Source organism: Streptomyces sp. NPDC053474 (assembly GCF_044544845.1).
Lineage (GTDB): Bacteria > Actinomycetota > Actinomycetes > Streptomycetales > Streptomycetaceae > Streptomyces.
Window position 1 is genome coordinate 225,145 of sequence record NZ_JBITXV010000004.1, and the last position, 112,518, is coordinate 337,662.

Annotated in this window: 106 protein-coding genes, 2 pseudogenes and 1 riboswitch (2 of these 109 cut by a window edge); of the genes and pseudogenes, 52 read left to right on the forward strand and 56 right to left on the reverse strand. The window is 70.9% G+C overall.

What is annotated here, in order from left to right; all coding sequences use genetic code 11:
• Positions 1-621: the 5' end (the start) of an AfsR/SARP family transcriptional regulator gene (locus tag ACIG3E_RS10905; protein ID WP_399613983.1), read on the reverse strand. It extends 2,724 nt beyond the left edge of the window; the window shows 621 of its 3,345 coding nt (coding positions 1-621); its start codon is at positions 619-621; the stop codon falls past the left edge of the window.
• Between the two features lie 212 nt (positions 622-833).
• Between ACIG3E_RS10905 and ACIG3E_RS10910 the strand changes: the two genes are divergently transcribed.
• Entirely contained in the window at positions 834-1,628 is a 795-nt protein-coding gene (locus ACIG3E_RS10910) for a site-2 protease family protein (RefSeq protein ID WP_399613986.1), read from the forward strand.
• Here the strand turns inward: ACIG3E_RS10910 and ACIG3E_RS10915 are convergent.
• From ACIG3E_RS10915 to ACIG3E_RS10925, 3 genes are read right to left on the reverse strand one after another with little or no spacing between them, the layout of a single operon-like run.
• Positions 1,618-1,878 (reverse strand): hypothetical protein, encoded by a 261-nt coding sequence (locus ACIG3E_RS10915; protein ID WP_399613989.1) that lies wholly within the window; start codon positions 1,876-1,878, stop codon positions 1,618-1,620. The genes ACIG3E_RS10910 and ACIG3E_RS10915 overlap by 11 nt on opposite strands.
• 35 nt (positions 1,879-1,913) lie before the next feature.
• Complete coding sequence (gene npdG, locus ACIG3E_RS10920) at positions 1,914-2,618, reverse strand: NADPH-dependent F420 reductase (protein ID WP_399613991.1); 705 nt, start codon at positions 2,616-2,618, stop codon at positions 1,914-1,916.
• A gap of 36 nt (positions 2,619-2,654) precedes the next feature.
• Positions 2,655-3,740, reverse strand: a complete 1,086-nt coding sequence (locus tag ACIG3E_RS10925; RefSeq protein ID WP_399613994.1) for an exo-alpha-sialidase — start codon at positions 3,738-3,740, stop codon at positions 2,655-2,657.
• 80 nt (positions 3,741-3,820) lie between these two features.
• Here ACIG3E_RS10925 and ACIG3E_RS10930 point away from each other — a divergent pair, with 80 nt between their 5' ends.
• The 3 genes from ACIG3E_RS10930 to ACIG3E_RS10940 all read left to right on the forward strand — a co-directional run bounded on the left by ACIG3E_RS10930 (position 3,821) and on the right by ACIG3E_RS10940 (position 6,648).
• Positions 3,821-4,432: a hypothetical protein gene (locus ACIG3E_RS10930; protein ID WP_399613996.1), complete on the forward strand. Its 612-nt coding sequence runs from the start codon at positions 3,821-3,823 to the stop codon at positions 4,430-4,432.
• A gap of 132 nt (positions 4,433-4,564) precedes the next feature.
• Entirely contained in the window at positions 4,565-5,824 is a 1,260-nt protein-coding gene (locus ACIG3E_RS10935) for an MFS transporter (RefSeq protein WP_399613999.1), read from the forward strand.
• Positions 5,825-6,219: 395 nt separating this feature from the next.
• Positions 6,220-6,648, forward strand: coding sequence for a DUF5990 family protein (locus tag ACIG3E_RS10940; protein ID WP_399614001.1), 429 nt, complete (start codon positions 6,220-6,222; stop codon positions 6,646-6,648).
• A 192-nt stretch (positions 6,649-6,840) separates the two neighbouring features.
• On the opposite strand, the gene ACIG3E_RS10945 is transcribed toward ACIG3E_RS10940, so the two are convergent.
• Both ACIG3E_RS10945 and ACIG3E_RS10950 read right to left on the reverse strand, forming a co-directional pair.
• On the reverse strand, positions 6,841-7,476 hold the full coding sequence (locus tag ACIG3E_RS10945) for a DUF305 domain-containing protein (protein ID WP_399614004.1): 636 nt from the start codon (positions 7,474-7,476) through the stop codon (positions 6,841-6,843).
• 30 nt (positions 7,477-7,506) lie between these two features.
• On the reverse strand, positions 7,507-8,178 hold the full coding sequence (locus tag ACIG3E_RS10950) for a DUF3105 domain-containing protein (protein ID WP_399614007.1): 672 nt from the start codon (positions 8,176-8,178) through the stop codon (positions 7,507-7,509).
• Positions 8,179-8,496: 318 nt separating this feature from the next.
• Between ACIG3E_RS10950 and ACIG3E_RS10955 the strand changes: the two genes are divergently transcribed.
• Positions 8,497-8,985, forward strand: coding sequence for an RrF2 family transcriptional regulator (locus ACIG3E_RS10955; RefSeq protein WP_399614010.1), 489 nt, complete (start codon positions 8,497-8,499; stop codon positions 8,983-8,985).
• On the opposite strand, the gene ACIG3E_RS10960 is transcribed toward ACIG3E_RS10955, so the two are convergent.
• Complete coding sequence (locus ACIG3E_RS10960) at positions 8,880-10,169, reverse strand: globin domain-containing protein (RefSeq protein WP_399614013.1); 1,290 nt, start codon at positions 10,167-10,169, stop codon at positions 8,880-8,882. The two genes, ACIG3E_RS10955 and ACIG3E_RS10960, sit on opposite strands and share 106 nt — an antisense overlap.
• 301 nt (positions 10,170-10,470) lie before the next feature.
• On the opposite strand from ACIG3E_RS10960, the gene glnA (ACIG3E_RS10965) reads away from it, so the two are divergent.
• The 4 genes from glnA (ACIG3E_RS10965) (at position 10,471) to ACIG3E_RS10980 (ending at position 14,658) form a co-directional block, all read left to right on the forward strand.
• Positions 10,471-11,832, forward strand: coding sequence for a type I glutamate--ammonia ligase (gene glnA, locus ACIG3E_RS10965; RefSeq protein WP_138966394.1), 1,362 nt, complete (start codon positions 10,471-10,473; stop codon positions 11,830-11,832).
• 316 nt (positions 11,833-12,148) lie between these two features.
• Positions 12,149-13,264, forward strand: coding sequence for a hypothetical protein (locus ACIG3E_RS10970; protein ID WP_399614015.1), 1,116 nt, complete (start codon positions 12,149-12,151; stop codon positions 13,262-13,264).
• Positions 13,265-13,532: 268 nt separating this feature from the next.
• Complete coding sequence (locus ACIG3E_RS10975; RefSeq protein WP_399614018.1) at positions 13,533-14,231, forward strand: hypothetical protein; 699 nt, start codon at positions 13,533-13,535, stop codon at positions 14,229-14,231.
• Positions 14,232-14,409: 178 nt separating this feature from the next.
• Positions 14,410-14,658, forward strand: coding sequence for a hypothetical protein (locus ACIG3E_RS10980; protein ID WP_399614021.1), 249 nt, complete (start codon positions 14,410-14,412; stop codon positions 14,656-14,658).
• A gap of 293 nt (positions 14,659-14,951) precedes the next feature.
• Here the strand turns inward: ACIG3E_RS10980 and ACIG3E_RS10985 are convergent, their stop codons facing one another.
• Together ACIG3E_RS10985 and ACIG3E_RS10990 are read right to left on the reverse strand one after the other, a co-directional pair.
• Complete coding sequence (locus ACIG3E_RS10985; protein ID WP_399614023.1) at positions 14,952-17,072, reverse strand: tetratricopeptide repeat protein; 2,121 nt, start codon at positions 17,070-17,072, stop codon at positions 14,952-14,954.
• Positions 17,069-17,479, reverse strand: a complete 411-nt coding sequence (locus tag ACIG3E_RS10990; protein WP_399614025.1) for a hypothetical protein — start codon at positions 17,477-17,479, stop codon at positions 17,069-17,071. Before ACIG3E_RS10990 ends, ACIG3E_RS10985 begins: the two co-directional genes overlap by 4 nt.
• 587 nt (positions 17,480-18,066) lie before the next feature.
• Here ACIG3E_RS10990 and aac(3) point away from each other — a divergent pair.
• Positions 18,067-18,915 (forward strand): aminoglycoside 3-N-acetyltransferase, encoded by an 849-nt coding sequence (aac(3), locus tag ACIG3E_RS10995; protein WP_399614028.1) that lies wholly within the window; start codon positions 18,067-18,069, stop codon positions 18,913-18,915.
• On the opposite strand, the gene ACIG3E_RS11000 is transcribed toward aac(3), so the two are convergent.
• Positions 18,908-19,330, reverse strand: coding sequence for a VOC family protein (locus tag ACIG3E_RS11000; RefSeq protein WP_399614030.1), 423 nt, complete (start codon positions 19,328-19,330; stop codon positions 18,908-18,910). The two genes, aac(3) and ACIG3E_RS11000, sit on opposite strands and share 8 nt — an antisense overlap.
• Before the next feature lie 75 nt (positions 19,331-19,405).
• A pseudogene (locus ACIG3E_RS11005) lies at positions 19,406-19,554 on the reverse strand (pyridoxamine 5'-phosphate oxidase family protein); the annotation flags it as partial.
• A gap of 135 nt (positions 19,555-19,689) precedes the next feature.
• Between ACIG3E_RS11005 and ACIG3E_RS11010 the strand changes: the two are divergent.
• Positions 19,690-22,671 carry a bifunctional [glutamine synthetase] adenylyltransferase/[glutamine synthetase]-adenylyl-L-tyrosine phosphorylase gene (locus tag ACIG3E_RS11010; RefSeq protein WP_399614032.1) on the forward strand — a complete coding sequence of 994 codons (2,982 nt, stop codon included), beginning with the start codon at positions 19,690-19,692 and terminating at the stop codon, positions 22,669-22,671.
• A 13-nt stretch (positions 22,672-22,684) separates the two neighbouring features.
• On the opposite strand, the gene ACIG3E_RS11015 is transcribed toward ACIG3E_RS11010, so the two are convergent.
• The 3 genes from ACIG3E_RS11015 to ACIG3E_RS11025 all read right to left on the reverse strand — a co-directional run bounded on the left by ACIG3E_RS11015 (position 22,685) and on the right by ACIG3E_RS11025 (position 26,398).
• A complete protein-coding gene (locus tag ACIG3E_RS11015) occupies positions 22,685-23,530 on the reverse strand; it encodes a phosphatase PAP2 family protein (protein WP_399614035.1) in 846 nt (281 codons plus the stop codon).
• 104 nt (positions 23,531-23,634) lie between these two features.
• Entirely contained in the window at positions 23,635-24,681 is a 1,047-nt protein-coding gene (locus tag ACIG3E_RS11020) for a LacI family DNA-binding transcriptional regulator (RefSeq protein WP_399614037.1), read from the reverse strand.
• A gap of 25 nt (positions 24,682-24,706) precedes the next feature.
• On the reverse strand, positions 24,707-26,398 hold the full coding sequence (locus tag ACIG3E_RS11025) for a glycoside hydrolase family 13 protein (RefSeq protein WP_399614040.1): 1,692 nt from the start codon (positions 26,396-26,398) through the stop codon (positions 24,707-24,709).
• A gap of 265 nt (positions 26,399-26,663) precedes the next feature.
• On the opposite strand from ACIG3E_RS11025, the gene ACIG3E_RS11030 reads away from it, so the two are divergent.
• Positions 26,664-28,415, forward strand: coding sequence for a SpoIIE family protein phosphatase (locus ACIG3E_RS11030; protein WP_399614043.1), 1,752 nt, complete (start codon positions 26,664-26,666; stop codon positions 28,413-28,415).
• On the opposite strand, the gene ACIG3E_RS11035 is transcribed toward ACIG3E_RS11030, so the two are convergent.
• From ACIG3E_RS11035 to ACIG3E_RS11055, 5 genes are all read right to left on the reverse strand, one after another.
• Positions 28,412-29,119: a TetR/AcrR family transcriptional regulator gene (locus tag ACIG3E_RS11035; RefSeq protein WP_399614045.1), complete on the reverse strand. Its 708-nt coding sequence runs from the start codon at positions 29,117-29,119 to the stop codon at positions 28,412-28,414. The genes ACIG3E_RS11030 and ACIG3E_RS11035 overlap by 4 nt on opposite strands.
• 74 nt (positions 29,120-29,193) lie before the next feature.
• A complete protein-coding gene (locus ACIG3E_RS11040) occupies positions 29,194-30,276 on the reverse strand; it encodes a PDR/VanB family oxidoreductase (RefSeq protein ID WP_399614816.1) in 1,083 nt (360 codons plus the stop codon).
• A gap of 2 nt (positions 30,277-30,278) precedes the next feature.
• The gene (locus ACIG3E_RS11045; protein ID WP_399614048.1) at positions 30,279-31,193 is read right to left on the reverse strand and encodes a metal-dependent hydrolase; all 915 of its coding nucleotides are present in this window, start codon (positions 31,191-31,193) and stop codon (positions 30,279-30,281) included.
• A gap of 190 nt (positions 31,194-31,383) precedes the next feature.
• Complete coding sequence (locus tag ACIG3E_RS11050; RefSeq protein WP_399614050.1) at positions 31,384-33,312, reverse strand: hypothetical protein; 1,929 nt, start codon at positions 33,310-33,312, stop codon at positions 31,384-31,386.
• A gap of 197 nt (positions 33,313-33,509) precedes the next feature.
• Entirely contained in the window at positions 33,510-36,635 is a 3,126-nt protein-coding gene (locus tag ACIG3E_RS11055) for an alpha-N-acetylglucosaminidase (RefSeq protein WP_399614053.1), read from the reverse strand.
• A 112-nt stretch (positions 36,636-36,747) separates the two neighbouring features.
• Here ACIG3E_RS11055 and ACIG3E_RS11060 point away from each other — a divergent pair, with 112 nt between their 5' ends.
• Entirely contained in the window at positions 36,748-37,227 is a 480-nt protein-coding gene (locus tag ACIG3E_RS11060) for a hypothetical protein (protein WP_399614055.1), read from the forward strand.
• 22 nt (positions 37,228-37,249) lie between these two features.
• On the opposite strand, the gene ACIG3E_RS11065 is transcribed toward ACIG3E_RS11060, so the two are convergent.
• From ACIG3E_RS11065 to ACIG3E_RS11075, 3 genes are all read right to left on the reverse strand, one after another.
• Positions 37,250-38,680: a DUF1996 domain-containing protein gene (locus tag ACIG3E_RS11065; protein ID WP_399614057.1), complete on the reverse strand. Its 1,431-nt coding sequence runs from the start codon at positions 38,678-38,680 to the stop codon at positions 37,250-37,252.
• A gap of 75 nt (positions 38,681-38,755) precedes the next feature.
• Positions 38,756-39,406 carry a LuxR C-terminal-related transcriptional regulator gene (locus ACIG3E_RS11070; RefSeq protein WP_399614059.1) on the reverse strand — a complete coding sequence of 217 codons (651 nt, stop codon included), beginning with the start codon at positions 39,404-39,406 and terminating at the stop codon, positions 38,756-38,758.
• A complete protein-coding gene (locus tag ACIG3E_RS11075; RefSeq protein WP_399614061.1) occupies positions 39,391-40,668 on the reverse strand; it encodes a sensor histidine kinase in 1,278 nt (425 codons plus the stop codon). The genes ACIG3E_RS11070 and ACIG3E_RS11075 overlap by 16 nt, the downstream gene beginning before the upstream one ends.
• 272 nt (positions 40,669-40,940) lie before the next feature.
• Between ACIG3E_RS11075 and ACIG3E_RS11080 the strand changes: the two genes are divergently transcribed.
• Positions 40,941-43,124, forward strand: a complete 2,184-nt coding sequence (locus ACIG3E_RS11080) for an MMPL family transporter (RefSeq protein ID WP_399614063.1) — start codon at positions 40,941-40,943, stop codon at positions 43,122-43,124.
• 28 nt (positions 43,125-43,152) lie between these two features.
• Here the strand turns inward: ACIG3E_RS11080 and ACIG3E_RS11085 are convergent, their stop codons facing one another.
• From ACIG3E_RS11085 to ACIG3E_RS11105, 5 genes are all read right to left on the reverse strand, one after another.
• Positions 43,153-44,136: an NAD-dependent epimerase/dehydratase family protein gene (locus tag ACIG3E_RS11085; RefSeq protein ID WP_399614066.1), complete on the reverse strand. Its 984-nt coding sequence runs from the start codon at positions 44,134-44,136 to the stop codon at positions 43,153-43,155.
• 67 nt (positions 44,137-44,203) lie between these two features.
• On the reverse strand, positions 44,204-44,797 hold the full coding sequence (locus tag ACIG3E_RS11090; protein WP_399614068.1) for a winged helix-turn-helix domain-containing protein: 594 nt from the start codon (positions 44,795-44,797) through the stop codon (positions 44,204-44,206).
• A 377-nt stretch (positions 44,798-45,174) separates the two neighbouring features.
• Positions 45,175-46,203, reverse strand: a complete 1,029-nt coding sequence (gene glnII / locus ACIG3E_RS11095) for a glutamine synthetase (protein WP_399614070.1) — start codon at positions 46,201-46,203, stop codon at positions 45,175-45,177.
• Positions 46,204-46,369: 166 nt separating this feature from the next.
• Positions 46,370-46,840, reverse strand: a complete 471-nt coding sequence (locus ACIG3E_RS11100) for a hypothetical protein (RefSeq protein WP_399614072.1) — start codon at positions 46,838-46,840, stop codon at positions 46,370-46,372.
• A 119-nt stretch (positions 46,841-46,959) separates the two neighbouring features.
• On the reverse strand, positions 46,960-47,328 hold the full coding sequence (locus ACIG3E_RS11105; protein WP_138959355.1) for an arsenate reductase family protein: 369 nt from the start codon (positions 47,326-47,328) through the stop codon (positions 46,960-46,962).
• Positions 47,329-47,495: 167 nt separating this feature from the next.
• On the opposite strand from ACIG3E_RS11105, the gene ACIG3E_RS11110 reads away from it, so the two are divergent.
• From ACIG3E_RS11110 to ACIG3E_RS11120, 3 genes are all read left to right on the forward strand, one after another.
• The gene (locus ACIG3E_RS11110) at positions 47,496-47,852 is read left to right on the forward strand and encodes a hypothetical protein (protein ID WP_399614075.1); all 357 of its coding nucleotides are present in this window, start codon (positions 47,496-47,498) and stop codon (positions 47,850-47,852) included.
• A 182-nt stretch (positions 47,853-48,034) separates the two neighbouring features.
• Complete coding sequence (locus ACIG3E_RS11115; RefSeq protein ID WP_399614077.1) at positions 48,035-49,375, forward strand: DUF2252 domain-containing protein; 1,341 nt, start codon at positions 48,035-48,037, stop codon at positions 49,373-49,375.
• A gap of 89 nt (positions 49,376-49,464) precedes the next feature.
• Positions 49,465-50,430, forward strand: a complete 966-nt coding sequence (locus ACIG3E_RS11120) for an asparaginase (RefSeq protein WP_399614079.1) — start codon at positions 49,465-49,467, stop codon at positions 50,428-50,430.
• A gap of 99 nt (positions 50,431-50,529) precedes the next feature.
• On the opposite strand, the gene ACIG3E_RS11125 is transcribed toward ACIG3E_RS11120, so the two are convergent.
• Entirely contained in the window at positions 50,530-51,228 is a 699-nt protein-coding gene (locus ACIG3E_RS11125; RefSeq protein ID WP_399614819.1) for a hypothetical protein, read from the reverse strand.
• A gap of 626 nt (positions 51,229-51,854) precedes the next feature.
• On the opposite strand from ACIG3E_RS11125, the gene ACIG3E_RS11130 reads away from it, so the two are divergent.
• From ACIG3E_RS11130 to ACIG3E_RS11180, 11 genes are all read left to right on the forward strand, one after another.
• Positions 51,855-52,727 carry a helix-turn-helix domain-containing protein gene (locus tag ACIG3E_RS11130; RefSeq protein WP_399614081.1) on the forward strand — a complete coding sequence of 291 codons (873 nt, stop codon included), beginning with the start codon at positions 51,855-51,857 and terminating at the stop codon, positions 52,725-52,727.
• A gap of 5 nt (positions 52,728-52,732) precedes the next feature.
• Positions 52,733-53,179 carry a VOC family protein gene (locus ACIG3E_RS11135; RefSeq protein ID WP_399614082.1) on the forward strand — a complete coding sequence of 149 codons (447 nt, stop codon included), beginning with the start codon at positions 52,733-52,735 and terminating at the stop codon, positions 53,177-53,179.
• A gap of 23 nt (positions 53,180-53,202) precedes the next feature.
• Positions 53,203-53,389, forward strand: a riboswitch (cobalamin riboswitch).
• Positions 53,390-53,537: 148 nt separating this feature from the next.
• Positions 53,538-54,554 carry an ABC transporter substrate-binding protein gene (locus ACIG3E_RS11140; protein WP_399614821.1) on the forward strand — a complete coding sequence of 339 codons (1,017 nt, stop codon included), beginning with the start codon at positions 53,538-53,540 and terminating at the stop codon, positions 54,552-54,554.
• Complete coding sequence (locus ACIG3E_RS11145) at positions 54,551-55,615, forward strand: FecCD family ABC transporter permease (protein WP_399614084.1); 1,065 nt, start codon at positions 54,551-54,553, stop codon at positions 55,613-55,615. Before ACIG3E_RS11140 ends, ACIG3E_RS11145 begins: the two co-directional genes overlap by 4 nt.
• Positions 55,612-56,535, forward strand: coding sequence for an ABC transporter ATP-binding protein (locus tag ACIG3E_RS11150; RefSeq protein ID WP_399614087.1), 924 nt, complete (start codon positions 55,612-55,614; stop codon positions 56,533-56,535). Before ACIG3E_RS11145 ends, ACIG3E_RS11150 begins: the two co-directional genes overlap by 4 nt.
• Positions 56,536-56,642: 107 nt before the next feature.
• Complete coding sequence (locus tag ACIG3E_RS11155; protein ID WP_399614089.1) at positions 56,643-57,071, forward strand: Rrf2 family transcriptional regulator; 429 nt, start codon at positions 56,643-56,645, stop codon at positions 57,069-57,071.
• 177 nt (positions 57,072-57,248) lie between these two features.
• Entirely contained in the window at positions 57,249-58,451 is a 1,203-nt protein-coding gene (locus tag ACIG3E_RS11160; protein WP_399614092.1) for an MFS transporter, read from the forward strand.
• A 115-nt stretch (positions 58,452-58,566) separates the two neighbouring features.
• The gene (locus ACIG3E_RS11165) at positions 58,567-59,535 is read left to right on the forward strand and encodes a D-alanyl-D-alanine carboxypeptidase family protein (protein ID WP_399614095.1); all 969 of its coding nucleotides are present in this window, start codon (positions 58,567-58,569) and stop codon (positions 59,533-59,535) included.
• A 401-nt stretch (positions 59,536-59,936) separates the two neighbouring features.
• A complete protein-coding gene (locus tag ACIG3E_RS11170) occupies positions 59,937-60,968 on the forward strand; it encodes an endonuclease/exonuclease/phosphatase family protein (protein ID WP_399614824.1) in 1,032 nt (343 codons plus the stop codon).
• Between the two features lie 61 nt (positions 60,969-61,029).
• Positions 61,030-61,740: a two-component system response regulator CseB gene (cseB, locus tag ACIG3E_RS11175; protein WP_399614097.1), complete on the forward strand. Its 711-nt coding sequence runs from the start codon at positions 61,030-61,032 to the stop codon at positions 61,738-61,740.
• 1 nt (position 61,741) lies between these two features.
• Entirely contained in the window at positions 61,742-63,073 is a 1,332-nt protein-coding gene (locus ACIG3E_RS11180; protein WP_399614099.1) for an ATP-binding protein, read from the forward strand.
• Positions 63,074-63,149: 76 nt separating this feature from the next.
• On the opposite strand, the gene ACIG3E_RS11185 is transcribed toward ACIG3E_RS11180, so the two are convergent.
• Both ACIG3E_RS11185 and ACIG3E_RS11190 read right to left on the reverse strand, forming a co-directional pair.
• Positions 63,150-63,974 (reverse strand): class I SAM-dependent methyltransferase, encoded by an 825-nt coding sequence (locus ACIG3E_RS11185; protein WP_399614101.1) that lies wholly within the window; start codon positions 63,972-63,974, stop codon positions 63,150-63,152.
• Complete coding sequence (locus ACIG3E_RS11190; protein WP_399614103.1) at positions 63,971-65,305, reverse strand: helix-turn-helix domain-containing protein; 1,335 nt, start codon at positions 65,303-65,305, stop codon at positions 63,971-63,973. Before ACIG3E_RS11190 ends, ACIG3E_RS11185 begins: the two co-directional genes overlap by 4 nt.
• A 104-nt stretch (positions 65,306-65,409) precedes the next feature.
• Here ACIG3E_RS11190 and ACIG3E_RS11195 point away from each other — a divergent pair, with 104 nt between their 5' ends.
• The 5 genes from ACIG3E_RS11195 to ACIG3E_RS11215 all read left to right on the forward strand — a co-directional run bounded on the left by ACIG3E_RS11195 (position 65,410) and on the right by ACIG3E_RS11215 (position 68,352).
• Positions 65,410-65,868, forward strand: coding sequence for an ATP-binding protein (locus ACIG3E_RS11195; protein ID WP_399614105.1), 459 nt, complete (start codon positions 65,410-65,412; stop codon positions 65,866-65,868).
• A gap of 124 nt (positions 65,869-65,992) precedes the next feature.
• Complete coding sequence (locus tag ACIG3E_RS11200) at positions 65,993-66,295, forward strand: hypothetical protein (protein ID WP_399614108.1); 303 nt, start codon at positions 65,993-65,995, stop codon at positions 66,293-66,295.
• Positions 66,296-66,323: 28 nt separating this feature from the next.
• A complete protein-coding gene (locus ACIG3E_RS11205) occupies positions 66,324-67,439 on the forward strand; it encodes a hypothetical protein (RefSeq protein ID WP_399614109.1) in 1,116 nt (371 codons plus the stop codon).
• Complete coding sequence (locus ACIG3E_RS11210) at positions 67,436-67,801, forward strand: ASCH domain-containing protein (RefSeq protein ID WP_399614111.1); 366 nt, start codon at positions 67,436-67,438, stop codon at positions 67,799-67,801. The genes ACIG3E_RS11205 and ACIG3E_RS11210 overlap by 4 nt, the downstream gene beginning before the upstream one ends.
• Positions 67,798-68,352 (forward strand): NUDIX domain-containing protein, encoded by a 555-nt coding sequence (locus ACIG3E_RS11215; protein ID WP_399614114.1) that lies wholly within the window; start codon positions 67,798-67,800, stop codon positions 68,350-68,352. Before ACIG3E_RS11210 ends, ACIG3E_RS11215 begins: the two co-directional genes overlap by 4 nt.
• Before the next feature lie 149 nt (positions 68,353-68,501).
• Here ACIG3E_RS11215 and ACIG3E_RS11220 read toward each other — a convergent pair whose 3' ends face one another.
• Positions 68,502-69,689 carry a hypothetical protein gene (locus ACIG3E_RS11220; protein WP_399614116.1) on the reverse strand — a complete coding sequence of 396 codons (1,188 nt, stop codon included), beginning with the start codon at positions 69,687-69,689 and terminating at the stop codon, positions 68,502-68,504.
• Between the two features lie 463 nt (positions 69,690-70,152).
• The gene (locus ACIG3E_RS11225; RefSeq protein WP_399614119.1) at positions 70,153-71,493 is read right to left on the reverse strand and encodes a tyrosine-type recombinase/integrase; all 1,341 of its coding nucleotides are present in this window, start codon (positions 71,491-71,493) and stop codon (positions 70,153-70,155) included.
• Between the two features lie 165 nt (positions 71,494-71,658).
• Here ACIG3E_RS11225 and ACIG3E_RS11230 point away from each other — a divergent pair, with 165 nt between their 5' ends.
• The 8 genes from ACIG3E_RS11230 (at position 71,659) to ACIG3E_RS11265 (ending at position 76,120) form a co-directional block, all read left to right on the forward strand.
• A complete protein-coding gene (locus tag ACIG3E_RS11230) occupies positions 71,659-71,877 on the forward strand; it encodes a helix-turn-helix transcriptional regulator (RefSeq protein ID WP_399614121.1) in 219 nt (72 codons plus the stop codon).
• A 222-nt stretch (positions 71,878-72,099) separates the two neighbouring features.
• Complete coding sequence (locus ACIG3E_RS11235; protein WP_399614124.1) at positions 72,100-72,342, forward strand: helix-turn-helix domain-containing protein; 243 nt, start codon at positions 72,100-72,102, stop codon at positions 72,340-72,342.
• 64 nt (positions 72,343-72,406) lie between these two features.
• Positions 72,407-72,982, forward strand: a complete 576-nt coding sequence (locus ACIG3E_RS11240) for a Bro-N domain-containing protein (protein ID WP_399614126.1) — start codon at positions 72,407-72,409, stop codon at positions 72,980-72,982.
• 82 nt (positions 72,983-73,064) lie between these two features.
• Entirely contained in the window at positions 73,065-73,484 is a 420-nt protein-coding gene (locus tag ACIG3E_RS11245) for a hypothetical protein (RefSeq protein ID WP_399614128.1), read from the forward strand.
• A gap of 504 nt (positions 73,485-73,988) precedes the next feature.
• Positions 73,989-74,543: a hypothetical protein gene (locus ACIG3E_RS11250; RefSeq protein WP_399614130.1), complete on the forward strand. Its 555-nt coding sequence runs from the start codon at positions 73,989-73,991 to the stop codon at positions 74,541-74,543.
• Between the two features lie 42 nt (positions 74,544-74,585).
• Positions 74,586-74,942, forward strand: a complete 357-nt coding sequence (locus tag ACIG3E_RS11255; RefSeq protein WP_399614132.1) for a helix-turn-helix domain-containing protein — start codon at positions 74,586-74,588, stop codon at positions 74,940-74,942.
• A gap of 238 nt (positions 74,943-75,180) precedes the next feature.
• Positions 75,181-75,366 carry a hypothetical protein gene (locus tag ACIG3E_RS11260; protein WP_399614135.1) on the forward strand — a complete coding sequence of 62 codons (186 nt, stop codon included), beginning with the start codon at positions 75,181-75,183 and terminating at the stop codon, positions 75,364-75,366.
• Positions 75,356-76,120, forward strand: coding sequence for a hypothetical protein (locus tag ACIG3E_RS11265; RefSeq protein WP_399614137.1), 765 nt, complete (start codon positions 75,356-75,358; stop codon positions 76,118-76,120). The genes ACIG3E_RS11260 and ACIG3E_RS11265 overlap by 11 nt, the downstream gene beginning before the upstream one ends.
• Positions 76,121-76,165: 45 nt before the next feature.
• On the opposite strand, the gene ACIG3E_RS11270 is transcribed toward ACIG3E_RS11265, so the two are convergent.
• Positions 76,166-76,309, reverse strand: coding sequence for a hypothetical protein (locus ACIG3E_RS11270; RefSeq protein ID WP_399614140.1), 144 nt, complete (start codon positions 76,307-76,309; stop codon positions 76,166-76,168).
• A gap of 199 nt (positions 76,310-76,508) precedes the next feature.
• On the opposite strand from ACIG3E_RS11270, the pseudogene ACIG3E_RS11275 reads away from it, so the two are divergent.
• Positions 76,509-76,820 (forward strand): annotated as a pseudogene (locus ACIG3E_RS11275) (endonuclease domain-containing protein); the annotation flags it as partial.
• Positions 76,821-76,877: 57 nt separating this feature from the next.
• On the opposite strand, the gene ACIG3E_RS11280 reads toward ACIG3E_RS11275, so the two are convergent.
• On the reverse strand, positions 76,878-77,273 hold the full coding sequence (locus tag ACIG3E_RS11280) for a hypothetical protein (RefSeq protein WP_399614862.1): 396 nt from the start codon (positions 77,271-77,273) through the stop codon (positions 76,878-76,880).
• A 101-nt stretch (positions 77,274-77,374) separates the two neighbouring features.
• Positions 77,375-77,542, reverse strand: a complete 168-nt coding sequence (locus ACIG3E_RS11285) for a hypothetical protein (RefSeq protein WP_399614142.1) — start codon at positions 77,540-77,542, stop codon at positions 77,375-77,377.
• Between the two features lie 1,098 nt (positions 77,543-78,640).
• On the opposite strand from ACIG3E_RS11285, the gene ACIG3E_RS11290 reads away from it, so the two are divergent.
• Together ACIG3E_RS11290 and ACIG3E_RS11295 are read left to right on the forward strand one after the other, a co-directional pair.
• Positions 78,641-83,080, forward strand: a complete 4,440-nt coding sequence (locus ACIG3E_RS11290) for a DUF3560 domain-containing protein (RefSeq protein ID WP_399614145.1) — start codon at positions 78,641-78,643, stop codon at positions 83,078-83,080.
• A 404-nt stretch (positions 83,081-83,484) separates the two neighbouring features.
• Complete coding sequence (locus ACIG3E_RS11295; protein WP_399614147.1) at positions 83,485-84,549, forward strand: integrase; 1,065 nt, start codon at positions 83,485-83,487, stop codon at positions 84,547-84,549.
• Between the two features lie 74 nt (positions 84,550-84,623).
• Here ACIG3E_RS11295 and ACIG3E_RS11300 read toward each other — a convergent pair whose 3' ends face one another.
• Entirely contained in the window at positions 84,624-85,250 is a 627-nt protein-coding gene (locus ACIG3E_RS11300; protein WP_399614149.1) for a hypothetical protein, read from the reverse strand.
• Positions 85,251-85,412: 162 nt separating this feature from the next.
• Here ACIG3E_RS11300 and ACIG3E_RS11305 point away from each other — a divergent pair, with 162 nt between their 5' ends.
• Together ACIG3E_RS11305 and ACIG3E_RS11310 are read left to right on the forward strand one after the other, a co-directional pair.
• On the forward strand, positions 85,413-85,571 hold the full coding sequence (locus tag ACIG3E_RS11305) for a hypothetical protein (RefSeq protein ID WP_399614152.1): 159 nt from the start codon (positions 85,413-85,415) through the stop codon (positions 85,569-85,571).
• A gap of 157 nt (positions 85,572-85,728) precedes the next feature.
• A complete protein-coding gene (locus ACIG3E_RS11310) occupies positions 85,729-86,157 on the forward strand; it encodes a hypothetical protein (RefSeq protein ID WP_399614153.1) in 429 nt (142 codons plus the stop codon).
• Between the two features lie 555 nt (positions 86,158-86,712).
• Here the strand turns inward: ACIG3E_RS11310 and ACIG3E_RS11315 are convergent.
• Positions 86,713-87,165 (reverse strand): hypothetical protein, encoded by a 453-nt coding sequence (locus tag ACIG3E_RS11315; protein ID WP_399614156.1) that lies wholly within the window; start codon positions 87,163-87,165, stop codon positions 86,713-86,715.
• A gap of 820 nt (positions 87,166-87,985) precedes the next feature.
• Positions 87,986-88,327, reverse strand: a complete 342-nt coding sequence (locus tag ACIG3E_RS11320) for a hypothetical protein (protein WP_399614158.1) — start codon at positions 88,325-88,327, stop codon at positions 87,986-87,988.
• Between the two features lie 102 nt (positions 88,328-88,429).
• On the opposite strand from ACIG3E_RS11320, the gene ACIG3E_RS11325 reads away from it, so the two are divergent.
• Together ACIG3E_RS11325 and ACIG3E_RS11330 are read left to right on the forward strand one after the other, a co-directional pair.
• Positions 88,430-88,657, forward strand: coding sequence for a hypothetical protein (locus ACIG3E_RS11325; RefSeq protein ID WP_399614160.1), 228 nt, complete (start codon positions 88,430-88,432; stop codon positions 88,655-88,657).
• A 1,212-nt stretch (positions 88,658-89,869) separates the two neighbouring features.
• Positions 89,870-90,184, forward strand: a complete 315-nt coding sequence (locus ACIG3E_RS11330) for a hypothetical protein (protein WP_399614162.1) — start codon at positions 89,870-89,872, stop codon at positions 90,182-90,184.
• A gap of 6 nt (positions 90,185-90,190) precedes the next feature.
• Here the strand turns inward: ACIG3E_RS11330 and ACIG3E_RS11335 are convergent, their stop codons facing one another.
• From ACIG3E_RS11335 to ACIG3E_RS11365, 7 genes are all read right to left on the reverse strand, one after another.
• Entirely contained in the window at positions 90,191-91,192 is a 1,002-nt protein-coding gene (locus ACIG3E_RS11335) for a thiopeptide-type bacteriocin biosynthesis protein (RefSeq protein WP_399614164.1), read from the reverse strand.
• Between the two features lie 39 nt (positions 91,193-91,231).
• Positions 91,232-92,404 carry a lanthionine synthetase C family protein gene (locus ACIG3E_RS11340; protein WP_399614166.1) on the reverse strand — a complete coding sequence of 391 codons (1,173 nt, stop codon included), beginning with the start codon at positions 92,402-92,404 and terminating at the stop codon, positions 91,232-91,234.
• Positions 92,401-95,469, reverse strand: a complete 3,069-nt coding sequence (locus ACIG3E_RS11345) for a lantibiotic dehydratase (protein WP_399614826.1) — start codon at positions 95,467-95,469, stop codon at positions 92,401-92,403. Before ACIG3E_RS11345 ends, ACIG3E_RS11340 begins: the two co-directional genes overlap by 4 nt.
• Positions 95,470-95,547: 78 nt before the next feature.
• The gene (locus ACIG3E_RS11350) at positions 95,548-95,709 is read right to left on the reverse strand and encodes an FxLD family lanthipeptide (protein ID WP_399614168.1); all 162 of its coding nucleotides are present in this window, start codon (positions 95,707-95,709) and stop codon (positions 95,548-95,550) included.
• Between the two features lie 64 nt (positions 95,710-95,773).
• On the reverse strand, positions 95,774-96,994 hold the full coding sequence (gene fxlM / locus ACIG3E_RS11355) for a methyltransferase, FxLD system (protein WP_399614170.1): 1,221 nt from the start codon (positions 96,992-96,994) through the stop codon (positions 95,774-95,776).
• 175 nt (positions 96,995-97,169) lie between these two features.
• Positions 97,170-97,475, reverse strand: coding sequence for a hypothetical protein (locus ACIG3E_RS11360; RefSeq protein WP_399614173.1), 306 nt, complete (start codon positions 97,473-97,475; stop codon positions 97,170-97,172).
• 11 nt (positions 97,476-97,486) lie between these two features.
• Positions 97,487-97,891: an ATP-binding protein gene (locus ACIG3E_RS11365; protein WP_399614828.1), complete on the reverse strand. Its 405-nt coding sequence runs from the start codon at positions 97,889-97,891 to the stop codon at positions 97,487-97,489.
• Positions 97,892-98,186: 295 nt separating this feature from the next.
• Here ACIG3E_RS11365 and ACIG3E_RS11370 point away from each other — a divergent pair, with 295 nt between their 5' ends.
• Positions 98,187-99,443 carry an XRE family transcriptional regulator gene (locus tag ACIG3E_RS11370; RefSeq protein ID WP_399614175.1) on the forward strand — a complete coding sequence of 419 codons (1,257 nt, stop codon included), beginning with the start codon at positions 98,187-98,189 and terminating at the stop codon, positions 99,441-99,443.
• Positions 99,440-99,946 (forward strand): NUDIX domain-containing protein, encoded by a 507-nt coding sequence (locus ACIG3E_RS11375; RefSeq protein ID WP_399614178.1) that lies wholly within the window; start codon positions 99,440-99,442, stop codon positions 99,944-99,946. The genes ACIG3E_RS11370 and ACIG3E_RS11375 overlap by 4 nt, the downstream gene beginning before the upstream one ends.
• A 615-nt stretch (positions 99,947-100,561) precedes the next feature.
• Here ACIG3E_RS11375 and ACIG3E_RS11380 read toward each other — a convergent pair.
• The 7 genes from ACIG3E_RS11380 to glnA (ACIG3E_RS11410) form a co-directional block, all read right to left on the reverse strand.
• Positions 100,562-101,284, reverse strand: coding sequence for a hypothetical protein (locus ACIG3E_RS11380; RefSeq protein ID WP_399614180.1), 723 nt, complete (start codon positions 101,282-101,284; stop codon positions 100,562-100,564).
• A gap of 226 nt (positions 101,285-101,510) precedes the next feature.
• The gene (locus tag ACIG3E_RS11385) at positions 101,511-101,717 is read right to left on the reverse strand and encodes a hypothetical protein (protein ID WP_399614182.1); all 207 of its coding nucleotides are present in this window, start codon (positions 101,715-101,717) and stop codon (positions 101,511-101,513) included.
• Between the two features lie 236 nt (positions 101,718-101,953).
• Positions 101,954-103,024 (reverse strand): hypothetical protein, encoded by a 1,071-nt coding sequence (locus tag ACIG3E_RS11390; RefSeq protein ID WP_399614184.1) that lies wholly within the window; start codon positions 103,022-103,024, stop codon positions 101,954-101,956.
• Positions 103,021-103,347, reverse strand: a complete 327-nt coding sequence (locus tag ACIG3E_RS11395) for a hypothetical protein (protein ID WP_399614187.1) — start codon at positions 103,345-103,347, stop codon at positions 103,021-103,023. Before ACIG3E_RS11395 ends, ACIG3E_RS11390 begins: the two co-directional genes overlap by 4 nt.
• 94 nt (positions 103,348-103,441) lie before the next feature.
• Entirely contained in the window at positions 103,442-103,711 is a 270-nt protein-coding gene (locus ACIG3E_RS11400) for a hypothetical protein (RefSeq protein WP_399614189.1), read from the reverse strand.
• 239 nt (positions 103,712-103,950) lie between these two features.
• Positions 103,951-105,402: a hypothetical protein gene (locus tag ACIG3E_RS11405; protein ID WP_399614192.1), complete on the reverse strand. Its 1,452-nt coding sequence runs from the start codon at positions 105,400-105,402 to the stop codon at positions 103,951-103,953.
• A 538-nt stretch (positions 105,403-105,940) separates the two neighbouring features.
• Positions 105,941-107,350, reverse strand: a complete 1,410-nt coding sequence (gene glnA / locus ACIG3E_RS11410; protein WP_399614194.1) for a type I glutamate--ammonia ligase — start codon at positions 107,348-107,350, stop codon at positions 105,941-105,943.
• Between the two features lie 222 nt (positions 107,351-107,572).
• On the opposite strand from glnA (ACIG3E_RS11410), the gene ACIG3E_RS11415 reads away from it, so the two are divergent.
• Positions 107,573-108,040, forward strand: a complete 468-nt coding sequence (locus ACIG3E_RS11415; RefSeq protein ID WP_399614196.1) for an RDD family protein — start codon at positions 107,573-107,575, stop codon at positions 108,038-108,040.
• A 128-nt stretch (positions 108,041-108,168) separates the two neighbouring features.
• Here the strand turns inward: ACIG3E_RS11415 and ACIG3E_RS11420 are convergent, their stop codons facing one another.
• The 4 genes from ACIG3E_RS11420 to lipB all read right to left on the reverse strand — a co-directional run bounded on the left by ACIG3E_RS11420 (position 108,169) and on the right by lipB (position 111,490).
• Entirely contained in the window at positions 108,169-108,873 is a 705-nt protein-coding gene (locus tag ACIG3E_RS11420) for a DUF4191 domain-containing protein (RefSeq protein WP_138959334.1), read from the reverse strand.
• A gap of 30 nt (positions 108,874-108,903) precedes the next feature.
• Positions 108,904-109,107, reverse strand: coding sequence for a hypothetical protein (locus tag ACIG3E_RS11425; RefSeq protein ID WP_138959333.1), 204 nt, complete (start codon positions 109,105-109,107; stop codon positions 108,904-108,906).
• A gap of 419 nt (positions 109,108-109,526) precedes the next feature.
• Positions 109,527-110,492: a lipoyl synthase gene (gene lipA / locus ACIG3E_RS11430; protein ID WP_399614199.1), complete on the reverse strand. Its 966-nt coding sequence runs from the start codon at positions 110,490-110,492 to the stop codon at positions 109,527-109,529.
• 137 nt (positions 110,493-110,629) lie between these two features.
• Complete coding sequence (lipB, locus tag ACIG3E_RS11435) at positions 110,630-111,490, reverse strand: lipoyl(octanoyl) transferase LipB (RefSeq protein ID WP_399614202.1); 861 nt, start codon at positions 111,488-111,490, stop codon at positions 110,630-110,632.
• Between the two features lie 252 nt (positions 111,491-111,742).
• Between lipB and ACIG3E_RS11440 the strand changes: the two genes are divergently transcribed.
• Positions 111,743-112,518, forward strand: the 5' portion of a protein-coding gene (locus ACIG3E_RS11440; RefSeq protein WP_399614205.1) for a regulator. The gene runs 670 nt beyond the window's last position; 776 of the gene's 1,446 nt are visible here — the first part of the coding sequence; it begins with the start codon at positions 111,743-111,745; the stop codon falls past the right edge of the window.

Below are 112,518 nucleotides of genomic sequence, written 5' to 3' on the forward strand. Positions count from 1 at the left end.
GAGGGCCTCCGCGGCGCGGCCCGCCGCGCGCAGGGCGCGCAGGCGCAGCGCCTGGAGCGGCTCGTCGAGCGGGTGCGTGTCGCACAGGGCGGTGATCTCGGGCAGGGCGTCCTCGGCCCGGCCGAGGGCGACGGCCGCCGCGAGGCGGGCGCGCCGGGCCTCCAGGCGCCGGGCCGCCCAGCGGGAGGCGTGCGCGGCGTGGTCGGGCAGATCGGCGAAGGCGTCCCCGTGCCACAGCGCGAGCGCGTCGTCGAGGACGACGGCCGCCTTGGCCGGGTCGCCGTCGGCGAGGGCGCGCGTGCCCTCGCCGACGAGGCGCTCGAAGCGGTGCGCGTCCACGTCGTCGGGCGCCGCCCGCAGTTGGTAGCCGCCGTCCACCGAGGCGACGGCCTCCGCGCCGAGCGCCCGGCGCAACCGGCCCACCAGGGCCTGCAGCGCGCCGGCGGCGTCGGCCGGGGTCTGCTCGCCCCACACCTCGTCGACCAGGACGGCCACCGGGACGGTCCGCCCCGGCCGCAGCGCGAGCGCCGCGAGCAGGGCACGCAGTCGGGCACCACCGACGGCGGCGAGGGTGCCGTCGGGGCGCAGGGCCCGGGTGATGCCTAGAACGCGATATCGCACGCCCCCATTGTCGCCGTTCGCGCTCCGGACCCGGTTCCAGGCTCCGCCCGGGGGCCGCGGGGCCCTCGTGCCCGCCCCGTGGAACCACCTCGCCGTCGCCGGACGTTCACGTACTCCTGCTGTACGGTCGGGCACGCCGCGCAGGCCGCAGGCCTGCCGCCCGCCCGTCGGCGGGCGTACGGCTACCGCACGAACCTCAGGAGCCCCGCACCATGACCGGCCACTCCCACGGCGACCGCCGGGTCAGCCCCGTCTTCCTCGGCATCGCGGCCGTCACCGCGGTGAGCGGCTGGGCGGCCTGGACCGGCTTCGCGGACAACCCCGGCTTCGCCGTCTTCCTGTTCGTGACGGCGGCCTGGGTGGTGTCGCTGTGCCTGCACGAGTACGCGCACGCGCGCACCGCCCTGCACGGTGGCGACATCTCCGTCGGGGCGAAGGGCTATCTGACCCTCAACCCGCTGAAGTACACGCACGCGCTGCTCAGCATCGTGCTGCCCGTGCTCTTCGTGGTCATGGGCGGCATCGGTCTGCCCGGCGGCGCCGTGTTCATCGAGCGCGGGCGGATCCGGGGCCGCTGGCGGCACAGCCTGATCTCGGCGGCGGGCCCGCTGACGAACGTGCTGTTCGCGATCGTGTGCACGGCCCCGTTCTGGCTGGACGCGCTCGACGGCGTGCCGGACACGTTCCGCTACGCCCTGGCGTTCCTCGCGCTGCTCCAGGTGACGGCGGCGATCCTGAACTTCCTGCCGATCCCGGGCCTGGACGGCTACGGCGTCATCGAGCCGTGGCTGTCGTACGCGGTCCGCCGCCAGGTGGAGCCCTTCGCGCCGTTCGGCCTGCTCGCGGTGTTCGGCATCCTGTGGATCCCGGAGGTCAACGACGCCTTCTTCGACGCGGTGGACGCGATCCTGCGCGGCCTCGGCGTGGAGGAGTGGGACACCTACTGGGGTCAGCGGCTCTACCGCTTCTGGCAGGGCACCCCGGACATCCCCGAGATCACCGGCTAGCGGCGGCCTCGCGCGCCGCCCGCTCCAGCTTGGCCCGGCGGACGTAGTACCAGGTCATGTTGGACGACAGACCGGCCAGCAGGATCCATACGATGCCGAGCAGGCTGCCCTGGACGAAGGAGACCACGGCGGCGGCGACGGCCAGGACGCAGACGACGAGGGTGTACAGCGCTAGGCGGGGCATGGGGTTCGGCTCCTGATCACAGCAACACGGCATTCCGGACGGACGTACCGCACCAGTGTCCCCCATGCCCCGCCCGCCGGAGCACAGCCCTAGGGCCTGTCCTAGACGTCGGTGACCCGGAGCCCCGCGTGCGCCTTGTAGCGCCGGTTGACGGAGATCAGGTTGGCGACGAGGGACTCCACCTGGTGGGCGTTGCGCAGGCGCCCGGCGAAGACGCCCCGCATGCCGGGGATGCGGGCGGCGAGCGCCTGCACCAGGTCCGTGTCGGCGCGGCTCTCGCCGAGCACCATCACGTCGGTGTCGATCTCCTCGATCGAGGCGTCCTGGAGCAGCACGGCCGACAGGTGGTGGAAGGCGGCCGTCACCCGCGCCTCGGGGAGCAGCGCGGCGGCCTGCTCGGCGGCGCTGCCCTCCTCGGGCTTGAGGGCGTACGCGCCCTTCTTGTCGAAGCCGAGCGGGTTCACGCAGTCGATCACGAGCTTGCCCGCGAGCGGCTCGCGCAGCGCCTCGAGGGTCTTGGCGTGGCCGTCCCACGGCACGGCGACGATCACGATGTCGCTGCGCCGCGCGCACTCGGCGTTGTCCGCGCCCTCGACGCCGAGGCCGAGCTCGGCGGCCGCGGCCTCGGCGCGCTCGGCCGCGCGCGAGCCGATGATCACCTTCTGTCCGGCGCGGGCGAGGCGGTAGGCGAGGCCGCGCCCCTGGTCGCCGGTGCCGCCGAGGACCCCGACGACGAGCCCGGACACGTCGGGCAGGTCCCAGGGGTCCTTGGTGGGCGTCTTCTGCACACTTTCCGTGGAAGTCATGGTCAGACCCTACGTCCGCGGCCGCGGCGGCCGCGTTCAGGTGAGCCGGTCGAGCGGCACCCTGCGGAAGGTGATCGTCTCGTACGCGCCGAAGTCCCCGGTCTCGTACAGGAGTCCGACGGTGTCCTCGTCGAGGCGTACGAGGTCGGAGTAGGCGGCGGGCAGCCCGTCGACGGTGTGCACGGGCTGCCAGGTGGTGCCGTCGTCGTCGCTCTTGTGGATGGTCATCCGGGCGCGGAAGCCGGGGTCGGCGGGCCCGGAGAAGAGCAGCACGTCGGGGTCGCGCAGCTGGAGCACGCTGCACTCGACGACGGGTCCGGTCAGACAGGACTGCGGCCGAAACGGCTTGACGAGGCTCGCGCCGCCGTCGCGGGAGTGGGCGTCGGCGCGGTTGCCGGGGGCCGGTGAGTCGTTGCGGGTGTTGAAGTAGACGCGGCCGTCGGGCAGTTCGGCGGCGGTGGTCTCGTTGACGTTGATGTAGCCGTTGGTGTTGTCGTCGACGTAGCCGATGCGCCAGGTCTGGCCGAGGTTGTCGCTCAGCAGGCAGTGCCCGCCGTTGTACCGGCCCTCGGTGCCGTTGTCCGTGCCGGTGGGCGGCAGCGAGTGGTTGGCGGGGACGACGATCCGGCCGCCGCCGAGCTGGATCGCGTGGCCCGGCGTGGTCGCGTACCAGCGCCAGTCGGCCCGCTTCACCTGCTTGGTGATCTCCCGGGGCACCGACCAGGTGAGGCCGTCGTCGTCGCTGTGCTGCACCCAGACCCTGCGGCCGTCCGCCGCGGCCACCCGGCCGCGCCTGATGGCGTCCTCGGAGGCCGCGGCCGCGTTCCTGACCTGGACGAGCAGGACCCGCCCGGTGTCGAGGACGACGGGCGCCGGATTGCCCGCGAGGTCCGTGCCGTTGGCTCCGACGACCTGGAGCGGGCCCCAGGTGCGGCCGCCGTCGGTGGACCGCTTCAGCACGATGTCGATGTTCCCGAAGTCCTCCTGCGACCCGACGCGGCCCTCGCAGAAGGCGAGGACGGAGCCGTCGTGCGTGACGACGACCGCCGGGATGCGGAAGCTGGCGTACCCTTCGCGGCCCGCCCGGAACGGTACGGACGCCTCAACTGTCTCCACTGCCATCCCCGCCCCTTCCCCACCTCGGGGGAATTCATGGTGAACTGCGGCTGTACGAATGACTTGTTGAGGCAGTATGCGCCTCCATGGACGCGGTACGGGTCGCGCTGCTGCGCGAAGTTCTGAACGGCACCGAGTGGCCGGACGCCACGCGGCGCTTCGCCGGGGCCCTGCGCGCCGGTGTGGTGCCGCACGGCGGGGGCCTGCTCCTGGTGGGCACGCCCGAGTACGAGCCGTGGCACCTGGCCGCGCACCTCACCGACGAGGCCGCCTGGTCCGGCACGCCCGAGCTGACGCCCACGCTCGTGCGCCACCGGCCGCGGGCCGGGGCGCCCGCGCACCTGTCGGTGGGGCTCGGCCGCGTCGAGGCCGCGCGGCGCGGCGAGACGCTGCTCGTGGTGGCGCCCGGCACGCCCGCGCCCGGGCTGCTGTCCCGCGTCCACGACGCGCGGCGCGCGGGCGCGACGGTCTTCGCGCTCGGCCCGGACACGGGCGCGGGCGACGAGCTCGGGGCGCTCGCCCACGAGGCGCTCACCGTGCCGCGCGACGGCGACCTCGACCTGGACACGGTGCAGCACCTGGTGAGCGCGGCGACGGGCGAGAACAGCCTGCCCGCGCCCCGGGGACGCCGCCGCGTACGCGACCGCCTCTCACGCCTTGCGGACCAGCTGACGGCTCCACCACCGACGCGGTGGTGAGCGCGGGGCCGACGGGCGTGGGGGGCTGCGGGCGTGGTGCGGGTCTACGAGCGTGGCGTACGGGCATCGGGGTGGCGGGCGGGGGAGAAATCGTTTGCGGGGCGTCGCCCGGCCCGCTGACCATGTCCCCTTGTGAAACGAATCGCCGCGATACTGCCCGACCTCTCCCCCTGGCGCTCCAGCCGGGACTTCCGGCTCCTCTGGGTCCAGGGCCTGGTCACCTACTTCGGCAGCTTCATGGCGCTGATCGCCCTGCCGCTCCAGATCAAGCACCTCACCGACTCGCCGCTCGCGGTCGGGGCGATGGGCGCGGTCGAGCTGGTCCCGCTGATCGTCTGCGGCCTGTACGGCGGGGCGCTCGCCGACGCGGTGGACCGGCGCAAGGTGATCCTCCTGACCGAGGCCGCGCTCGGCGTGCTCGCCCTCGTCCTGTTCGTCAACGCGCTGCTGCCGCAGCCGCTCCTGTGGCCCCTGTACCTGGTGGCGGCCGGGGTCTCCGGGCTCGCCGGGCTCCAGCGCCCCGCGCTCGACTCGCTCCTCGCCAGGATCGTGCCGCACGACCAGCTCACGGCCGCCGCCGCGCTCAACTCGCTGCGCTGGAACGTCGGCGCCATCGCCGGGCCCGCCCTCGCCGGGGTCGTCGTGGCCTACGCCGGGCACGCCAGCGCGTACGCGGTCACGGTCGTCGGCTTCGCCGTCTCCGTGGCGCTGTGCACCCGGCTCTCGCCCGCGCCCGCCGCGCACGGCGCGCGGAAGCCGTCGCTGCGGGGGCTCGCGGAGGGGGCGCGGTACGCGTGGTCGCGGCCCGTGCTCCTCGGCACCTACGCCATCGACGGGGCGGCCATGGTCTTCGCCTTCCCCAACACGATCTTCCCGTTCCTCGCGGACGACCTGGACGCGGAGTGGTCGCTCGGCCTGATGTACGCCGCCGGGGCCGTCGGGTCGCTGCTGCTCAGCCTCACCAGTGGGTGGACGTCTCGGGTACGGCGGCACGGGGTGCTCGTGGTGTGCGGGGCGGCCGGATGGGGGCTCGCCATCACGGTGGCGGGGCTCCTGTCGAACGTGTGGCTCGTCCTGGTCGCCCTCGCGCTCGCCGGGGCGGGCGACACGCTCAGCGGTCTGGCCCGCAGCACCATCTGGAACCAGACCATCCCCGACGAGCTGCGGGGGCGGCTCGCGGGGATCGAGGTCCTCTCCTACAGCGTCGGGCCGCAGCTCGGGCAGGTGCGGGCCGGGGCGGCGGCCGGGTGGACGGGGGCCCGGTCGGCCATCTGGTCCGGCGGGCTCGTCTGCGTGGGCGCGGTGGGCGCGCTGTGCGCGGTGCTCCCGGCTCTGCTCTCCTACGACTCCCGCACGGACGAGGACGCCACGCGCCGGGCCGCTGCCGCTTAGCCCGAACGGCACGGGCCCCGGCCCCAGCTGCGGCCCCGACCTCTGCTTGGCCCTGCCCCTGCCTCAACGGTGACTCCGCACCCAGGGCTGTGCCCACCCTTCCCAAGCTCTCGGCTCCGCGCGAGCAGGGGATGCCCCACGCGCCCCGCGGGACGATTGCCCACAGCGCAGAGCCGGGGTCGGCAGCCAGCGGCACCGCGCTGCGCGCGGCTGGCGCGGTCCCACCCAGTCGCCCCCACCCGGGACGGGAGTCCAAAGGGCACCACCCGCAAGCGCACCGCGTCGGGGCAGGCCCGGCAAGGCCGAGGTGTCGCGGGTGGGCGGGTGGGAGAAGCCCGCCGCGGTAGCGGTGGGGGCGGGGGGCGTTGTCAGAGGGGCGTGGTGCCATGGGAGGCATGACTCAGAAGCTGGTGTTGCGGGTGGTGGGGCGGGAGCTGCCGGGGGCGGAGTGCGGGGAGTTCCGGGACGTGCACGTGGCGGTGCAGCGGGGCAGGGAGCCCGAGGGCCCGGTCCGCGGGGACGCGCCCGAGGCGGTGTGGGAGTTCGAGGTGGCGATGGCCCCCGCGCCCGACGGCTCGCCCGACTTCAAGGGCCCGTACGCGCAGGGCAAGCGGGGAGGGCGGTTCTTCTACCTGACGTGGGGCGAGCTGCCGCCCGGCGGCGGCTTCGCGATGTTCCGCCGCGCCAAGCTGTTCTTCGCGGACCTCCCCGAGGAGGTGCTCGAGGCCGGGGCGGGCGTCGCCGAGCTGGGGCTCACGGACGGCGCGGGGATGCCGCTGTGCGCGGCGGTGCGCCCACCGCGCGTGACGTGGCGAGCGGGCTGACCCGGGCCCGGTCCGCAGCGGGTCCGGGCTGCTATAGGCCTGGGCCGCAACGGGCCCGGGCCGCTATGGGTCCGGGTCACTCCGGATCCGGGGCGCTCTGGATCTGGGCCGCAGTGGGTCCCGGCCACTGCGGGCCGGGGGTCGCTCTGGGTCCGGCCCGCCCGGGGGCGGAGCCCTGGGGCTGGTGGAGGGCTAAGGCTTTGCGTCCCGCGCCTTCAAGAGGTCCGCCATCAGCTTGACCTCGGACTCCTGGGACTCCACCATCCCTTGCGCGAGCCGCCGCTCAACCGGCACCGCGCACCGCTCCACGCACCCCCGCGCCATGTGGATGCCGCCCTTGTGGTGGGCGGTCATCAGCCGGAGGTAGTAGATCTCCGCCTTGCGGCCGTTGAGCTTCGCGAGCCGCTTCATCTGCGCGTTCGTCGCCATCCCTGGCATCAGCGCGCCGTCGTCGCCAGCCGGGGCGTCGCCCATGCCCATCCACTTCATGGGCGCGTCCTCGGACACCTTGGGCAGCGCCCACAGGTCGAGCCAGCCGAGCATCATGCCGCGCTGGTTGGCCTGGGTCTGCGCGATGTCGTAGGCGAGCCTGCGGATCTCCTCGTTCTTCGTGCGGTCGCGGACGACGTACGACATCTCCACGGCCTGCTGGTGGTGCACGGACATGTCACGGGCGAAGCCCGCGTCCGCGGAGGTGCTCGGCGGCACGCCGTCGGCGCGGGAGCCCGAGCTGGGGGGCTCGTCGTCGGCGGCCATGGCGGCCGTGATGCCGCCCGCCGCGAGCACCGCGCCCAGGACGGCGCCGGTCAGCCAGTCGCTGCGCTTCATCACTGCCCCATCCCCGTCCTCATGGACGTGTCACTGCCCCTTGCCGTTGGTGCAGGCGGCACCCGGCTCGGGGGTCTGCTTGCCCTGGACGTACGTGGAGAAGAACGAGCCGACCTTCGCGTCGTCCGCGCCCGTGATCGCCCGCTGGTGGCCCCAGGCCGTGAGCAGCAGCGGCTCCTTCTGCTTCTTGACCGGGCTCATCAGCGAGTACGGCGTCTTCTTCACCTTCGCCTCGAGCTTCTTCAAGTCGGCGGGCTTCGCCTGGTCGTTGTACGTCACCCAGACCGAGCCGTGTTCGAGGGAGTGCACGGCGTTCTCGTTCGGGATCTCGTTCTGGTAGACGTCGCCGTTGCAGTTCATCCACACCTGGTTGTGGTTGCCGCCCACCGGCGGCGTCACCGGGTACTTCACCTTGCCCGTGACGTGGGTGCGGCCCAGCTTCTTGGCGTCCCAGACCTTCTCGCCGTCCTTGGTCCTGGTGAACTTCGCCACGGCCGCCGCGTCGCCCGCCTTGCCCGAGTCATCGTCGTCGTCGGCCTGCGACACCAGGAAGTAGCCGCCGATGCCGAGTGCCGCGACGATGACCGCGCTCAGGGTGATGGTGAGTGCGCGGGCGCGGCGCTCGCGGGCGACTTCGGCGCGCCGCATCTCCGCTATTCGGGCCTTGCGTTCGGCGCTGCTCGTCTTCTTGGCGGAACCCATGGTGTGTCCTTCTGCGGAAAGGGACGGATCGGATGGGTCGAACAGGGGGCGTTGCGAGTGCGTTGATCGTAGCCCGCGTGCCGCCGAGCGGAAGGGCCGCTCCTCCAATCTCCCAAATCCAGCGCGGGCGGCGCCCCTTGGCCGTCGCCATCCGGCCGACCGCGCGCGGGGACGGGGACGGGCGCCGCCGACCCCTCCCGGAGGCGGCGGCCGCGGCGGCGCGCAGCGGCCGGTCCGGGCCGCGCCGCTCCCGGGGCCCCGCCGCCCGCCCGCCTCGAAAATTTGAACCCCTCATGCGCATTCCCTACGCTGCGCGACATGCGGCTCCTGCACTCCACCGACCTGGCCCTGCGCATGCTCATGCGCCTGGCCGTCGCGGACGCGTCGGGCCGCCGCCACGGGGACGCGCCCGCGACCGGCGCCGCCCCCACCACCCGCCGGGTGGCCGAGGACATGGCCGTCCCCTACACGCACGCCGCGAAGGTCGCCGCGCGCCTGACGCACCTCGGCCTCGTCGAGGCCCGCCGCGGCAGGGGCGGCGGGCTCGTGCTCACCGAGGCGGGGCGCACCGCGTCCGTCGGGGCGCTGGTCCGCGAGTTCGAGGGCGACGGGGACGTCGTGGACTGCGAGGGCGCGACGCCCTGCCCGCTGAACTCGGGGTGCCGGCTGCGGGGCGCGCTGCGCCGCGCGCAGGAGGCGTTCTACGCCACCCTCGACCCGCTGACCGTCGAGGACATCGTGGCCTCGCCGACGGGGCCGCTGCTGCTCGGGCTCGCGAGCCACAGGTCGGGGCCGAAGACCTCGTAGTGGACGGCGGCGGGCGCGACCCCCTTGGCGAGGAGCTGGGAGCGTACGGCCTTCATGAAGGGCAGCGGCCCGCACAGGTACGCGTGCGTGCCGGGCGGCACCGGCAGGGCGGTCAGGTCCACGCGGCCCGTGCGGTCGGCGGGGTGGCCCGGCTCCGGGCGCTCGTACCAGAAGTGGGCCGTGGCGCCCGGCAGCGCGGCCGCGTGCGCGCGGTGGGCGGCGCGCAGCGCGTGGTCGGTGGGGGAGCGGTCGGCGTGCACGACGGTGACCGGGCCGCGGTGCCCGGCGGCCGCGAGCTGTTCGAGCATCGCGACCATGGGCGTGACGCCGATGCCCGCGGAGGCGAGAAGGAGCGGCGCGGGCGTGTGGCCGTCCGGGCCGCGCAGGACGCTGTCGTCGAGGACGAGGTCGCCGTAGGGGGCGGAGATCCGCAGCCGGTCGCCCACCTCCACGCGCGCGTGGAGGTGGGCGGAGACCTCGCCGTCGGGCCCGGCGCCGCCCCGGACCCGCTTCACGCTGATCTGCCGCACGTCCGTGCCCGCCAGCCCTGACAGGCTGTACTGGCGTATCTGCCGGGCCCCGTCCGCGAGCTCGACCTGCACGGACACGTACTGGCCCGCGCGGAAGGCGGGCGGGGGCGTCCCGTCGGCCGGGCGCAGCCGGAAGGTGGCGACGTCCGCCGTCTCCTCGATCCGCTCCACCACGTCCCACGCGCGCAGGGCGTCCGCGCCCGCCGTACTGCCCCGCTCGGCGTAAAGGCGGGCCTCGATCGCGATGAGGGCGTTCGCCATCAGCCAGTACACCTCGTCCCAGGCGGCCGCCACCCGGGGCGTGGCCGCGTCGCCGAGGACCTCGGCGATGGCGGCGAGCAGGTGCCGGTGGACCGTCTCGTACTGACCGGGCGCGACGCCCAGGGACGCGTGCTTGTGCGCGATGCGGGCGAGCATCACGTCGGGCCGCTCGTCCGGGCGGTCCACGAGGTGCGCGGCGAAGGCGGCGATGGACCCGGCGAGGGCCCGGCGCTGGGTGCCCGCGGCCTGGTTGCCCCGGTTGAAGAGGTCCCGGAGCAGCTCCGGGTGGGCGGCGAAGAGCCGGTCGTAGAAGCGGGCGGTGATGTCCTCGATGGCGGCCCCGACGGCGGGCAGCGTGGCGCGGACGGCGGCGGCGGACTGGTCGGACAGCAAGGTGCCTCCTCTCGCGGGACGAGCGTCCCGGCGCGCGCGGCGCGGCGCCCCGGCCCCCGCGGAACCGGGGCACGGCTCCGCACGGGAACCGGAGCCCGGCCCGCGTAAAACTTGCATCTGAGATACCACTTTAAGCGGATGGTCCGACGCGGCTGTCACCGCCTCCGGGGAACCGTGCAGTATGGGCGATGAGCGGCCGCAACGCGCGTGAAACCGTGTGGTGGGATGCTCATGTGCCGGGGCGACGTCCCATGGCTTGGGAGCAGCCGGTTCCGACCAGCAAGGATGGGTGGAAGTCGAGATGGACAAGCAGCAGGAGTTCGTGCTCCGCACTCTGGAGGAGCGCGACATCCGGTTCGTGCGCCTGTGGTTCACGGACGTACTCGGCTTCCTGAAGTCGGTCGCGGTCGCCCCCGCCGAGCTGGAGCAGGCCTTCGACGAGGGCATCGGCTTCGACGGCTCGGCCATCGAGGGCTTCGCCCGCGTCTACGAGTCCGACATGATCGCCAAGCCGGACCCGTCCACCTTCCAGGTGCTTCCCTGGCGCGCGGAGGCGCCGGGCACGGCCCGGATGTTCTGCGACATCCTGATGCCGGACGGCTCCCCGTCCTTCGCCGACCCGCGCTACGTCCTCAAGCGCGCCCTCGCCAAGACCTCCGACCTCGGCTTCACCTTCTACACGCATCCCGAGATCGAGTTCTTCCTCCTGAAGGACCGGCCCCTGGACGGCTCGCGCCCCACCCCCGCCGACACCAGCGGCTACTTCGACCACACCCCGCAGAACGTGGGCATGGACTTCCGCCGCCAGGCCATCACGATGCTCGAATCCATGGGCATCTCGGTCGAGTTCAGCCACCACGAGGGCGGGCCCGGGCAGCAGGAGATCGACCTGCGCTACGCGGACGCGCTCTCCACGGCGGACAACATCATGACGTTCCGCCTGGTCATGAAGCAGGTGGCCCTGGAGCAGGGCGTCCAGGCGACGTTCATGCCGAAGCCGTTCTCCGAGCACCCCGGCTCCGGCATGCACACGCACCTGTCCCTCTTCGAGGGCGACCGCAACGCGTTCTACGAGTCCGGCGCCGAGTACCAGCTCTCCAAGGTCGGCCGCTCCTTCATCGCGGGCCTCCTGAAGCACGCCGCCGAGATCTCCGCGGTCACCAACCAGTGGGTCAACTCCTACAAGCGCATCTGGGGCGGCTCCGAGCGCACCGCGGGCGCGGGCGGCGAGGCCCCCTCGTACATCTGCTGGGGCCACAACAACCGCTCGGCCCTCATCCGCGTGCCCATGTACAAGCCCGGCAAGACCGGCTCGGCCCGCGTCGAGGTCCGCTCCCTCGACTCCGGCGCCAACCCCTACCTCGCCTACGCGGTCCTGCTCGCCGCAGGCCTCAAGGGCATCGAGGAGGGCTACGAACTCCCGCCGGGCGCCGACGACGACGTCTGGGCCCTCCGCGACGCCGAACGCCGCGCCCTCGGCATCGAACCCCTCCCGCAGAACCTCGGCGAGGCGATCCACCTCATGGAACGCTCCGAACTGGTCGCGGAGACCCTCGGCGAGCACGTCTACGATTTCTTCCTGCGCAACAAGAAGCAGGAGTGGGAGGAGTACCGCTCTGAGGTCACCGCCTTCGAGCTGCGGAAGAACCTGCCGGTGCTGTAAGCGCGGGCCAGAACGCCTTTCGGGCCGCCTTTCGGTGAGGGGGCACGGTCACCGACCGTGCCCCCTCACCGCCGTCCGCCTGCCTCTGGACCCGCTACCGGGTCGACTCTTCTTCAGGGAGGGGCAGATGGCGGCCTCGGAGCCCGGGACCTGTACGCGTACACGTTGATCGTGTGGTGCGACAACGGCATGCGCCAGGGGTCGAGTATTCCCTTTCGTGATCCTTTTGGCCCGTTCCGGCCTCATAGCAGGGCCTCCGTGGCCGCTACGTTCACCCCCGACCGGACACACACGTGACTAGGGGGAATGGGCAACGATGCGTTCCATAGGACCCGTCAGTCGCGTCGGCAGATCGCTCACGGCAGTGACCGCTACGGTGGCCGCCTGTGCGGTCACCGCCGTGGGCCTCGCCGCCTCACCGGCTGCCGCGGCACCCACCAACACGTCATCGCCCCGGGCAGGCGACACCTGTACGGCGGCCGACCTCGGCACGCGTCACCCGTACATCAAGACCACCGAAGTGGCGCCGACGATCACCCACTTCAAGGGCTGGTACGTCACCGAGGGCACCACCGGCCAGCAGACCGTCACCACGAGCACCCAGACGACCATCTCGGTCTCCGCGGGCACCAAGAAGGTCACCGGTACGTACGGGAGCCTCAACTGCAACCGTGTCCAAGGGGGCGACGGCAGTTGGGCGTTGAAGTGGATCGAAGGGCCCGGCGGCGGCAACTTCACCACCTACACCACCCTTGAGGAAGGCGCGGTGCGCTGCCAGGACCAGGTGCCCCCGGGCAGCATCATGGCCAAGGCGCAGACCCTCCTCGACTGCGGCTCGGCCGCCGCGAAGGCCGAGCACCCGGCGGGTGCGGTCGCGCCGACGGCGAAGCAGAAGCGGGACCGCCTCGTGCAGCGCCCGGCCCGCACCGGCGGCACGCCCGCCGGACAGCCCAAGGCCACTGGGCGTGGCGCGCGGGCCGCTCTCGACTGCCAGGCCGAGGTCTACAAGATCGCCGTACCCGGCAAGCCCCTGTCCTGGGGCGCGCCGGTCCTGGCGTCCGACGGTGTCCGCCTGCGGCCCTCGTCGATCTTCAGCGCCCACCTGGACAACTGGCGCCTGTGCAACGTGACGGAGCGCAACGGAGTCATCGAGGCGTTCCTGTGGAACTGGGGCAACGGCGGGTGCGCGATCATCGCCGCGCAGAACCCGGCCACCGAACGGGCGGTCCTGCAGACGCTCCCCTGCGCGGAGGACGACCTCCAGCGGTTCTACATCTACCGCGACGTACCCGGCAGCCCGAAGATCGGTGTGCAGAACAAGTACACCGGCTCCATGATGGGCTACGACCGGTACGCGGACGGGGAGTTCATACGCCAGTACTCCAGCGGCAGGCAGGACGGCACGGGCACGTACGACCTGACCCGAGTCTGACGCCCCACACCTCGTGAGCGGCCCCGCACGTGCCCCCCTGACCTCCCGCTCTCGTGCGGGGCCTCTGTACCCCTGCTCCGGGCCCGGCCTTGTTTCCTTGCGGCGGTGGCTCCGGGGCTGGTTGCGGTTCGGAGCGGGGTACGTCGGACTGGCTCGGCAAGAAGGAGAACAACCGTATCGAGCTCGACTCCTGGCTGCCCCTACGTACGCGGAGGCGGAGCGTGAGGAAGCCAACGCCCTGCTGGCGCTGACGTACCAGGGCGCGGCGATGGTTCTCGGCAAGCTCGGGGAGAACGAACTCGCGTGGATGGCCGCTGACCGCGGACTGGCCGCCGCTCAGCAGAGCGGCAACAACGTGATTACGGGATCGCTCTTCCGCTCCGTGACTCACTGCCTGCTGTCGACCGGACGATACGAGACCGCCGTACAGCTCGTGGGCGACGCGGCCGGATTCCTGGAACCAGGACTCAGCGAAGCGACGCCCTCGTTCCTGTCCGTCTACGGGACCTTGTTCCTTGCCGGGTCGATGGCGGCCGCCCGTGCGGAGGACCGCGCGACGACCCAGGCCTTCCTGCGCGAGGCGGAAGCGACGGCAATGCGGCTCGGCTCCGACGCCAACCACATATGGACCGCCTTCGGCCCCACCAACGTCGCCATCCACAAGGTGGCCACGGCCGGGGAACTCGGAGACTTCCAGGTCGCCTCCGACCTCGGCGCGCAGATCGACACGAGCGGCCTGCCCGTCGAGCGCCGGGTACGCCATGACCTCGAAGTGGCGCGGGCCCTCACCGCCCGAAACCGCACCGACGAAGCGCTCGCCGTGGTCCTCGAAGCCGAACAGCTGGCCCCCGAGCAGGTCAGGCACCACTACATGAGCCGCGAGCTCGTACTCGGCTGGGTTCGCGGCACGCGAGGTCGGCCGAGCAGCTCCGTGGCCGACCTGGCCGACAGGCTTCGAGTCGTATGAGGTGGTTAGGCTCGGTCACGTGAGCGAGACCGAGAACGAACACGAGGCGAAGATGGCGCGCCCGCGCATGGCCGCGTCATGCTCCTTGAGCCGACGTACAAGGACTATCGGGACATCCCGGTTGGTATGTCGACGCCAGGAGTCCCCTCTGTAGATGTGGACGGGAGGTCCGCGAGGAGTGGGCATCACGCCCAGGACCGGCCGTCTGCTTGCTGTCGACTGGGCCCCCAGCCCTGCTGAAGGTGACAAGGTGCTGTACCTCTTCGACGGCGGTCTTCTACCCGCACGCCTTCAGGAGCAGATCCAGTTGCAGCGTCCCGAGATCAGGGCGTACGCCTTCCACAGCCTCGACGACGTCGACTCCCTGACGATTCCACGCTTCGCACGTCGGGTCGGGGCTGCCGTGATCGCTCGCAGCGAGGGTTAGGTGGCCCACCTGGAGCACGGTCAGCATCCAAAGCGGTAGGGGCCGGAAGCAGCCCGTGGATATCCGCCGACTGCCCCCGAGTTCATGAGGTGCCCGCATCCGAAACGCTCTGCGCGAGGTCACTCACGGTACGCAGGATGCCTCGGCCGACGTCGGTCAGAATCATCGCAACAGTGCCCGCGTTTGGGACCGGTAATGCCTCTGGCCTGGGCGTATGGGGTGCCCGCTCTACGGTCTTGGAAACCGTCACACTCCCAGGGAGTACAACGTTCTCCACTCCATCAAGAAGCTCTCTAAGATTCTCGATATTGCTTCAGGAGCTCTTTTGTTTCAAGCGTCCACGGGTGGTTTGGCCCGAGGGTCACGGTCCGAGCTTCTGCAACCTCTTTCAGGTGCTCAATTGCTTCAGTGTTGTGGCCGAGCGCATGCAGAATCATGCCTAGTGTGTATCGGGCGTTCAGGGTAATGGGGTAATTTGAACCAAAGCGTTGCGTGAATTTCACAAAGGTGGAGCGAATATACGGCAAGGCCTCTACCGGTCGCCCGATGCGATTGAGCGTAAAAGCGTAGTTGAGTTCTGCCGCAAGCGTAATAGTGTGGTCTTCTCCGATCTTGCGACGGCATTCCCTGACTAAGTTTGACTCGGCGTCCACATCTCTCGGTCGAGTGGACTCTCCGAGCAGGTCCGTCCGTGCGATAAGTGTAAGAGGGTGCCAGGGGCCGAGTGCTCGAAAGTATCCGTCTGCTGCTCGCCGGAACAGTGAAATTCCATCCGATGCCTGATCAAGGTTGAATAGTGGCTTGGCTAGCCTTCTGCAAGCCGCCAAGGTGTCCGGTGCTTCTATTCCTAGCACCCTTTCGCACTGCTCTAGAATCCTCCGCAACAGCGTCTCGGACTCCCTGAATCGCCCAAGTCGGAAAAGAGCATGTCCTACACGTTGGTGCAACCTGATAAGCCAAATATTATCTTCGCTGAGTTGCGATCCAACTAGCTCCACAGCGTCACTTCCAAGGCTGAGCGCGGAGGCATAGTCGCCAGCCCTGTGAATCGCGATGACTAACCGGAGGGCGCACTCTGCCACAGCTTCCACTACCGAGTGGCTGGCCCCCCAGCTCGCCGCCCTCTGCAGAAGTGCGATCACATGCGGCGCGAGCAGGTTCACCCGGGGGTCCTGCGCTCCTCGGTCGGGCACCTCTGGCAAGAGAGCAAGGCATAAGTGTGCAGCAGTGAAGCAGAGTTGCTCACGCTGGTCAGCAGGTGTGGCTCGGGCCACGCTGTCGAGGAGCACGCCATGGGTGCGTAGGCAGCGCACCTGCCCAGGCACTAGCTCGGTAAGGGAGTGATCAAGTAGGCCACGCAGGGCCGATTCGACGTGAGACGCCGGGAGTTCCTCGCCAATTTCGGCCCCGAGCATGACTGACAACGGCAATGGGTCGCTGGACCAACAAGCGAGAAGCCGCAGAAGGTGACCCGCTTCAGGTAGGCCTCCTGCCGCTAGGGTATCTAGGGAAAGTTGCCAAGTGCGACTGGGTAGGTATCGAGAATCGCCACCGATGGCCGTGGCGCCTTGTTCGAGGAGTTCGATGGGGTCAAGGCCAGTGCTGCCGTCGAGACGGCGACCGTAGTCGGCAAGGCTCCACGGGGCAATCACCTGATGGGCGAGGAATCCGCCAGCGAGGGTGAGAGCCAGAGGTAGTCTTCCGAGGCGGTCGGCGACTTCCGCGGCGTCCTCGAATGAGCCGGCGTGGGGTGCAAAATCACGCAGAACCAGGGCTGCATCCTCACGTGGGAGTACGCCGAATTGAAGCAATTCTGCCCCGGGCCACCAGTGAGCTGCCGCATGGCGGGTCGTGACGACAGTGGTGCCGGTGGGGCTGGTGCGCAGCCAGCCGCCGTCACGGAGGATAGCGGGGGTGTCGGCATTGTCGAGGACCAGGAGCCAGGGTTGGTCGGAGCGGTCAAGATAGTGCCAAACGAGATCGGCGGCGGGGCGTAGTCCGCTGCGTGCTCCCATCAGTTCACCGTCGGTGGCTCCGCGGTCGGCTGCAACGGCAAGCATGCCTGCGCGTAGGGAGGCGGGGTCGGAAGCGTTGACCCACAGTCCGATTCGGTTGGCCTGGTGGGTGGCATGCTGGAAGAGTGCGTAGGCAACGGCGGTCTTGCCGCAGCCGCCCAGGCCGTGGAGGACATAGACCCTGTTGCCGACGCCGGGCTCGACGGCGGCGTGCAGCCGGTCCATCTCTCCGACGCGGTCGCGGAGGACCACGGGGGCGCGGCCGATTGCTGGACGGCGTACGGAGTCCGGCCCCGACCAATCAGGGGCGTGGTGGTGGTGCTCAATGAAGTGCTGGTCACCGGAGGCTTGATAGATGCGGCCCTGGCCGTCGGCCCGGGCATCGTTGTGGTTGCTCATCGGCGGTCGAAGTTCTGGTCTCGCCCGGCCTGGTAGATCCGGGCATGGCCGGAAGCGGTGGCGTGCTGGGAGACTGAGGTATCGGCTGGTGCGAGCGTCTGCAGCTCGTTGACGAGCGTGCGAAGCGCTTCAACTTCTTCGGGGTGTGTCACCAGTAGCCGTCGGATGCGGCCACGCCACTCTGTGTCCAAGTCGTCCCGGGATTCGAGGTCTCCACCGGCCTGAGCAGCTAGCAGGTCTGTTCGGGTCACGTCGAGCTCGGCGGAGATCCCCTCGGCTCGATCTGGCTCAGCGCGGCGCCACAATGAGGCAATGCCGTCTCGGGCTCGTTGCCAGGCTTCGGTAGTCAACAAGGTGACCAGGGTTGTGCCCGCCGTACCCGCCAGTGCGGCCGTCTCTGGATCCATGAACTCACCCCTCCTAGAGGGTAGTTATCTGTGATCCCAGAGTAGCCAGGATGCTTGGCGGCTGCATGATCTTGTGCATGTATTGGACACTGGATAGGTGGCCAACACTTAATGACAGTTCCGAGGAGCGGCACCACTTTCGGTAGCCCCTGCGTTTCCTGGTTCGTCACTGGGCCGTCAGCGGTCGACCCAGAGCGATCAACAACGACCATCCATGACCTTCCGACTGCTGGTCACGGGGGATGGAGCCCTGGTTGCGGCAAGTGGCCGCTGGCGCTCATTAGTTCCTGCAAAGCAAGAAGCAGGAGTGGGGGAGTACCGCTCCGAGGTGACCGCGTTCGAGCTGTGGAAATACCTGTCGGTGCTGTAGGGGGAACCCTCCGTTGGGCCTTCGCCGGGGTGCTGCCGCCCCGTCTCGTACGGGCCGAACTGGGTCGATATGCCCAGTACTTGGCGGCTCGCGTCGTCGGGGAGCCCTTGGGGGCCGCGGTCGAGCGCTGGGCCGCGGGGCGGTCGTCGCGTTCCGAACGCCTCGCGCCCGTAAATGAGTTGCTCGCCAGCCGTGGCGCGCGGTTAGCGTCGCGGGCATGGACGAAGAGGAACTGCTGAAGCGCTCCGGCGGCCCCGTGACCCGGGGGCGGCTCGCGCGGGATCTGCGGGCGCTCGGCCTCGGCGCCGGTGACGTCGTCATGTTCCACACCCGGATGTCCGCCATCGGGTACGTGGCGGGCGGGCCGCAGACGCTCATCGGGGCGCTCGGCGACGTCGTGGGGGAGCGCGGCACGCTGATGGTGACCTGTGGGTGGAACGACGCGCCGCCGTACGAGTTCAGCACGGAGTGGCCCAAGGAGTGGCAGGACGCCCTGCGCGCCGAGCACCCGGCGTACGACCCGGAGCTGAGCGAGGCCGACCATAACAACGGGCGGCTGCCCGAGGCGCTGCGCCGGCGGCCCGGTGCCGTGCGCAGCCGCCACCCCGACGCCAGCTTCGCCGCGCTCGGCGCCGATGCGGAGGCGCTGATGGCCGACCACCCCTGGGACAACCCCCACGGCCCGGACAGCCCCCTCGCCCGGCTCGTGGCGAAGGGCGGCCGGGTGCTGCTGCTCGGGGCGCCGCTCGACTCGCTCACGCTGCTGCACCACGCCGAGGCCCTCGCCGACGCCCCCGGCAAGCGGTTCGTGGGCTACGAACAGCCCGTCCTGGAGGGCGGTGAGCGCGTCTGGCGGCGCTTCCGGGACATCGACTCGGCGGAGGGCGCCTTCGATTACTCGGCGGTCGTGCCGGACGGCACGTGGCCCTTCGAAGTCATCGGCCGTGAGCTGCTGGCCACCGGCAAGGGCGTACGGGGGCTCGTCGGCGCCGCCGAGAGTCATCTCCTTCAGGCCCGGGACGTCGTCGACTTCGGCGTGGCCTGGATGGAGGCGAAGCTCAGATGACCTCCCGCAGCGGCCGGGTCGCCCGGACCTTGTACTCCTGGATGGACCAGCCATTGCCGTCCGGGTCCGTGAAGTACATGAACGTGGCGCCGTCCTGCTCCGCGTACTGGACCGGCTCGGAGACGTCCAGGCCGCGGGCGGTCAGCTCGGCGTGCGCCTGCTTGATGTCGGTGACGCACAGCTGGAGGCCCTGGTAGGAGCCGGGCGCCGAGGTCGGGCCCGGCGTGGTCTCCCAGATGGCGGTGGAGAGCATGATCGAACAGCCGGATCCGGGCGGCGTGAGCTGGATCAGACGCGCGCCCGGCAGGACGTCCCCATCGAAGTCGACGTGGAAGCCGCACTTGTTCTCGTAGAAGTCCTTGGCCCGGTCGAGGTCGCTGACGGGCACGCCGATCACTTCGAGTGTGTAGTCCATAGGAGAATCCAAACAGATGTTCGGGTGCGGACGCCGGTGTTCCGCGTAGTTGCCCTTACGTAAAAGGGTCGGGGCTCACCCGGCGAACCGCCACCGCGTCTGGCTGAACGGCTCGCCCTTGCCGAAGCCGAACACCGTGCGCGGGGCCACCGCGAAGACGTACGCGTGCCCGCGCCGTGGTGGAAGCAGCCGTCCCGCACCTCGTAGTGCCGGAAGCTGCCGTAAGGGCCCGGCCGGGCGCAAGGCGCGGAACCTGGCGGCGGCCTGGGCAGACCGCGCACGCGCGGGAAACTCGTCGGACCGTGCCCCGTCACCGCTCGGTAGGCTCTGGCCAGGACAGGCGAGCGAAAGGCGTGCGGATGACGCTGCCGCAAGGGCGCAGGAGCAGCACGTTCACGCGGCTGCTGCGGCACGGATTCACCGACCCGTCGGCCGCCGAGCGGCTGCTCGCCGCGGACGGCCTCGACGCCGTCCGCGCCGACCCGGTGCTCCTGGACGCACTCGGCGCCACCGCCGACCCCGACCTGGCGCTGCGCGGCCTCGTACGGCTCGTAGAAGCGCAGGACGGTGAGACCGACCGGCGCGAGCTCCTCGACACCCTCGTCAGCTCCAAGCCGCTGCGCGACCGGCTGCTCGGCGTCCTCGGCGCCTCCGAGGCGCTCGCCGACCACCTCGCCCGGCACCCGCGCGACTGGCGCGCCCTGGTCACGTACGAGGCCGCCGATCTGCACCCGGGCGTCGAGGAGTTCGAGCGCGGCCTCGCCGAAGCCACCGACCCCGTGTCGCTGCGCGTCGCCTACCGCCGGTGCCTGCTCTCCATCGCCGCCCGCGACGTGTGCGGCACCACCGACGTCGCCCAGACCGCCGCCGAGCTCGCCGACCTGGCCACCGCCACGCTGCGCGCCGCGCTCGCCATGGCCCGCGCCGCCGCGCCCGCCGACGCCGCCCAGTGCCGCCTCGCGGTCATCGCCATGGGCAAGTGCGGCGGCCACGAGCTGAACTACGTCTCCGACGTCGACGTCATCTTCGTCGGCGAGGCCGCCGACGGCGTCGACGAGGGCAAGGCGCTGCGGGCCGCGACCCGGCTCGCCTCGCACCTGATGCGGATCTGCTCGGACACGACGGTCGAGGGCACCATCTGGCCCGTCGACGCCAATCTGCGCCCCGAGGGCCGCAACGGCCCGCTGGTGCGCACCCTGTCCTCGCACCTCGCCTACTACCAGCGCTGGGCCAAGACCTGGGAGTTCCAGGCGCTGCTCAAGGCCCGGCCCGTCGCGGGCGACGCCGAGCTCGGCCAGGAGTACGCCGACGCCGTCGCGCCCCTGGTCTGGCAGGCCGCCGAGCGCGAGAACTTCGTCGCCGACGTGCAGAAGATGCGCCGCCGCGTGATCGCCAACATCCCGGCGGGCGAGGTCGACCGCGAGCTGAAGCTCGGCCCCGGCGGCCTGCGCGACGTCGAATTCGCCGTACAGCTCCTGCAGTTGGTGCACGGCCGCGCGGACGCGTCGCTGCGCAGCGGTACGACGCTCGACGCCCTGGCCGCGCTCGCCGCCGGGGGCTACGTCGGCCGCGTCGACGCCACCCAGCTCGACGACGCCTACCGCTTCCTGCGCTCCCTGGAGCACCGCATCCAGCTGTACCGCCTTCGCCGCACCCACCTCGTGCCCGAGGACGACGCCGACCTGCGCCGCATCGGCCGCTCCCTCGGCATGCGCACCGAGCCCCTCACCGACCTCGCCCGCGCCTGGAAGCGGCACACCACCGTCGTCCGCCGCCTGCACGAGAAGCTCTTCTACCGCCCGCTGCTCGACGCCGTCGCCCAGCTCGCCCCCGGCGAGACCCGGCTGAGCACCGAGGCGGCCCGCGAGCGGCTCGTCGCCCTCGGGTACGCCGACCCGGCCGCCGCCCTGCGCCACCTGGAGGCCCTCGCCTCCGGCGTCACCCGCAAGGCCGCCATCCAGCGCACGCTCCTGCCGGTCCTGCTCGGCTGGTTCGCGGACTCCGCCGACCCCGACGCGGGCCTGCTCGGCTTCCGCAAGGTCTCCGACGCGCTCGGCAAGACCCCCTGGTACCTGCGCCTGCTGCGCGACGAGGGCGCGGCGGCGGAGAACCTCGCCCGGGTCCTCTCCGCCGGGCGCCTCGCCCCCGACCTGCTCCTGCGCGCCCCCGAGGCGGTCGCCCTGCTCGGCGACGAACGCGGCCTGGAGCCGCGCGGCCGCGCCGCCCTCGAACAGGAGGTCCTGGCCGCCGTGCGCCGCGCCGACGGGCCCGAGCAGGCGGTGGCCGCCGCCCGCGGGGTGCGGCGGCGCGAGCTGTTCCGCACCACCGCGGCCGACCTCATCGCCTCGTACGGCGGCGCGGACGGCGACGCGGGCGCGCTCGTGGACCGCGTGGGCGCGGCCGTGTCCGACCTGACCGCCGCCACCATCGCGGGCGCCCTGCGCGCCGTCGTCCGCGACGGCTGGGGCGACGAGCTGCCCACCCGCTTCGCCGTCATCGGCGTGGGCCGCTTCGGCGGGCGCGAGCTGGGCTACGGCTCCGACGCCGACGTCCTCTTCGTGCACGAGCCCCGCGAGGGCGTCGACGACCAGGAGGCGGCCAAGGCCGCGAACAAGGTCGTCGCCGAGATGCGGCGCCTGCTCCAGCTGCCCTCCGCCGACCCGCCGCTCCTCATCGACGCCGACCTGCGCCCCGAGGGCAAGAGCGGCCCGCTGGTCCGCACCCTGAAGTCGTACGCCGCCTACTACCGCCGCTGGTCCCTCGTCTGGGAGTCCCAGGCGCTCCTGCGCGCCGAGCCCGTCGCGGGCGACGCGGACCTCGGCCGGGCCTTCATCGAGCTCGTCGACCCGCTGCGCTACCCCGCCGAGGGGCTCGGCGACGAGGCGGTCCGTGAGATCCGCCGCCTGAAGGCCCGCATGGAGACCGAGCGCCTGCCGCGCGGCGCCGACCCCACGCTGCACACCAAGCTGGGCCGCGGCGGCCTCTCCGACGTCGAGTGGACCGTCCAGCTCCTCCAGCTCGGCCACGCCTGGGCCGAGCCGGGCCTGCGCACCACCCGCACCCGGGAGGCCCTCGCCGCGGCCTGCGCGGCCGGGCTCATCCCCGGCGAGGAGGCCGGGATCCTCGACGAGGCGTGGGTGCTCGCCACGCGGGTGCGGAACGCGGTGATGCTGGTGCGGGGGCGGGCGGGCGACACGTTCCCGTCCGACGGGCGCGAGCTGGCGGCCGTCGGCCGTTACCTCGGGTACGAGGCCGGGCACGTCGGGGACATGCTGGACGACTACCGCCGCACCACCCGGCGGGCCCGGGCCGTGGTGGAAGAGCGCTTCTACGGGGCCTGAGCCCCGCCGGGGCTCAGGCCCTGAGCGGTGGGATCTGCTGGGGCAGGGCGTACGGGAAGGCGCCGTACCAGAGGCGGACGACCGCGTAGCCGAAGGCGAGGCAGATCATGCCGCCCACCGCGTCCAGCCAGAAGTGGTTGGCGGTGGCGACGATGACCACGAGCGTCGCCACGGGGTAGAGCAGGCCGAGGACCTTCGCCCAGGGCACCGAGGCGAGGGCGAAGATGGTCAGGCCGCACCACAGGGACCAGCCGATGTGCATGGACGGCATCGCGGCGTACTGGTTCGACATGTTCTTGAGGTCGCCGGACGCCATCGAGCCCCACGTGTTGTGCACGATGACGGTGTCGATGAAGTCCCCGCCGGGCATCAGCCGGGGCGGCGCCAGCGGATACAGGTAGTAACCGAGCAGGGCCACCGCCGTGGTCGCGAAGAGGGCCAGGCGCGTGGCCGCGTACCGGCCGGGATGACTGCGGTACAGCCACACGAGAACACTGAGCGTGACGATGAAGTGCAGCGTCGCGTAGTAGTAGTTCATGCCGACGATCAGCCATGTCACGGAGTCCACGGCGTGGTTGACGGAGCGCTCCACGGCGATGCCGAGGGTGTTCTCCACGTCCCAGATCCAGTCGGCGTTGCGCAGCGCGGCGGCCTTCTGCTCCGGCACCGCGTTGCGGATCAGCGAGTACGTCCAGTAACTCACCGCGATCAGCAGGATCTCGAACCACAGCCGTGGTCGCCGGGGCGTACGCAAGCGGCGCAGGAGATTCCGCCCAGAGCGGTCCTTCTGCTCGCCCGAGGTGGGTGATGTGGTGGGCCGCTGGCGGCCTTCCAGTGTCGTCACAGTCATCTCACCCATAGGCACAGAGTCTGCCAGATACCCACCTCACCTCAGATCATCCCCCCGATGGGTTCCGGGCGCACTCCCTACGCCTCAGGGACGAGCCGCTTCAGGCCGGTTTCCTAGGGGGCGGACCCGGCTCCCGGCCGCGCGTCCGGGCACATCGCCGTGGAGCCGCGCACCACCAGCTCCGGCATGAAGACGAACTCGCTGTGCGGCGCGGGCGTCCCCGCGATCTCCTCCAGGAGCGTGCGGACCGCGGCCTGGCCCATCGCGGGCACCGGCTTGCGGACCGTCGTCAGGGGCGGATCCGTGAAGGCGATGAGCACCGAGTCGTCGAAGCCGACGACGGAGACGTCGTCCGGCACCTCCAGACCCCGGTCCCGCACGGCCCGCACCGCGCCGAGCGCCATCATGTCGCTGGCGCAGACGACGGCCGTGCAGCCCCGGTCCAGGAGCGCGGACGTCGCCGCCTGACCGCCTTCGAGCGTGTACAGGGAGTGCTCGACGAGCTCCGCCTCGACGGTGTCCGGCGCCAGCTGGAAGCGCTCCCGCATGGTGCGCGTGAAGCCCTCTATCTTCCGCTGCACCGGTACGAAGCGGCGCGGGCCGAGGGCCAGGCCGATGCGGGTGTGGCCGAGCGACGCCAGGTGCGTGACCGCGAGGCGCATGGCCGCGCGGTCGTCGGGCGAGATGAACGGCGCCCGCACCGCGGGTGAGAAGCCGTCCACGAGCACGAAGGGGACGCCCTGGGCGCGCAGCCGTTCGTAGCGCTCGGTGTCCGCGGTGGTGTCGGCGTGCAGGCCCGAGACGAAGATGATGCCCGCGACGCCCCGGTCCACCAGCATCTCGGTCAGCTCGTCCTCGGTGGAGCCGCCCGGGGTCTGGGTGGCCAGGACGGGCGTGTACCCCTGCCGGGTGAGGGCCTGCCCGATCACCTGGGCGAGCGCGGGGAATATCGGGTTCTCCAGCTCGGGCGTGATCAGGCCGACGAGGCCCGCGCTGCGCCTGCGCAGTCGTACGGGCCTCTCGTAGCCGAGGACGTCGAGCGCGGCGAGCACGGACTGACGGGTGGCCGCAGCGACGCCCGCCTTGCCGTTCAGGACCCGGCTCACGGTCGCCTCGCTGACCCCCGCCTGGGCTGCGATGTCGGCCAGTCGCGCGGTCACAGGATTGGACTGTACCGGGCGACTCTCACGCTGCCCACCAGACCGTCGTGTCGGGAGGTACGACGGTGCCCGCGGCGGAGCCGTCCAACTCGGCTCCCGACGGGTCCGAGTTGGCGCTGCTCAGGAGCGGCTGGCCGGGAGTGGGGAGCGTCACCGGGCGGTCCGTGAGGTTCACGGCGACGACGACCGCGCCGCCGGGGCCCGCCGCGGCGTGCCTGCGGAAGAGGAGGACGCCCTCCGGGGCCTGAAGCCACTCCACGGCGTCGCCCGCCCCCAGCGCCGGATGCGCCCGGCGCGTGGCGAGCGCGGCGCGGTACAGCGCCAGCGTCGAGCCCGGGTCGGCCTCCTGCGCCTCGACGGTCAGCTCCTGCCAGGCGGCGGGCTGCGGCAGCCAGCTCGGGCCGCCCTCCACGGGCCCGAAGCCGAACGGCGCCCTGCTCCCCGACCAGGGCAGCGGCACCCGGCAGCCGTCACGGGTGCCCTCCTGCCCCGAGCCGTCCCGGCCCGAGCCGCGGAAGAACGCCGGGTCCTGGCGCACCTCGTCGGGCAGGTCCGTGACCTCGGGCAGGCCGAGCTCCTCGCCCTGGTAGAGGTAGGCCGAGCCGGGCAGCGCCAGCATGAGCAGGGTCGCGGCGCGGGCCCTGCGCAGGCCGCGCGCCGGGTCGTCGGGGGCGAGGCGGGTGGCGTGCCGGACCACGTCGTGGTTGGAGAGCACCCAGGTCGCCGGGGCGCCGACGGCGTTCATGGCGGCCAGTGAGCGGTCGATCACGGCACGCAGCGCCGCCGCGTCCCACTCCGTCGTCAGATAGGCGAAGTTGAAGGCCTGGTGCAGCTCGCCCGGGCGCAGGTACAGGGCGCTGCGCTCCACCGTCGGCGTCCACGCCTCGGCCACGGCGACGCGCTCGCCGTCGTACGCGTCGAGGATCGCGCGCCAGTCGCGGTAGACCTCGTGCACGCCGTCCTGGTCGAAGTACGGCGTGGGCCGCACGCCGAGCAGCTTGACCTGCTCGCCGTGGCCGACGTCCGGCAGGCCCGGCGCCTTGACGAGGCCGTGCGCCACGTCGACGCGGAAGCCGTCGACGCCCAGGTCGAGCCAGAACCGCAGGACGGAGCGGAACTCCTCGTGCACCGCCGGGTGCTCCCAGTTGAAGTCGGGCTGCTCGGGCGCGAAGAGGTGCAGGTACCACGCGCCGTCCGCGGTCCGGGTCCAGGCCGGGCCGCCGAACACCGACTCCCAGTCGTTGGGGGGAAGTTCGCCGTGCGCGCCCTTGCCGGGGCGGAAGTGGAACCGCTCCCGCAGCGGCGAGCCGGGGTCGGCGAGGGCCGCGCGGAACCACTCGTGCTGGTCGGAGCAGTGGTTCGGCACGATGTCGACGAGCACGCGCAGGCCGAGCCCGTGGGCCGTACGCACCAGGTCGTCGGCGTCGGCGAGGGTGCCGAACACCGGGTCGACCGCGCGGTAGTCCGCCACGTCGTACCCGGCGTCGGCCTGCGGCGAGGCGTAGAACGGCGAGAGCCACACGGCGTCGACGCCGAGTCGCCGCAGATGGGGGAGCCGGGCGGTGACGCCCGGCAGGTCGCCCATGCCGTCGCCGTCGGAGTCGGCGAAGCTGCGCGGGTACACCTGGTAGATGACCGCGCCGCGCCACCAGCCGGTGGGCGCGGCGGCGGTGCGGTCGGGGTCGTCGGCCGGTGCGTCGGTGAGGTGCTGGGTCATGAAGTCCCTTGCCGGTACGGGGATCGACTGCGGCCCCCCGACGGCGTGCGCGGGGGAGCCGGACGTCCTGGTGAACGCCCGGTGGGAGGCGAAGGTCACGAGCGGGCGGGCCCGGTGCGGGCGGCGCGTTCGCCGCGGGCGGGGGCGCGAGAGCGCCATGCGCTCCCCAGAAGCGTGTCGGAGCGCTAGCGTGGACGGGCGATCCGAGCGTGCCGATGGGGCCCGCTGTCGTCCGCAGCTCCGGGGGGCAGTCCAGGTGGGCGTCATGGAGAACGGCACGGGCCGGAAGCGAGAGGCCCGGCCGGACCCCACCACCGTTCTGGTGGTCGACGACGTGCCCGCGAGCCGGTACGCGCTGGGCGCGGTCCTGCGCCGGGCGGGCCACCGGGTCCTGCTCGCCGGGAGCGCGGGCGAGGCCCTGCTCGCCCTCGACGCCCGGCTGCGCGCGGGCGAACTGCCCGACGTTGCGCTCGTCGACGTCGGCCTGCCCGACATGAGCGGCTACGACCTGTGCCGCCGCATGAAGGCGTCACCGACGACCGCGGCCCTGCCCGTCGTGCACTTCTCCGCCGTCGCGCACGGCACCCTCGACCGCTGCCGGGGCCTGGACGCGGGCGCCGAGGCGTATCTGACCGTGCCCGCCGAGCCGGAGGAGATCGAGGCGGTGGTGCGCGCCGCCGCCCGCGGCGCCCGGCGCCGCAGCGCGGCCACGAACCGGGCGGGCCGGCTCACGCTGCTCGCCGAGGCCGTCCTCGACATCCAGGCCTCGGGCTGCCCGGGCGAGCTGGCCGAGACCGCGGCCACCCAGGCGGCCCGGCTCAGCGGCACGCCCGCCGCGGCCTTCGTGCTCGACGACGAGGGCGGGATGCACCGCGGCCTGTCCCGCCGCAGGGCCGCCACGGCGCTGCCCGACCGGGGCGCCCACGACGCCGTGGCCCGCCTCCTTCGCGGCCTCATGTCCGGCAGGACCGGCGCCCACAGCACGGTGATCCCCACGCCGGTCTGGCCCGCCGGGTTCTTCGGCGCGGGCCCCTTCGCGGCGGGCCCCGAGGTCCTGGAGCCCCACCCGGACGCCCGCGCGGGCAACGGCCACGGCGGCGGGCGCGCGGGCGACGACCCGCTCCTCGCCCCGCCCGACGGCGCGCTGCTCGCCCTCGCCCGGACCCGCGAGGACCACCCACCGGTGTGCCTGGCGACGCCCGCTCACGCGCGCGACCACGCCGCCGAGCTGACGCGCCTCGCCCACGCCACCGCACGCGTCGCCGAGCAGCTCTTCCTGTACGAGAAGGAGCGCCACGTCGCCCTCACCCTCCAGCGCAGCTTCCTGCCCGCCCGGCTGCCGCCCACCCCCGGCGCGGAGGTCGTGGTCCGCTACGAACCGGCCTCGCGGCAGGCGGAGATCGGCGGCGACTTCTACGCCGCGCTGCCCACGTCCGCCGGTGTGCTCGCCGGCATCGGCGACGTCGTGGGCCACTCCCTGGACGCGGCCACGGTGATGGTGGAGCTGCGTCACGCGCTGTGCGCCTACTGCGTGGAGGACCCGGACCCCGGCGCGCTCGCCGAGCGCCTGGACCGCATGCTCCTGTGCTACCACCCGGACGTCACGGCCACCCTGTGCCTGGCGCTCGTCGACCCGGCGACGGGCCGCGCCCGGGTCGCCAACGCCGGGCACATCCCGCCGCTGGTCGTCCACGACGGCGGTACGGCCGCCTACGTCGCCGCGCGCGGCCCGCTGCTCGGCCTCGGGCTGCCGCGGCCAAAGACCACCGAGGTGCGCCTGACGCCCGAGGACCGCCTCCTGATGGTCACCGACGGCCTGATCGAGACGCGCGGCACGGACCTCGCCGTGTCGATGGAGCACCTGCGCGTCGCGGCCGCGGGCGCTCCGCACGGCGTGACGGCCCTGTGCGACACGCTCCTGGAGTGCTTCGACCGCGAACGGGACGACGACATCGCGCTGTTGGCGCTGCGCCTCACCGGCGACGGCCGACGCGCCGTCGACGGGCCCGGGAGCTAGGACGGCAGCACGGCGGGCGGCGCGAACGCGGCGAGGCGGGACAGCAGGTCCGCGAACGGGCCGTCGGCCGGTTCGTCGGCGAGGACCTGGCCGAGCAGCTCCGCCATCTCCTGGTCGTACGCCGCGCTGACCGCCGCCAACGCCGCGAAGTCGTGGACGAGTTGCCGCTCCAGCTCGGCGCGCGGGATGCGGCGGCCGTCCAGCCAGATCAGGGCGGTGGACTCGGCGAGGGAGATCCAGGAGCGCACGACGAGCTCCAGGCGCGCGGGCGGCGCGGCGATGCCCAGGTGCGCGACGATCTGGTCGTACGCCGCCTGGCGCACCGAGTCGATCAGGGCGTTCGTCGTGGAGGAGCCGACGGCGGGGCCGCCGCGCATCAGGGCGTAGAAGCCGGGCCCGTGCTCGTCGACGAAGCCGAAGAACCGGCCCGTCACCCGCAGCAGGCGGGCGCCCAGGGGCCCTTCGTGCGGCTCCACGAACCGCTCGGCCAGCTCGTCCGCCGCGCGTTGCAGGGCGGCCTCGTACAGGCTGAGCTTGCCGGGGAAGTAGTGGTACACGAGCGGGCGCGAGATGCCGGCGGCCGAGGCTATCTCGTCGATGGAGACGTCCTCGGGCGAGCGGTGGCTGAACAGTTCGAGCGCGACCCCGATCAGTTGCTGCCGCCGCTCCTCGACACCCATCCTGCGCCGCGTCCCCGTAGTCATGCGAACACTCTACCGATCCGTTCGGATGGCGAACGGAGGCCCCCGCTCCGCCCGTTCGCCGCCGCCGGGCGTGCTCACAGGTCGAGGACGATCCGCTCCCCTCGCGCCCGGGACACGCAGATCAGCATCGAGTCGCTCCGCTCGCCGTCGGTGAGGAGCTCGTCCCGGTGGTCGATCTCGCCCTCCAGGACCCGCTGTTGGCAGGTGCCGCAGAAGCCCTGCTCGCAGGAGTACGGGATGCTCGGCAGCTCCTCGCGGACGGCGGCGAGCACCGTGGTGTCGCCGTCGACGGTCACCGTGCGGCCGCTGCGGCGCAGTTCGACCTCGAAGGCGCCGCCGTCCGTGGGGGCGCGGGGCGCGAACCGCTCCAGGTGCGGCGGGCCGCTCTCGGGCAGCGCGGCGACCACGGCGTCCATCAGCCCCTCGGGCCCGCACACGTACACGGCGGCGCCCTCACCGGCGGCGCCGTCGAGGAACCCGGCGACGTCCGGCCGCCCGTCCGTGTCCTCGGCGACGACGGTGACCCGCTCGCCGCCCGCCTTCTCCAGCTCGTCGAGGAAGGGCATGGAGGCCCGGGAGCGCCCGCAATACAGCAGCCGCCAGCGGCCGCCGCGCGCCTCGACGGCCCGGACCATGGGCAGGATCGGGGTGATCCCGATGCCGCCCGCGACGAACACGTACGCGGGGGCGTCCGCGACCAGCGGGAAGCGGTTGCGCGGCCCGCGCACCTCGACCTCCGCGCCCTCGCGCAGCACCTCGTGCACCTCGCGCGAGCCGCCCCTGCCACCCTCGTCGGCGCCGATCCTGCGGGTGGCGATCGTGTACGAGGTGGGGTCGTCGGGGTCGCCGCACAGCGAGTACTGCCGTACGAGCCCCGAGGGCAGTACCAGATCGAGATGGGCGCCCGGCTCCCAGGCGGGCAACGCCTGCCCCTCCAGGCGCAGTTGGACGACACCGTCGGCGACGGGATCGTGGCGGGCCACGCGCAGCCGCAGCGCCCGCGAGCGCGGCTGCCCCGAGACGGGCGTCTCCAGGGCGGGCAGCGGCCACAGGGGGGACGCGCCGATGCGGCGGCGCAGGGCGCGCCTGGTCCGCCCGGCGACCAGGACGGCGCCGGTGACGAGCAGGGCGGTGCGGGCGGTGCGGGGCAGCGGCATGGTCACGCGGCTCCGTTCGCGCGGGCCTCGGCGGCGGTGGCGGCGGGGGACGAGGCGAGGTAGGCGACGGCCTGGGCCGTGCTGCCCTCCTGCGAGGGGTGGTAGGAGCGGCTCAAGTACGTGGGGATGGACCGGAGCATGGCGCCGGTGCTGGGCAGCGTGCCCGCGCGGCTACTCCGGTGGAAGTCCCTGAAGGTGGCCTTGCCGCCCCGCAGCGTCGGGTCGTTCTCCATGAAGAAGCGGGCGCCGCGCTGCCACAGGAACACCAGCGCCGTGAAGGCGGTGGCCCAGGTGCGGGCCCGGCGGCGGTAGCAGCCGTCGAGGTGCACGAACAGGTCGAAGGCGACGGAGCGGTGCTCGACCTCCTCGGCGCCGTGCCAGCGCAGCAGGTCCAGCATCGTGGGGTCGGCGCCGCGCCGGTCCAGCTCGTGCGCGTTCAGGACCCAGTCGCCGAGGAAGGCGGTGTAGTGCTCGATCGCCGCGATCATCGCCACGCGTTCCAGGAGCCACCAGCGGCGGGCCCGGCCCGGCGGCAGCGTCCGGTCGCCGAGCAGCTTCTCGAAGAGCCAGTCGACCTGCGCGGTGTACGGGGTGGGGTCCAGGCCCTGCTCCCGCAGGTGCGGCAGGACTTCGTCGTGGGCCTGGGAGTGCATGGCCTCCTGGCCGATGAACCCGATGACGTCCGCCCGCAGTCGCTCGTCGCGGATGAGGGGGAGCGCCTGCTTGTACACGTGCACGAACCAGCGCTCGCCCGCGGGCAGCAGGAGGTGCAGGACGTTGATCGTGTGCGTGGTGAAGGGGTCGCCCGGGAGCCAGTGGAGGGGCGTCTTCTCCCAGGAGAAGGAGACGTTGCGGGCCTTGAGCGGTATGTGCTCGGAGGCAACGGGCTGGGGGAGCCGGGCCTTCGTATTAGACATGGCGTCAATGTACGACCGGGTAACCCAGTGGGTACACCCCTTGGCGGTGGCTTTTCCCACCCGCCCCTTGAGGGACAGCGCCCCGAAGGGGCGCGGGGCTGTGTCGATATGCGGCTCCGCCGCGCGGGCGCGCCCAGCCACGACGGCCCGCAGGCGCCAGACGGCCCGTCGTGGCATTCCGGCGCAGCGCTCAGTGCAGGACGCTGAGCGCGGAGCCATCCGCGAGCCTCGCGGTCAGCTGAAGCCGCTCCCCCCGCTTCGCGGGCAGCGCGGCCACGGCACCGGCAACAGGCCCTCGCCCAGAGACCCGCACGGAGGCCACGTCCCCGCTGCCCGCGGCCAGGACGTACCAGCTCCCCGTACGCGCCTTCCACAGCACGCCCGCGAGCACCCGCGGCTCGCGCTCACCGCAGGCGGGCGAGTTCTCGGCCTTGGCGGCGACCGCGCCCGCCGCCGCGCCGGGCGTCAGGACCTGGGCGAGGGCCCGGCTCCCGGTGCCCTGCCAGGTCTCCGCGCGGGTGCACACCCAGCGCGCCTGGCCGCTGCCGTCGGGCAGGGCCTGCCGGGCGTACTGCCACGCGTTGACCGACCGGACGCCGTGCGAACGGGCGGCCGCGAGGGAGCAGGCGGTCCGGTCCCAGTCGGCGGCGCGGGCGTCGCGGGGCGCGGTGGGCTTGCCCGCGGTGAGCCGGGCGGGGGTGAGCTCGCCGAGGTCCGTGGAGAGCCGCGTGGCGCCGTCGGCCTCGCGCAGCTGGAGCGCGTTCCAGGACCGGCAGTCGCCCGCGAGGGCGGGGCTCGCGAAGGGCGCGGTGACGCCGTCGGGGCCGCGCCGCAGCGCGGTGGCGGCCGCGCTCGGCCTGAGCAGGTCGCGGACGGCGGCGGAGCGCACCCAAGGAGCCGTCAGATAGCGGACGTTGCCGTCGGCGCGGCCGAGCACGACCGCGCCGGAGTCGGCGGCGGTGGCGCCGTCGACCCGGGCGAAGTCGAGCGCGGCGCCGCCGGTGCCGTCCTTGGGCTCGGCGTACCGCACGACGCGCAGGCCGTCGTGGAGGAGGACGACGCGGGCGGCGTCGACCTCGCCCGCGAAGAGCAGCTGCGCGGGCCCGGGCGGCGCCCCGGACGCCGTGCCGGGCGTCGCCGAGACCCGTACGGACTCGCCGGGCCGCGCCCACACCGCGAGGGCGCGGCGCAACAGGGCGGTGTCGCCGGTGAGTTCGCCGCGCGCGGGCCACACCGTGAAGTCGGTGCGCGGGGAGCGCTTCCAGGCGGCGGGCGCGGCCTTCGTGAGCTTGGCGGGGTCGAGCGCGGCCTCGGCGGCCGGGTTCTTCGCGTACGGGGGCGCGGCGGCGCCGTCCGGGGCCCAGCCCTCGCCCGGCATGCCGAGCAGCGCCCCGCAGACCACGGCGGCAGCGGCGGCCACGGCCGCGGCCCGCAGGTGCTGCCTGCGCCGCATCAGGTCGGTGGGCCTGGCCTGGAGGGAGCAGGGGTCGAACTCGGGGGACTCCAGGAGCGCGTACAGGGCTTCGACGCCGTCGGCCTCGGTGAGGGCGGTGTCCGGGTCGGCGACCCCGGCGGCGTCGAGGGCGCGGCGCACCTCGTCGTCCCCGAGCCGTTCGAGGCCGCGCAGCACATAGGCGGCGCGGGCGGGCCCGGACAGGGCGGAGAGCCGTTGGTCCAGGGCGAGTTCGTCGGCGCCGCCGGAGCGCGGGAACAGCCTGAGGCCCCACACCTGGGGCAGCAGCGGCGGCAGCTGGGACCGCTTGGGCCAGGCGCGGCGCCGCAGCGGCAGGCCCGCTTCGAGGGCGGCGCGCAGCACGTGGCGGCGTACGTAGGCGTAGCCGGGGTCGGCGCTTCGGCCGGGGCCGCGCTGGTCCGGCACGACCGCGGTCTGCGTGCGGCCGCGGGGCAGGGCCCGCTGGACGAGCGCGTGCGCGGTCAGGACGCGGCGGTTGCGGCCGAGGCCGGGCGGCAGGACCAGGTAGGCCAGGCGGACCAGGCGGGGGTAGTGCTCGACGAGGGCGGCTTCGGCCTGCTCGACGTCGACGACGGACCTGGCGGACCCGGTCTCCCCGGACCCTCCGGTCGGCGCGGCGGCTTTCGTGGACTGCGATGACGACACGTTCAGCAGAACGAGCGAATGGTCCGACGGTCACTTCACACTGGGGGCTGCGGCCCCCGTGCTCCCCCCTTTTTTTGGCGCTTCGCGCCTCGTCCTCAAACGCCGGACGGGCTAAAACTGTCGCCGGTTGCGGCAGGGATTTCAGCCTCTCCGGCGTTTGAGGAGCGGGGGTCTGGGGGCGGAGCCCCCAGGAAGCATCAGGCCAAGTGCCAGGCGCTGAACTGAACGGGGCCCCGGGCCCCCGTGCCGCCGTTGGTCGCGGTCATGAAGAGGCCCACGTCCTGAGCGGCGGCCACCCCGGGCAGGGACACCGTGGCCACCACCCGCCAGGAGCCCCCGTCGTCCGTGGACAGCTCCCCCGTGAAGGCGCCCCCCGCCCGGGTCAGGCGCAGCAGCACCGGCGCCTTCACCCCGGTGACGCGCCGGTACGTGTCCAGGGTGCCGTCGCCGGTCGTGTCGTAGGAGAGGACGACGCCGTTGGCGGGCGTGACGGCCAGGTTCAGGAAGCCCGGGGAGCCGGGGGTGGACAGGGAGTTGCGGGCGACTAGGCCCGCCCGGGCCCAGGGCCCCGTGGCCGCCTGGGAGTCGACGCGCACGGTCACGGAGACCCCGTCTCGCAGCGCCCCCGGCCTGAAGAGCGTGCCGAACTCCGCGGTGCCGCGCCACAGATCGGCCCCGGCGCCGTCGATGGCGTACCGCCCGTCGAGCTCGCCGAAGACGGCGGCGTTGTTGGTGTAGGTCCGCCAGTCGGGGCCGAGCGGCCCGGCTTCGAAGAGGGTGCCTTCGTGGACCGTCCGCACCCGTGGCTCGCCCCGGGGCCCGTACTCCACGGCGATCGTGTACGGCAGGGGCCGAAGCGGCCGGTCGAGGGGCGTGTCGGGGGCGTGGGCGCGCCAGGCGACCGTGCCGGAGCCCCCGGCGGGCACGCGGGGCAGCGACGTCGGCCCGTCGGGCGCGGCGTCGATGCCGGTGAGGGCGAAGTCGACGCGGCCGGTGGCGCGCAGCCCGTTGACGTTGCGGAAGCGGGCCTCGACGCGGGCGCCGCCGCCGGGCGGGAACGCGGGCGGCTCGGCGGTGACTTCCAGGGAGCCCTGGTAGGGCGCGCGGGCGAGTGTGTCCCGTACCCGCGAGGCCGTACGGTATGCGTCCGTGACCGGCCGCAGCGGATGGTCGTCGCGGCGGCGCGTCCACGGCTCCTCGAACGAGCCGAACCAGTCGACCGCCTTAGGCGGGCGCCCGGCCGCGAGCGCGTCGGCGAGCTCGTCAAGCCACCGCTGCCAGCGCGGCGTGTAGAAGTCGCGCAGCAGGCCGTGCCACTCGCGGTTGCCGTAGTCGTGCAGATTGCCGCCCTCGGAGGTGGGGCGGTCGCCCCACACGGTGATGAGGACCCGCGCGGTGCGCTCGAACTCGGCGCGCTCGGTGTCGTTGGTGGCGAGCCGCCGCGCGTCGTCGAGCCACGGCCCGAGCAGGAAGGCCTCGTGCGCTCCGGTCACGTCGTCCGCGAGCAGCATCAGGCGCAGCCACAGTGTGGACAGGGCCCGGAAGGTGTCCTGGTCCTTGCGCAGATAGGCGGCTCTGAGCTGGGGCAGGAGCTGGCGGCTGCGGTGGGCGAGGGCCTGGCGGGCCACGTCCACCACGTCGTACTTGTACGCGGTGCTGCGGCGCAGCCGGGGTGCGACGCCGAGCAGGCCCGCGAGGGCCGCGTCGAAGCGGGCGGGGTCGTAGGTGAGGGCGCGCGGCGCGTACTCGGCGGCGCGGTTCGCGGCCAGGTCGGGGCGGGCGGCGAACAGCGAGTCGTGCGGGTCGCTGCGCTCCACCGCCGTGTGCTGGTACGCGGTGTCGTGCAGGGCGCGCCAGGCGGACCGCGCGGCGCGGTCGTGCCCGCCGTAGCGGAAGTCGGCGTAGGAGGAGAACCACGCGGCGCGGTCCACCTCGGCGTCGCGCCAGGCCAGTTCGGAGAAGAGGGCGAAGGCGGCCGGGTCGCGGTCGGTGGCCTCCGGCAGATAGGCGGTGCCGACGAGCGCGCTGTCCGGCTTGTCGCGCCAGGCGAAGAATTTCTCCTGCCAGACGTGCGCGCGGGCGCCGATGGTGGTGCGCCCGCCGAAGTTCGGGATGGTGCCGAAGCAGTAGGGCGTGCCGCCCCAGTCCTTCTCGCGGTCCGTGACGCTGGCGTAGCGGTCGGAGACGCCGTCGACGATGAGCATCTTCTTCTTGTCGATGGCGTCGAGCAGCTCGGGCAGCGGGTTCTCCTGCCAGCCGAGGATCACCCAGGTCGCGTCCGGGTGCGCGGTGCGCAGGGCCTTCTCCACGCCGCGCGCGGCGTCCGGCACGGGCACGTCGCCCGCGGTGCCGCCCTCGTGCAGCAGGTCCATCTTGAAGTGCCCGGCCGCGCCGAACAGATCGCGCTGGTGGCGGTAGAAGGCCGCGGCGACCCGCGCGAACGCGTCGGTGCGCGGGTCGAGCCAGTCGGGCCGCTTGAAGCCGTGCCAGGTGCCCTGCGGCACGACCCGGGCGTCGCCGCCGTTGCGGGTGACGAAGCCGTCGGGGACGTGTCCGTAGTAGCCGGGCAGGACCGGCGCCATGCCCAGTTCGCGCAGCCGGTCCACGATCCGGCGGCCGAGCTCCGCGCGGCGCGCGATGAGCTCGGGCGAGAGCGGGCCGCCGTAGCCGGACAGGTTCTGCAGCAGCCACCAGGGCTGGTGCGAGGGCGCGGGCAGCCAGGCGCGGGACTCGGCGTCGGTGTACTGGAAGTCCTTCAGGAGGCGGTGGTAGACGGCCTCGGTGCCCGCGATGACGAAGACCTCGTTGCAGCCGTGCAGGGCGAGGAGGTCGATCATGCGCTCCCAGTACGGCCAGTCGGCGTACGGGGCGGTGTAGCCGTCGTTGGTGTCGTTGAGCGCGAACCGGTGGGGGAGCGCGGTGGACCGAGTGAGCGGGCGCGCGGGCGCGGGGAGCCGGCGTGGCAGGTTGAGCTGGCCGCCGTTCCAGGCGAGGTGCGCGCCGCACACGTACTTCAGGTACCAGTGGACTCCGGTGAGCAGCACGGCGGGCGTGGTGCCCGACACCTCGACGCGCCCCGTCGTCCCGGTCACGCGGAAGCGGTCCCGGCCGCCGCGCGCCGGGACGAGTCTGAGGCGGAACTGGTCCGCGTGGTGCGGGAGTCGACGATTGAGCACGGCGCGCGCCGCGTCCGTATCGAAGGCCGGGCCCCGGACGGGCCCCTCGGCCGCGCGGGCCGGGAAGGCCGGAAGGGCGGTGCCCAGGCCGGTGAGGCCGAGGGCGCCCGCGGTGCCGAGGACGGAGCGTCGCGATGGCTCGTACATGTGTACCCCCTGCGTCGATGGCTGCGGCGCACGGTATCCGGGCGGCCTGCGGGGCGCGACGGAACGCACGGACACGGCGCGTTCACATCACCTGATGAGACGGGAGCGGCGGATGAGGAGCATGGTGTGGGCGGCCGGGGCCGTTTCGGCCACCACGATCGGCCTGGTGATCGCCACCGGGATCGTGGGAGACGGCGGGGGATCCGGGGCCGGGCCTGCCCGGCCCGCGGCCACCGGCACCCTGGAGCAGCTCGCGGCGAAGGCCGAGTGCGCGCCCGACGTCCAGACGGACGCGGCGGAGCTGCGCCAGGCGAACTGCCGCAACGGGGACGGCCGCTTCGTGCTCGCGACCTTCGCCACCGACCGGGGCGAGCGCGAGTGGCTCAACCAGGCCAAGGACTACGGCGGCAGCTACCTCGTGGGCCGCAAGTGGGTCGCGGTGGGCGAGCCGGGCGTGCTCAGGGCGCTGCGCGGCCACCTCGGCGGGACGGTGGAGGAGTCCTCGCACCACTCGTCGGAGAGTGGCGGTGGTGGGGGGATCGAGGACACTCGCCCTGGGCACGAAGGGCGCTCCGGTCACCGCACGAGCTGACCGCGCAGCTGTCGGGAGGGGGCTAGCTGCAGCGGCGGTTGTCGTTGATGCACTGGGCGACCCGTCGCATCAGCCGCTGGTCGAACACGTTGATGAAGTCACCGTGGTCGGTGACGGGCTTGTGGAGCTGCTCGGGGAAGGAGTCCACGGCGAAGCCGGGGCCCGGCGGTACGTCGTAGACGATGCGCTGCACGAGCTGCGGCACGGCGCGGAAGCCCCGGGGGCAGCGGCCGCTGCGCGGGTCGGCGAACGCCACGTGCGTGCGGTGGTTGGCGCTGTCGGTGTTCCGGCCGTCCCAGCAGCTCTGGAAGCGGAAGGTGCGGACCACCTCGCTGCCCTCGGGGCAGATCGGATACTTGTCCTTGAGCTGGCGGTTCTCGAATCCGGTGCAGCTCCAGGACGCGTTGGCGTTCGCGTCGCCGTTGGTGAACGCCTTGGCGTCGCCGGTGATGACGCGCAGGAACCGCGGCATCGCGGTGACCTTGCCGACGGGGCTGCCGACGAACTTCAGCGTGACCTGGTCCGGCGTCTGGATCTCGCCGACGTTCTTGTCCCGGCCGCCGCCGTCCGCGCCGGAGTCGTCCTCGTCGTTGCCGTTCTGGAGCCGCAGGACGGGCCAGTAGTACGTCGACTTGTCGCCCTGGTTGCGGCAGCTGGTGCGGCCCCCGGCGAGTTCCTGGTCGCTGGAGAAGGCGTCGGTCTCCTGGTTGCCGACGTAGTCGTGCATGTGGTGGGCGCCGTTGCTCACGCCGGGCGCCACGATGACGTTGTCCGGGTTGAACTTGCCGTTCTCGTTCGTGCCGCAGCGCGTGGTGAAGGTGCCGCGTGACGCGCCGGGCTGGTTGCGGGGCTTTTGGACGTTGGGCCGTACGGAGGTGATGTCGACGAAGTCCCCGGCCTCGGGGCCGTTGCCCGCCTGGCCCTGGCCCTGGCCCTGGCCTTGGTCCTGGCCCGGCCCCTGGTCCTGGTCTTGGCCCGGGCCTCCCGGTGGCGGCCCGTCGTCGTCGGCGCGCATGGTGCACGGTGCCATGCTGTCGAGGTTCTCGGGGGCCTTGCCGCTGCGGTCGATCGCCGCGCGGATGGTGTCGAGGGTCGGCCGCCGCTGCTCCTCCAGCGGATCGAGGACCGCGCTCTGGTCCTCGGGGTTCTGGGCCTCGGCGAAGCGCGCGTACGCCTGGGTGAGCTGGCTGTCCAGGGCGGCGAGTTCGCGGTCGACGTCGGCGCGCGCGTCGTCGGGGACCTCCGGCAGCTGGTTGCCCACGTCCGGGCAGCTGATGGTGGTGGCCCGGACTCCGCCGTCCTGCGCCTGCGGCGGCGGACTCTCCTCGGCGTTCGCGTAGACGTTCACCGCGACGAGTCCGCCGCCGCCCAGGATGAGCGCCGCCGACGCGGCGATCGCCCGCCCGGCCAGCTTTGATCGTTTTCGTGACGTGCGTCGTGTGGTGCGTCCCATGGGATGACGTACGCATCAGGCGCCCGCCGTGTTCAACGCGGAGCGGGTAAATCCCGTACGGCCAACGGCAGTTGATCAGCGGCCCTGATCGAGGAAGGCGAGGACCGCGAGGACGCGGCGGTTGTCGTCGTCCGAGACCGGAAGGTCGAGTTTCGCGAAGATGTTGGAGGTGTGCTTGGCGATGGCCCGCTCCGTCACCACGAGCTGCGCGGCGATCGCGGCGTTGGACCTGCCCTGCGCCATCAGCTCCAGGACCTCGCGCTCGCGCGGGGTCAGCGCGCCGAGCGGCTCGTTCGCCGAGCGCCGCGACAGGAGCTGCTGGATGACCGTCGGGTCCATCGCGGTGCCGCCCGCCGCGACCCGGCGCACCGCGTCGATGAACTGCTCGGCGTCGAACACCCGGTCCTTGAGGAGGTATCCGACGCCGCCGGTGCCGTCGGCGAGCAGCTCGCGCGCGTACAGCTGCTCCACGTGCTGGGAGAGGACGAGGACCGGCAGGCCCGGGCGGGCGCGGCGCGCGGCGAGGGCGCACTGGAGCCCCTCGTCGGTGTGCGACGGCGGCAGCCGGACGTCGACGACGGCGACGTCCGGCTCAAGCTCCGCCAGGGCCTTGGTCAGCTCGGGACCGGTCTCCACGGCGGCCGCGATCTCGAAGTCGAACGCCTCCAGCATCCGCACCAGGCCGTCGCGCAGCAGGAAGAGGTCTTCGGCTAGGACAACTCGCAAGGGATCTCCATGGTCACCATGGTCGGGCCGCCAACGGGGCTGCTGACGGCGAGTATGCCGTCGAATGTACCGAGCCGCCGTTCGATGCCGCTCAGGCCGGTTCCCGCGCCGATGCTCGCCCCGCCCTTGCCGTTGTCGGTGACCGCGATGCGGAGCATGCCGTCCGCGTGGTGGACGTCCACCCAGATCCGCTCCGCCTGGGCGTACTTGACCGCGTTCGTCAGGACCTCGCTCACCGCGAAGTACGCCGCCGCCTCCACCGAGGCGTCCGCCCGGCCCGCCAGCTCCACGTCCACGTCCGTCGCCACCGGCAGGCGCAGCGCGAGGGCCCGCACCGCGTCGCCGAGGCCGCGCTCGGCCAGGACCGGCGGGTGGATGCCGCGCACCAGGTCGCGCAGCTCGGTGAGCGCCTCGCCGGAGTTCTGCCGCGCCTTGGCGATCATCTCCTTGGCCTTGGCCGGGTTCTTCTCCACGATGGCCTCGATGGTGCCGAGGTCCATGCCCATGGCGACCAGGCGGGCCTGCGCGCCGTCGTGCAGATCGCGCTCGATGCGGCGCAGCTCGGCGGCGGAGCTGTCCACGGCGTCGTGCCGGGTCTCCTCCAGGCGGTCCACGCGCCGCGCCAGCTCCCGCTCCCGCATGGTGGCCGTCGGCGCGAGCAGGGTGCGCGAGAGCTGGAAGTGGGCCCGCAGCAGCGGCGGATTGACGTACAGGCTCAAGGCGAAGAAGGCGGTGCCGAGCGCGGCGGCGGCGAACGCGGCGTTCTGCGAGGTGACGTGGATGAAGGCGAACCACTCGCCGCCGCCCGCGTCGTAGATCGGCTTCCAGACGCCGCAGGCGAGGACCCAGCCGTACGCCATGTAAAGGACCAGGGCGGGCGGGAGGATCGCCGGGACGACGCCGAAGGTCATGTTCACCAGGAGCCACTGCAGGTCCCGCCAGGTCGCCGGGTCCTTGAGCATCCGGCCGCACCGTTCCACCTGCCCGACCACGCCGCGGGCAGGGCGCGCGGGCTCCTGCCGGTAGGGGACCGGAATCGGCACGCCCGCCCACTCCCCGGCGTGCCCGCGGTGCAGCGTCGCGTACGCGCGGACGGCGGTCAGGACCAGCGGGGTGGTGAACACGCCGATCCCGAGCGGGATCAGCACGATCGACACCACCGAGAGCACGAAGAGCGTGATCGATCCGACCAGCGAGAGGACCGTCATGTACAGGCCGCGCGCTCCCGCGAGCAGGCTCTCGCGCACCCTCGACGTCTTCATGGTCTCCCTCTCCTTAGCTGGCCCCGTCCGGTCGTGGCCGGGTGTGTCCCGGCGTACGTGCGACCACCGGGCACGAGGACAGTTTCCCTGGTCGGGGCGGTCCGGGTCATTCGGTTCCGCCCCCAGAACGGGGGTGTACCTGACGACACCCCCCGGCCTCGCCCTGTGCTTCCCCGAGAGGGGGGCTCGGCGGCTGGGGCCGGGCGCCGCCCGTTCCTAGCGTGATCCCCGTCAAATCGCTTAACTCACGCTTACCAATGGGGGCGAAGGTCATGAGCGCCAAGAGGCTGAACCTCGCGGCACGACTCGGGGTGTGGAGCGCGCACCACCGCAAGAAGGCGATCCTCGGCTGGCTGCTCTTCGTGGTGCTCGCCACCGTCGTCGGCGGCGCCACGGGCACCGTCACGGCGGACGACGACGAGATGGGCACCGGCGACTCCGCGCGGGCCGCGAAGATCCTCAAGGACGCGGACATCGACGAGCCCGCGGCCGAGCTGGTGATGGTCAGCGCGCGCACCGCCGACGGCTGGCGGGAGGCCGCCGCGGACCTCGCGGCGGCGATCGAGAAGACGGGCGCGACGACGCGGGTGCAGCCGCCGCTGCCCTCGAAGGACGGCAAGGACGCGCTCCTGCGCTTCGCGCTCAAGGGCGAGTCCGACCAGGCCGCCGACCGCGTCGACCCGGTGCTCGACGCCGTCGACCGGGCCAGGGAGGCGGGCGCGGCGCACGGGATCGCCGTCCACCAGTTCGGCGACGCCAGCTCCGAGAAGTTCCTCAAGGACCTGCTCGCCGACGACCTGAAGAAGGCCGAGTTCATGGCGGTGCCGCTCGCGCTCGCCATCCTCCTGGTCGCCTTCGGCGCGGTCGTCGCCGCGCTGCTCCCCGTCGGGCTCGCGCTGACGGCCTGCGTCGCCGCCTTCGGGCTGCTCGGGCTCGCCAGCCACGCGGTGCACATGGCCGAGACCACGTACTCCGTGATGTTCCTGATGGGCCTCGCCGTCGGCGTCGACTACTGCCTGTTCTACCTGCGGCGCGAGCGCGACGAGCGGGCCGCGGGCCACGACGCCGAGACCGCCCTGCGGATCGCCGCCGCGACCAGCGGGCGCGCGGTCCTCGTCTCCGGGCTCACCGTGATGGTGGCCATGGCGGGCATGTTCCTGTCGGGCCTGCTGCTCTTCAAGGGCTTCGCCGTCGCCACGATCCTGGTGGTGTGCGTGGCGATGCTCGGCTCCGTGACCGTCCTGCCCGCGCTGCTCTCCTGGCTCGGCGACCGCATCGACGCCGGGCGCATCCCCTTCCTCAACCGCCGCGCCAAGAAGGGCGGCCACGCCGGCGGCACGCTCGCCGGGACCCTGGTGAAGCCGGTCCTCGCCCGGCCCAAGGTCTTCGCCGTCGCCTCGGCCGGGCTGCTGCTCGCGCTGGCCGCGCCCGCGCTCGGCATGAAGACCGAACAGCTCGGCCTGGAGAAGCAGTTCGGCTCGGACGCGCGGCTCTCCGTGGCGTACCAGGAGATCACCGACGAGTTCCCCGGCGGCCCCGCGCCCGCCCGCGTCGTCGTGCGCGCCGACGACATCGGGGCCGCGCCGGTCCGCGACGGCCTGCGCGCGCTCACCGCGAAGGCGGGCGAGGGCGCCGAACTGACGCTGCACAAGGCCGCGAACGTGGCCGAGATCGAGGTGCCGCTGCCGGGCACCGGCAGCGACGCGGCCGCGAAGAAGGCCCTGGACGACCTCGGAACGGACGTACGGGACTTCCGCGCCGACACCCGGGCCGACGGCCTCCAGGCCTATGTCGGCGGGGAGCTGGCCGGGTCGCAGGACTTCAGCGACCAGCTCGGCAAGGGCATCGTGCCGGTCTTCCTCTTCATCGCCGCCGTCACCTTCCTGCTGATGCTCCTCAGCTTCCGCTCGGTGGTCATCGCGGTGACCTCGATCGCCCTGAACCTGCTCTCCGTGGGCGCGGCCTACGGCGTGATGACGGCCGTCTTCCAGCACGGCTGGGGCGCCTCGCTCATCGGCTCGGAGAAGGCCGGCGCCATCGAGAGCTGGATGCCGCTGTTCGTGCTGGTCGTCCTCTTCGGCCTGTCGATGGACTACCACGTGTTCGTGGTCTCCCGGATCCGTGAGGCCCGCGACCAGGGGCTCGACAACCGGGCCGCGATCCGCGAGGGCATCTCGCGGACCGCAGGGGCCGTGACCGGGGCCGCGGTGATCATGGTGGCCGTGTTCGCGGTGTTCGGCATGCTGTCCATGCAGGACATGCAGCAGATGGGCGTGGGGCTCGGGGTCGCCGTCCTTCTCGATGCCACGGTGGTCCGCATGATCCTGCTGCCGTCCCTCATGACCCTGCTCGGCGAGCGCAACTGGCACACCCCCCGGGGTCTGCGCTGGCTCCCGCGGGTCTCCCACGGCGAGAGCCCGGCGGAGGCCCCGGCCCGGGTCAGGGTCCCGGCGTAAGGGCCTTCGCCAGGCGCCCCGGGCAGCGCTATGCCAGGGCCTTCGCCTCCTTCGCCGGGGAGAGGCCCACCGCCGGGCGGTCCGGGCGCCGCGGGGCCACCCCGCCGAGCGCCCGGAGCCAGGTCCAGGTGTCGGCCACGGTCGAGGCCAGGGGGCGGCAGCGCGCCCCGGCCTTGGCCGCGCTCGTGTCGTGCATCGTGTCGTACAGCTCGCCCGGCGGCAGCCACACCGGCAGCTCCGACCACGGCTCGATCCCCGCGGCGAGCACGGCCTCCGGCGCCGTCCACCGCAGCTCGGCACCGGGTCCCCCGGCCACGTCCACGCAGGCCTCCAGGAGGTCCCCCATCGTGGCGTGGCCCTGGGGGCACACGAGGTTGTAGGGCCCGTGAAGCCCGGCCGCCACCGCGTCGAGCGTCCACTGGGCGAGGTCCCGTACGTCGATGTACTGGATGCCCGCCGTCCGTGGCCCCGGCGCGAGCACGGGACCTCCCCGCGCGACGCGGTTCAGCCACCAGGGGAGGCGCCCGATGTTCTCGTAGGGGCCGAGGATGAGCCCGGCCCGCACGAGCAGCGTCCGCTCGGGCCCGAAGGCGGCGTCGGCGGCGAGCTCACCGCCCCGCTTGTCCTCGGCGTACGCCACCGCGTCCGCGTCCGGGTCGCCGTCCACGACGGGGAACGACTCGTCCGAGCCCGCCTCGCCGGGGTAGCGGTACACCGAGCCGCTGGACACGTACACGTACCGCCCGGCGCGCCCCGCGAGCAGCCGCGCGGCGTCCCGCACGGCCCGCGGCGCCCCCGACCAGGTGTCGACGACCGCGTCCCAGGTGCCGCCGTCGGCGGCGAGGGCGGCGAGCCCGTCGGGCGCCGCGCGGTCGACGGTGACCGCCCGCGCCCCGGTGGGCGCCGGGTGCCGACCGCGGTGGCAGACCGTCACGTCCCAGCCGCGCGCGAGCGCGGCCTCCGTGACGGCCCGCCCCACGAATTCCGTACCACCGAGCATCAGGATCCTCATGATCCGAACTCTGCCCGCCAGGACCGGCCCGCGGGAACCGGATTCTGCCGACAGGAGAACGGGCGGGTCAGCCCGCCGTCGGCGGCGCGTACTTGTAGCCCACGCGCCGGACCGTCTGGATCGTCCTGCGGTGCTCGGCGCCGAGCTTGCGCCGCAGCCGGGCGATGTGGACGTCGACGGTCCGCCCGTCGCCGACGTGGCCGTAGCCCCACACGGTCGTCACCAGCTGGTCGCGCGTGTGCACCCGGTGCGGGTGCGCGACGAGGTGCGCGAGCAGCTCGAACTCCAGATACGTGAGGTCCAGATGGCGCCCGTCGACGTGCGCGGAGCGCCGCGCGGCATCGATCCGCACGGGCCCCTCGCCGCTCGCCCCCGCGGCCTGTTCGGGCTCGGCCGCGACGGCCGCGAGGTGCTCCTGCCCGGCGGGCAGCAGGACCAGATAGCCGATCATCGGCGGCTGGCCCGGCAGCGTGGGCAGGGTGTGCTGCGGCGCGGGCAGGAGCGTCGCGCCGGGCGGCAGGAAGCCGGAGAAGTCGGCGAGGTCGGAGATCCGCGCCACCTCGTCGGGGGCGACGGCCCGCAGCCGTCCGCGCGCCGAGGGCACGGCGGGACGGGTGGCGGTGGCGGCGTTGGCGGCGGTGAAGGTACGGGAGTTCGCCATGAGTCAGCTCTTTCGCGCTAAGGAGTCGTCGAGGACGTACGTCGTGCGCGTCAGGCCGGAGGCCGGGGGAACGGCTTTAGAGGGCCCGCGCGTTCAGCGCGCGGCAACACACCCGGTCGAAGTCGTGGTGCTGCCGGGAAGGCCAGAAGGGCTCAAGGTCATGATGACCCGTCGCGGTGTTCTGGAAGCTGCCCATGGCCCCATTGAAGCAGATGGGAACGGGTCCGGCGGACCCCTTCTCGTACGTTGATACGCCGTCTTGGCATCTGGATGGCCTGAAGTGGCGCCCCTCACAAGGGGCGTTGAGCAGCACGAAAGGGGCGCCCACCACGGCGGTGGGCGCCCCTGTCGAAAACCGGCACAACGTACGGAACGGGTCAGACCTGACCGGCCTTCTCCAGGGCCGCGCAGCAGGTGTCGACGAGCAGTCGCGTCACCACGTACGGGTCGACGTTCGCGTTCGGGCGGCGGTCCTCGATGTAGCCCTTGCCGTCCTTCTCGACCTGCCACGGGATGCGGACCGAGGCGCCGCGGTCGGAGACGCCGTACGAGTACTCGTTCCACGGGGCGGTCTCGTGCAGGCCGGTGAGGCGGTCGTCGATGCCCGCGCCGTAGTTCTTGACGTGGTCCATCGGCTTGGAGCCCTCGCCGAGCGACTCGCACGCGGTGATGATCGCGGCGTAGCCCTCGCGCATGGCCCTGGTGGAGAAGTTGGTGTGCGCGCCCGCGCCGTTCCAGTCGCCCTTGACCGGCTTGGGGTCGAGGGTCGCGGAGACCTTGAAGTCCTCGGCGGTGCGGTAGAGCAGCCAGCGGGCCACCCACAGCTGGTCGGAGACCTCGAGCGGGGACAGCGGGCCGACCTGGAACTCCCACTGGCCGGGCATGACCTCGGCGTTGATGCCGGAGATGCCGAGACCGGCCTTGAGGCAGTTCTCCAGGTGGGCCTCGACGATGTCACGGCCGAAGATCTCGTCCGAGCCGACGCCGCAGTAGTAGCCGCCCTGTGCGGCGGGGAAGCCGCCGACGGGGAAGCCGAGCGGGCGGTCGCCCTCGAAGAAGGTGTACTCCTGCTCGATGCCGAAGATCGGCTCCTGCGCCGCGAACCGCTCCTCGACCTCGGCGAGCAGCGCCCGCGTGTTGGAGGGGTGCGGCGTCATGTCCGTGTTCAGGACCTCGCACAGGACCAGGATGTCGGCGCCGCCGCGGATCGGGTCCGGGCAGGAGAAGACCGGCTTCAGGACGCGGTCGGAGGCGTGGCCCTCCGCCTGGTTCGTGGACGAGCCGTCGAAGCCCCAGAGGGGGAGCTCGGCGCCCTGTGCGTCAGCGGTGAGGATCTTGGTCTTGGAACGGAGCTTGGCGGTCGGCTCGGTGCCGTCGATCCAGATGTACTCAGCCTTGAAGGTCACGGGCCTCATCCTTAGAACACGTGGTACGGCGCAGTCGTGCGGGTGCTGCGGGCCGTGCGATGACGGCAGCGTGTCAACACGCGATTTCCCGTCCGTTGCCCGTATGTGAACCCCGTGTTACCTGGGGCGGGAGTGGTGCGGCTCACCCCGCGGGGCCGGTGCCGCGCTACTTGATCACCGCGTTGGCCGCCGCGATCAGCAGGCCGATCGCCGCGTCGGCGACGCCGATGAGCACGGCCGAACGCCTGCGGTAGCCCGAGCGCAGCGCGGCGAAGGTGCCCCAGCCGAAGAGCAGCGCCGCGTTCAGGCCGAGCCCCGTGTACGTGACGCTCCGCTCGGGCCAGTCCATGATCCCGGCGAGGACGAGGAGCGCGACGGTCGGCCAGCAGGCGATGACCACCGGCCACTCGTCGGCGAGCGCCCAGCCGAGCTGGCGCCAGCGGTGGCCGCCGCTGCCCGGCTCGTGCGTGGCCATGTGGTGGGCGTAGCCGTGGGCGAGCGCCGCCGTGCCCGCGGTGACCATGACCCAGGCGGCGTCGTAGTACGGCGTGAAGCGCTCGCCCTCGGACTGCAGGGCGGCGAGCAGCGCGCTCGCGAGCACCGTGCCGTAGACGCCCCCGGCGAGCCAGCTCTGCACGGGCCGCTCCCTTCACTCGTCCCGCGCCGCCGGTCCGGCCCGGGGGGAGTGCTCCACCCTACGTACGGATGCGCAGGGGTTTGTAAAGATTTGCCCGCTCTTGTCGCTCGGTCGGGCGGCTAGCGGCCGAGCGCGTCCCGCACCGCCTCCTCCGTGCGGGCCACCACCGCCGTGCCGTCGTCCGCGGTGATGATCGGCCGCTGAATGAGCTTGGGGTGGGCGGCGAGGGCCTCGATCCACGCCTCGCGGCCGGAGTCGTCGCGCGGCCAGCGGGCCCGGTCCTTCAGGTCGAGCTCCTTGGCGGCGGCCTCCTGGGTGCGGGTGATGTCCCAGGGTTCGAGGCCGAGCCTGCCGAGCACGTCGCGGATCTCGTCTGCGGTGGGCACGTCCTCCAGATAGCGGCGCACCGTGTAGTCGGCGCCCTCCGCGTCGAGCAGCGTCAGGGCGCTGCGGCACTTCGAACAGGCGGGGTTGATCCAGATCTCCATGCCGCACACGCTACCCCCGAACCATCCGCCCCACGCCCCCTCAAACCCCGTCTGGCCAGCGGGGATTGCCTCTGTGGGCACGGGCCGTTGTCAGTGCCGCCACGTAGAATGGAAGCAATGTTCGAAGGGGCCCGCGAGGGTTCCCGAACCGCGACAGGAGGATGTCCGTGCCCGCTGCCGCAGTCCCGTCCCTGCCCGCCAAGCCGACCGCCCGCTCCCGCAACCGCACCCCGTCCCGAGCGTCCCGCACCCCGTGCCAGGGCCAGCAGCCGCTGCTCGACGTGCCGTACGTCCCGATGGAGAAGCACCCCCTGCCGCCCGGCCGCCCCCGCGAGTGGTACATCACGCACAACCGCCGCCTCAAGGCCATGCGCCTGGCCATCGCCCTGCTCGACGCGGGCGTCTGGGTGCCGAACCAGGCGAGCAACGTACGGATACGCACGATGGCCGAAACGGTGGGCATCCACCCCCCGTCCGACACGACGTGCCACATGGTGCGCGCCTTCATGCGCTACAACCGCTGACGCGGATCATCGCCGGGGCCCGGCGTCACCCGATCGGCGGACCCGACATGCGCGCCCGCGCGCTCCGGCGTTGGCTGCGACAGACGGGGACGCGAGGGGAGAGCCCCTGACCACGGGACGAGGGGCGGGCCCGGGGTGCCCCGCGAGCACCCCGGGCCCGCCCCGCCGAAAGGGGACCGCCCATGACCACCGCGGCCGAGCGCGCGGAGCGGGGCAAGGCCGCCCGCAAACGGGCCTCCCGGTCCTCGCACGGGAGCTGGATCCCCTCGGCGGACCGGCCCGACCCGGTGGCCGTCCTGGAGCGGCAGGCCGCCGACCGCGTGCAGGAGCTCCTCCCGATCCGCTACGGACGCATGGCCGCGTCCCCGTTCGCCTTCCTGCGCGGAGCCGCCGCCGTGATGGCGGGCGACCTCGCCGCCCAGCGCCACACCGGCCTCACCGTGCAGCTCTGCGGCGACGCGCACCTGCTGAACTTCGGCGTGTTCGCCTCGCCCGAGCGCCGCCTCCTGTTCGATCTGAACGACTTCGACGAGACGTACCCCGGCCCCTTCGAATGGGACGTCAAACGCCTCGCCGCCAGCGTCGCCGTGGCCGCCCGCGAGATGGGCGGGAGCGAGGACGGGGCCCACGACGCGGCCCTCGCCGCCGTCACCGCCTACCGCACCGGCATCCGGCGCCTGGCCCGCAAGGGCGAGCTGGACGTCTGGTATGCCAGCGTCGACACCGCCGACCTGCCGCGCCTCCTGGACTCCGCCCGCCAGCGCGAGCGCGCCGCGGCCCGCCTCGCGCACGCCCGCCGCCGCACCAGCCTCCAGGCCCTCGGCAGACTCACCGAGGTCGTCGACGGCCGCCGCCGCATCGTCCACGACCCGCCCCTCCTTGAGCCGGCGGGCGCCCCCGACATGGCCGCCCTGCGCAAGATCTTCGGCGACTACCGCTCGACCCTCGCCGAGGAGCGCCGCCTCCTGCTCGACCGCTACCGCTTCGTCGACGCCGCCCGCAAGGTCGTCGGCGTCGGCAGCGTCGGCACCCGCTGCTTCATCGTGCTGCTGACCGGCCGGGACGCCGAGGACCCGCTGTTCCTCCAGATCAAGGAGGCCGTGCGGTCCGTCCTCGAAGAGCATCTGCCCACCGGCCCCTACCTCCACCCGGGCCACCGCGTCGTCGCGGGCCAGCGCCTGCTCCAGGCCGCGGGCGACATCTTCCTCGGCTGGATGACGGGCCCGCAGGGCCGCGCCTACTACTGGCGCCAGCTCCGCGACATGAAGGGCTCCGTGGACCTCGCCGCCCTCGAACCCGCCGAACTCCTCGCCTACGCCCGCCTCTGCGGCACCGCCCTCGCCCGCGCCCACGCCCGCTCCGGCGACCGCGTGGCCATCGCCGCCTACCTGGGCTCCGCCGACACCTTCGACCGGGCCGTCGCGGCCTTCGCCGTACGCTACGTCGCCCAGAACGCGACCGACCACAAGGCGCTGACCAGCGCGATCGAGGCCGGGGTCCTCACCGCGACCACGGCGTACTGAAGGGCCTCGCCGCCCGGGCCTTCCCCTGTGACGCGGGCAACCACGCCTCCTGGTTTCGGGCCTGTGCGGGCCCGGGGAGAGCGTCCGGCATGACCACAACCGTCAGCGTCTTCACCCTCGGCGGCACCATCTCCGCCCAGTCCGGCGGCGGCTCCGCACGCCTCACCGGCTCCCAGACCCTCGCCACCGTCCCCGTCCCCGACGGCGTCAAGACGGAGCTGCACGACGTCCGCAGGCTCCCGGGCTCCTCCCTCACCCTGGAGGACCTGGCCGACCTCGCGGAGCGCGTGGACGAGGCCACCGCCGCGGGCCACGGCGTCGTGGTCGTCCAGGGCACCGACACCCTGGAGGAGACGGCCTTCCTGCTCGACGTGGTGTGCGCGCCGCGCGCCCCGATCGTGGTCACCGGCGCGATGCGCCGCCCCGACCTGCCGGGCCCGGACGGCCCGGCGAACCTCGCCGCCGCGCTCGCCGTCGCCGCCGACCCCCACTGCCGGGGCCTCGGCGTCCTCGTCGTCCTCGCCGACGAGATCCACGCGGCCCGGCACGCGCGCAAGGCGCACACCACCTCGCTCACCACCTTCGTCTCGCCCGGCGCGGGCCCGCTCGGCCGCGTGGTGGAGGGCGTGCCGCGGATCCTGCTGCGGCCCCAGGAGCCCACCGTGGAGCGTCCGCTGCGGCTCGGCACCACCGTCCGCGTGGCCCTCCTGACCCTCTCCCTCGGCGACGGCGGCGAGCTCCTGGACGCGGTGGACGACTGCTTCGACGGCCTGGTCGTGGCGGCCTTCGGCGCGGGCCACGCACCCCAGTGGCTGGTCGAACCGCTCGCGGCCCGCGCCGCCCGGATGCCCGTCGTCCTCGCCTCGCGCACCGGCGCGGGCCCGCTCCTCAGCGAGACCTACCGCGGCCCCGGCTCCGAGACCGACCTGCTGTCCCGCGGCCTGATCTCCGCGGGCTCCCTGGACGCACCCAAGGCCCGCCTGCTGCTCCACGCCCTCCTCGCGAACGGCGCGGACCGCGGGACGATCGAGGCGACGTTCAACCGCCTGAGGTGAGCGCCCCAAAGGGGCGCGGGGCTGTGCCGATGTGCGGCTCCGCCGCGTGGGCGCGACCAGCCACCGACGGCCCGCAGTTCTCCACCGGCAGCGCAACGCTCAGCCAATCTGCTCCGGCGTAACAGTGAGCCACCGCTTGTCCGCGGTCACGGGCAGCCCCAACCCCCGCTGACGCGCGGCGTTCTTCCGCTTCATCGCGTCGAGCTGCTTCATGTAGCTGTCCTTGCGGTCGACCCACACGCGCACGCCCCCGTTCGCCACGTCCACCGAGTGGAAGAGCATCGGCCCGTCGCTCGACGGCGTGTCCCCGGCCACGAGGACGGGCTTCTTCCACTCGTCGATGTACGTGGAGATCGCCGCGGGCTTGCCCTGGTACCAGGTCAGCGGCGCCCACAGGTGCGGCGTCAGCTCATAGCGGGCGAGCCGCGCCCGGTCCCTCGGCCCGAAGCGGCCCTCGGCGATCTCCTTGCGGGAGCTGGTGACGCGGCCCGTCCTCGGGTCCTTGAGCTGGAGGCCGACGCCGATGACGTTGCGCGGCTTCACCCCGTACCCGTACGTGGGGTCGGCGAGCACCATCCGCACCAGGTCCTCGCTCGCGGCGCTCACCACGTACACCTCGATCCCGTGCGCGCGCAGCGCCCGGTACAGCTCCCGCATGCCGGGGGAGAACTCGGGGCGGTGGACCTCGGTCCGCGTCACCTTGCCGTTCTCGTAGTACGTCGCCGGGATCGGCCTGTCGTACGCGAGCAGTTCGTCGACGTACCCCTTGAGCGTCTTCAGCGTGAAGCCGGAGAAGATCTGCGCGGCCCAGGGAGCAGACCTGGTCGTCGACCTCGCAGAGGCGGTTGTAGTAGCTGTAGAGGCTCTCCTTGTGCGTGGCCGTGTCCTTGAACGGGATGACCTTCAGGGACGGGTCCATCGCCTTCCGGGTCAGGACGCCCTTCATCTCCAGGAACGGAAGCAGCGCCTCCTCCAGGTCGTTGCGGTACGTCGTGTTGTCCGCGTCGAAGACGGCGTACGCGCCCTTGTGGGCGTTCTTGGCGATGACCTCGCCGAGTTCGGCGGCCACCGGCTTCGGCCAGTGGGCGAGCCGGACGGGCGCGTCGGCCGGGCGCGCGTCGGCCGTGCCCGCGCCCGGCCACAGCACGCCGCCCGCGAACACCGCCGCCGCGAGCGCCCCCGCGAGCCCGAGGGCCGCCCGCCTGCCCCTGCCCTGTGCTCCGCCGCGTACTCGTACAGCCATGGTGTCCGTTCCTCGGATCCTCGGGAGAGATGCGCCGCCCCGTGCGGAGCGGCGGGACATGCTACGAGCGTGCCGTGGCGATTCCCATGATCGATGTCACCGTGCGTGGCGGGCATGGGACGCGGAGGAGCGGGTAGGTGAGGGCCCGCGCCCGGACCCCTCGTACGGTCACAATGGACGCATGGACACCGCCCGCCGCGAGTTCGTCCGCGCCCCGCTCCCGCCCGAGCAGGGCGGCAAGGTCGTGTCCGCCGTGGGCTACCGCACGAGCGGCGAGGCGCCGGGCCTGCACCGCGGCCTGCCGTCGCCGTATCTGACGCTGATCTTCTCGCTGGACGGGCCCGTCGTCACCGGCGCCACCGCGGAGCAGGCCACCGGGCCCGGCGCCGAGCGCACCGACATCGTCGTGGGCGGCCTGCACCAGAGCCCGGCGTACGTCGTGCAGCCCGAGCACCAGGCGGGCATCCAGCTCGCCGTGCACCCGCTCGCGGCCCGCTCGCTCCTCGGCCTCCCGGCCGCCGAGCTGACCGGGCGGCTCGTCACCGACGGCACGGACGTCCTCGGCCGGATCGCCGCCGACGTCCGCGAGCGGCTGTGCGAGGCCGACGGCTGGGACGAGCGGTTCGCCTGCCTCAACGCCTACTTGGCGCGCCGCGCCGCCGACGCCGGGCGCCGTGCGCCGGTGCGCCCCGAGGTCGCCGAGGCCTGGGCGTGGCTCGCCCGGCACCGGGGCGCGGGCACCCTGCGGGGCCTGGCCGCGCACGTCGCGCTCAGCGAGCGCCGCCTGACGGCCCTGTTCCGCGCCGAGACCGGCGTGACGCCCAAGCAGGCCGCCCGCCTGCTGCGCTTCCAGCACGCGAAGGCGCGGGTCGTGCGCGCGGTCGTCGCGGGCGCGCCCGCCGACCTCGCCCGCGTCGCCGCCGACTGCGGCTACTACGACCACTCTCACCTGGTGCGCGACTTCCGCCAGTACACAGGCGTGAGCCCGAGCGCCTGGCTGGCCGAGGAGTGCCGGAATATCCAAGCCGGGGGACACCGCGACGGCGAAGACTGAGGGCCATGAAAACCAACGAAGCGGTACAGAACGGCCACACTTCCCCGACCCCGCGCACCCCGGACGTCTGGCCCACCTTCCAGGCCCACGACGCCCCCGCCCTCATCGACTTCCTCGTCACCACCGTCGGCTTCCTGCGCACCGCCGTCTACGAGGACGGCGGCCGCGTCGCCCACGCCCAGCTCGACTGGCCCGAGGGCGGCGGCGTCATGCTCGGCTCGTACGACCCGGAGTCGGCCGAGTGGTGCCTCAAGCCGGGGACGTTCGGCGCGTACGTCGTCACCGACCACGTCGACGCCCTCTACGCCCGCCTCAAGGAGGCGGGCGTGACGGTCATCCGCGCGATCGAGGACCAGCCGTACGGCAGCCGCGAGTTCGCCGTCGCCGACCCGGAGGGCAACAAGTGGTCCTTCGGCACCTACCGCGGCGAACCCCGCCCCGAGCAGGGGTGACGTCCTTACGGCCCGCGGCGGGGTGATAGCTTGCGCACGCCAGTCGCGCCCGCACCCGGGCCAGGGAATCCGGTGGGAATCCGGAACTGACGCGCAGCGGTGAGGGGGACGGGCGGGACCAGCGGCCACTGGATGTCACCGACATCCGGGAAGGCGGCCCCGCCCGGACGAACCCGAGTCCGAAGACCTGCTGGCACCGCCGACCGCGCGCCGGGCGGCGGGGTTTCGCCGACCAGGCTCCGCGCATGAGCCATGAGACCCGGGAAGTCCTGTGCCTCCTTACGCCCCTCGCGCACCCCGCGCGGCCGCCCGTCCCCGCACCACCGCCCCCGGTGCCCGCTCCGGTCCGGGGGCGCGCCTGACCGCGCTGCTCGCGGCGGGCGGCCTGCTCCTGCTCACCGCCTGCGGCGGCGGCTCGGCGAAGCGGCAGGACGAGGGGGCCAAGGCCCCCGGCTACCCGGTGACCGTCACCTCCTGCGGCGAGAAGGCCGAGGTCACGGCCCCGCCGAAGCGGGCGGTCTCCCTCGACCAGGGCTCCACGGAGATCCTGCTCTCCCTCGGCCTCGCCGACCGCATGGCGGGCACCGGCACCTGGACCGACCCGGTCCTGCCCCGCCTGAAGAAGCAGAACGCGAAGGTCGAGCGCCTCGCCGACCGCTACCCGTCCCTGGAGAAGGTCCTCTCCAAGGAGCCGGACTTCGTCAGCGCGTCGTTCCTCTACACCGTCGGCAAGGGCGGCGTCGCCGACCGCGCCAAGTTCACCGAGCTCGGCGTCCCCGTCTACGTCTCGCCCACCGACTGCGCGGGCAAGGACAACGGCGGCGACGGCGACGGCACCCGCACCAAGACGCTCACCATGGACACCGTCTACGGCGAGATCCGCGACCTGGCCCGGGTCTTCCACGTCCAGGCCCGCGGCGAGCGCCTCGTCGCCGACCTCAAGTCCCGCGTCACCAAGGCGAAGCGGACGCTCAAGTCGTCCGACGCGTCCGTCCTGTACTGGTTCTCCGACTCCAAGGCGCCCTACATCGCGGGCTGCTGCGGCGCGCCCGGCGTCATCACCCGCGCCCTCGGCGTCCGCAACGTCTTCGCCGACACGCGCGCCGAGTGGCCCCAGATCAACTGGGAGACCGTGGCCGACCGCGACCCGGACGTCCTCGTCATCGGCGACCTCACCCGCAGGGCCCAGTCGGCCGAGAGCGCCCGCCAAAAGATCAGGTTCCTGGAGTCCAACCCCGTCACGAAGAACCTCACGGCCGTGAAGAAGAAGCGGTACGTGCTGCTCAGCGGCCAGGCCCTCAACCCGACGATCCGCACGGTCGACGGCATCGAACAAGTCGCGGCGGGGCTGCGCGCGTTCGGCCTGGCGCGGTGAGCACCGCCGTGCGCGAGCGGACGCGCGGCTCCCGGCGCGGACGCCACGGCGCCGGGCGCGCGGCGCTGCTGTGGGCGGCGGGCCTGGTGGCCCTGCCGCTGTCGGTGGCCGTCGCCGGCACCATCGGCCCGGCCGACATCTCCGTACCGGACGTCTGGGCGGCGGTGGCCGCCCACCTCGGCTGGGGCGAGGCCGAGCTCACCCCGCTGCGCGACGGCATCGTGTGGAACCTGCGCATGCCGCGCACCCTGCTCGCGGGCGTCTGCGGGGCGGGCCTCGCCGTGTGCGGCGCGGTCCTCCAGTCGCTGCTGCGCAATCCGCTCGCCGACCCCTTCGTGCTCGGCGTGTCCTCGGGGGCGTCCACGGGCGCGGTGGCGGTGGTGGTCCTCGGGGTCGGCGGGGGAGCGGTGTCGGTCTCCGGCGGGGCCTTCGTCGGCGCCCTGTGCGCGTTCGGCTTCGTGCTGCTCCTGAGCCAGGCGCTGGGCGCCACGACGGACCGCGTGGTCCTGTCCGGGGTCGCGGCCATGCAGCTCTTCTCCTCCCTCACCTCCTTCGTCATCCTGACGGCCGCCGACGCGGAGACGACGCGCGGCGTCCTGTTCTGGCTGCTCGGCTCGTTGAGCGGGGCGGACTGGACGGACGTGGCGGTGTGCGCGGCGGTCCTCGCCGTGGCCCTGGTGATCTGTCTGTCCCGGGCCCACACCCTCGACGCGTTCGCCTTCGGCCAGGACGCGGCGGCCGCCCTGGGCGTGCACGTCACCCGGGTCCGGCTGCTCCTGCTGTGCACCACGGCCCTGCTCACGGCCGCCCTGGTCAGCGCCGCCGGGGCCATCGGCTTCGTCGGCCTGACCCTGCCGCACGCGGCCCGCGTGCTCGTCGGCCCGCGCCACGCCCGCCTGCTGCCGGTGACGGCCCTGACCGGCGCGGTCTTCCTCATCTGGGTGGACACCCTGGCCCGTACGCTCCTGGACCCGCAGGAGGTGCCGGTCGGGGTGGTCACGTCGCTGATCGGCGTCCCCGCGTTCGTGGCGGTCCTCTACCGCACGAGGAGGGTCGGATGAGCGCGGCGGAGTCCCGGGCGGAGTCTTCGGCAGGCGCTCCGGCAGGGCTGTCGGAGGGCCCTCAGGCGGAGCCGTCGGCGGGCCCTCCGGCGGAGTCTTCGGCGGGCCTTCCCGTGGAGGGCGGCGCGGGCCTGAGCGCGGACCGGGTCTCCCGGACCGCGGGCGGGCGCCTCATCGTCGACGGCGTCACCCTCGCCCCGCGCCCGGGCACGGTGGTCGGCCTCCTGGGCCCCAACGGCTCAGGCAAGTCCACGCTCCTGCGCCTCCTCGCGGGCGTCCTGGCCCCGACCGCCGGGGCGGTCACCCTCGACGGCGAGCCGCTGCGCGACCTGGGCCGCCGCGCGGTGGCCCGCCGCCTCGCCCTGGTGGAGCAACAGGCGGACACCCAGGTCGACCTGACGGTGCGGGACGTCGTACGCCTGGGCCGGGTCCCGCACCGCCGAGCCTGGGTGCCGTCGACGGCCGAGGACGAGCGGGCCGTGGCCGAAGCCCTGGCCCGCACGGGCCTGGCCGACCGCGCGGGCCAGCCCTGGCACACCCTCTCCGGCGGCGAACGCCAGCGCTCCCACCTCGCCCGGGCCCTGGCCCAGTCCCCCCGCGAGCTCCTCCTCGACGAGCCCACCAACCACCTGGACATCCACCACCAGCTGGACCTCCTCGCCCTGGTGGCCGCCCTCCCCGTCACCACGGTGATCGCCCTGCACGACCTCAACCTGGCCGCGATGTTCTGCGACGAGATCCTGGTCCTGAAGGAGGGCAGGGCGTACGCGCACGGCACACCGGTGGAGGTCATCACCGAGCCCCTCATCGCGGAGGTCTACGGCGTGCGGGCCCGGGTCACCCCACCCACCGCGCCCCAGGACCACCCCACGGTCACCTTCCTGCGGCCGTCGGACCCGCCGCCCGCACTCCCCGGATGACCACGTCCGAGGACGGACAGGGCTGGACAGCCACGCCCCTGTCGTAACAGAATCAGTTTCGACAGGGCGGCCGAGCGAACCGAACGAACCGAGCGACCGGAGGACCCGTGAGCGCCAACAGCCGCATGACCGTGGCCACGCACGCGCTGACGTGGATGGCCCTGGTCTGCCCCAAGCGGCCCGACGGCATCGTGACGTCCGACGAGATCGCCGCCAGCGTCAACACCAACCCGGTCGTCATCCGCCGCACGCTCGGCGGTCTGCGCGACGCGGGCCTCGTGGTGTCGCAGCGCGGCCAGGGCGCGGGCTGGCGCCTCGCCCGCGAGCCCGGCGCGATCACGCTCCGGGACGTCTACCTCGCGGTCGAGCCCGACCCGCTCCTCGCCCTCCACGCCTCCGCCCCCAATCCGAAGTGCCCCGTGGGGCGCGGCATCCCGCCGGTCCTGCGCGGCGCGTACGACCGCGCGGAGGAGGCGATGAAGGCCGAGCTGGCCGGGGTCACCGTCGCCGACGTGCTCAAGGAGACGGTCGCCTGACCCTGCCGAACGGGCCGGTCCGGGCGGACCGGCCTTTCTTGAGCCTTGTGTCGTAACAAATTCTGTTACGTCACCTGCGTGCGCAGGGCGCCCAGCGCGCCCCCGTACTCACCACACCCACCACACCCGCCGCGCCTGATGGGCGCGCCCCCGACACCCACCGGAGGTCCCGCCCCCGTGTACCGATCACTCCTCGTCCTCGCCGCCGGAATGTTCGCCATCGGCACCGACAGCTTCGTCATCGCCGGGATCCTGCCGGACGCGGCCGACTCGCTCGGCGTGTCCGTGGGCACCGCCGGATGGCTCCTGACCGCCTACGCCTTCACCTACGCCGTACTGGGCCCCGTCATGGCCGCGTGCACCGCGCGCAGGGCCCGGCGGCCGCTGTTCCTCGCCGGGTTCGCCGTCTTCACCGCGGGCAACCTCCTGACCGCCTTCGTCCCCGACTTCGGCGTGGCCCTGGTCGGCCGGGCGCTGGCCGGGTTCGGCGGGGCGATGGTCACCCCGGCGGCCGTCGCGGCGGCCGCGGCCCTCGCCCCGCCCGAGCGGCGCGGCCGCGCCATCGCCACCGTGATGACGGGCCTCAGCGCGGCGACGGCCCTCGGCTCGCCCCTCGGCACGGCGATCGGCAGCGCCACCGGCAACTGGCGTCTCACCATGGTGTTCGTGTCGGCCCTCGGGGTCCTCGCCGCCGCGGCCATCGCGTTGCTGCTGCCCACGATCCCCACGCCCCCCGCGGTCCCGCTGCGCACGCGCCTCGCCCCGCTCGCCGACCGCCGCATCGGCCTCACCCTCCTCACCACGCTCCTCGTCTACACCGGCCTCTACACCGTCTACTCCTTCATCGGCGAGAGCCTCGACCGCGCGACGCACGGCAGCGGCACCACCCTGGCGGTCCTGCTCTTCGTCTGGGGCCTGGCGGCGACGGTCGGCACGCTCGGTTCGGGCGGCCTGGTCGACCGCTTCGGCGGCCGGAGGGTCATCAACACCTCGATAGCCGTGGCGGCGGTCGACTTCGCCCTCCTGCCGTGGACGAGCGCCCATCTCCCGTCCACCGTCGTGGCGTTGCTCGTCTGGGGCGTGTGCGGCTGGGGCCTCCTCGCCCCGCAGACCCACCGCCTGATCACCGCCCTGCCGACCGCCGCCCCCCTGCTCACGGGGCTGGCCTCGGCCATGGTCTACGTAGGCGTCTCTGCGGCCCCCCTGGTCGGCCAGGCGGGCATGGCCTGGGCGGGCCCCCACTGGCTCGGCCCCATCGGCGCGGCCTTCATCGCCCTCGGCCTCGCCACGGCGGAGGCGGCCCACGCCGCCATCGCCCACGGTTCCCCGTCAGGGACAACGGCTCCCGCCGCCGACAGCGGGCGGCTGATACCCGGATGACACATGTTCGCGGGCCACTGGATGCACGACCCTGACCGGTTGGATGCGCGCTCCGCCAAGGCTTGGCGGCGTGCGGGGACCACCGCACGTGCCGGGCTGCGGAGAGGTGCTTGCGGTGAGGGATCGTCGAGTACGGGACGTCGGGGCTGTGTGCGGGGCCGCCGGGCTGCTGGCCGTCGTCGGGGTCGGCGGGTGGCTCGGGCTCGCCGGGAACGAGGACGGCGAGGCTCCGCCGTCGTACGGGACCGCCGCGGTCGCCGGGCGGCTCGACCTGCCGTGGCCCCGGGAGGGGCAGACGAGCGTCGCGGTGGAGGGCATCGGCGGCCTCGGCCGCGCGGGCGGCCACGAGCCCGTGCCGATCGCGAGCGTCACCAAGGTCATGACCGCGTACGTGATCCTCAAGGAGCATCCGCTCGCGCGCGGCGAGCAGGGGCCGCGGATCACGGTCGACAGGGCCGCCGCCGAGGAGTCCCACTCGCTCAGCGAGTCGACGGCCCCGCTCCGCGAAGGGCGGCGGCACACCCAGCGCCAGCTCCTCGAACTGCTGCTGCTGCCCTCCGGCAACAACGTCGCCCGGCTGCTGGCCCGTTGGGACGCCGGGAGCGAGAAGGCGTTCGTCGCGAAGATGAACCGCGCCGCCGAGCGGCTCGGCATGAACCGGACGACGTACACCGGGGCCAGCGGCTTCGAGGCCAGCACCAGGAGCACCGCCGACGACCAGCTCAAGCTCGCCCGGCAGGCGATGAGGGAGCCCGTGCTGAGGGCGGTGGTGGCGCTGCGCAGCACGAAGGTGCCGGGGGTGCCCGGCACTGTCACCAACACCAACCGCCTCCTCGACGAGCCCGGGGTGATCGGGCTCAAGACCGGTTCGAGCACGCCCGCGGGCGGCAACCTCATGTGGGCCGCGGAAGTGACCTCCGGCACGCGGCGGCACCTCGTGCTCGGCGTCGTCCTCGGCCAGCGCGCCCGCACCACTCCCGCCCAGGGCCTGGACGCCGCCCTGGAGAAGAGCGGCGCACTGATCGAGGCCGTACGAACGGGCCTTCCCGCCGCGCTGCGCGACGGTGAGCGGGCGCGGACATGACCTTCCTGCCGGAACACGCCGACGCCCGGACGCAGCCGTGGGCCCCACGCGGGGCGAAGCCACCCGAAGACACGGCATGTCGTCCCGAGCCCCCCGAAGGCGCCGCTCGTCGTCGCGAGCCGATGGAACGCGCCGCTCGCCGGGCGGAGCTGTCTGAAGGCGCCGCTGGCCGTCCCGAGCCGATGGAACGCGCCGTTCGCCAGGCCGAGCTGCCCGATCGCGCCGACGACTGGATGGAGGAGTCCGCCCCGCTCTGTCCGGAGCTGCCCGTCCGCGCCGACGGCCGGGCGGAGGCGCCCGCCGCATGCGGGGCGGAGCCGCCCGAAGGCGCCGCTCGCCGGGCGGAGCTGTCCGAGCGCGCCGATGACCGGGCGGAGGCGCCCGCCGCACGCAGGGCCGACCTGCCCGAAGGCACCGCACACCAGCCCGAGTCGCCCGACCACGCCGACTCCCACCCCAGGAGCGGACGTTCCGCACGGCCCCGTTGGCTCGGCACCACCCGGACGCGTTGGCTCGGCACCACCCGGTCCGGTTGGCTCGTCGCCACGCTCGCCGTGCTCGTCGCGCTGCTCATGCTCGGGCACTCGCTCGTGCCCAACACCCCCGGGAACCTCGGCAGCCTGCTGGAGACCTTCCTGCCCTGGCTCGGGGTGAGCGTGCCCGTCCTGCTGGCGGCAGCCCTGCTGCGCCGGTCCGCCGTGGCCTGCGCCGCCGTCGCGCTCACGGCCGTGGTCTGGTGCTCCCTGTTCGCCGGTACGGTCATCGACAAGGGCTCCACGGGCGGAGACCTGTCCGTGGTCAGCCACAACGTCCACGACGGCAACCCCGACCCGAAGCGCACCGCCCGCGACCTCGCCGCCTCCGGCGCCGACGTCATCGCCCTGCAGGAGCTGACCTCGCGCACCGCCCCGGTGTACGAGCGGACGCTGGCCGACGCCTATCCGTACCACGCGGTACGGGAGTCCGTCGGGCTGTGGAGCAAGCGCCCGCTCCGCGCCGCGGAGCCCCTCGCGATCATGCCGTGGACCCGCGCCCTGCGGGCCACCGTCGACACCCCCAAGGGGCCGCTCGCCGTGTACGTCGCCCATCTCGCGTCCATCCGCGTGCACCCGAGCAGCGGATTCGCCACCCAGAAGCGCAACGAGGCGGCCGCGCGGCTCGCCGGTTTCGTACGGGAGGAGCGACTGCCCCGGGTCGTCGTGGCGGGCGACCTCAACGGCACCACCGACGACCGCGCGCTGCGCCCGCTCACCTCCCGGCTCAGGTCGGCGCAGGAGGAGGCGGGGCAGGGCTTCGGCTTCAGCTGGCCCGCCGCGTTCCCGGTGGTCCGGCTCGACCAGATCCTCGCGCGCGGCATCACGCCGGTGTCGGCCCGGACCCTGCCGCGCACGGGAAGCGACCACCTGCCGGTCGCGGCGTCCTTCCGGCTGTGAACGGCCTCCGCGCCCACGCGGCCGGTCGATCGACACCGCGGCAACGATCTAGGGTGACGTAATGGGACAGAACCGTGGCGACGGCACCGCCAGCGTCCGCATCCTGCTGGTCGAGGACGACGAGACGATCCGCAGGTCCGTCGGCATGGCCCTGGAGCGCTACGGCTACCAGGTGGCCGCGGCACCGGACGGGCTGACGGGCCTGGAGATGTTCCGGGACGGGCGCCACGACCTGCTGCTGCTCGACGTGATGCTGCCGTTCCTCGACGGGATCGGGCTGTGCCGCAGGATCCGTGAGACGAGCCAGGCCCCGATCCTGATGATGTCCGCCCGGGGCGACGCGCTGGACGTCGTGGCCGGACTCGAAGCGGGCGCCGACGACTACGTCGTCAAGCCCGTCGACACCACGGTCCTGGTGGCCCGCATCCGCATGCTGCTGCGCCGCGCCACGTTCACCGCGCCCGCGCCCGGGACGGCCGACGACGGCGGGGTACTCACCTTCCGGGACCTCACCGTCGACACCCGGGGCCTCGAAGTGCGCGTCGACGGACGCCCGGTGGCGCTCACCCCCACCGAACTGCGGCTGCTCCTCGAATTCGTGGCCGCGCCCGGAATCGTCCTGGAACGGCAGCGACTGCTGCGCACCGTGTGGGACTACGGCTGGGAGGGCGACAGCCGGGTCGTCGACCTGGCGGTGCAGCGGCTGCGCAAGAAGATCGGCGCCGACCACATCGAGACCGCGCGCGGTTTCGGCTACAAGTTCCGGCGCTGACGTGGCACGTGACACGGGCCGTGAGGGCCGCGCGCTGCTGCGATTCGCCGACCCCCGCTCGCTGCGCTGGAAGATCGCCGCCGGGGTCGCCGCCGCGGCCTGCGCGATGGCCGTCGGCATCGGGGTGCTGGTGCACCAGCGCACCGAGGAGCGTGGGCTGAGCATCGGCCGCGCCGCGGCGATGCGCGAACTGGACCTGGCCAAGGCCGACTTCCGGGGCGAGCGGCCCACGCGCCGCGACCCCCGGGAGCGCTCGGACTACGTCCTCGGCGACGAGGTGCCCGACCCGCTGCGTGACCGGCTGGACTCCTCGACCTCCACCATCGTGACCTGGTACGACACCCGCAAGCCGCTCCAAGGGCCCAGCATGTGGGCGGCCGAACGGGTCGACGGCACCGTGATCGCCGTCAGTACCAGCATGCTCGGCGAGCAGCTCAGCCTCGAAGCCCTCGACCGGCACATCCGCTACGCGGCCATCGCCACGCTCGCCGTCGTCGTCCCCCTCACGCTCCTCGCCGCCGAACTGGTCGTACGACGCCTGCGGCGCGTCGCGGGGACGGCCCGCCGCATCCGGCACGGCGACCTCGACGCACGTACCGAAGGCCGCGGCCATGACGAGATCAGCGAGATCTCCTCGGCCGTGGACCACATGGCGGACGCGCTCCAGGAGCGGCTGCGCGGCGAGCAGCGCTTCACCGCGGACGTCGCCCACGAGCTGCGCACGCCCCTGACCGGCCTCGTCACCTCGGCCTCGCTGCTGCCCGAGAGCGAGGCCACCGACCTGGTCCGGGACCGGGTGCGGGTGCTGCGCGGCCTGGTGGACGACCTCCTGGAGATCTCGCGCCTCGACGCGGGCGCGGAGCGGGCCGACGTCCAGCCGGTGCCGCTCGGCGAGCTGGTGACGGAGTCCGTGCGCAGGGCGGGCCTGGCGGACCACGTCACCGTCACCGTCGTCGGCCACCCCGTGGCCGAGACCGATCCGCGCCGCCTGGACCGCGTCGTCACCAACCTGGTCCTCAACGCCCACCGCCACGGCGGGGCCCCGGTGGAGGTCACCGTCGACGGCACGACCATCGTCGTACGCGACCACGGCCCCGGCTTCCCCGAGGACCTGCTCCGCCACGGCCCGCAGCGCTTCCACACCGCCACCACCGAACGCGGCCACGGCCACGGCCTGGGCCTCACCATCGCCTCCGGCCAGTCCCAGGTAATCGGCGCCCACCTCACCCTGACCAACACAACCCCCCAGGGCGGCGCCACCGCCACCCTGACCCTCCCGGGGCCACCCTCAACACCACACCGCCCCACCGACGACAAAGGCCGCCACCCCTAGGGCGACGGCCTCCCACGCGGAGTTCAAGCGGCTGATCGAAGCCAACAAGGTGCGGGAACTCTTCCGTCTGCCGCAGCTAGCGGCGGCAGACGAGCATGCCGCCCAGGCAGTGGATCTCGAATGCCCCATGCCGGGCGATGTGTTCGTCCAGGATGGTGTGGGCCCGCTCGATCGTGGCCTCGAAGGGCACGTCGTGCTGGTCCGCCCACGCTTGGTACGAGGCCATGTGCGCCACCACCGGTCCGGCATCGCGGACCGTGATGGTGCCGGGCAGTTCGATCGTCTCCACGTGGCCGAACTCCTCGCCGAGGAAGGCCGGCGCCTTCTCCAGAGAGAACCGGGCGCTGAGGGAGATCCGCGCGGGACCGCGCCCGGTGCCGAGGACATCACCGGCCGCGCGCATCCACAACTCGTCCAGCTCGGCCTTGTCGCGGTCGCTGTTCGTAGACGCGATCAGCAGGCCGTCGGTGGTCACGACGCGGGCAAGCTCGCGCACCGCCTGGGCAATGTCCGAAGCGTGGTAGAGCATGTGCAGCGCCAGGGCGGCGTCCACGCTCGCCGTGGCCAGCGGGAGCCTCGCCACGTCCGCCACCGCGACCGCGACCGCGCCGGGCACGTCGGCGAGAATGCCGGGCGCGATGTCCAGGCCCAGAAGTTCGACATCAGGTCGGTCCTGGCGCAAGCGCTTGATGAACTTGCCGTTCCCGCAGCCGACGTCGACGACCCGCCCGTGGACGGCGCTCAGCTGCTCGGCGACGATGCCGGGCAGGTCATGGCGAGGCATCTGCCACTGATAGAGGGACTGCCGGGCAGCCAGGTCCCGGTCACCGTTGTAGGCGCTCCTGGCCAGGCGGTCGCGGTCGGTGACAGCGGCGTCGTGTGCGGCGGAGAGTTCGGTCACGTCGGCAGCTCCGGAGGACGGGCGGCAGGAGGGGCCGCGAGGACGGCCGTGTGCTGGATGCGCTCGCGCAGTTGGGCCACCTGCGCAGCTCCACCGTACTGCCGCCCGCCCAGCTCCCGTCCGAGATCGACCAGCCTCCGCACGATGCTCGCAGATACCCGCTCCACTGGCGCATCGAGCACGAAGCCGACCATCGCCTCGGTGCCGTCTAGGTCGTCCAAGAGCATGTGGCCACGGGCGAGATCGAGGTGGGCGGCGAAGAGGTCACCGACCGACTGGTCGTCGGCCTCGGCGCCACGGTAGAGCCGGATCGCCGTGCCCGCGCTGACGATGGCCTGCTGCACGTGGACACGACCGCCGATGGCCAGGTGCGTTGTCCCGGCATACGCGAACTGCTTGGCGGCGGGGAAGGCGAAGACTCCTGGAGCGTCATCGCGTCCGAGCATCTCCTCGCGTGAGCGCTCCGCATCTGCCAGGGCGCTCGCGGCGCTCGCCTTGTCGCCTGCTATCGCCAGTGAACGCGCCTCCAGGCTCGCGAGACGGGCGCCAATGCTTCCTCCCGCTCGGTGCTGACGCCCCGCCTGAGCGAGCCGGGCCGCCTGCTCGTAGCGCCCGGTCCAGTAGGCGATCAGCGCTCCCACCGCCCGCACCCAGGCCAGCATCCCCTCGTGCCCCGCGGCCTCGGCACACGCGCGGGCGGTGCGGGCATGGGTGGCTGCCGAGTCGTAGTGCCCCAGATCCAGGCAGACGTGGGCGCACAGCCCGCACAGTCGCGCGGCCGAGACGTACAAGTCACTGGTCTGCCGAGGTCGTTGGCGCCCGCGCAGCAGGTCAAAGAAGCCCTCCCGTAGCTGCTTGATTTCAACGTAGAGCTCCAGCAGAGGGTGGCTGACGTACGAGCGCGCGAGCCGCGCCACGTCGGCCTCCAGCTGCTCGACGACCACCTCGTCGGCGTTGCGCTGCGTGATGAACCTGGCGAACTCGGCCGACGACGAGGCGTCCGCCGACACGGCGCCGGCCACGGACCGCTCTGCGGGGCTCAGAACCGCCAGACCATCTGGGCCCTCCGCACCGTCCCCACCGCCACGACGCCGCTTGGTGAGCGCGACAGCGCGGTCAAGGACATCGACGTCGACCGCGAAGACCTGAGCCAAGTGACTTCGGGTGTACGGGACCGGGATGCGCGCCTCACGCTCGTAGCGCCCGATCTCCTTGCCGGTCATCGCGGCACGGCCCTCTCGGGCGTTGTACTCGTCTGCGACCTTCTGCTGGGACCACCCACGCCCCTTGCGCAGTCCGAGGAGCAAGGCACCGATACCCGTGTCGCCCATCCCGTCTCCCCGGAGCATGTGGATTCTGGCCCCTATGGTGGCCCCCTGCTTGGCCCCCGCGCTGGCTCCCGACCCAAACGAGCGACGGCGGTTGGCTGTTGGGCATGCCCAACAGACCACGCGATGAGCCGAATACCGACGAGCTGGATCACGCCGCAGGCACCACAGTGCAGCGCGCGATGCTCTTCGCCCGGTGCAAGCTCACTGCACACGCAGCCCGCGAGTTCATCGCCGAGACCCTTACCCAGTGGGGCTGCGGCGAACGCCTCGACGACGTCCGTCTCTGCACGTCGGAACTCGTCACGAACGCGCTGCTGCACGGGACTTCGACCGACGATGTGATCCTCGTACGCGTCGAGTTCCACGACGCGCAGCTACTCGTCGAAGTCCACGACGGCGGTGACGGCACACCCAGGCAACACCAAGTGCGGGACACCAGCGACAACGGACGCGGCCTGTTTCTGGTCGCCGCCATCGCCGATGACTGGGGCGTCGCAGCCCGTGGGGGACCCGGCAAACGCGTCTGGGCATCCTTCAAGGTCCCGGCGGTGAGCCCATGCTGATCCCCACCCGAGCCACCGAGCCGCACACCCCGCCCCCTGGGCTGATCACCTCCCTCGCGACCGCCACCTGGCTCGACAGCCGCCCCGCAGCCCGTACGAGACGCCCGCGACCATCGAGCAGCGCATGCGTGCCGTCGCGACCTCACTCGGCCTCGGCCCCGCCACAGCACCACCACCCGACATCGGGCCGCGCCTGCGCCCGCTCAGCCCGACCGACGTCGCCCTGCGCTTCAACGGAACTCCGTACCGCAAGCGCATACCCGCAGGCAGACCCTGGACCCTGCTTCTTCGCCAGCGCACCCCGGCCGCCCTCGTGGTGGGCCTCGACGCCCTCTCGCGTGCCGCCGCACCCGCTGAGATCGACGCCTGCCTCGACCGCGCCACGCTCCAGCGACGGCTCCTCTTCGGCCACACCCGGACCGAATGAAATGCTCCCCGACGCAAGGGAATCCGCCGTGACAGTGCACCCCGTCTCGCCGAACACCGTGCTCGCCAACGCCCTCCACCACGCCGAGGACGTCCTGACCCCGCGTATCCTGGCCGCCCCACCGGAACGGATCGTGCTGGTCGTCGGCACCCAGATCAACGGCGCCCCGCACATCGGCACCTCGCTCGTGCAGTCGCTGGCCTTTGCTATGGCCGCCCGCCTTCGCGCCCGCTTCGGACTCCCCGCCGAAGTTCACTTCGGCGCGCTGGACAATGCCCCCTACGACCTGACCACCGACCCGGCGACCGGCCACCGCTACCAACGCGCCTACGCCCAGGTCCTCGGCGCCCAAGCTCTCACCGACCTCGTCGCCGCCCTGTACGAGCCCCTGTTCACCGCGCTGTCCCGGCGCCTGGGCATCCCGTACCGCGTCGAGACGTACACCCAGCAGCAGGCCGGCGAGCACTTTCGCCGCACCTGGTTACGGCTCCTGCCGCGCATCGACGCCGCCCGCTGGTGGCTCGCCCCCTCGACGGGCACCCCGCACATTCGCGTTCCGTGCCCGCATCTCGGATGTGGCTGGGCAGAGAAGTACGCCGAGCGCACGCAGGCGCACGCCAGCAGCCCAGAGGCCGCCACGGTGACCGCTGTGTGCCTGCACCACGGCCCTTACGAGACGACCATCAAGCCCACTACAGGTGCGTATCTGGACCTGGCCACCCTGTACCGCAACCTCGTCAAGGAACTCGCCCTGTCCAGCCCACGCGGCACGCTCCACGTCATGGTCAAGGGCGGCGACTGGGTCTTCGGCTCCCACCTCGTGGACGAAGCCCTCCAGGCGGTCGGCCTCACCCGAGCCCAGCTCCCCGCGCGCCTGTTCTGCCCTCAGATCGTCACCGACACCGGCGCGAAGCTGTCCAAGTCCCTGATACGCGAGGGCAACGCGTCCTTGCCCGACGGCGCCGCCGACTGGATGCTCGACACCCGGCAGTGGCCCGGCTCGTTGCCCGAGTACGCCGAGCAACTGCTCGACCTGACCGAGACCCTGCTGTCCGACCCCCGCCACTTCTTCCGCTCGTACTCAGCTGCCGAGATCGGCCGCATGATGACGACACCAGCGCCCAGGAGCGTCTCCGCCCCATGACCGACACCACCGCCCGCGTCCACGAACTCAACCTCTACCGCCAGTACTTCGAGCTCGTTACCGCAGGCACCAAGACCATCGAGGTGCGGGTGAAGTACCCCCACCTCCAAGACCTCGCCGCAGGCGACTCCATCCGCTTCCGCATCAAGGGCACCGACGAGACCTGCGAAGTCCACGTCCTGCGCGTCACCGAGTACGAGACGTTCGAAGCGCTCCTCGACGGCGAAGGCCCAGCCAACGTCAACCCCCGTGCGAGCCGCGACGAACAGTTGGCCAACATCCGCTCCATCTACGACCCCGAGAAGGAAGCCCTCGGCGCCTTGGCCATTGAGATCAAGCGCGTGGTGGATGACCGGGCATGACGTCGGACCACACCCGCAAGGCCGTCTCGATTCCGCGCTCGAACCACGTGGCTTGGCCCACGCCCGACGGCCGCCCTCAAGAGCTCAAGCCCGCCCTCGAATCCATGACCCTGCTGGTCGCCGCCGTCATCGTCCACGACAGGGTCACCAACCGCGTCGTCCTCCTCCAACGCAGCCAGAACGCCAAGTTCGCCAAGGGCATGTGGGACCTGCCCGTCGGCAAGAGCGAACCCGGCGAACCCATCACCGAAACCGCAGTGCGCGAGCTCTACGAGGAAACCGGCCTCACGGTGAAGCCTGAGTCCCTCAAGGTCGCCCACATCATTCACGGAGCCTGGGGCGTGGAAGCGCCAAATGGCTTCCTCACAGTCGTCTTCGTCGCCCACGAATGGACCGGCGAACCCGAAAACCGTGAACCCTGCAAACACGCTCAGGTCAGTTGGGTGGATGCCAGCGCCGTCCCCGAGGAGTTCGTCGACACTACCGCTAGCGCCCTTCACCGATACCTTGACAATGGCCCACAGGTGTCTCTCGCTGGTTGGCGCCAGTGAACACTCGCCCGTTCGTAAGTCCCGGCGACGGCAATGGCTCCGAGGAGCCGACCGTAAGCTGTGAGTAGCTGCCCCGCTGCAATGCCTGCAGGCACTATCTCTGATGGCGGGGGAAGCCTTCGGACGGACATGGACGACGGCGACTGCAGTCAGTCCGCATTATTCCGGTGGCCTCGAGGGAAGGGGGCACCGTCTGGCCAGTGTTCGGGCAGACCGAGGGCGGTGTGGACGGGGTCGGCCGGTGGCTGGTAGCGAACCTGGGTATTGACCAGTTGTGCCGTTTTCCAGGCGGAGAGGACGGGAGCCCGAAGCGAACTGGGGTCGGGGCTCTGCCAAAGGACGGGGGTGTTCTTGGTCCAGGTCCAGGGCGCCGGGTTGTTTACGGTGAGCACGCCACTGACCCGGCTGTGAGCGTGGGCGTAGGTGCCGGTCCAGTAGCCGTCGGGTCGTCGGCCGAAGGCTGGCGCGCTGTTGTGGACGTACTGGACGGATGTCCCGTACAACGCGGTCGCTACGTCTTCGTCTTCAGGGAAGAAGCCCGCGCGGCCAACCGCCACGATGAACGGCAGCGCTAGATCGCCGTACTTCCCTCCCTTCTTCTTGACTACCTTGCGTACTTGATCCGACTCGTCATTGATCCAGGCCATCGCGGGGTAGATGCCGATTGTCCTGCTCGTGGGATTTCCTCGCTTGCTGGGGCTGCGAGGGATTGCTTCGAACGAGAGGCACCAGTTGGCTTCCTGCCAGGTGTGTTTGGGCAATGGCGCCTTTCGCTCGTAATCAGCGATGACCTGATCGGGGTCAAGGCTGGCGAGCCAACGCTGCAGCTCATCCTTCAGCCGCCTCTGCGATGGTGTTGCCGACCCTGCCTGGTGAATCCTGTAAGACACGAAGAAGTTGGGGCTGGGCACAGCATCGATAGCATCGATCAGGATGGGTGGGAGCTGCCTGTTGGGTACCGTTTCGTCCAGGCGCTGAACCGTCCACTTTGCCTCGACGACGAATTGCTTGCCCTCTTGGCTAACCAGGAAGTCGGGATTCGCACCGCGAGTGCCGATTCCAAGCTCGACCTCCACGGTGCAACCGGAGCGAATGAGCATCTCGTGCAGGTACAACTCCCACAGCGCGGAGTAGACGTTCGCGTCGAAGTTCCGATCCAACAGCCGACTGCGCAAACCGGGCCGGGCTTGGTCCGGGAGGTGTGACCACCATTCGTTGATCACATCCCGAACCTGATCCCAGAACGGGCCGGCGATCCTCCCAAGGAACTCGGACTGCGACTCTGCTGCATGCTTCGGCGAGGAATCCGTCCGACTCTGGCTCGCATATACGCCCATGACCAACGATCGTAGAACCGCCCACCCGACAACGCCCACACGTTTTCTGCGGCGAGGTGGCACGCAGGCTGGGTCTGGTTCTCCGACAGCTTCCATGCCTCTCACAGTTCCCTTGAGGAGGCCGGGGCAGGCGAGGGCTCACATGGGGGTGATGTCGTGGCGGCATACGGCCTGAGTAATGAGTGAAGGCCGCCACCCGTAGATGACGGCCTTCACGTCGTGACTGACGCTAGGTCAAGATTTCGTCGTCCGGTGCACACTCGGTGCACAACGCGGCGGAAATCAGTCGGGAACTGTGAGAACTCACGAGGAGTCTTCTCGCAGGTCGCAGCACGTTCTGGATGACCCTTGCAGGTCACCCGACCCCGCCCTTTAGATGTCGAAGTACACCTCGACAAGTGCTCTGAACTGCGCAAATGCTCCCGTTTCAAGATCATCTTGCACAACCGCTCCACATCACGGATCAGGCCGCCTTCGCGTACATGCCCCGGAGGGCTCCCCGGACCTTCGTCGTGGCCTTCGCGACCCGATGAACATACTTACGGAGAGTAAACGCCGGATCGGCGTGCCCCAGCCGGTCCGCGAGCGTGTAGACGTCCACTCCGCCCTCGATCATCATCGAGGCGTACAGGTGCCGGAGGGCGTGCATCATCTTGTCGCGGGACTTCTCCCACCGCCGCTTCCCCTGGCGCTTCAGCTCGGGGTCTAGGTCCGCGATGACCCCCACGGCCGCGAGGGCGGGCTTCCAGACGTAGCTGTTGAAGTAGTTCCGGTTCAGCGCCTTCTTCTCGCGGCTGTAGAAGATCAGCCGCACCGTCATGGGCTCGCCGTCCTTCGTCGCGTGCGGAAGCGTCACTTCGACCGGTGGGAACCGCGCCATGTGGTCCCTGAGCGCTCGCGCATCGTCCTCGCCCAACTCCACCCAACGATCCTTGGGATTGTCCTCGTTGTCGCCCTTGGCGCCGTCGAAGACGAGGGCGGAGCCGTCCATGGTTACCTGCCGCTGAATGTGCACCATCGGGCCGTCGGGATGGTCCCAGCAGATGTCATCCGGGCTGAACCCGAAAATCTCGCCCTGGCGCATCCCGAGCCCCCGGCCGCAGTTGACGGTGGCCTTGTACCGGTCGGGCAACTCGATCCGGATCTTCTCCGACTGGTCCCAGTCGATCGCCAGATCCTTCGGCGTCGGCTTCGAACGCTTCGGCTTCTTGTTCTGCACTGTCCGGGAGCGGCACGGGTTCTTCCGAAGGAGATCGTCGTCCACCGCGAGGTCGAACATCGACATCAGATGGGTGAAGACCAGGCCCACCGTGGTCTCGTCGAGCACCTGCCGCCGGTCGCTCAGCCATGCGAGCAGCACGGAGGCCGTCACGTCCTTGAGCTTGAGGCGCCCGATCGGAAGTTCCTTGATGTGCACGCGGACGCGGGACTCGTACTGCGTGGAGGTGCGGGGATTTTCGAAGCTCTGGCCGGCCATCCACATGTCGACGAGCGCGGACACCAGCGTCTCCCCGCCCTTCGGGCTGATGTACGTGCCGTCAGCGACGCCAGCCCGCATTTTGTCCTCGTACTTCTCGGCGTCGCCCTTCTTCGCGAACAGCTCTGTCTCCTGGACGCCCTCCGGGTCACGCCAACGCGCCTGCCAGCGCTTCCCGACCCCGTGGTCCCTTGCTCGGAACATACCTTTGTGCTGCTTGCACAGGGGGGCTTCCGGGTGTCGCTGCTCGCATTCCTCGGGCGTCGTGTGCGGGCACTCCAGAGCGGCCTTCGGCGGTCGGCTGAGATGCCAGCGGTCGTACGGCATGCGGTAACTCCTCAGTGCTGGTGCGGCTTTCGATCCTATGAGTGCAAGGTGTGCTGATTCGGCCGCCATATGAGCGAATAGGGAAATTGATCCCTTGTGGGAAAAAATCGCCGCTATCTACCGTCGTCTGATACGGGAAGCGACCAGCAGAAGACGGAGAGATTCATGGCGTCAAAACAGCCACGAGCAGGCGGCGAGCCGCCTCGCGCCAAGGCGACGGCGGAGGAGGTTGCAGCATACCTACAGGTTGACGTGAACACCCTCTATAAGTGGCGCTATGCGGGAACGGGGCCGCAAGGCGTCCGCGTCGGCAAGTACCTCCGCTACGACTGGGATGACGTCGAAGCGTGGTGGGACGAGCGGAAAGCCCAGCAGGCTGCGTGACATGCGACCGCGTGCCTATGGACGCCCAGGGAATTCACCGAACTTGTCGTTTCTCTGACGCGATGCGGGCCGTCCAGGTGAAGTTTCAGCAACGGAGTCCAGGTGCCCCAAGGGGCCTATTTTTCTGGAATTTTTGGCTTCCCAGATGGCGCTATCGGGACATTATTCGGCTGTTGCATGATCGGTGTGATTCGCCCCCACCTCGCGATGAGAGGTCCGATCATGCGTGTGCCATTTTCCGCTGTTCGTCTGCGTCACTGGATGCTCGTCCGCGCCGTCACCGATGAGGAGTTGGCGTCCCGCATCGGCCGCAGCGTATTCAGCGTCGGCGGATACCGGCGGGGCCGCATCAACCCTCCACTCCCCACGGTCCGCGCCTTGGCCGAGGCCCTGGAGGTCGCCCCCAGCGACCTTATGGACCTGGACTCCCCGGCGTCTGCGACGTCGCACTCGGCCACTGTCTGACCCCCCGAAAACCACGCCGCCTCCCGGCCGGCGCAGGCGCGGGAGGCAGATTGGAGTTCTTTGTATGGCAACAACCATGGTGCAGCCGGGGGCTTCGCCCGGTCCGGAGGGCGCCGTCCGCTACGTCCACCGCAAGGGGGAGCCCTGGTTCGTCGCCCGTGATGTGTGCGTGGCGCTCGGCTTCCAGAAGAACGGCCACAAGATCCTGCGCGGCCTCGATGACGATGAACGCCTGAAGCTCATGCCGTGGGAGTTTGCGCAGGTCAGCGGGGGTGATGTCCTCAGTACGGAGACCGCATTCCGCGCCCACGGTGCGGCGTTGGTCAACGAGCCGGGCCTGTACCACCTCATGTTGGTCTCCCGGAAACCGGAAGTGCGGGCGTTCAGGAAATGGGTGACCCGGGAGGTGCTGCCGGCCCTCCACGAGACCGGCTCATACGACATCCGTACCGCGCCACCGGAGACGCTGGAGGCGCTGAGGGGGGCTCTGGCGGTGGTAAACGCCCTGGAGGCTCTGCACTTTGACGAGAACCCGCTTCAGCGAGCCCTCATGAAGGCCGTGGCCGACTACGAGGCGACGCCGGTCGAACAGCGTGCCGCGAAATACGGCGAACCGGCCGCGCTCTTGGCCGTCGGATGACCGGTACAACATCTTCGCAGGTCAGCGAGGGTGATGTCCTCGCGAATGAGCTGAGTTCAAGGAAAACCGGAGGTCGCGCGGTATGACACACACTCTCCAGCCGGAAATTCCAGCAGATGAGGATTATGGGCAGGTTTTCCGCCCCGACCGGAATTACGGCATCCTGCTGGCCTTCCGCCCTCTGGAGTATCTGGCGGAGTGGGAGGACGGGTTCGGCAAAACGCAGCCAGCGGTCATTTCTGAGGTGGCCGTGCTGGAGCGGGTCAAGCGGGAGCGACCGCACCTTGATTCCGGCGGTGAGCTGGTGCCCGTCGAAGACGCCAAGGCCAGGACAGTGACCGTGAAGCACGTCTATCTCGTCGAAGCTCTTCGTCCAGTGGCAGGCCGGAGTATCGTCGCGGGGCGGGTCGAGCGAATTAAGAGTCCTTGGGTGCTGATGCCCCCGGAGATTCACGCCTATCACGATGTTGTGGCTCACTGCCAGAAGCTGGGCTGGGTCTAGCGCCGTCTGCGTTCCCGGCGCAGCACAAAAGAAAGCACTGGCTCCTGCACTCCCTTCGGTCGTGCTGGCTTCCCCCGCTCCCTCCGGTCGCTATCGGGGAACCCAGAAATACAAACCCCTTCGGAAAACCATCCGGACACCCGATAGCGACCGGAGGGAGCCGGGTGTGCGGCACGACCGGAGGGAGTGCAGGAGCCATACGCGGAAAATGCTTGAGCTGCCGCCCGGCCTGCGCACAGCACCCCGCCTTTAGCTTCGCTATAAGAGGGCGGCGACCAGAACCCTTGCAAACATTGGGCAAGGACTCCTTTTGGAGTGACAGGAATGTCACTTCGAATGACAGGAATGTCACTTCCGGGTAACTCGGGGGCGGACGTCACTCTTGCGGAGACTGTTCCGTCTTTTCCTTGGATGCATAGGATAGTGACACGGTCGAAACGCCCCCTCTCTCAGGCGGATGGTCCTCCGGTGGCCAGAGCAACGACGATCCACGAGGACGGGCGGATGTCCTACGCCTACGCAAGAAGGCAGCATTACGACCGGACTACGGTCGACAAGGTGAGCGGCGAGAAGCGCGAGGAGGAGGTCACCCAGGTAGTCAGGTCCGGCTATGCGATCGACTACCGCGCCCCGTACGGGACTCTGAGCGACGCGGCGTGGGAGCTGATGGACATCATGGAGTTCACCAGCAGCGACAGGAAACTTTTCGGGCACCTCATCCGCCGGCGCTCCCGCACGGAGCACGGCATGGTGCGTACTGGGCCGAAGAACAAGCTCGCCGCAGATGTGGGAATGAACCTTCGGACTCTGCACCGTGCCTTCGCGATGCTTGAGAAGAGCGGCCTCATCTATCCGGTCTCTCCTGAGACGTGGATGCTCAATCCCCGCTGGCTGTTCAACGGGGGCGGGGAAGCACACCACCGCGCGCTCCAGCAGGTACCGGCCTGGGTACCCGACCTCTTCCACTTGACCTCGTACGGGCGGAAGAACACCGTTTCCTCGTGGGACGGCGTTGCCCCCGGTTCGCGGTCTCGCCGTCACGCCCAGCGCGCGGCCTGACTGCCTCGCTCGTATGGAGAATCGCCGAAGGAGAGCATCATCATGAACCGGCGTCACCTACTCGCACCGGCCGTCAACCCCATTGCACCGGGCCTTCGCTTCGACCTCTCACCTTCCGCGTACAAGGTTTTGTTCTGGCTCCTCGGTCACCAGAACTGCCGCAAGAACGGGACCGTCATCGGTCCTGCGCAGACCACCATCGCGAAGGGCATCGGGATGTCACAGGCCACGGTCTCCCGCGCCGTAGTTGAACTGGGGGAAGCCGACGTCGTCCGCCAGAAGGACCGGCGCCTGTGGCTGATCAACCCTGACTATCTGTTCGGCCTGACACCGGACGATGAAGACCCGTACTACGAGCACTTGGCGGACATCGTCCCCCTGTTCCCGTCAGCGGCCTGACCAACGGCACCGGCACCGCGAACGTCCCCTCCACCCCGGAATCGCGCGGGCCGGCCGCCGCTGTACGGGTGGCACCTTCTGGAGGGCGAGTGAGTGAGGGCGACGGCGGGAAGTCTCTGGCCTGCCGCCCAGGCGGCGTCAGGAGCCCTCGAAGGAGTGACCGTTCCTAGCGATTTATGGGGATGTCAGTGCGACGTGCTTCACTGCCACCAGAGCCTTTTCGGGGAAGGACACCATCATGCCGACCGTCGTGGACATGACCCGGGCCGAGGTGGAGCAGTGGCGCTCCGGACTGCTGGCCCAGACCCGGCTGAGCTACGAGGAGCTGTCCGCGCGAGCCGAGCTGTACCAGCTCAGCGCTGACGAGATGGACATCTGGAGCACGATCCAGGGCCTGGACTATCTGCTTGCCGATGACGAATGATCAACGCCAGGCCGACGTGGCCTTGCACAAGGCGGCCGAAGGCTTCGCAGAGGAGCTGACCTCGACTATGCGGGGCGTTCTGCCGAGCGCGCCCCGCTTCCATGCCATCAGCCAGGGGCGAAGGGTGTGGGTCACCACGGCCTGTGAGGACGAGGACGGCCTAGATCCTCGGAAGTGCCGCATAGAGGTACTGATCGGCGGGGCGGTCGAGATGACGCTGGCCGTGGGGTATTACTGCTGCTGGGACCAGGCGAACCAATTCCTCGCCGTGGATAACTCGGGCATCGAAGTCTTCTTCCAGCACGATGTCGAGCCGCTGTTCCGGTACGAGTACGTGCGCAAGGCGACCGGGCGGGGATGGCCGCCGGGAGCGCACTTTCACATTCACGCACACCACAATCTCCTTCCTTGGCTGCAACGGCTGTCCGGGACGGGCAGGCCCGCGACACGGATACGGCAGGGACGCCGCCCTGGCCTGGCGGAGCTGCACTTCGTCGTCGGCGGACATCGGATGAGACCAAGTCTCGAAGACGTCCTGATGATGGTCGTCCGCGAGTTCGGAGTGGACACGGTGGACGGCTGGGAGGCCGTACTCAACGACGGCATCCGCAAATGGCGGGACAAGCAGCTCCGAGCCGCTGTACGGGATTCCCCCGTGCAGGCGATTGAAGTCCTGCGCTCGCTGGGATGCAAGATCGACGTGCCGGACCATCTCCTGGAATCCAGCGAGCCGCCGAAGCTCTACCTGCCCTGAGGACGTTCCCGCTACCGCTCCGGAATCGCGCAGGTCGGCCGCCGGTCAGAAAAGCGCCTCCTGCACCTCGTCGGCCGCCTCCTGGCCCACAACGGCCGCCGACTCCTCCGCGTGCTGCGGGAGTTCGTCCTGCCAGGCATTCGCGGCGGCGTACGGCATGTGCACCTCGCTGCCAGGGCACAAGATCAACGCTTTGCGCTCCCGTTTGTGGTCCGCGACCGCGCCGTACCCCGCCCTCCGCGTCGGCAGGAGGGCCGTAGGACGGCCGCAGGAGGGGCAGGGCGGGCAGGGCGCCTTGGGGAGCTGCATGGGGCCAGGATGGCGCAGGGGGGCCGCTCCGGGACAGCGGACACCGCGTTGTCAGTGGGCGGCGGTAGGTTCCGGTGCTATGTGGTGGAATGAAGCATCCTGCGTCCTGTGCACCTACCCCCTCGATGCGGAGCCGCCTCTCGGGCTGCAATTGTGCACAATATGCCTGCGGCTGCATCGTCGTACGCGGCGATACGGCCTGTCGTTAGCCCGGTATTTCGCGATCTTGCGCGTCCAGGACCACCGCTGCGCCTTGTGTCAGCACTACCGGCCCACGGACGACGTGAGTATCGGGTATCGCGTCTGGCACATCGACCACGACCACAAGTGTTGTGGGATCAAAAAGGGCTCGAATGCGTGCTGCGTGCGGGGCATCCTGTGCTATCCCTGTAACCGACACTGGTTGCCTCACTACGAGAACCGGCCGATGGGGATTTCCGAGGAAAATCTACGACTCAGTGCTTACCTCAAAGATCCGCCCGCGCGGCGGCCCGAGGCTGAGGTCATCAAGGGCTACGACGGCGAGTTCATCCCTGGGACGTTCAGCGAGGAGGTGTACGAGGTCGGCAGGATGCTGGACGACCACCTGGGCCGAGAGTGGGGATTCGTGCGCTGAGCTGGCGCCGTTGCCGGACGTGCCAGAGAGAAGAAGACCGCTAAGCAGGGTGAGAGAAAGGGCGTCGGGCAGCTCTACGGGCCGCAGAGAGGCGTTGCAGCTCACCAGGGCGCCCTTGAAGTCGCGGTGCATGCCGGGGTGGTCGTGGCGCGTGATCTTCCACTGCCCGAGCCCGCTGGGGATCGCGGCCACATCCCGCCCGCAGGCGGGGCAGGTGATGCGAGACATCTTCACAAGGGTCAGGATGCCGCAGACGCCCCTCTGCGGGACAGCGGACACCACTACCCTCCCCGACACCGAACGCGCCCTGACAGAGCCGGAGACGGCCGTCAGCGGCCTCCCCGCGCCGTCCTCGTCCGCGCCTTGCGGGCCTTCGCCACGCTGGGGGCATCCCCGTTGGGCTTGCGGTGGGAGACGGTCTTCTTGCCCGTGGCCTTCTTGTCGAGGTCCATGTCGTCGGCGACCTTCTTGACCGCCTTGGGAACGCGCTTCTTCATTTCCGTACTCCCTTGGTCCGCTTTTATCGCAGCGTACGGGTGCGCATTTCGCTTCCGGAAAAGAGGGAAGCGGGCGCCGGCCGCCTCCGAAGAGGGGTTGGTACCCAGCGCCCGCTGTGAGAGACCAACGCGACGTGGGTTTCTCGCGGCAGAGATTACCAGAACTGGCACCGGCTGATACTGTCCGGGCACTGCCTTAAGGCTACTTCCTCCATGCGCTTCGCGGTGAGAAGTGTGAACGGGCAGGCACCGCAATTCCGGCATTTCCAACCTGATGGTGCCCATACCTCGAATTTCCCATTCCCGGGCACCCTGGACATTGCCTCAAGGTCCAGTGAATTCCTTCAATTTCTCGAATGCTGGATATGGCATTCTTCACCCGCTCGCCCTTCTTTTTCTCTGGTACCCTGCGCCCCTTTTTGAGAAAATGGACCCCTGCCCAACACGGGCGCGCCGGTTTGGTACCCGGCGACCAACGCGACGACTCACGATAGGGGTTTCTCAGAAATGGCAGTTCCTTCCTCGGTACCCCCTGCCCAAAACCTGCCCGCCAACGTAGCGGCGTTCGTCGACCATGCCCGCGCGCATGGGTGGGACGTACGCACCGTGCAGGAAACCGCACCGGGTGAATTTGGTGTGGTCGTGGCTGGCCTTGCAGGGGGGCATCACAACCGTTTCGCACTGACGTGGCGCAACCGGAAATTCGTCTCTGCCGCGTCCTCGTGGTGGCAGTGGGAAGCGGGAGCGGAGGAAAGCCAGGGCATCGGCCGTACCGAAGATCTGGGCATTCGCTGGGTGAAGTCGTTTGTAGCGGAGCACCCGCAGTCTGCCCCCGTCGCGCCGGAGCCGGAAGCGGCGGACGGCGAGGACGGCGGTCCCGTGTGGACCGAGGAAGACAGGCAGCGCGCGCACGCGGCGCGTGACGCTGCCACGCGTGCTCATGACCGCGCGGTCAAGCGGATCGCCGCTGTGGAGTACGCAGCACAGTGTGCGGAGGCGTGCGCCCGTTCGGCACGCGAGTCTGCCGGGTTGGCGCGCGAGTTGGCGGACGCTGCGGAATCGGTCCACGCGGCGCACCTTGAGCGGCTGGAGCGTGCCATGTGGGCGCAGACCCCGGGGACGCCGGGGTACCGGCGCGCGTTCGGCGAGTGGGTGGCGGCCGGTTGGGTCGACGTGCCGGAAGCGGAGGCGGCGGACGCGGCTGAAGCTGCGGCCGAGACTGCCGAGGCGGCGGCGGAATCCGCGCGGGAAACCCTCACGGATGCCGCGCGGGTGCGAGACGACGTCATGCACGCCTACAGCGAGGCTTTCGAGCGGGAGTGGGGACTTCTGCCGCTCCCCGAGGACTGCGAGTACGCCGCGCGGGAGTGCGCGGAGTTCGCTAAGACGCTCGCGGCGTGCGTCACGGACGTTGAGGCAAGCGCGTGTGAGGCAGCGTGGGAGGACTCCGGCGCCGAGGACGCGTGGACGGAAGCCGAGGAGGAGCACGACGGCCGTTGCATGGCGGCGGCCGAGTCCCTGTTTGAGGCGGCCGAGGCACTGACCGGCCACGCGCGTACGGTGGCCCGTCTGACGGCCGTACAGGTACAGCGCGGCCACCTGGCGGCGGCGGTCGACGTCGACCAGGACCAGCCGGAGCCCGCGCCAGTTGAGGCCGAGGACCCGTACCCGGCCCTCGTGGGGCCGCTGCCGTTCTCGCCGGAACAGGTGGTGGAGGAGCTGGAACCCGGTTATGAGCGGGTCATTCAGTGGGGCACCGAATGGCGGATGCGCTCCGATCACCGGGGTCGGGTGATTGAGGTCTACTGGGTTGGCACCCCGCCCGAGCAGCGGCACGCGTGCGACATCTCCCGCGCGCATGCACTGGAGACGGCGATCCGCTGCCGTTCCTTTTCGTCGGTCGCTTTTGTGCCCGGGGCGCTGGAGTTGGTGGGCCTGTGGGACACCACCAAGGTCCGCTGCGAAATGTGCGAAAGCGGCTGGGCGTGGGGACGCGGCGACTCACCCAAGCTGAAGATCCGGGTAGGCGGACGCTACGAGGTGGCCGTCTGCAACGGCAGATTTCACGGCGGACTGTTGGGCCTGGCGCCCGAGGAGTTCACCGACGGATACAAGCACGTGGACCAGGAAAACGCCGCACTGGTGGCGTACGCGGCGTGGGTCGGCGGGACGGGTGAGAAGCCGCTGACGGTGGCCGAGCGCGAGGCGGCCAAGCCGCCGAAGAAGCCACAGACGGCCGTCTCACGGCCTGCCAGCGCGGTCAAGGTCGGGGATATCGAGTTCTCAGCTGACAAGCGGTCAGCAACCCTGTCCGGTCACGCCTACGCCCTCACCGTGTCCGGCAGGGACTACGACGTCGTACACGTCGCGTCGGGCGAGCGGCTGACGGTGGAGGCCAACGCCAAGGGTGTGAGGGCGCTGCCGATGGCGAAGCGCGCGCTCCTCGCGGACGCCATCGCCCGGGGCCAGGTCCTCGCGGCCGCCGTGCCGGAGCAGCCGCAGCCTGCGGTGATTCCCGCGCAGCGTGAGGCGCAGCGCGACCCGCAGCCGCAGGAAGAGCAGCCGGACAACGTCCAGGAGCAGCTTCGCGCGGGTGTGGAGGCGTGGCGGCTGCCGGTGGACTCCCAGGGGCGCACGGTCAAGGTCGGCATGCTCGCCGTGCAGGACTTTTTCGAGCAGACCCACGCGCGGCGGGTTGTGCGGGTTTACCAGAACGGGAATTGGCTGGCCGAAATGGTCAGCGACAGGGACGGCTCGGTGACCTCGGACCACACCAACCGCCTCGCGGTCGTCACCCAGGAGCAGGTGGACGCCCTGGTGAGCGTGGACGTGGAAGACGCCGGGTACCGGGGCCGTATCACTCAGGCCCTGGTGTCCCAGCATGCTGGGCAATTTCGCGTGGTCTGCCAGTGCGAGGACGGGATGGAGGTCTGCGAGCCGGGCCACTCCCGCAAGATCGCATGGCGGGCGACGGTGGAGGAAGCACGGGAGCTGTGGGAGCAGCACTGCTCCGCGCACACCGCCGCGCCCGTCGAGGAGACCACCGACACGGCGGAAATCCCCGCCCAGCGACCCGGCCTGTACGCCCCCGTCGTTCAGCACGAGGAGCGGGAGGGCGCCGACGCTGAGGAGTGCCGCGCGGGCGGTCACCGGTACGTGTGGCTGTGCGTGGAGGCCGAGGGCGTCGCGCGCATCCTGCGGTCGTACCTGACGTGCGCCTGCATGGGCGAGAAGCTGGGGAACTTCGGCCGCTCGGGGCCGTCCATGAGCCAGGGCACGCAGCGCAAGCCCCTGGGTATCCGGGACGCGTCCACCGCGTCCGCCCTGGGCGTCGCCCAGCGCAATGACCACAGCATCGCCGGTCCCTGGGCTGTCGTTTCCGACACCCTCAAGCGGGCGCCCGTCCGCTGGGACCACGAGGTACCGGCCCCGGCTGTCATCGACCCCAACAGCACCGCGCAGCGCCGCCGCTCCGCCGTCCCCGAGCACGCCGCGCCCTGCTCCAAGCCCTCCGCCTGGAAAATGATCTGCGGCGGCGGGGAGGTCTTCAACCTGGTGGTGCCCCAGCCCTCTAAGCCTGCCGTAGCTGTCGACACCTGCGAGCCTGCCGTGACGGAGGAGGACGCGGATATCGTCATCCGGCACACCCACGAGAACGGCACCACCGTTGAGGGCAGCTCGAAGGGTGACGGCGTGTGGGAGGCGTTGAAGCCGCTGGGCTGGACCTACCGGCGCAACCCCGGGATTTTCATCCGGGGCAGCCGCTACAAGTCCGGCGACCGCTGGAAGATCGACCGGGCTGCCAAGGCGGTGCGGGTGCTGGGCTGGTCGTGCGCCGTGGTCATCGAGGAGACCATGACGTTCGCGCAGCGGGAGGCCGCCCGCGTGGACGCGGCCGAGGACCGCGCCGAGCGCTTCGAGGACCGGGCCGGGCGCGCTGCGGCAGCCTCGCAGACCGCACGCGAGGTCTCCGACAAGATCAGTGAGCGGTTCTGGATGGGCCAGCCGATCCTCGTGGGCCACCACTCCGAGGGGCGCGCCCGCAGGGACCAGGAGCGCATGCACAACGCCATGCGCAGGAGCATCGCCGAGGGCGAGCGCGCGGGTTACTGGGCCGACCGTGCGCAGGCGGCGGAGGCGTACGAGCGCTACCGGAAGAACCCGGGGCGCACACTGCGCCGTATCGAGAAGCTGGAGGCCGAGCGGCGCGGGGTGCTGCGGCAGCGCGACGGCGACCGGTACAAGGCCGGACGCCTGCGCAACCCCTGGTGGACCGAGCCCAGCGCAGAGCGGCGGGCGGAGCTTGACCGCCTCATCGCCGAGTACGACGAGGAGCTGACGTACTGGGCGGAGGTCATCAAGGAGGCCGAGCGGCGCGGCTTCAAGGTGTGGGGCAAGCCGGACTTTGTGAAGGGGGATTTCGTCCGCTACCGAGGCACCTGGTACGAGGTGACCAGGGTCAACGCGAAGTCGCTGACGATCCCCCACATTCACGCGGCCTACGACGGCGGCACCGTGGGCGCGGTCGGCGGGTGCCGCGTGGTCACCGTGGCCGCGACGGCCACCACCCGTCACAAGGGGTCCACCTACACCGCCGGGTACAACGACGGCGTCACCGACCGCATGTCGGCCGTACAGATGGCGGCGGCGCTCGCGGGCGAGCCGATCCCGGACGACCCGCGCGACGTGCGGTCGGAGCCCGCCGCCGACGAGACGGAAATTTCCGGCGTCGAGGGCCAGGCGCTCGCGGTGCTGCCCGACACCGAGACCGGTCCGGGCGGCATGGAGGCGTGGGAGAACGAGGGCGGCGCCTGCGAAGGCATCACCGCCCCGGCTGCCCCGTTGGTCATCTGCGGCGGCCTGTTCACGCCGACAGCGCCCAAGAGGCAGCTCAACACGGGACGGCGCTATTGGGACAGCGGCGCCAGGGTCACCCTCGACGGCCGCGCCGGGCGTACCCGCCAAAGCGACATCAAGCGCGGCGTGCGCGTGGTGTGGGACGACGGCGGGGAACTTTGCGCGACGTGGGAGGACCCCTGCGCCCTGTGGCTGGAAGGAACCGAACAACCCGCGCCGTACGTCAAGCCCGCGCACTACGGCACGGATGACTTCTACTTGGCGCCGCCCGCGCCGAAGCCGTACGTCCGGCCGGACTTCTACGACGACGGTGATTACCTCCTGGCGCCGCCGGTCGTCGTCGCCGAGCCGGACCCGCTGGAGGAGCTGCGCCGGGAACTGGAGGAGCTGCGCGCGGACGTCGAGACCTGGGCGGAGGACGTCGCTGCCCTGGCCGTCGCGGAGGCGGAGCGCGTCGTCGCCGACGTGGCCCGGGACCTGCGCGCGGCCGAACTCCTGGAGCTGCGGCGGGAGGCGGCGGCCGTGCGCGAGGAGCTGCTGGAGGTGGTGCCCGTTCCTGTGCCGACGCGGGTGCGGCCCGTGCGACGGGCGCTGACAGCGGCAGCGGGGTGGGCCGTGGGGCTCGGGAGTCTGGCGGCGGCCGGGTTCGCCGAGGGCTGGGCGGAGGGCATGAGGCAGTAGCCGGGCCTGGGCCGGGGTGGTGAGCGCGCCGCCGCCCCGGCTCCCTCGGGGAGCTGGTCCTAGTGCTCGTCGTCGGCTGGTGAGGAATCCTGCGCGGGCTCGCCGGCTGCGAGGGCGGGGACACAACTCCTTGATACTGCGTTCGCCGGGGGAATCGCTCTGGGCTGTCGCCGACCACTCCTCGCGGGAGCCGTACTGCCGTCCGGGAAGGGGCTGCTCGACGGTCGGTCCAGAGGAACGAAAGCCCCGATCGGTTCAGTCGGCGATGGAGTGGGGCAAGCCGGGCGGTGGGCTGGGTGATCCGGACCACAAGATCGTGGAACCGGGAGTGCGAGAGCTGGACTCCCAATAATCTCACATATACCGGGTCCAGTATCCGGCAAAAAGCCCATCAGGAACGAGGTATGACGAACCTTCACGAGCCGGGCGCGATCCCGGTCCCCGGCCCCCGCGCGGGCGCCCTGGTGCAGCCCGAGGAATTCGACGCCGAGACCCGGGCGGTGCTCGATCGCGTCGGCCTGGCCGCCGAACAGGTCGTCCGCGACAAGCGACCGGAAAACACTAGAAAATCGTACGGAACCGACTGGACGGCCTGGGAGCGCTTCACGCGCGAGAAGAACCTGCCCGTCCTGGCCGTCGAGCCCGGCACCCTGACCGCCTTCGTGCACTGGCTGTGGGAGCAGCCCGGCAAGAAGGCCGGAACGCTGATGGCCCCCAACACCATCGACCGCCGGATCTCCGGCGTTGTCGTCACCGCCCGCAAGGACCACCACCTCAAGCTGGACCCCGACGTCGGCGCGCTCGCCCGCGAGCTGCTGAAGGCCCTGGTGAAGGAAATGGAGCAGGCCGGACAGCAGCGCGGCACCGGCCCCGCCCCCGCCCTGCGCATCCGCCACATGAAGCGCATCTCCAGGGCCCTCCCCGGCACCCTGGCCGCCCTCCGCGACCGCTCCCTGATGACCCTGCACTTCGCCATCGCCGGACGGGAACACGAGGTGGCCTACCTACGGCTGCGCGACATCACCGAGGACCCCGAGGGGCGCGGCCTGATCGTGGACATCCGGGTTTCCAAGGTGAAGCCCCGCACGGTCAAGGTCCTCTACCTCCAGGACCCCGCGATCTGCCCCGTCCGCTGCTGGTGGAAGTGGGTGGAGGCGGCCGGCCTGGAGGACCCCGACGATTTCGCTTTCCGCCGCATCCACTCCAAGGGCACCACCCTCCTGCCCGGCGGCCTGTCCCCCGAAGCCGTCGGCGACGTCATCACCCGCCTCGGCGAAACCGCCGGACTGGAAATCCGTCCCACCGGCCACAGCCCCCGCCGCGCCCTGGCCAGCGAGGGCAAGAAGGCCGGGAACGACCGCTCCGCCATCGCCCGCCAGGGCGGCTGGGCGCCCAACAGCCGGGCCATGGAGGGCTACTTCGAGGAAGAGGACGGCTGGGAGGAGAACGCCCTGAGCGGCGTCGGCTGACCCCGGAAAAATGAGCGTGGCCCGGTGGTGCAGGCAGCACAAAAGCCCCCGCGCAGGACGGGGGCTTCGCTGTGCTACTGGCAGGGAACGGTGAGCGGCAGGAAATTGCTCTTCTCTGCGATCTTCGTATCCGGCCCCCAGTACGGGCCTGTCTGGATGTAGTAGTAGTCCGTTTCCAGCTTCCCGCACGTCGTGATCTCGACCGGGTCCCCGAGATCAGGAGAACCCGCACGCGCCGGAGTGTTCCAGACCGCGTTACGCGTCGTCTGCGAGACACCGACCGACCCCGGCTGATTGATCGTACGGCCCAGGCTGTAAGAGGCGATCGGGGAAGGGATTCCCGCCCCATTGGCATCGTAGATTGTGGCGTAGAAAACGCTGATCGCCGCCGGATACGTGGAGGAGGCCGAGTACCACACGCCACCCCACTTGTACGTCACCTTGTTCGTGTGGACATTGACGACCGTGGCAAGGCCCGTCTTGAACGTCAGGCACATCTGCACTTCGGCGTAAATGTAACCATCCGGGCTGTAATACGGAACCGTCGCACTGCAATACGTCCCCGGAACAGGAGCCGGCGCCGCAGCCGACGCCGGTACCGGAGAAAGCGCCAGAGCGGAGCCCGCTGCAACGGCAACCCCGGCACGGCGCAGACGTGAGAACCAGGAGAGCGGTGTGCGGGTGGCGGCACGACGATTCATGAGGACTCCTCAGCAGAAAAGGAGGGGGATACCCGTACCGTAGGCCCTGATTTTCCGCAGAAAACCCCGGCGACTTGAGCGAGCGGCGAGGGGGTTTCCCGGGAGAGGAGGTTACTCCTCAGTGGAATCCGGTGTTCTACGTGCTCGCTAGGCTACCTATCCATGACGGCACCCAAACCCGCGCTCGCCCCCGTCACCCGTACGGAGGACGCCACCCTCCTCGGCCTCTGCCCCGGAGCCGGTCTCGGCCGCCGTGCTCGGCGACCGGGGGGCTTCGGTGACCTCCTCGCCGACCTGGACGCCCGCCTCACCGCCGCCTGACTAGCGCGCGTACCCTACCCCGGCTGCCTACGGGTGGCCGGGGCTTCGGGCGTACTTCCTCAGAAGCACCACCGGCATGCCCGCGACGCTGCTAAAACGGTGGACCACCGGGCGACGGGGGACAGGAGGCTCGGCTGATCGACAAGGACCGTGGATCATGGCCATGAGCCAACAAGACTTGATCGACTATTTCACGCGCCCGTCCCAGAGGCCGCTCAAGATGGACGATCTTAAATTTGCTGTGATTGTGCACCCTTGGAAGGAGAAGAGGGGCAACAAGTCGAAGGATTCCAAGGAAGCTATGGGTGGCCTAGGATTTGGCAACATTATCGTTGTCGATCTCTGCGCCGAGAAGTTCCTCTTCGTTCGGCTCGATTCCAGCATTCTCCAGCGGTCAGGCAGTCCAGTTGAAACGATCCCGTCCAGCAGGCTGGGGCTGAAGAATCTTATGCCGGATGTCTCTCATGACGCCCTGGCCGAAGCGCTGCCCGCTGATTTCGACCATGAGCGCGACTGCGTGGCTTGGTTTGACACCTTGGCCGAGGCGGAAGCGTGCTCCGCTGCTCTCCGGCAGCTCCTGAATTAGCACCCTGATTGCTTGCGGCTAATTGATGCCCCCGGTTGGCTTTTGCTGGCCGGGGGCATTTTTGCGTCGAGGTACTGCCTGAAGATTATTTCTGCGGGCACTGCCTCCCTCCCTGACTTCAGCAGGGGCAGGGGAATGAGCGGGTGACTGGCTCCGACTTCACCGTGTGCTCCAGCGGGTTACCTAGTTCCCGTAGTGGCTCCAGCTTCACCGCATACTTCAGAGGGTTGCCCGGGTCCCGCAGGTGGCCATAGCTCTGGCCTGCTGCCCGCCTTCGAGGTGTCGTCGTGTCTCTCTGTCTCTCTGTGTATGGGAGGAGGGAGCCTTCGCACCCCGGGATTTTTTAGCTGGAGGTTCCTGCTCCGGCTCTCGCGACACCGGCAGCGTTCGGGTGGTCCTACTCCTCTATGGGGAGAGAGGGATGCTTCGAGCCCCCCCCGATTTTCGGCACCCCGCGATTTAAAGGGTGCCGTCGCCACCTTGGTTCTCTCAGGGGAAACCTGCGAGTCCCTGCGATGCCGAGGAGGAGGGGGCGCCGCAGAGATGCGCGTGGCGCTACTTCGCCGGGCAGCTCGCGCCGTCCTGCTTCGTGAACGTGCCGCTGCCCTTCTTGAGCTTGATATCGCCGTCCCACAGGCCCGGCGTGTAAGAGCCGTACGCCAGCAGGTTCAGCATGGCCACCTTGTCACCGCTGGCCTTAGTGCCGCCTGTCGAGCAGGCAATACGGATCTGGTGTTGGCCGGCTTCCTTGCTCCCGTTGGCGACCTTCTCGAAGACAGCGCGCAGATTGTCGGTCGTCTTGACCTCGACGTCGATGTGCGGGACGCCGCTCACGAGTTTCTGAGATGTGATCTTGTATGGCGGTACGGACTTCGAAGGAGTCGAGGAGGCTGAGGGCTTCTTGGCCTTTTCCTCGGCCTTCGGTTTGTCGTCGGTCCCCCCGCAGGCGGTCAGAGCGAACGCGGTGAGCAGGGTGAGCCCCACGGCCACGGTCTTGCGATGAATCACGATCTGTTCTCCCCAGCGCGCAGGCGTGGGGACGGTCCCCGGCACCCATCGGCGCGTAAGGATCTTAGGTGATCTGGGAACTGTCAGTGGTGCGCGCCGGGAGCGGACAGGGCGTCAGAGTGGGTGGCGTGCACAAGGGTTGGCGCACGGCTCTTACCTGGTCTTCCTGGACCAGTGAGGGGGGCTGCTTGAGCGAGTTACCGCCCGAGCCAGCGGCCCGCGCTCCTCACGGTGACCAAGGTAAGGTCCTCGCCTATGGCAGCGACTCCCGCACGCATCCGAAGCCCGTACTGGTGGGACGAGATGCACAACCCTTGTCGATGTACGACCTACAGGGGCCGTAGGTGCGGTGCCTGCCTCGCCCGCGCCGACGCCCGAACCCTCCGCATCCTTGGGTTCTTCTGCTTTCTCTGGCTGTTCATTCTCGAACTGTGGTTGATGTGGTGGGCGCTGCGTGTGTATATCGCCGTGGCGATCATGCTGTATCAGCTGATCAAGACGCGGAGGGTGGATTTCCGAGAAGCTTTTGCGCCATGGTGGCGCTGGCAACCCCGCTGCTGGCTCCGCATCCGCCTCGTCTGGTAGATATTTCCGCCTTGATTAGGGGCTACGTCGAATCCCCGCTATCACAGGAGCCCAGCGGGCGCTCCAGGGGCGCCCTGACGGTGTTGGTCCCTATAAGGAAGAGGGAAGCCTGTTGCTCCCCGCTGAATTTTCACCGGAAGCTCTCCCTGGGCGCCCGTGGCTATCGGACCAGAATTCACTCGGGAGACGATGATGGCGAGGAGATGCCCCTTTCGCCATGGCGGGGGCCTCTCCTTTATCGGTAATAATCCCCGCTGTGGCCGTGTGGCATGTCCTGGGCTTTCTGGGGCTGGGATTCTGAGGGGCCGTTCCGGGAGCTGGAGGAGAAGGAGCCTGAGGGGCGACGCCCCGCAACCGTCCCCCCGGAGAACTGGACGCTTTCGCTGAGCGTCGCGGGGTGAATTTCCATCAGGTCGGGCTCGATGTCAGGAGTGTTGAAGAAGCTGGGCGGCTCGTATCCGGCGATGTGCTGATGCCAGTGAAATTCCGGTGCGATCGGTGAAGTCTGTTGGCCTGCTTCGATGTGGCGGGCTTCCTTCTGTGCGTCAATCCTGGTGTCGTTCAGTCTCCAGCGCATGCGGGCCTCCTCGGGGGTGGACGTCTCTTCAGTATTGCCCGCCAATTAATTCAGGGCATAGTGGGCACGGCAAGACGTGTTCTCTGACTCAAGGAGATTTCCATGTCCGACACCGTACGCATCAAGCCCCTGGCCGAGCCCATCGGAGGCGGGGCGAACGTTGCTGAACTCCGGCGGAATTCCCACCTGCGCGCTGTGACCAACTACCGAGCCACGGCGGGGCGGATCAATCCGACGGGATGGCATCACGCGGCCGTCCAGGGAGGTCTGTTCGATGGCCTGGCGGAAGACGCGAACGCCCCGCACCGCGTTTTCTCCGACGTGGTGTGAGGCGGCCGTGACGACTGTCCCGCCCGAATTCGCGGACGCCTATCGCTCCATGGCTACGCCCTACGCGCCACCTTCGTACGCCGCCCAGGCCCCGCGCACGCTCCCGGGGGTCTCCATCTACCCCGAGCCGCCAGCGAATTGCTATTGGGCGAGCGGGAAGCTCTGGTGGCGGGTCAGCAGTGGCACGGTGATTCTGCGCTGCCGGGGCACGGTGCGGGGGCACAATGATCATGATTGGATTACCGCCGCTCTTACCGATCTGCGGTTCGGCGACGGGCGCGAGCTGGACGGCGTCCACCTCCCCAGCAGCAGCCTGAGCCGCGACGTGCAGCCCTTCGAGCAGTGGGCGCCGGTCCGCATCCTCCGTGACGGCCCGCAACGCCCCTGGAGGGCTGCTCCGGTCCCTGAGGGGCCGTGGCATGAGTGGGCGCGGCGGCTCAACACCGAGGGCGGCTGACGTGCGAAGGCACCGCTGCCCGTGCTTGTCCCGGGGCAACTCGCCACAGCCTTGCGCGGCTTGGGGGTACTGCTGTGGACGGGCGAGGCGAGTTACCCCCTCGTTCCGCACTTCGCCGTGTTCGTCGACGGACCCGGCTGCCCGTCGTGCGTGCCCGCCTGGCCGTCCTGATGAGGCACGGTCAGCGGTGCGTGCGCCGTACCCGAGGAGCTGAACGTCGTGAAGCTGCCGAACTTCCTTCGCCGGGGCCGGCCGGCCCCGATCACTGACCTTTCCACCGTCGAGGCCCAGCGGGAGGCCCGCGACGCCCTGGAGGCCAAGGAGCGCGCTTTGGCGAACCGTGGAGTCGTGTCCTTCGCCCGGCCACCGGAGCCTCCGCACGTCCGCCGCCGGGGCTCGGCTGATCCAGCGCCGCTGTATCGCCTGGTGCGTGCGGCGCCACCACCGCCCCCGCCGACGACGCCGCAGGTCGTCCCCGATGTGTGGGGGGACTGATGCGGGCCGCGAAACGGCGCCAACGAAGGCGCCAGATACGTACGCGGGAGACCGAGTTCACGGAGGTCTCCGGCGCCGACGCTGAGCCGGATGAGCCCGAGCCCGTAGAGGCCCCTGCGAGCCCCGTTCGGGAGTACGCCCTAGGCGTGCTGGACGAGGCCCCTCCCGTGTCCCCTACGGCCCCCTGGAGCCCCGAGCCTCCGGCCTGGATGGTCCAGCCGACGCCGGTCCTGAACGGCTCTGGGCGGCCAGCTGAGTGGGTGGACGAGGCCCCGTTCAACGCCTGGCAGGCGCGCGTCGGGCAGGCATCCTACGACTTGCTACGCGAGGAGGAGCGGGACCGGCTCCGCGCGGCGGGCGAGGAGCAGAAAGCCGAACGGCCCTGGCGCGGGTACCCGCAGGCTGACCCCGCGTTGCGCACCAATTCCGTGATCAACCACCTTGCGGCGCGGCTCACCGCGCAGGAGCGCGTACGGCGCGGCTGGGTGCTGCCGTGGAACAGGACGGCCCCGCCCCGGCAGGAGGACGAGGAGCTGCCCCAGGCCGAATGCGGTTGGGCGCCGTGGGCGTACTGATGGAGGTTACGGAGCGGTGGCTTCCTGCTCGCCCAGGATGGCCGTGCGTGCTGCCCATGCGAGGGCGCTCTGTGTCCTCGTGGGCAGCCCCAGGCGGTTCCAGTGGAAGATCACGTGATGGGCAAGGACGGCGCGTACTCCTCGATCGAGTAGCCCGTGGCGGGCGGCACTTCCAAGGGCGTCGCCGATCTCTTCAAGAGCGGCAAACCAGCCTGAGACAAGAGTGAGTGAGTCATTGTTCCGCACCAGGGTGCTGGTGGGGCCTGCGTCCACCATCATGAGTTTCCGCACGTTGGCCGCCATATCGTGAACGCGGTCAAGAGGAACGTCCGGTGACAACGGGCGCTTCATGGCGACGCGGCTCCAGATGTCGCCTTGTTCGTGCCACTCCTGGTCTGCGCTACGCATCAGGAGGCTGCACAGCAAGATCGATAATTCGCGTCGCCCGATCGCGGGAGTATCGCCGCAGTGGCTCAGGTAGTCGAAGACGCCTCGGCTGTCGTGGTGAAAGAGGCGGTGCGCGATGTCCATGCTCGTGGTGCCGCCGAACGCGAACGTCTCGGCTTCGTAGATAGTCTCCCACCACTGCCTGATCGCGTTCTGACCTTGCATGCTGTCGAGAGCGCGGCCTATGGCCGTCTTCAGCTCCGTGGGCGTGGCGTTGGCTCCCGGGCGGAGGCGCAGCCGCCAGCACGGCGCCTTGCGGATGAACCACCACGAGGAGCTGACGCCTGCGGATTCCGCGTCCCGCAGCATCGGCCACAGGTGGGCGACGGCGATCTCCTCGGCGGTGTGCCAGTCGGGGAACTCGATGTGGACCTGATGCCAGCCGTCGCAGTCGTGGTGTGCTTCGAGCGCCGCGTACCCGGCTGTCTTGTACGTCGTGATGGCGTCGGCGAGGTCTGGCGCGCGCATGGATACCTTCGCGGCGGCCTCGTCCAGGGGAGCACCCGAGAGAGCTGCCAGTACTGCCCTCTGTACGGCCTGCGGGGGCACGCGATCCTCCACCAGGTCCTCCTTGTCTTCAGCGGCCAGAGCGCCCGTACGTCAGGTGAGCAGGAGGCAGGCGTCCCAGCCGCTGGTCGGGATGCTGGTGGATGGGTCCGTGAGCGCGGCGAGTTCACCCCCGGTACGACCTTGAAGGAGGCCGTCCTCCCTCGCAGGGGCCTGGGCTAGGAGGAGTTCGCGGAGCTGGGTGAGGTGGGCGGTCAGTTCCGGCCGCTGGGCGTCCTGGGCGACGCGGGCCGTGGTCAGGAGCAGCCCGGCGGCGCCGTGGCACAGGCCGGGGCTGGTGATCAGGGAGAGCTGGGCGGGGCTGGACACGCACCATAGAAGGGCGTCCTCGGCCATGCGCTGTCGGGCGGTGTCATGGAGGGCGAGGGCGGCGAGTTGGAGGCTGCGGGCAACACCGGGGGTGCCGTAGCACCAGGAGGGCCGCAGCGGTCCGGGCTGCGTCGCGGTGTGGCTGCGTTGTTCGGCGCGAGTGATCCATTGGGGCCACCACGTTCCGGTGTCGGTCTCTTGCCGGAACGTGTCCAGCCATGAGCAGATGCGCTCGATTGCTTCCATGTGCCCGCGTACGACGGTGCCGTGGCGGAGAGCCAGGGAGAGCAGTGCCAGGGGGCCGGTGATGCCGTGCGCGATGCCGACGTTTCCGTGGCCGCCGGGGAACGCCTCCGACACGCGGTTCGTGGGGTCAAGGTAAGTCCACCAGCCCGGTAACCGCTCCTTGTCTCCGGGGAGCGGTTCCGTCAGGCGCACGAGGTAGGTGAGCACGTCGTGCAGGGGTTCGCTGGCGGGGTTGCGTTGAAGCAGGTAGGCACCCAAGCCGGTGAGCCCGTACAGAAGGTCGTACTCGGCGGGCCGGGGGCGCTCCGCCCGGTCGATGCGGGCGTGTGCTGCTGCGAGGCGTCGCCGGGTGAGGTTGGTGACGGTCGTGTCGAGGTTGCGCAGCGCCCCCGCGTAGCGGTCGGTTCCTGCGGCGGCGGTGTGCAGGACGAAGGCGACGGCCGGCGCCCCGAGGAAGAGCGCGGCCTGGTCGCTGGCGATGAGCGGGTGTCGGGTCGTGGCGGTGATCGCGGCGTGTGCGGTGTGCCAGTTGTCGGCCCCGTGGTGGGCGCGTTCGACGTGGGCGAGGGCGATGCCGATGGCGCCTTGGGACAGGGACTGTGCTCGTGCAGCGGAGTTGCCCGCGATAGTGCGCGTGGTTGTGGCGGTCATGGTGTGACTCCTCGTGCGGTCCAGGAGAGGGCGGCGGCGCGGGCCAGGCGTCGGCATGTGCGCTCGCACTCCTCGTTGATGCCGGTCACGCGGATGTGATGCATGTGCAGCAGGCTCGGCAGCACGGCAGTGGGGCCGTCTGCGGTGGTGAGCTGATGCCGGTAGGCGTCCAGCGCGGCCCTGCGGCGCTTCCATGCTTCGTATGCGTCCTGGCCGCCGGGCAGGGCACGCAGGGCGGTGAAGTCGGTGGACGGGTCCGCGAGGCGCATCGCCTCGTTCTCAAGGGCGCGGGCGAGCGGCGGTCCGGAGGGTTTCGGAAGGTGGTGGGTCAGCCAGTGCATGCCGTCGGTGGTGCTGCCGATGATGGCGGCTGCGAGGTCGATGAAGCTGGCCGCCGTGATGGCGGGCTGCGATGTGCGCGGGATTCTCAGTTGCGCGATGGCGGCGGCTGAGTCGGCGGCGAACACCTCGTGGGCGGCGTCCATGGCTCGGTCAATCCCGTAGCGGCCTGTCTCGGGATCGTATGTGTCCCATTGCACGCGCCCAGCGAGGCCGAGGCGGCGCAGGTCCGCCGCCCAGACTCCGACGCGCCGCACTGTCTCGGCGTAGTCGTCGGGGTGCGTGAGGTGGATGCGCAGGCGCAAGTGGGGCTCTGGGTCGCGGTAGGGCACGTACCACCACTGGGGTGGGGTGTCCCATGTGTTCAGCAGGCCGGGGAGGTGGGTGGTGAGGATGTCGGGGATGCGGTCCGGGTGGGTGTAGAGCTTGGCGAAGGCCCACTCGGAGGCGCCCAGCAGGTGCCCGTGGTCCCGTCCGATGACGTCCGGTGAGACAGGGCGGCGGGGTGCGGGCGCGGTGGTCTGGGTGGTGGCGAGAGCGAGGCTGATTTCGTGGGCGCGCCCGTCGAGCCACCCGTACGCCGAGGAGTCGGGGGCTTCGTGCAGAGTGGCGTGGTCGGTCTTCTCCAGGTGCGCCCGAAGCAAGTGGAGATGGGCCTGCTCGCCGAGGTCGAGGTGGAGGCGTTGGTCGTCCCCGCCAAGCTGGACCGTGGCGGGGAGGCGAAAGCGGTCGCGCCACACGGCCAGCGCCTCCGCCCACTGATCCCAGGGGGCCGCCGGGCCGGGGAGGTTGCTTGCCCGCAGTCGCCAACATGCCTCGGCGAGCACCGTGCGCCCGTAGCGCACCCGGGGCAGGAACGGCATGCGGGATGCGGCGCCCCAGGAGAACGGACCGAGGACGGCGGCGCGGGCCCGAGGTATCTCGCACAGGAACCGTGCGAGGGGGTGGGTGAAGTTCGTCAGTTGTACGGCGTTGAGCAGGGCAGGCTCGATGGTGCGTTCGGTGGAGAGGGACACGAGGTAGAGACCCTGGACGTCCGCGCTGACGGCGAGGTCGCCCAGGGGCAGCGTGCGGGGGGAGTCGTTGTGCTCAGCCAGGGGGATGACGGTTGGCAGGGTTTCGGGGGTGCGGGCGACGTTCTCGGTGCGGGTGCGCAGCGGGGGGCCGGTGATCTGGGCGAGCGCGGCGCCCGAGGTGAGGGTGGGCAGGGCGGCGTAAGTGGTGGCCACGCGTTCGCGGTCGGGGATGTCGAAGAGATCGAGGAATCTGCCGGTGGTGGTGCCGGCGCCGGGTGTCAGGCCGACGATGACGAGATCAAAGAGACCGTCCACGAGGGCGGTTCGGGTAGGGGCGTGCAGGCGGAAGCACAGTTGAGCGTGCGCCGGGACCTGTGGGAGCTGCTGGGGCGAAAGGGCGTCGATGGTCTGCTCGTCCAGCGTGATTTCATCGGCCCTGTCCATGGTGGCCTGCTGGACGAGCGTGAGCAGGTGGTCATCCCGGAGACCGGGGCGCGGGTGCGGGCGCTCCCGCAGTGAGCCCCGGTACCCGGCGGGGAGGCCGAGCCCCGTATTGGGGTTGGTGAGTTCACGCACGGGCACCAGAGCGCCAGGGCCGTACCGCTCCAGGAACCGCGCGTGGTAGTCCTGCCACGCCGGGGAGCCGGACGGGAACGGGCTCAGGCGCGCGAGAGTGTGGACGGCCGTCGCGGCTTCGCGGCCTACATGGTCCGGGAGGATCAGGTCGGCGTCGAGGCGAAGGTCGACGGCCAGAGGTTGACGCGTGGTGGCCGACAGGGCCGTCATCTGCCCGGCGAGCTGCGCCCGGGATTTCCTGCGGGCGTCGGGGATGGCGTGGTTGTGCTCGGTCAGCGTGCAGTGGATCTGCCGAAGTTCCTGCACGGTGGGTGCCACGTCGCTGATGGAGTCGGCATGAGCGGCGGCCAGTTGATCGATGACATGCCCGAGCGCGTCCGTGGCGGTCATGGGCGGGCGCAGGCTGGTGAGCAAAATACGTAGGCCCACCAGGTCGGACAGGAGGCGGCCGATCACGTCTGCGGTGGCGTCCGGATAGTCCACGGCGAGCTTGCCCGCCAGGTCCCCCACGAGGATCGGTGACTGTGCGGCCTGCGTCGCGGTTTCTACGGCGCGGGTGTAGCGGACGCTGACCTCTGCGGACGAAGCGAGTGCGGCGCTGCTGCCGTGGGCGGGCTGCTGGCATGGCACCACCAGTGAGCTGCCGCGTATGAAGGCGGTGGAGTCGGCCATGACCGGCAAGCGGCGCAGAAGCTCGGGACACGCCTCCAGGCGCGCGATGATGTCGGCCAGCCACACGGCGTCAGGATGTGCCACCGCTTGGTGCTGGTTGCCCCATCGCGCGGTCAGGGTGGAGCCGAAGCGGGCCGGTGCGATTCCAGCGAACGTACCGAAAGGGGTGGCACGGTGGCGTGCGCGCAGCAGGTAGCGAACGACGGAGAGCACCGTACGCCTGACCTGCCGCACCCGCACGGTGCGCCCCTCGCAGACAGCGCGGACAGCATCGGCCAAGGGTGGGCTGGCGATCTCGACCGCCTCGGCGAGGTGTCCGTCCGCCAACACGTGGGTGAGCCACCTCCGCCACTGCTCCACGTCCCCGCGCCCGCCGTCGGCGAGGTCGGGCCAGGGCGGCAGGCTCCATAAGTCCGGGTGGGCTGCGGCCCGTAACACGGCGGCGTCCACATACCTGTACACGCTCAACCACACCTCTCCTTCGATACGCGAGGGCCCGGTGCCGGAGCCGGTCAAGGTCCCTGGCACCGGGCCGCTGGGTCAGCCGCAGGTGCTGTTGGAGCACGCGCTCTGGCACGTGCTGCCGCAGCCATCCCCGGTGTCGTTCAAGAGGTCGGCGATGATCGGCCCGTGCTCGACGACCGTGACGTCCAGGTCGAAGTCCGAAGATGTGGCCTTGCTACTCGATATTGCTGCGCCCATCTCAATTCCTCCTGGTAGGCGGTGTGGTGGTGATCTAGCAACCTGACCGTCAGCTCTGCCGCTGCTACGGCCAGGAGATCGTGACTCGTGTGTGCCGCTTGTCGACCACGCGGCCCGCAGGAAGCCGATCGTCCGGCGTGCCCGCCGGGTACACCTCGAAGCGCGCCTGATCGGCTCGGTGATCGCGGTCCCAGATCCGGATCTGCTCGACGAGCCGGTCAGCGACCTCCTTTGCCGCTGGGCCGTGTCCCATCGCCCCGAATTCGAACCGGGTCCGCCCGTCATCCAGCGGGCGCAGGGCGCGATAGGCGAAGCTGCCGCCATCGACCAGCGTCGCGGTCCCCATCGGCGAGGCGGTGGTGACGATGCCCTGGTCCCGGGCCGCTGGCTTCGCGGTGAGCAGGACGAATTCCGGCAGAACGGTCGCCAGCCACAGGTCAAGCTGGTCCCACGACTCGAATCCGCCGATGGTCACGCCCGACCACGCTTCGACTCGCGGCTCGGACAGTGCCGTGCGCAGGCGCTCCGCGTCCACCTGCTGTGTGTCGTCCAGCCGAAGGCCGACGTCCTCACCGTGCAGCAGGACAAGCCGCACACGGTTCTCGCCGGCACCCTGCATGGGCACGAATCCGCACAGCTCGTAGTTCTGGCTCACGAACCGGTCGCCCTCGCGCTCGAACGCGATCGACCGGGTCAGACCTCGTGTACGCAGAGGAACGACGATCCGGCCGCCTTCGGCGAGCTGATCCGTCCACGCACGGGGGATGTCCCAGGCCCCGACCGTGACAATGATCCGGTCGTACGGGGCGTGCTTCGGCTCGCCTTCCTCGCCGTCGGCGAGCACGGCGTTCACGCGTTCGTACCCGGCATTGGCCAGCAGTCGCTCCGCCCGCTCGACCACGTCCGGGTCGATGTCGATCGTGGTGACCTCACCCTCCTCACCGACCAGCTCCGCGATATACGCCGCGTTGACTCCGCCCGATCCGATCTCCAGCACGCGCATACCGGGCTGGATCTCGGCCTGCTCCAGCATGAACGCCTGGATGCGAGCGGCGGAGACGGAGCTGACGGCGATGCCGTTCTCGTCCTTCTTGGTGATCACGGCTTCTTCGGCTGCGTATGCCTGGGAGAGGGTTGCCTCGGGGGCGAAGAGGTGGCGGGGAACCGTGCGGATTGCCTTCTCGACGGCTTCGGTTCGGATCGCGTCCAGCTCGCGCAACTGCTCGATGAGGGATTCGCGCAACTGGGTCTCGGTTACTGGCTGTTGTGCTTGTTCGTTGTTCACTTCGGGCAGGCTAGTCATCTGGCTTTCCACTTCTTGGCAGCGCGCGCCGGGTCGCTGGCGGCTTGGCTGAAACCCTCTCCGGGGCGATCACCTTCCTGTGGTCCTGGACGGCCCCCGGTGCCGTCTCCACCCGGTCGGTCTGGCCGGGGCTGTTCCGGGCGGAAATCTGCGGGTGTTACAAGGAGCCGCGCAGGCCCTGAAGGACCCGTACGAGGAGCGGCGCTTCGGGTTCGCTGGCTTCGACGGCGGCCCGCCCTTCGGCGTGCCATTCGCCCAGGAGCTCCCGCCAGACCGCTTCGGCCCTCATGACCTCTGTACGGATGTCGGCGAGGGTCAGTTCGGTTTCCGTACGCAGCCGTACGAGATCGGCGGGGGTCAGGCGCAGGGTCCGGATCGTGATCGCGTCCTCGCAGCGGCGGGGCACGGCCAGTTCCACGCACCGTTCCGGGTCGGCGACGCCGGTCAGCTCGCCCTCGGACATCAGCCGCAGCGTCAGCAAGGTGCCACCAGCTCCGCCCACACGATCTTTCCCCAGCGGTGCAGGTCATAGCCCCACCGCCAGCTCAGCGCATCGATCAGGACCAGGCCGCGGCCGTCCTCAACGTGCGCGCCGGGCCGCTCCTTCACCGGTACGTCCCGGGACTTGTCGGCGACGCTGATGCGGACCAGGCCGGCAGAGGGGTGCCCCACCACGACGCGGCACAGGCGGCACTGGGTGTGGTGGACGGTGTTGGCGACCAGTTCGGAGACGATCAGCGCGCCGACGTCAGCCAGGTCTCCTATGCCCCATGCGCTGACGGCGGCGTGGACAAGCAGGCGGGCGCGGCGGGCGGATTCCGGTTCGCAAGGCAGGGTTTCGCTGTAGTCGGGCGCTCCGACGGCGCTGGATCTGGTCATGGTGGTCACCAGGTCATCCCTCTGCCTGTTAGGAGGGCAGCGAGCCGCTGGGCACGGGGGCGCCTCGGTGCCTGGCCGTCTCCGGTGACCCGCTGCCGGTCTAGGGGCCGTCCAGGGCGTGTTGTTCCTCAGGTGGCGCGGAGCGGATCTGCTCCGAGCCAGAATCCCGGACGGCGTGCAGCAATCAAACGGCTCGGTGCAGATGCGGGGAGACTCCGAGAGGTGACTCCGACATGGAGTCGCTGACCGTCGCCGCACATAGCATCGGGCTGGCGCGCAGCAGAAGGGCGACTGGATGGACCGTCAGGTGAACGATCCGCGTGAAGTGGTCGCGGGACTGCTCGACGATGCTCGTCTACTCTCGGCCTGCCGCGACAGGGACATGGGCACGCTGTTCCGGCTGCTGAACCACCGAGGGGTGAGTACTCGTCGGATCGCGGCGGCCGTCGACATCACGCAGGGGCGTCTCTACGACTACATGAACGGCAAGAGCCGGGTCGAGAAGCTGAGTCTGTTCGAGCAGATCGCCGACGCTTTCCATATCCCCGGGCATTTGCTCGGGCTCGCCCGGCGGCCATGGGAGCCAACTGTTCATGAACAGTCCCCGCGACCGCAGCCGCCCCCGGACCGGGACGACTTGGCGGCGATGGACGCCTTCCGCATCGCGGACCGGCAGACCGGCGGAGGGCGCCTCTACGGGGCCGTGGTACGCCACCTCCATGACCACGTAGCCCTTCGGCTCGTCGACACCCGCAGCGGACCAGAGGTGTTCGCGGCTGCGGCGGCGCTGACGGAGATGGCTGGGTGGATGGCCCACGACTCCGGACACGACGACCTTGCCGTACGGCACTTCGCCCGGTCCCTGTCCCTGGCCCAAACCTCCGGAGACCTTCCACTAGCCGCACATGTCGCTGCCTCCAGCAGCCACCTCGCGCTCCAGACCGGTGACGCGGCAAAGGCAGTGCAGTGGGCGCGAACCGGTCTCGACCTCGCCGGCCGGGGTCCGAGGATTCCCGCGCTGGCCGCCCGGCTGGACGCGATGCAAGCCCGCGCACTCGCAGCCGCCGGGCAACACACCCCGGCCGCCCGTGCACTCGACCGGGCTCGCAGCGCTCTCGATGCCTCGGCGGACTCCGGGCACCCGTGGCTCAGCCCGTTCGACGCTGCCGCGTTAGCGAGCGAATCCGCCTTGGTCTGGCGGGACCTGGAGCGCTACGACGAGGCATGTAGGCACGCCGAGGACGGGGTTCGGCTGCGTGAGGACGGCCGGGCGCGCTCTCTTGCCCTGAGCCGCATCACGCTCGCCGCGATCCACGTGCAGCGGCACGACCTTGAAGCCGCAGTGGCGGTCGGGCACGAACTCCTTGCCACCAGCCCCACCCTGGGCTCCGTTCGTGTCGTCCACCAACTCGACGACCTCCGGCTGTTGCTGGAGCCGCACAAGGGATACGGGCCGGTCCGCGAGTACCTGACGCGGTTCGACGAAGCGCGCCGGGCCAGAATGCTACTGCTCGCGGACATCATCACCCCCAGGGGAGGCACCCGCGCATGAGGCCCACGCCCGAAGACCCCGACGCCTGGAACGCCTACCTTGCCGAGGGCAACGCCAAACAGGCCCGGAAAAGGGTCGCGGCCGATGTACTGCTGCGGGACACGGCCGGGCGGGTGCTACTCGTGAATCCGACGTACAAACCTGGCTGGGACCTTCCGGGCGGCATGGCGGAGGACAACGAGCCGCCGGAGGAGACGGTGCCCCGGGAACTGCGCGAGGAACTGGGCTTGCACATCGTCCCGTGCGGACTGCTGGTCGTTGACTGGGTCGCCCCCCACGGGCCGTGGGACGACCAGATCGCGTTCATCTTCGATGGCGGCACGATCGACGCACCCGCTGAGCTGCACCCGCACGATGACGAACTCTCCGAGGCCCGGTTCGTACCGGTGGAGACGGCGCTGACGCTGGTGGGGGTGCGGATGCGCCGCAGGCTGGAGTGCGCCGTGCGGGCGCTCCACGATGGACGGCCTGTGTATCTGCACGACGGGGCGCTGCTCTGGTGAACGCTGGGCCCATGGTGACAGCCCCCGCCGGGTCCGGATTGCTCCGGGGCGAGGGCGTTCTGAGGGGCGTGCGACGATGCTCGGCTACGGGCCGTCGGTCACTGTGCGGCACTGCTGCTCGTAGGTGTAGGCGTTGCTGTAGCCATGGCCGTACGGAACTTGGACCATTTCGCACACCTGACGCACGCGGGGCTGGGACTGGCGTGGCGGCTGGGCAGGTTCATCTACCTGCTCTTGATCCGCTGCGTCGTCCGCGTCGTCTTCCACTGGGCACATGGCCCCTGTCACTCCGCAGGGAGTCTTGCGTGGCTCGGGGGTGCCGTCGCTGCCCGTGATGGCCCAGCCCACAATTAGGCCCATGCCAACGGAAACCAGCCCTATGAGGACAGAAGGCCATGCCCGACGAGGCGAACTGGAGCCGTTGGGTGGCGGCGTTGTGGGAGGTTCGCTCGGTAGGGGCGGAGTAGGGCCGGGTAATGCGCCAGGCATCGTGAGGACTCCAGGGCAGCGGCAGGGAGTTGAGGCTTGAGGATCTTATGTCGTACCGAGCGGGCCGAGTAGAAAGCCCCCGCCGGGCCGGATACTCCGGGGCGGGGGCTTCAGCTCTTCACGTGGTCAGCGTCGCCAGCGTTCTTGTCCCGGGCCTTTGCAGGTATAGAGGTTTCCGTTGCTGCCCACACCGGTCGTCCCGGGCGTCGAGCAGAACGCGCCGGGCGTGACGGTCCCGACGCCCCCGGTGCTCGATCCGCCGGAAGAAGAGCCGCTGCTCGAACTGCTGTCGTCGGAGGAGTCGGAGCCGCCAGTGGTGCTGCCGCCGGTCGATCCGTTGTCCGGCTCGGGCTCGTGCGTGGGCTCCGGGTGCAGTTCGGTGCCCTCGCGCTTCGGGCACTTGGTGCCCGGCGCCACCAGGGAGAGGACAGGGTCGGCGTACTCGCGTACGAGCGTCGCGCCCGCCGTCGGCCCCTGGAAGCAGACGATCCAGTCGTCATAGTCCTTGGGCAGCTCGACGTCCGTGTAGGCGCTGTCCGCGCGGACGTCGCCGTCGATCAGCTTGCCGATCCGCTTTGACGCCTGCGCGTACGTCTGCGTCACAACGTTCGGCATAGGCGCGTCGCTCGGCGTCGGCGTGGGCTCAGCCGTCGTCGCGGAGGGCGTGGCGGTTGCCGTCGCGGCTGGCTTCGGGTCAGCAGCCGCCTTCTTCTCCTCGGGCGGGTCCTGGAAAAGGATGAACAGGAACCATACGAGCGCCAGCACCGAGGCGATGATCTTCGTCTTCGGCTTCCAGGGGCCCAGCCACGCGAGCACGATGCCGACCGGGGGCAGGAAGACCAGCAGCACGATGATCAGGGCTGGGTGTTTCCACCACCGCCGGGCCGGGGTGGGCGGCTGAGGGCTGTAGGGCGGGGGCGGGGGCGGGTAGGGAGACGAGGCGGACATGAGGCTCCGGCGAGATGAGGAGGAGGAGGACAGCCGAGCACTCTACCTGCTGGCATAGACCAGATAAGAAGGATCTCGCGAGCGGGCCCCCGCCGGGGAGATCCAGCGGGGGGCACGGCGTGTGGGGCTACTCCTCGGGGACTACGACGGTGAGGTAGGCGCGGGTGCCGGTGCTGTTGCGCATGGGGCGGTAGTCGGCGGGTCCGCAGCTTCCCGAGCGCTGCATGGCTTCAACCAGACGCCTGACGGCCTGGTCGCCGCCCATGAGACGGACCTGTACCGGGGAAGGCCCCTGTGGAGTGCTGGCGGCGGTGGGGAGTCGGTGGTGGGTCATCGGTTCGTCTCCTTCGATATCAGGCGGCCGGGGACGCGTTCGGCGCGCAGCTCGGCGCGCTCGGCTTCGGTGATGTGCTGACAGGCGTTCCGCTCGACCGAGGCCCAGAAGAACTCGGGGCGGCTGGAGTGGATGCCGTAGGTGGGGTCGGCGGCCCGTGGCCGTCCTCGAACCGGTGCGCATCTCCCCGAACGGGGCGCGGGCTTCCGGGCCGAGGACGACCATGTGATGCCGGGTCAGGCGGACGCGGCTTCGTCCTCGCCGTCGTCCTTGGCGGTGTCCTCCGCCGCGAACTTGGCGGCCTTGAGGACGCTCCCGGCCCTGTCCTTGCCGATCTTGAATTCGCGGCTGATGCGGCGGACGCTCAGCGGTCCGGTGAGGGCGTGGACTCGGGCCGTCAGTTGCTCGTCGGTGAGGTGTGCGAGGGACGTACCGCCGTCCTTCGCGGTGTCCTTGGTGAGCGCCCTCGAACGCCTGGAGTGGCGGCCCCGAGGTGCCGTCGCCATGGTGTCCCCGCTGTCCTCTGGCGTGTCCTCGGGGTGTCCCTGCGGGGCGTCCTCGAAGGTGTACCGGCCGGTGTCCTTGTGGAGATCAACGTTGTCCTCGGCTACGGCCGATGGGGTGTCCTTCGCCGTGTCCCCGGTGTTGTCCCTCGGATGGCCTTCGGTGTCCTCGAAGGCGTCCCTGACGATGCCCTCGAAGGCGGGGGAGGGTGTCCTTGAGGGCGGGGTCTCGGGGACGGTGACGATGTCCTCGGGGTGTCCCTGGGGTGTGTCCTCGGCGGTGTCCCTGGCGCGGATTCTGGACCACCAGGCGGACGTCTTCGAGGTGCCCTTGGCGGTGTCCTCCGTGCCGTCCTCGTTGGCGATTTCCACACCCCGGTGCATCAGTCCGGCGACCAGAGCCCAGCCCCCGCCGCAGGCGACGGCCGCGACGATCAGCGCCCAGGTGTCGGTCTCGGAGTGCTGGAGGTGAACGGTGATCTCGACGGCGTACCCGCCGATGGCCATCATGGCGCCGCCCAGGAGAATCCACCAGCGCCGCAAGATCGCGTTGAGGACCATGGTGGCCTCCCCGGCGAGGATGGCGATCTGGACCGCGACGGGGACGGCCAGGGCGACGCCGGGCAGGGCGTTGGGCTTGTCGAGGTAGGAGTGGATGGCGGCCACGTTGACGTACGCGGTCCAGCCGGACGCCACGAGCAGCGCGGCCAGGACGGCGGGCAGCATCACCGTGAACGCGGCGACCGCGATCCACTGGGCTTGCGCCCTGACTTTCCTCTGGACCTTTCCGGATCGGGCGGTCACTTCGCGCCCTCCTCGTACACGTCCACGTACACGTGGATGCGGATGTCCCCAGCCTTTCCGAGGGCTGCGTGGCGCCAGGTGTCCAGCGACCGCACGGGCGGCTTGACCTCCAGGTCGAGGTGTTCGGCCCACAGGTGGAAGATCCCCAAGGGGTCGGAGTGGAGGCTGTCCACGGCGCCCCGGATTTCCATCAGGCCGACGACGGTCCAGTTGATGGCGGGCAGCTCGGCCGCGTCGGCGCGTTTGAGGAGGGCGGCCAGAGCGTTGACCGAATGGATCTGCCAGCGGCGCCCGTCGGATGCGGTGTAGTAGGGCGAGGTCATGCGGGGTCTTCCTTTTCGGTGCGGTAGGCGAGGCGGGCAGGGCCGTCGAGCTGATGGCGCTCGCGCAGGACGGCGGCGAGCTGACGGTGAGGGGTCACGAGATGACCTCTGCGATGACGCTCACGGTGGCGGTGCCGCTGGTGCCGATCACTTCCGCGAGGGGACCGGTGAAGCGCAGGCCGGGGGCTTCGACCGCCTCTCGGACGGCCTCCATGAGCACGGTGGGCACAGGGTGGTGGAGCTTGATCGTGATGTCCGCGCCGATCCCGGCGACGTCGGTCAGCAAGTCGATCAGCTTCGCGAACAGGTCCTCGGCCTGCTCGCTCCGCTCGGGGTTGGGCTGCGCGGACGCTATGGTCTGCATGCGTCGTTCTCCCTGTCTGGTAGGGGGCCTGGCGTAGGCCCCGGCCGGTGGTGCAGTCACCGGTTTCGGGGCCGCTCTGTTTGGTGCGTGGGCGGGGAGGGATTCGCACCCTCACCTCCTCGGAGGCCCTACTGAGGGCCGCCCTTGGGCTCGACCCTGAGAACCCCATCGGTCGCCGACTCCTGGGAATCCGATCCCGGCCCTCGCCACTGCCTCGGCGGGAGCTTTCTCCTGCCTGTTCATGCGCTCCTCCAGATCGCCGCACGGACCTCCGAGGCCCGGCGTGCGTTCCTCTCCTGGTGCGCGGTGGTGTCGAGTCCGTCGTGGCCGTCGAAGAACGACGCGAATGCGCGGCTGGCTTCGGCGTGGCAGTCACGGCAGACGCCATCGGCCGGACGCTCGCCCTGGCGGGGGCGCTCGCAGTCCACACACGCCCACGTGATCTTGAAGACCGGTGTCGAGGGCCGGAAGGCAACAGGGGTCCCACGTCGGTCGGCCCAGCGCTCGACGCAGATACGGCAGGTTTCACCAGTCGGCCAGATCATGCCGTCCTCGCATGCGGCCTCGGGGCAGGGGGAGTTGCGCAGACCCCGGCGCGTGATCCAGCCGAAGGGGTCGGCCACCCTCCGCTCCTCAGCCAGGTGGCGGCTGATCCGCGCGGTGATGCGCTCGACGTCGCTGCCGACCTCGGACACTGCCCGGTCGATGGCCTCGCCGGACTTCCAGCGCTGCCAGGGGCTCAGGGCCTCGGCGATGGGCAGCAGCCGCAGCACGCGGTGCGCGGCGCCCGAAATCGTCAGGCCAGTGGGGGAGTTGGGCGGTTCCGGCGAAGCCGCTTCGCGCTCGGTTGCTGCCAGTGGAAACGTCTCGGCGGCAGGGTTTTCCACAGGGCCTCGCGCTACTACGGAGGACGCCCTACGGGCGGAACCACAAGGGACCTCGCGCGCCTGTTCCGAGAGTGGTGTTCCCAGAGTCGTGTTCTGTGCAGTCGGATCGGGGCGGGGGTCTGTAGCTACTTCGGGGGCGGGGGGTGCAGCCGGATCGGGGAGGGGCACCGGAGCTGGGTGCACGTCGTACCGTGCACCCAGCCGACCGCCGCCCTCCTGGGTCTGGGTCAGCCAGCCGTCGGCGACCAGGCCGCGCACAATGAGGCGCACGGTGTCCTTGCCGGTGATGCCGCAGTGCTGGCCGGCCTGTGCGTTGCGGAATTCGGTGCCGGTGTCGGTGCAGTACGAGGCGTAGGCGTAGACCTTGAACCGGTTGCCCCGCAGGGCGTTGCGGGCGTAGGTGGAGACGCGGAAGAAGCGTTCCAGCGGGGCGCCATGCTCGACGCGGCGCAGCGGCCGGAGCCTGCGAGTGACGGTGGCGCGGTGGGTGCGCTGCACGGTCATCGCGCGGCCGTCCTCCAGTCGCTCCAGCTCACGCATGTAGCCGTTGACCGTGACACGGTGAAGGCCGAGAACGTCACCGATCCATCGGTCAGAGGCGTAGGCGCCCTGACCCCTGTGGCCGAGGTCAGTGATCAGGCTCGCGACGCGGACGGCATCGCCGGGAAGGGCGGCCAGCCATGCCAGCGGCATCAAGGTCTGGAAGGGCTCGACGACGGTAGCCGACGTGAGCGATTCGCCCCCACGTAGGGAGTTGTCGGGTGGCCATGCCGCATCTGGGCATGGCAAACTAAGCGCGTTCACGGCTTACTCCGTGAAAAGCGTCTCTAGCCCCGGCAAGGGCGAAAGACGCAGGGCGAAGGTCGCTTCGCCGCTAGAAGGTCCGAGCTTCTTGGAATGGGACGGCTCCACCCGTCCCTGGATGCTCGGGCCTTCTTGGCGTTTCAGCGGCCATGGGCATGGTTCTCCGACGCCGAGGCGTCGCACGGCTGCACAGCGGCTCCCTCGCAGAGGTGCGCAGTGCGACCGCGAACGGAACCGTAGCACCACATTGGGTGACGGGAAACGAGGGCGCCGAAAGACTGCCAAAGCTCTGGCCTGCGTAAATACGGGCAAATAGCCAAGACCCCGTCACCCTCCGTGAAGAGTGGCGGGGTCTTGGTCGTATGAAAATCTACCTGACTCGCCGTCAGCTTTCCTTGATCATCTTGCACATCGGTTGCACAAGAGGTCGGAAGCTACCGGAAGCCACGGGAAGTCTCCGGAGGGAGTTTCCCCAGGTCAGCGGGCAAATTCGGCGGCGATCGCCACAGGTGGCGAATTTACCGATTTGCCCACCTTTCTAGATGTCGAAGTAAAGCTCAAACTCGTGCGGGTGCGGGCGCAGCTGGATCGGGGCGATTTCGTTCGTGCGCTTGTAGTCGATCCAGGTCTCGATCAGGTCGGAGGTGAAGACGCCGCCGGCCTGGAGGTACTCGTTGTCCGCCTCCAGGGCGTCGAGGACCGCGGGGAGGGAGGTGGGGACCTGGGGGACGCCCGCGTGCTCCTCGGGGGCGAGTTCGTAGAGGTCCTTGTCGATCGGCTCGGCCGGCTCGATCTTGTTCTTGACGCCGTCGAGGCCCGCGAGGAGGAGGGCCGAGAAGGCGAGGTAGGGGTTCGAGGAGGGGTCGGGGGCGCGGAACTCGACGCGCTTGGCCTTCGGGTTGGAGCCCGTGATCGGGATGCGCATCGCGGCGGAGCGGTTGCGCTGCGAGTAGACCAGGTTGACCGGGGCCTCGAAGCCGGGGACCAGGCGGTGGTAGGAGTTGACGGTGGGGTTCGTGAAGGCGAGCAGCGACGGGGCGTGCTTGAGGATGCCGCCGATGTAGTAGCGGGCGGTGTCCGAGAGGCCCGCGTAGCCCTGCTCGTCGTAGAAGAGGGGCTCGCCGCCGGACCACAGGGACTGGTGGACGTGCATGCCCGAGCCGTTGTCACCGAAGATCGGCTTCGGCATGAAGGTCGCGGTCTTGCCGTTGCGCCAGGCGACGTTCTTCACGATGTACTTGAAGAGCATCAGGTCGTCGGCCGCGGCGAGCAGCGTGTTGAACTTGTAGTTGATCTCGGCCTGGCCCGCCGTGCCCACCTCGTGGTGCTGGCGCTCGACCTTCAGGCCCTGCTTGTCCAGCTCCAGGGAGATCTCCGCGCGCAGGTCGGCGAAGTGGTCGACCGGGGGAGCCGGGAAGTAGCCGCCCTTGTAGCGGACCTTGTAGCCGCGGTTGTTCTCGATCGCGCCGGTGTTCCAGGCGCCCGCCTCGGAGTCGATCTCGTAGATCGAGCGGTTGGCGGAGGTCTCGAAGCGGACCGAGTCGAAGACGTAGAACTCGGCCTCGGGGCCGAAGTACGCGGTGTCCGCGATGCCGGTGGAGGCGAGGTAGGCCTCGGCCTTCTTGGCGACGTTGCGCGGGTCGCGGGAGTACTGCTCGCCGGTGATCGGGTCGTGGATGAAGAAGTTGACGTTGAGTGTCTTGTCACGGCGGAAGGGGTCCACGCGGGCTGTCGACAGGTCGGCGCGCAGCGCCATGTCGGACTCGTGGATGGCCTGGAAGCCGCGGATGGACGAGCCGTCGAAGGCCAGCTCCTCGTCGGGGTCGAACGCCTCCGCCGGCACCGTGAAGTGCTGCATCACACCCGGCAGGTCGCAGAAGCGGACGTCTACGAACTTCACGTCCTCGTCCGCGAGGAACTTCTTGGCGTCGTCGGCGTTCTGGAACATCCAGCTCCTCCTACTCCCGCCCAGGAGGAGCGGGGTTGCAGCTCGGTCGTGCGGCCAGTGCGGTGGCACACGCTGGACCCGACCATAGGGAGGGGGCATTTCTCAAGCGTGACCCGTTTGTTTCGCCGAAGTTAACCGGGCGGGGGTGCCGGGGCCCGTCGCCCCCCTCCTACCCGGACCCCGCCGGGCCCCGTACGGGAGGGGGCGCAGTACCGTGGACGGGTGGACAACAGGCAAGCAATCGGATCGTGGCTCTCCGGCCCCCGCGCGGCGGCGGAGGACGCGGGCGTCGACTTCGGATACCGGGGAGAGCGGCTCGGCCTGCCCGAGGAGGGCCCGGGTTCCATCGCCCGGCCCGGGCGCAGGCTCGGGGCGATCGCCGTGGACTGGGCCCTGGTCATGGTGATCGCATACGGCCTGTTCGCCCGGGACAACGCGCAGGCAGCGGGCAACTGGGCGCTCGGCCTGCTCTTCGTCATGAGCGTGCTGACCGTCGGCACGGTCGGCTGCACGCCGGGCAAGCGCCTGTTCGGCCTGCGCGTCATCGCCGAGGACGGCGGCCGCCTCGGCCCCGGCCGCGTCCTGGTGCGCAGCGTGCTGCTGTGCCTCGGCATCCCCGCCATCATCTGGGACCGCGACGGCCGCGGCCTCCACGACCGCCTGGCCCGCGCGGTGCAGGTCCGCGGCTAGTTCCCGTACGTTCCCGTACCCGTACGTTCCCGTACGCGGAGCGGACGCACAGACATAGACAGACGCCGATGGGGCGGCCGGAACCAGAGGGTTCTGGCCGCCCCATCGGCGTATACGCGTACGACGCGCTAGCGCGCCTTCGGACCGCGCGGCATGCGCACGTTCTTGGGCATCGGCCCCTTCGGCAGGGGCATGTTGCTCATGAGGTCCCCCATCGCCTTCAGCCGGTCGTTGGTGGCCGTCACCTGGGGGCCCTGGAGGACGCGGGGGAGCTTCAGGAGCGTCGTGCGCAGCTTCTTCAGCTCGACCTGGCCCTCGCCCGTGCCGACGATGACGTCGTGCACGGGGACGTCCGCGACGATGCGGGCCATCTTCTTCTTCTCGGCGGCCAGCAGCGGCTTCACGCGGTTCGGGTTGCCCTCGGCGACGAGGACGATGCCCGCCTTGCCGACGGTCCGGTGCACCACGTCCTGGCTGCGGTTCATCGCGACCGCGGGGGTCGTCGTCCAGCCGCGGCCGATCTTGTCGAGCACCGCGGCCGCCGCGCCGGGCTGGCCTTCCATCTGGCCGAAGGCCGCCCGCTCGGCGCGGCGCCCGAAGACGATCGCCATCGCGAGGAAGGCGAGCACGAAGCCCAGGATGCCGAGATAGACGGGGTGGTCGATCCAGAGGCCGATCGCGAGGAAGACACCGAAGGTGACGATTCCCACAGCTGCGATGACGAGACCGATCTTGGAGTCGGTCCGTCGGGTCATCTTGTACGTGAGGGCGATCTGCTTGAGTCGCCCCGGGTTCGCCGCGGCGTCCGCCGCGGTGGTTTCCTTCCTCGCCATGCCGTGAAGTCTACGTGTCCCGGCGGGCTCCTACGACGTGCGGGTTGGTCCCGCCTCTTCCAGTACGCGCTGGGCCTCGACCCGGTCCTTCGCGCGGCGCCGGTCCTCGAGCACCGAGGTCCAGGCGTTGCGGCGGGCGGTGCGCTGGCCACCGCGCAGGAGCAGGGACTCGACGGCGCGCAGCGCGTCGGTGACGGACGGAATGGCGGTGGCGCGTACGGGCGCGGCCTGCATGGTGATGCCCTCCGAGATCCGAGAAGCGATGGTGAACGGGGGAACGCTACGAGTGGCTCTCGCTGGCACTGCGTCGTGCGGTGGGGGCCAGTGACCGGTACTGCCGCCAGGCCTCTGGGTAAGGCCCTACGTGCGGTAGTTCCAGCGTCACTGATTGGTGTTACCAGGGCGTGACCGAGCGGTCAAACACCGATGAAGCCTTGACGCGAAGGGCCCGAACGCTGACGCGGCCCATACGGTCGCCCCTACCTGCACAGACCGTATGGGCCGTGAAAACTCGGCCACTACCGAGTGGTAGCTGCTTGTGCGCGGATTCACACGCGCCCTGCCCAGACCGGTTTGCCGGGCACGCGCCCTGCCCGGACCGGTTGCCGGGCACCCGCCCTGCCCGGACCGGTTGCCGGGCACCCGTTCGTACGTCAGACCGCCTGCGAGGCCACGTACGCGCCGCGGCGCTCGATCGCCATCTGGTAGAGCCGCCCCGCGCGGTACGAGGAGCGGACCAGCGGGCCCGACATGACGCCGGAGAAGCCGATCTCCTCGGCCTCCTCCTTGAGCTCGACGAACTCGTGCGGCTTCACCCAGCGCTCCACCGGGTGGTGGCGCACCGACGGGCGCAGGTACTGGGTGATCGTGATGAGCTCGCAGCCCGCGTCGTGCAGCTGCTGGAGCGCCTCGCTGACCTCCTCGCGGGTCTCGCCCATGCCGAGGATCAGGTTCGACTTGGTGACCAGGCCCGCCGCGCGGGCCTCGGTGATGACCTTCAGGGAGCGCTCGTAGCGGAAGCCGGGGCGGATGCGCTTGAAGATGCGCGGCACCGTCTCCACGTTGTGGGCGAGCACCTCGGGGCGGGCGGAGAAGACCTCGGCGAGCTGGTCCGGCTCCGCGTTGAAGTCGGGGATCAGGAGCTCGACCTTGGTGTGGCCGCTCTCGCGCTCCGCCGTCATCGCGTGGATCTGGCGGACCGTCTCCGCGTACAGCCAGGCGCCGCCGTCCTCCAGGTCGTCGCGGGCGACGCCGGTGATCGTGGCGTAGTTCAGGTCCATCGTGACGACGGACTCGCCGACGCGACGGGGCTCGTCGCGGTCGAGGGCCTGCGGCTTGCCGGTGTCGATCTGGCAGAAGTCGCAGCGCCGCGTGCACTGGTCACCGCCGATGAGGAACGTCGCCTCGCGGTCCTCCCAGCACTCGTAGATGTTGGGACAGCCCGCTTCCTGGCAGACCGTGTGCAGGCCCTCGCTCTTCACGAGCTTCTGGAGGGCGTTGTACTCGGGGCCCATCTTCGCCCGGGTCTTGATCCACTCGGGCTTGCGCTCGATGGGGGTCTGGGCGTTCCGGACCTCCAGGCGCAGCATCTTGCGTCCGTCGGGTGCGACTGCGGACACATCGGCTCCCTGCTAGCTGGCGTAACTTCGATTCATCGGCGCTCCCCAGGGTACGCCCGTCATCTCATGGGGCTTACTCCCGGCCAACCTCTGGCCAAGGGGGTGCATTCCCGTACGCGCCCCCGGCCGCGCGGCGGCTAGGAGGCGGCGGTCTCGGGGACCCGCTCGGCGGCCGGTCCCGCGGCGGCGTGCCCGGAGGCCTCCGCGGGCTGCCGCTCGATGACCCGCGGCTTCAGGTCCGCGTTCTCCAGGATGTCCTTGAGGTGCTTCTCCACCACCGGCAGGACGTCGGCGATCGTGACGTCGCGGCCCAGCTCGTTGGCGATCGACGTCACCCCCGCGTCGCGGATGCCGCACGGGACGATCTTGTCGAACCAGGTGTTGTCCGGGTTCACGTTCAGCGCGAAGCCGTGCATCGTGACGCCCTTGGCGACGCGGATGCCGATCGCGGCGACCTTGCGGTCCTCGCGGCGCTGGCCCGCGTTGGAGGGCGCGTACTCCGGGCCGTTGAGGCGGGGGTCGAACTCGTCGTCCGTCAGGCGCGGGTCGAAGTCCAGGCTGAGCCCGCCGAGGGCCGCGCGCCGCTCCACCGGGTCGCCGAGGACCCAGACGCCGCTGCGGCCCTCGACCCGCGTGGTGGCCAGCCCGAACTCCGCACACGTTCGGATAAGTGCCTCTTCCAGGCGCCGTACATGTGCTACGACGTCCACCGGACGGGGCAGTTTCTGGATCGGATAGCCGACGAGCTGCCCCGGGCCGTGCCAGGTGATCTTGCCGCCGCGGTCCACGTCCACGACGGGCGTGCCGTCCAGCGGGCGCTCGTTGTCGGCCGTGCGGCGGCCCGCCGTGTACACCGGCGGGTGCTCGAGCAGCAGGCAGGTGTCGGGGCCCTCGTCCGCGAACCGGGCCGCGTGCACGCGGCGCTGCTCGTCCCAGGCCTCCTGGTACTCGACGTAGTCCGGGCCGAAGCCCAGCCGGATGAATCGCAACTCGCCCACGGGGCGTGCCTCCCTAACCTCACCGTGCACCGGAACCTCACCGCACACGGAAACCTTCACCGTGCACGGACCGCGCCCCAGCCACTGTACGACTGGCGTTCTCCCGTCAGCCGTCCGGCCAATCCTCACACGATCGGATGAATGCGGCTTGAAGGTCCCGATGGGGGCGGTGCAGGCCGTTACATTCACGCCGTTCACGAGGCCAAATGGGCTGCTCAAGGCAGGCCCAAAGGGCAGGAGACCGCACAGCTGATGACGGAACGACCCCCGCAGCGCACCCCCAACCGCCAGCTCGCCGCACTCATCGCGGAAGCCGGATTCTCCAATGCGGGCCTGGCCCGTCGCGTCGATCAGCTAGGGCTCGAACACGGGCTCGACCTCAGGTACGACAAAACATCGGTGACACGCTGGCTCCGTGGCCAGCAGCCGCGCGGTACGACGCCCGCGCTGATCGCCGAGGTCTTCACCCGCCGCCTCGGCCGCCGCCTTTCCGCGCAGGACCTCGGGCTCGACGCCTGCGCGCCCGTCTACGCCGGGCTCGAGTTCGCGGCGACGCCCGAGGAGGCCATCGACATCGTCGGCGGCCTGTGGCGCAAGGACTCCGGCAGCCACGCCGAGCTGCGCAAGATCGCCTTCACCCCGGCCGGGCTCGTGGTGCCGAGCCGGGACTGGCTCATCGGCCGCGCCGACGAGCGCGTCGCCCGCGGCGGGGAGCCGCCGCAGCCGCCGCGGGTGCCCTCGCAGGGGCGCCCCGGGGTGCCGCGCCAGCGCCGCGACACCGACCGCGGCCCCGGGCACCGCGTGTCCGGCGGCGACATCGCGGCGCTGCGCTCCGTCGGCGAGCTGTTCCGCGCGCTCGACCACGCCTACGGCGGCGGCCACGCCCGCCAGGCCCTCGTGCGCTATCTGGAGCACGAGGCCGAGCCGATGCTCCGCGGCACCTACAACGAACAGGCCGGGCGCCGCCTGTTCGCGGCCGCCGCCGACCTCACCCGGCTCGCGGGCTGGACGTCGTACGACATCGCGGC

Coding starts and splice junctions, on each gene's coding strand:
- ACIG3E_RS11280 (WP_399614862.1), bottom strand. CDS start 77,273: ATGTCTCGCATCACCTGCCCCGCCTGCGGGCGGGATGTGGCCGCGATC.
- ACIG3E_RS10990 (WP_399614025.1), bottom strand. CDS start 17,479: ATGGATCCAGAGACGGCCGCACTGGCGGGTACGGCGGGCACAACCCTG.
- ACIG3E_RS11240 (WP_399614126.1), top strand. CDS start 72,407: ATGGCAACAACCATGGTGCAGCCGGGGGCTTCGCCCGGTCCGGAGGGC.
- ACIG3E_RS11025 (WP_399614040.1), bottom strand. CDS start 26,398: ATGACCCAGCACCTCACCGACGCACCGGCCGACGACCCCGACCGCACC.
- ACIG3E_RS10950 (WP_399614007.1), bottom strand. CDS start 8,178: ATGGGTTCCGCCAAGAAGACGAGCAGCGCCGAACGCAAGGCCCGAATA.
- ACIG3E_RS11000 (WP_399614030.1), bottom strand. CDS start 19,330: ATGGACTACACACTCGAAGTGATCGGCGTGCCCGTCAGCGACCTCGAC.
- ACIG3E_RS11030 (WP_399614043.1), top strand. CDS start 26,664: ATGGAGAACGGCACGGGCCGGAAGCGAGAGGCCCGGCCGGACCCCACC.
- ACIG3E_RS11010 (WP_399614032.1), top strand. CDS start 19,690: ATGACGCTGCCGCAAGGGCGCAGGAGCAGCACGTTCACGCGGCTGCTG.
- ACIG3E_RS11290 (WP_399614145.1), top strand. CDS start 78,641: ATGTGGGCGCAGACCCCGGGGACGCCGGGGTACCGGCGCGCGTTCGGC.
- ACIG3E_RS11250 (WP_399614130.1), top strand. CDS start 73,989: ATGTCCTACGCCTACGCAAGAAGGCAGCATTACGACCGGACTACGGTC.
- ACIG3E_RS11190 (WP_399614103.1), bottom strand. CDS start 65,305: ATGGGCGACACGGGTATCGGTGCCTTGCTCCTCGGACTGCGCAAGGGG.
- ACIG3E_RS10945 (WP_399614004.1), bottom strand. CDS start 7,476: ATGAAGCGCAGCGACTGGCTGACCGGCGCCGTCCTGGGCGCGGTGCTC.
- glnA (WP_399614194.1), bottom strand. CDS start 107,350: ATGTTCCAGAACGCCGACGACGCCAAGAAGTTCCTCGCGGACGAGGAC.
- cseB (WP_399614097.1), top strand. CDS start 61,030: ATGGGACAGAACCGTGGCGACGGCACCGCCAGCGTCCGCATCCTGCTG.
- ACIG3E_RS11305 (WP_399614152.1), top strand. CDS start 85,413: ATGACGGCACCCAAACCCGCGCTCGCCCCCGTCACCCGTACGGAGGAC.
- ACIG3E_RS10930 (WP_399613996.1), top strand. CDS start 3,821: ATGGACGCGGTACGGGTCGCGCTGCTGCGCGAAGTTCTGAACGGCACC.
- ACIG3E_RS11090 (WP_399614068.1), bottom strand. CDS start 44,797: ATGGCGAACTCCCGTACCTTCACCGCCGCCAACGCCGCCACCGCCACC.
- ACIG3E_RS11370 (WP_399614175.1), top strand. CDS start 98,187: ATGGACCGTCAGGTGAACGATCCGCGTGAAGTGGTCGCGGGACTGCTC.
- ACIG3E_RS11340 (WP_399614166.1), bottom strand. CDS start 92,404: ATGACCGCCACAACCACGCGCACTATCGCGGGCAACTCCGCTGCACGA.
- ACIG3E_RS11225 (WP_399614119.1), bottom strand. CDS start 71,493: ATGCCGTACGACCGCTGGCATCTCAGCCGACCGCCGAAGGCCGCTCTG.
- ACIG3E_RS11015 (WP_399614035.1), bottom strand. CDS start 23,530: ATGGGTGAGATGACTGTGACGACACTGGAAGGCCGCCAGCGGCCCACC.
- ACIG3E_RS11350 (WP_399614168.1), bottom strand. CDS start 95,709: ATGGGCGCAGCAATATCGAGTAGCAAGGCCACATCTTCGGACTTCGAC.
- ACIG3E_RS11130 (WP_399614081.1), top strand. CDS start 51,855: ATGGACACCGCCCGCCGCGAGTTCGTCCGCGCCCCGCTCCCGCCCGAG.
- ACIG3E_RS11425 (WP_138959333.1), bottom strand. CDS start 109,107: ATGCAGGCCGCGCCCGTACGCGCCACCGCCATTCCGTCCGTCACCGAC.
- ACIG3E_RS11060 (WP_399614055.1), top strand. CDS start 36,748: ATGAGGAGCATGGTGTGGGCGGCCGGGGCCGTTTCGGCCACCACGATC.
- ACIG3E_RS11395 (WP_399614187.1), bottom strand. CDS start 103,347: ATGACCTCGCCCTACTACACCGCATCCGACGGGCGCCGCTGGCAGATC.
- ACIG3E_RS11035 (WP_399614045.1), bottom strand. CDS start 29,119: ATGACTACGGGGACGCGGCGCAGGATGGGTGTCGAGGAGCGGCGGCAG.
- ACIG3E_RS10910 (WP_399613986.1), top strand. CDS start 834: ATGACCGGCCACTCCCACGGCGACCGCCGGGTCAGCCCCGTCTTCCTC.
- ACIG3E_RS11400 (WP_399614189.1), bottom strand. CDS start 103,711: ATGCAGACCATAGCGTCCGCGCAGCCCAACCCCGAGCGGAGCGAGCAG.
- ACIG3E_RS11040 (WP_399614816.1), bottom strand. CDS start 30,276: ATGCCGCTGCCCCGCACCGCCCGCACCGCCCTGCTCGTCACCGGCGCC.
- ACIG3E_RS11195 (WP_399614105.1), top strand. CDS start 65,410: ATGCCCAACAGACCACGCGATGAGCCGAATACCGACGAGCTGGATCAC.
- ACIG3E_RS11310 (WP_399614153.1), top strand. CDS start 85,729: ATGGCCATGAGCCAACAAGACTTGATCGACTATTTCACGCGCCCGTCC.
- ACIG3E_RS10975 (WP_399614018.1), top strand. CDS start 13,533: ATGGTTCTCGGCAAGCTCGGGGAGAACGAACTCGCGTGGATGGCCGCT.
- ACIG3E_RS10940 (WP_399614001.1), top strand. CDS start 6,220: ATGACTCAGAAGCTGGTGTTGCGGGTGGTGGGGCGGGAGCTGCCGGGG.
- ACIG3E_RS11295 (WP_399614147.1), top strand. CDS start 83,485: ATGACGAACCTTCACGAGCCGGGCGCGATCCCGGTCCCCGGCCCCCGC.
- ACIG3E_RS11385 (WP_399614182.1), bottom strand. CDS start 101,717: ATGACCCACCACCGACTCCCCACCGCCGCCAGCACTCCACAGGGGCCT.
- ACIG3E_RS11285 (WP_399614142.1), bottom strand. CDS start 77,542: ATGAAGAAGCGCGTTCCCAAGGCGGTCAAGAAGGTCGCCGACGACATG.
- glnA (WP_138966394.1), top strand. CDS start 10,471: ATGGACAAGCAGCAGGAGTTCGTGCTCCGCACTCTGGAGGAGCGCGAC.
- ACIG3E_RS11150 (WP_399614087.1), top strand. CDS start 55,612: ATGAGCGCGGCGGAGTCCCGGGCGGAGTCTTCGGCAGGCGCTCCGGCA.
- ACIG3E_RS11105 (WP_138959355.1), bottom strand. CDS start 47,328: ATGGAGATCTGGATCAACCCCGCCTGTTCGAAGTGCCGCAGCGCCCTG.
- ACIG3E_RS11320 (WP_399614158.1), bottom strand. CDS start 88,327: ATGCGCTGGAGACTGAACGACACCAGGATTGACGCACAGAAGGAAGCC.
- ACIG3E_RS10970 (WP_399614015.1), top strand. CDS start 12,149: ATGCGTTCCATAGGACCCGTCAGTCGCGTCGGCAGATCGCTCACGGCA.
- ACIG3E_RS11420 (WP_138959334.1), bottom strand. CDS start 108,873: ATGGCGAGGAAGGAAACCACCGCGGCGGACGCCGCGGCGAACCCGGGG.
- ACIG3E_RS11200 (WP_399614108.1), top strand. CDS start 65,993: ATGCGTGCCGTCGCGACCTCACTCGGCCTCGGCCCCGCCACAGCACCA.
- ACIG3E_RS11055 (WP_399614053.1), bottom strand. CDS start 36,635: ATGTACGAGCCATCGCGACGCTCCGTCCTCGGCACCGCGGGCGCCCTC.
- ACIG3E_RS11230 (WP_399614121.1), top strand. CDS start 71,659: ATGGCGTCAAAACAGCCACGAGCAGGCGGCGAGCCGCCTCGCGCCAAG.
- ACIG3E_RS11360 (WP_399614173.1), bottom strand. CDS start 97,475: ATGTCCGAGGGCGAGCTGACCGGCGTCGCCGACCCGGAACGGTGCGTG.
- ACIG3E_RS11255 (WP_399614132.1), top strand. CDS start 74,586: ATGAACCGGCGTCACCTACTCGCACCGGCCGTCAACCCCATTGCACCG.
- ACIG3E_RS11375 (WP_399614178.1), top strand. CDS start 99,440: ATGAGGCCCACGCCCGAAGACCCCGACGCCTGGAACGCCTACCTTGCC.
- ACIG3E_RS11045 (WP_399614048.1), bottom strand. CDS start 31,193: ATGTCTAATACGAAGGCCCGGCTCCCCCAGCCCGTTGCCTCCGAGCAC.
- ACIG3E_RS10915 (WP_399613989.1), bottom strand. CDS start 1,878: ATGGGGGACACTGGTGCGGTACGTCCGTCCGGAATGCCGTGTTGCTGT.
- ACIG3E_RS11080 (WP_399614063.1), top strand. CDS start 40,941: ATGAGCGCCAAGAGGCTGAACCTCGCGGCACGACTCGGGGTGTGGAGC.
- ACIG3E_RS11300 (WP_399614149.1), bottom strand. CDS start 85,250: ATGAATCGTCGTGCCGCCACCCGCACACCGCTCTCCTGGTTCTCACGT.
- ACIG3E_RS11365 (WP_399614828.1), bottom strand. CDS start 97,891: ATGACCAGATCCAGCGCCGTCGGAGCGCCCGACTACAGCGAAACCCTG.
- ACIG3E_RS11215 (WP_399614114.1), top strand. CDS start 67,798: ATGACGTCGGACCACACCCGCAAGGCCGTCTCGATTCCGCGCTCGAAC.
- ACIG3E_RS10955 (WP_399614010.1), top strand. CDS start 8,497: ATGCGGCTCCTGCACTCCACCGACCTGGCCCTGCGCATGCTCATGCGC.
- ACIG3E_RS11085 (WP_399614066.1), bottom strand. CDS start 44,136: ATGAGGATCCTGATGCTCGGTGGTACGGAATTCGTGGGGCGGGCCGTC.
- ACIG3E_RS11120 (WP_399614079.1), top strand. CDS start 49,465: ATGACCACAACCGTCAGCGTCTTCACCCTCGGCGGCACCATCTCCGCC.
- ACIG3E_RS11260 (WP_399614135.1), top strand. CDS start 75,181: ATGCCGACCGTCGTGGACATGACCCGGGCCGAGGTGGAGCAGTGGCGC.
- ACIG3E_RS11065 (WP_399614057.1), bottom strand. CDS start 38,680: ATGGGACGCACCACACGACGCACGTCACGAAAACGATCAAAGCTGGCC.
- ACIG3E_RS11115 (WP_399614077.1), top strand. CDS start 48,035: ATGACCACCGCGGCCGAGCGCGCGGAGCGGGGCAAGGCCGCCCGCAAA.
- npdG (WP_399613991.1), bottom strand. CDS start 2,618: ATGACTTCCACGGAAAGTGTGCAGAAGACGCCCACCAAGGACCCCTGG.
- ACIG3E_RS11135 (WP_399614082.1), top strand. CDS start 52,733: ATGAAAACCAACGAAGCGGTACAGAACGGCCACACTTCCCCGACCCCG.
- ACIG3E_RS11210 (WP_399614111.1), top strand. CDS start 67,436: ATGACCGACACCACCGCCCGCGTCCACGAACTCAACCTCTACCGCCAG.
- ACIG3E_RS10985 (WP_399614023.1), bottom strand. CDS start 17,072: ATGAGCAACCACAACGATGCCCGGGCCGACGGCCAGGGCCGCATCTAT.
- ACIG3E_RS11325 (WP_399614160.1), top strand. CDS start 88,430: ATGTCCGACACCGTACGCATCAAGCCCCTGGCCGAGCCCATCGGAGGC.
- ACIG3E_RS10925 (WP_399613994.1), bottom strand. CDS start 3,740: ATGGCAGTGGAGACAGTTGAGGCGTCCGTACCGTTCCGGGCGGGCCGC.
- ACIG3E_RS11265 (WP_399614137.1), top strand. CDS start 75,356: ATGACGAATGATCAACGCCAGGCCGACGTGGCCTTGCACAAGGCGGCC.
- ACIG3E_RS11235 (WP_399614124.1), top strand. CDS start 72,100: ATGCGTGTGCCATTTTCCGCTGTTCGTCTGCGTCACTGGATGCTCGTC.
- ACIG3E_RS11075 (WP_399614061.1), bottom strand. CDS start 40,668: ATGAAGACGTCGAGGGTGCGCGAGAGCCTGCTCGCGGGAGCGCGCGGC.
- ACIG3E_RS11220 (WP_399614116.1), bottom strand. CDS start 69,689: ATGGGCGTATATGCGAGCCAGAGTCGGACGGATTCCTCGCCGAAGCAT.
- ACIG3E_RS11245 (WP_399614128.1), top strand. CDS start 73,065: ATGACACACACTCTCCAGCCGGAAATTCCAGCAGATGAGGATTATGGG.